At 58.1% G+C, this 115,343-nt stretch carries 88 protein-coding genes, 7 tRNA genes and 1 other RNA gene (1 of these 96 running past the window's edge); 53 read left to right on the top strand and 43 right to left on the bottom strand.

Annotated elements, in window-relative coordinates; genetic code table 11:
- From R84865_RS06870 to R84865_RS06860, 3 genes are all read left to right on the top strand, one after another.
- A protein-coding gene (locus R84865_RS06870; RefSeq protein ID WP_435639206.1) for an MOSC domain-containing protein crosses the window boundary here: on the top strand, nucleotides 1-422 show its final stretch. 481 nt of this gene lie to the left of the window's left edge; only the last 422 of its 903 coding nucleotides appear in the window; its start codon lies beyond the left edge, outside the window; it ends in the stop codon at nucleotides 420-422.
- A gap of 89 nt (nucleotides 423-511) precedes the next feature.
- Nucleotides 512-1,510 carry a quinone-dependent dihydroorotate dehydrogenase gene (locus R84865_RS06865; protein ID WP_435639205.1) on the top strand — a complete coding sequence of 333 codons (999 nt, stop codon included), beginning with the start codon at nucleotides 512-514 and terminating at the stop codon, nucleotides 1,508-1,510.
- A gap of 384 nt (nucleotides 1,511-1,894) precedes the next feature.
- Nucleotides 1,895-3,316, top strand: coding sequence for an APC family permease (locus tag R84865_RS06860; RefSeq protein ID WP_435639204.1), 1,422 nt, complete (start codon nucleotides 1,895-1,897; stop codon nucleotides 3,314-3,316).
- A gap of 3 nt (nucleotides 3,317-3,319) precedes the next feature.
- On the opposite strand, the gene R84865_RS06855 is transcribed toward R84865_RS06860, so the two are convergent.
- The 5 genes from R84865_RS06855 to hpaR all read right to left on the bottom strand — a co-directional run bounded on the left by R84865_RS06855 (nucleotide 3,320) and on the right by hpaR (nucleotide 8,156).
- Nucleotides 3,320-4,228: a helix-turn-helix domain-containing protein gene (locus R84865_RS06855; protein WP_435632759.1), complete on the bottom strand. Its 909-nt coding sequence runs from the start codon at nucleotides 4,226-4,228 to the stop codon at nucleotides 3,320-3,322.
- A 233-nt stretch (nucleotides 4,229-4,461) separates the two neighbouring features.
- Nucleotides 4,462-5,760 carry an NAD(P)/FAD-dependent oxidoreductase gene (locus R84865_RS06850; protein ID WP_435639203.1) on the bottom strand — a complete coding sequence of 433 codons (1,299 nt, stop codon included), beginning with the start codon at nucleotides 5,758-5,760 and terminating at the stop codon, nucleotides 4,462-4,464.
- Nucleotides 5,761-5,786: 26 nt separating this feature from the next.
- Entirely contained in the window at nucleotides 5,787-6,920 is a 1,134-nt protein-coding gene (locus R84865_RS06845; protein ID WP_435639202.1) for an ornithine cyclodeaminase family protein, read from the bottom strand.
- A 145-nt stretch (nucleotides 6,921-7,065) separates the two neighbouring features.
- Complete coding sequence (locus tag R84865_RS06840) at nucleotides 7,066-7,512, bottom strand: hypothetical protein (RefSeq protein ID WP_435639201.1); 447 nt, start codon at nucleotides 7,510-7,512, stop codon at nucleotides 7,066-7,068.
- Between the two features lie 173 nt (nucleotides 7,513-7,685).
- Nucleotides 7,686-8,156, bottom strand: a complete 471-nt coding sequence (gene hpaR / locus R84865_RS06835; protein WP_435637849.1) for a homoprotocatechuate degradation operon regulator HpaR — start codon at nucleotides 8,154-8,156, stop codon at nucleotides 7,686-7,688.
- 307 nt (nucleotides 8,157-8,463) lie between these two features.
- Between hpaR and hpaE the strand changes: the two genes are divergently transcribed.
- The 5 genes from hpaE (at nucleotide 8,464) to hpaD (ending at nucleotide 13,693) form a co-directional block, all read left to right on the top strand.
- Nucleotides 8,464-9,981, top strand: coding sequence for a 5-carboxymethyl-2-hydroxymuconate semialdehyde dehydrogenase (gene hpaE / locus R84865_RS06830; RefSeq protein WP_435639200.1), 1,518 nt, complete (start codon nucleotides 8,464-8,466; stop codon nucleotides 9,979-9,981).
- Between the two features lie 17 nt (nucleotides 9,982-9,998).
- Nucleotides 9,999-10,874, top strand: coding sequence for a fumarylacetoacetate hydrolase family protein (locus tag R84865_RS06825; RefSeq protein ID WP_435639199.1), 876 nt, complete (start codon nucleotides 9,999-10,001; stop codon nucleotides 10,872-10,874).
- Nucleotides 10,868-11,671, top strand: a complete 804-nt coding sequence (gene hpaH, locus R84865_RS06820; RefSeq protein WP_435637852.1) for a 2-oxo-hept-4-ene-1,7-dioate hydratase — start codon at nucleotides 10,868-10,870, stop codon at nucleotides 11,669-11,671. The genes R84865_RS06825 and hpaH overlap by 7 nt, the downstream gene beginning before the upstream one ends.
- 10 nt (nucleotides 11,672-11,681) lie before the next feature.
- Nucleotides 11,682-12,467, top strand: coding sequence for a 4-hydroxy-2-oxoheptanedioate aldolase (gene hpaI, locus R84865_RS06815; protein ID WP_435632751.1), 786 nt, complete (start codon nucleotides 11,682-11,684; stop codon nucleotides 12,465-12,467).
- 152 nt (nucleotides 12,468-12,619) lie between these two features.
- Nucleotides 12,620-13,693, top strand: a complete 1,074-nt coding sequence (hpaD, locus tag R84865_RS06810; RefSeq protein WP_435639198.1) for a 3,4-dihydroxyphenylacetate 2,3-dioxygenase — start codon at nucleotides 12,620-12,622, stop codon at nucleotides 13,691-13,693.
- A 383-nt stretch (nucleotides 13,694-14,076) separates the two neighbouring features.
- On the opposite strand, the gene R84865_RS06805 is transcribed toward hpaD, so the two are convergent.
- Nucleotides 14,077-15,564 carry an aldehyde dehydrogenase family protein gene (locus tag R84865_RS06805; RefSeq protein ID WP_435639197.1) on the bottom strand — a complete coding sequence of 496 codons (1,488 nt, stop codon included), beginning with the start codon at nucleotides 15,562-15,564 and terminating at the stop codon, nucleotides 14,077-14,079.
- Between the two features lie 653 nt (nucleotides 15,565-16,217).
- The gene (gene rmf / locus R84865_RS06800; protein WP_435639196.1) at nucleotides 16,218-16,442 is read right to left on the bottom strand and encodes a ribosome modulation factor; all 225 of its coding nucleotides are present in this window, start codon (nucleotides 16,440-16,442) and stop codon (nucleotides 16,218-16,220) included.
- Between the two features lie 465 nt (nucleotides 16,443-16,907).
- Between rmf and rlmKL the strand changes: the two genes are divergently transcribed.
- Nucleotides 16,908-19,094: a bifunctional 23S rRNA (guanine(2069)-N(7))-methyltransferase RlmK/23S rRNA (guanine(2445)-N(2))-methyltransferase RlmL gene (gene rlmKL, locus R84865_RS06795; protein ID WP_435639195.1), complete on the top strand. Its 2,187-nt coding sequence runs from the start codon at nucleotides 16,908-16,910 to the stop codon at nucleotides 19,092-19,094.
- Nucleotides 19,095-19,515: 421 nt separating this feature from the next.
- Here rlmKL and R84865_RS06790 read toward each other — a convergent pair whose 3' ends face one another.
- Nucleotides 19,516-19,818, bottom strand: a complete 303-nt coding sequence (locus R84865_RS06790) for a hypothetical protein (protein WP_435639194.1) — start codon at nucleotides 19,816-19,818, stop codon at nucleotides 19,516-19,518.
- Between the two features lie 534 nt (nucleotides 19,819-20,352).
- Between R84865_RS06790 and R84865_RS06785 the strand changes: the two genes are divergently transcribed.
- Nucleotides 20,353-22,638, top strand: coding sequence for a right-handed parallel beta-helix repeat-containing protein (locus tag R84865_RS06785; protein ID WP_435639193.1), 2,286 nt, complete (start codon nucleotides 20,353-20,355; stop codon nucleotides 22,636-22,638).
- Nucleotides 22,639-22,829: 191 nt separating this feature from the next.
- Here the strand turns inward: R84865_RS06785 and R84865_RS06780 are convergent, their stop codons facing one another.
- A complete protein-coding gene (locus R84865_RS06780) occupies nucleotides 22,830-23,654 on the bottom strand; it encodes a dioxygenase family protein (RefSeq protein WP_435639192.1) in 825 nt (274 codons plus the stop codon).
- Between the two features lie 1,259 nt (nucleotides 23,655-24,913).
- Between R84865_RS06780 and R84865_RS06775 the strand changes: the two genes are divergently transcribed.
- On the top strand, nucleotides 24,914-25,333 hold the full coding sequence (locus tag R84865_RS06775) for a hypothetical protein (RefSeq protein WP_435639191.1): 420 nt from the start codon (nucleotides 24,914-24,916) through the stop codon (nucleotides 25,331-25,333).
- Between the two features lie 402 nt (nucleotides 25,334-25,735).
- Here the strand turns inward: R84865_RS06775 and htpX are convergent, their stop codons facing one another.
- On the bottom strand, nucleotides 25,736-26,647 hold the full coding sequence (gene htpX, locus R84865_RS06770; RefSeq protein WP_435639190.1) for a protease HtpX: 912 nt from the start codon (nucleotides 26,645-26,647) through the stop codon (nucleotides 25,736-25,738).
- Between the two features lie 235 nt (nucleotides 26,648-26,882).
- Nucleotides 26,883-28,097 (bottom strand): pyridoxal phosphate-dependent aminotransferase, encoded by a 1,215-nt coding sequence (locus tag R84865_RS06765; RefSeq protein WP_435639189.1) that lies wholly within the window; start codon nucleotides 28,095-28,097, stop codon nucleotides 26,883-26,885.
- Between the two features lie 148 nt (nucleotides 28,098-28,245).
- Between R84865_RS06765 and R84865_RS06760 the strand changes: the two genes are divergently transcribed.
- Entirely contained in the window at nucleotides 28,246-29,415 is a 1,170-nt protein-coding gene (locus R84865_RS06760; protein ID WP_435639188.1) for an anhydro-N-acetylmuramic acid kinase, read from the top strand.
- 127 nt (nucleotides 29,416-29,542) lie between these two features.
- Here the strand turns inward: R84865_RS06760 and ylqF are convergent, their stop codons facing one another.
- Together ylqF and msrB are read right to left on the bottom strand one after the other, a co-directional pair.
- Nucleotides 29,543-30,493, bottom strand: coding sequence for a ribosome biogenesis GTPase YlqF (gene ylqF, locus R84865_RS06755; RefSeq protein WP_435639279.1), 951 nt, complete (start codon nucleotides 30,491-30,493; stop codon nucleotides 29,543-29,545).
- 278 nt (nucleotides 30,494-30,771) lie between these two features.
- Nucleotides 30,772-31,203, bottom strand: coding sequence for a peptide-methionine (R)-S-oxide reductase MsrB (gene msrB, locus R84865_RS06750; protein WP_435637867.1), 432 nt, complete (start codon nucleotides 31,201-31,203; stop codon nucleotides 30,772-30,774).
- A gap of 480 nt (nucleotides 31,204-31,683) precedes the next feature.
- Between msrB and R84865_RS06745 the strand changes: the two genes are divergently transcribed.
- The 5 genes from R84865_RS06745 (at nucleotide 31,684) to R84865_RS06725 (ending at nucleotide 33,953) form a co-directional block, all read left to right on the top strand.
- Nucleotides 31,684-31,759 (top strand) — tRNA-Glu (locus tag R84865_RS06745).
- Nucleotides 31,760-31,782: 23 nt separating this feature from the next.
- Nucleotides 31,783-31,858: transfer RNA gene (locus R84865_RS06740), tRNA-Gly, on the top strand.
- A gap of 438 nt (nucleotides 31,859-32,296) precedes the next feature.
- Nucleotides 32,297-33,313: an NADPH-dependent curcumin/dihydrocurcumin reductase gene (curA, locus tag R84865_RS06735; protein ID WP_435639187.1), complete on the top strand. Its 1,017-nt coding sequence runs from the start codon at nucleotides 32,297-32,299 to the stop codon at nucleotides 33,311-33,313.
- Between the two features lie 471 nt (nucleotides 33,314-33,784).
- Nucleotides 33,785-33,860: transfer RNA gene (locus R84865_RS06730), tRNA-Glu, on the top strand.
- Between the two features lie 17 nt (nucleotides 33,861-33,877).
- Nucleotides 33,878-33,953, top strand: a tRNA-Gly gene (locus R84865_RS06725).
- A gap of 278 nt (nucleotides 33,954-34,231) precedes the next feature.
- On the opposite strand, the gene eutC is transcribed toward R84865_RS06725, so the two are convergent.
- The 5 genes from eutC to rutA form a co-directional block, all read right to left on the bottom strand.
- Nucleotides 34,232-35,077, bottom strand: coding sequence for an ethanolamine ammonia-lyase subunit EutC (gene eutC, locus R84865_RS06720; protein WP_435639186.1), 846 nt, complete (start codon nucleotides 35,075-35,077; stop codon nucleotides 34,232-34,234).
- Between the two features lie 210 nt (nucleotides 35,078-35,287).
- Nucleotides 35,288-36,697: an ethanolamine ammonia-lyase subunit EutB gene (locus R84865_RS06715; RefSeq protein ID WP_435639185.1), complete on the bottom strand. Its 1,410-nt coding sequence runs from the start codon at nucleotides 36,695-36,697 to the stop codon at nucleotides 35,288-35,290.
- 84 nt (nucleotides 36,698-36,781) lie between these two features.
- On the bottom strand, nucleotides 36,782-38,134 hold the full coding sequence (eat, locus tag R84865_RS06710; protein WP_435639184.1) for an ethanolamine permease: 1,353 nt from the start codon (nucleotides 38,132-38,134) through the stop codon (nucleotides 36,782-36,784).
- An 88-nt stretch (nucleotides 38,135-38,222) separates the two neighbouring features.
- Nucleotides 38,223-38,972 (bottom strand): isochorismatase family protein, encoded by a 750-nt coding sequence (locus tag R84865_RS06705; protein WP_435639183.1) that lies wholly within the window; start codon nucleotides 38,970-38,972, stop codon nucleotides 38,223-38,225.
- Between the two features lie 131 nt (nucleotides 38,973-39,103).
- Nucleotides 39,104-40,198, bottom strand: coding sequence for a pyrimidine utilization protein A (gene rutA / locus R84865_RS06700; RefSeq protein ID WP_435632735.1), 1,095 nt, complete (start codon nucleotides 40,196-40,198; stop codon nucleotides 39,104-39,106).
- Between the two features lie 499 nt (nucleotides 40,199-40,697).
- On the opposite strand from rutA, the gene R84865_RS06695 reads away from it, so the two are divergent.
- The 4 genes from R84865_RS06695 to R84865_RS06680 all read left to right on the top strand — a co-directional run bounded on the left by R84865_RS06695 (nucleotide 40,698) and on the right by R84865_RS06680 (nucleotide 47,916).
- A complete protein-coding gene (locus tag R84865_RS06695) occupies nucleotides 40,698-42,221 on the top strand; it encodes a helicase HerA-like domain-containing protein (protein WP_435639182.1) in 1,524 nt (507 codons plus the stop codon).
- 481 nt (nucleotides 42,222-42,702) lie between these two features.
- On the top strand, nucleotides 42,703-43,338 hold the full coding sequence (gene imuA / locus R84865_RS06690) for a translesion DNA synthesis-associated protein ImuA (RefSeq protein WP_435639181.1): 636 nt from the start codon (nucleotides 42,703-42,705) through the stop codon (nucleotides 43,336-43,338).
- A gap of 19 nt (nucleotides 43,339-43,357) precedes the next feature.
- Complete coding sequence (locus tag R84865_RS06685) at nucleotides 43,358-44,764, top strand: Y-family DNA polymerase (protein ID WP_435639180.1); 1,407 nt, start codon at nucleotides 43,358-43,360, stop codon at nucleotides 44,762-44,764.
- Nucleotides 44,761-47,916, top strand: a complete 3,156-nt coding sequence (locus tag R84865_RS06680) for an error-prone DNA polymerase (protein WP_435639179.1) — start codon at nucleotides 44,761-44,763, stop codon at nucleotides 47,914-47,916. The genes R84865_RS06685 and R84865_RS06680 overlap by 4 nt, the downstream gene beginning before the upstream one ends.
- Nucleotides 47,917-48,020: 104 nt before the next feature.
- Here the strand turns inward: R84865_RS06680 and R84865_RS06675 are convergent, their stop codons facing one another.
- Together R84865_RS06675 and R84865_RS06670 are read right to left on the bottom strand one after the other, a co-directional pair.
- Nucleotides 48,021-50,678: an AAA family ATPase gene (locus tag R84865_RS06675; RefSeq protein ID WP_435639178.1), complete on the bottom strand. Its 2,658-nt coding sequence runs from the start codon at nucleotides 50,676-50,678 to the stop codon at nucleotides 48,021-48,023.
- Nucleotides 50,675-51,802, bottom strand: coding sequence for a metallophosphoesterase family protein (locus tag R84865_RS06670; RefSeq protein WP_435639177.1), 1,128 nt, complete (start codon nucleotides 51,800-51,802; stop codon nucleotides 50,675-50,677). The genes R84865_RS06675 and R84865_RS06670 overlap by 4 nt, the downstream gene beginning before the upstream one ends.
- Before the next feature lie 287 nt (nucleotides 51,803-52,089).
- Here R84865_RS06670 and R84865_RS06665 point away from each other — a divergent pair, with 287 nt between their 5' ends.
- From R84865_RS06665 to R84865_RS06645, 5 genes are all read left to right on the top strand, one after another.
- Entirely contained in the window at nucleotides 52,090-53,139 is a 1,050-nt protein-coding gene (locus R84865_RS06665; protein WP_435639176.1) for a FecCD family ABC transporter permease, read from the top strand.
- Nucleotides 53,136-53,933 carry an ABC transporter ATP-binding protein gene (locus R84865_RS06660; RefSeq protein ID WP_435639175.1) on the top strand — a complete coding sequence of 266 codons (798 nt, stop codon included), beginning with the start codon at nucleotides 53,136-53,138 and terminating at the stop codon, nucleotides 53,931-53,933. Before R84865_RS06665 ends, R84865_RS06660 begins: the two co-directional genes overlap by 4 nt.
- A gap of 17 nt (nucleotides 53,934-53,950) precedes the next feature.
- Nucleotides 53,951-55,090 (top strand): ABC transporter substrate-binding protein, encoded by a 1,140-nt coding sequence (locus tag R84865_RS06655; RefSeq protein ID WP_435639174.1) that lies wholly within the window; start codon nucleotides 53,951-53,953, stop codon nucleotides 55,088-55,090.
- On the top strand, nucleotides 55,087-57,285 hold the full coding sequence (locus R84865_RS06650) for a TonB-dependent siderophore receptor (protein ID WP_435639173.1): 2,199 nt from the start codon (nucleotides 55,087-55,089) through the stop codon (nucleotides 57,283-57,285). The genes R84865_RS06655 and R84865_RS06650 overlap by 4 nt, the downstream gene beginning before the upstream one ends.
- A 220-nt stretch (nucleotides 57,286-57,505) precedes the next feature.
- Nucleotides 57,506-57,581: transfer RNA gene (locus R84865_RS06645), tRNA-Glu, on the top strand.
- 365 nt (nucleotides 57,582-57,946) lie between these two features.
- Here the strand turns inward: R84865_RS06645 and R84865_RS06640 are convergent.
- The gene (locus R84865_RS06640; protein ID WP_435639172.1) at nucleotides 57,947-59,014 is read right to left on the bottom strand and encodes an alpha/beta fold hydrolase; all 1,068 of its coding nucleotides are present in this window, start codon (nucleotides 59,012-59,014) and stop codon (nucleotides 57,947-57,949) included.
- Nucleotides 59,015-59,408: 394 nt separating this feature from the next.
- On the opposite strand from R84865_RS06640, the gene R84865_RS06635 reads away from it, so the two are divergent.
- The 6 genes from R84865_RS06635 (at nucleotide 59,409) to R84865_RS06610 (ending at nucleotide 64,729) form a co-directional block, all read left to right on the top strand.
- The gene (locus tag R84865_RS06635) at nucleotides 59,409-60,350 is read left to right on the top strand and encodes an ABC transporter ATP-binding protein (RefSeq protein WP_435639171.1); all 942 of its coding nucleotides are present in this window, start codon (nucleotides 59,409-59,411) and stop codon (nucleotides 60,348-60,350) included.
- Nucleotides 60,351-61,124 (top strand): ABC transporter permease, encoded by a 774-nt coding sequence (locus R84865_RS06630; RefSeq protein WP_435632722.1) that lies wholly within the window; start codon nucleotides 60,351-60,353, stop codon nucleotides 61,122-61,124.
- Complete coding sequence (queF, locus tag R84865_RS06625; protein ID WP_435639170.1) at nucleotides 61,124-61,978, top strand: NADPH-dependent 7-cyano-7-deazaguanine reductase QueF; 855 nt, start codon at nucleotides 61,124-61,126, stop codon at nucleotides 61,976-61,978. The genes R84865_RS06630 and queF overlap by 1 nt, the downstream gene beginning before the upstream one ends.
- 183 nt (nucleotides 61,979-62,161) lie before the next feature.
- On the top strand, nucleotides 62,162-62,719 hold the full coding sequence (locus tag R84865_RS06620) for a nitroreductase family protein (protein ID WP_435639169.1): 558 nt from the start codon (nucleotides 62,162-62,164) through the stop codon (nucleotides 62,717-62,719).
- Nucleotides 62,720-62,925: 206 nt separating this feature from the next.
- Nucleotides 62,926-63,013 (top strand) — tRNA-Ser (locus R84865_RS06615).
- A gap of 264 nt (nucleotides 63,014-63,277) precedes the next feature.
- Nucleotides 63,278-64,729: a L,D-transpeptidase family protein gene (locus R84865_RS06610; protein ID WP_435639278.1), complete on the top strand. Its 1,452-nt coding sequence runs from the start codon at nucleotides 63,278-63,280 to the stop codon at nucleotides 64,727-64,729.
- Nucleotides 64,730-65,060: 331 nt separating this feature from the next.
- On the opposite strand, the gene R84865_RS06605 is transcribed toward R84865_RS06610, so the two are convergent.
- Nucleotides 65,061-67,421, bottom strand: a complete 2,361-nt coding sequence (locus tag R84865_RS06605) for a phosphoketolase family protein (RefSeq protein ID WP_435637887.1) — start codon at nucleotides 67,419-67,421, stop codon at nucleotides 65,061-65,063.
- Nucleotides 67,422-67,532: 111 nt separating this feature from the next.
- The gene (locus tag R84865_RS06600; protein WP_435639168.1) at nucleotides 67,533-68,747 is read right to left on the bottom strand and encodes an acetate/propionate family kinase; all 1,215 of its coding nucleotides are present in this window, start codon (nucleotides 68,745-68,747) and stop codon (nucleotides 67,533-67,535) included.
- Between the two features lie 199 nt (nucleotides 68,748-68,946).
- Between R84865_RS06600 and R84865_RS06595 the strand changes: the two genes are divergently transcribed.
- Nucleotides 68,947-70,113 carry an MFS transporter gene (locus tag R84865_RS06595; RefSeq protein ID WP_435639167.1) on the top strand — a complete coding sequence of 389 codons (1,167 nt, stop codon included), beginning with the start codon at nucleotides 68,947-68,949 and terminating at the stop codon, nucleotides 70,111-70,113.
- A 46-nt stretch (nucleotides 70,114-70,159) separates the two neighbouring features.
- Here R84865_RS06595 and R84865_RS06590 read toward each other — a convergent pair whose 3' ends face one another.
- Complete coding sequence (locus R84865_RS06590) at nucleotides 70,160-70,897, bottom strand: enterotoxin A family protein (protein ID WP_435639166.1); 738 nt, start codon at nucleotides 70,895-70,897, stop codon at nucleotides 70,160-70,162.
- Nucleotides 70,898-71,231: 334 nt separating this feature from the next.
- Nucleotides 71,232-71,966 carry an enterotoxin A family protein gene (locus tag R84865_RS06585; RefSeq protein WP_435639165.1) on the bottom strand — a complete coding sequence of 245 codons (735 nt, stop codon included), beginning with the start codon at nucleotides 71,964-71,966 and terminating at the stop codon, nucleotides 71,232-71,234.
- Between the two features lie 272 nt (nucleotides 71,967-72,238).
- On the opposite strand from R84865_RS06585, the gene gnd (R84865_RS06580) reads away from it, so the two are divergent.
- Both gnd (R84865_RS06580) and R84865_RS06575 read left to right on the top strand, forming a co-directional pair.
- On the top strand, nucleotides 72,239-73,213 hold the full coding sequence (gene gnd / locus R84865_RS06580) for a phosphogluconate dehydrogenase (NAD(+)-dependent, decarboxylating) (protein ID WP_435637891.1): 975 nt from the start codon (nucleotides 72,239-72,241) through the stop codon (nucleotides 73,211-73,213).
- 163 nt (nucleotides 73,214-73,376) lie between these two features.
- Nucleotides 73,377-74,621, top strand: a complete 1,245-nt coding sequence (locus R84865_RS06575) for a BaiN/RdsA family NAD(P)/FAD-dependent oxidoreductase (RefSeq protein WP_435639164.1) — start codon at nucleotides 73,377-73,379, stop codon at nucleotides 74,619-74,621.
- 79 nt (nucleotides 74,622-74,700) lie between these two features.
- On the opposite strand, the gene R84865_RS06570 is transcribed toward R84865_RS06575, so the two are convergent.
- The 5 genes from R84865_RS06570 to R84865_RS06550 form a co-directional block, all read right to left on the bottom strand.
- Nucleotides 74,701-74,991: a YqjK family protein gene (locus tag R84865_RS06570; RefSeq protein ID WP_435632712.1), complete on the bottom strand. Its 291-nt coding sequence runs from the start codon at nucleotides 74,989-74,991 to the stop codon at nucleotides 74,701-74,703.
- Nucleotides 74,991-75,419 (bottom strand): phage holin family protein, encoded by a 429-nt coding sequence (locus tag R84865_RS06565; RefSeq protein ID WP_435632711.1) that lies wholly within the window; start codon nucleotides 75,417-75,419, stop codon nucleotides 74,991-74,993. The genes R84865_RS06570 and R84865_RS06565 overlap by 1 nt, the downstream gene beginning before the upstream one ends.
- Nucleotides 75,419-75,790, bottom strand: a complete 372-nt coding sequence (locus R84865_RS06560; protein WP_435632710.1) for an ElaB/YgaM/YqjD family protein — start codon at nucleotides 75,788-75,790, stop codon at nucleotides 75,419-75,421. Before R84865_RS06560 ends, R84865_RS06565 begins: the two co-directional genes overlap by 1 nt.
- A 265-nt stretch (nucleotides 75,791-76,055) precedes the next feature.
- On the bottom strand, nucleotides 76,056-78,047 hold the full coding sequence (locus R84865_RS06555; protein WP_435639163.1) for a phospholipase A: 1,992 nt from the start codon (nucleotides 78,045-78,047) through the stop codon (nucleotides 76,056-76,058).
- Nucleotides 77,986-78,465 (bottom strand): Cd(II)/Pb(II)-responsive transcriptional regulator, encoded by a 480-nt coding sequence (locus tag R84865_RS06550; RefSeq protein ID WP_435632708.1) that lies wholly within the window; start codon nucleotides 78,463-78,465, stop codon nucleotides 77,986-77,988. The genes R84865_RS06555 and R84865_RS06550 overlap by 62 nt, the downstream gene beginning before the upstream one ends.
- A gap of 181 nt (nucleotides 78,466-78,646) precedes the next feature.
- Here R84865_RS06550 and R84865_RS06545 point away from each other — a divergent pair, with 181 nt between their 5' ends.
- Nucleotides 78,647-79,705 (top strand): cation diffusion facilitator family transporter, encoded by a 1,059-nt coding sequence (locus R84865_RS06545; RefSeq protein ID WP_435639162.1) that lies wholly within the window; start codon nucleotides 78,647-78,649, stop codon nucleotides 79,703-79,705.
- 251 nt (nucleotides 79,706-79,956) lie between these two features.
- Here the strand turns inward: R84865_RS06545 and R84865_RS06540 are convergent, their stop codons facing one another.
- Nucleotides 79,957-80,739, bottom strand: coding sequence for a TlyA family RNA methyltransferase (locus R84865_RS06540; protein WP_435639161.1), 783 nt, complete (start codon nucleotides 80,737-80,739; stop codon nucleotides 79,957-79,959).
- A 262-nt stretch (nucleotides 80,740-81,001) separates the two neighbouring features.
- Between R84865_RS06540 and ffs the strand changes: the two genes are divergently transcribed.
- The 7 genes from ffs to R84865_RS06505 all read left to right on the top strand — a co-directional run bounded on the left by ffs (nucleotide 81,002) and on the right by R84865_RS06505 (nucleotide 86,807).
- An RNA gene (gene ffs, locus R84865_RS06535) (signal recognition particle sRNA small type) lies at nucleotides 81,002-81,098 on the top strand.
- 287 nt (nucleotides 81,099-81,385) lie between these two features.
- Complete coding sequence (dnaX, locus tag R84865_RS06530; RefSeq protein WP_435639160.1) at nucleotides 81,386-83,767, top strand: DNA polymerase III subunit gamma/tau; 2,382 nt, start codon at nucleotides 81,386-81,388, stop codon at nucleotides 83,765-83,767.
- A 113-nt stretch (nucleotides 83,768-83,880) separates the two neighbouring features.
- Nucleotides 83,881-84,207 carry a YbaB/EbfC family nucleoid-associated protein gene (locus R84865_RS06525; RefSeq protein ID WP_435632704.1) on the top strand — a complete coding sequence of 109 codons (327 nt, stop codon included), beginning with the start codon at nucleotides 83,881-83,883 and terminating at the stop codon, nucleotides 84,205-84,207.
- Nucleotides 84,207-84,812, top strand: a complete 606-nt coding sequence (recR, locus tag R84865_RS06520) for a recombination mediator RecR (RefSeq protein WP_435639159.1) — start codon at nucleotides 84,207-84,209, stop codon at nucleotides 84,810-84,812. Before R84865_RS06525 ends, recR begins: the two co-directional genes overlap by 1 nt.
- A 118-nt stretch (nucleotides 84,813-84,930) precedes the next feature.
- Nucleotides 84,931-86,058 (top strand): ribonuclease D, encoded by a 1,128-nt coding sequence (gene rnd, locus R84865_RS06515; protein ID WP_435639158.1) that lies wholly within the window; start codon nucleotides 84,931-84,933, stop codon nucleotides 86,056-86,058.
- Nucleotides 86,051-86,344: a YcgL domain-containing protein gene (locus tag R84865_RS06510; protein ID WP_435639157.1), complete on the top strand. Its 294-nt coding sequence runs from the start codon at nucleotides 86,051-86,053 to the stop codon at nucleotides 86,342-86,344. The genes rnd and R84865_RS06510 overlap by 8 nt, the downstream gene beginning before the upstream one ends.
- Nucleotide 86,345: 1 nt before the next feature.
- Nucleotides 86,346-86,807: a YcgN family cysteine cluster protein gene (locus R84865_RS06505; protein ID WP_435632700.1), complete on the top strand. Its 462-nt coding sequence runs from the start codon at nucleotides 86,346-86,348 to the stop codon at nucleotides 86,805-86,807.
- Between the two features lie 78 nt (nucleotides 86,808-86,885).
- On the opposite strand, the gene R84865_RS06500 is transcribed toward R84865_RS06505, so the two are convergent.
- Complete coding sequence (locus R84865_RS06500; protein ID WP_435632699.1) at nucleotides 86,886-87,701, bottom strand: acyl-CoA thioesterase; 816 nt, start codon at nucleotides 87,699-87,701, stop codon at nucleotides 86,886-86,888.
- 236 nt (nucleotides 87,702-87,937) lie between these two features.
- A complete protein-coding gene (locus R84865_RS06495) occupies nucleotides 87,938-90,052 on the bottom strand; it encodes a S9 family peptidase (RefSeq protein ID WP_435639156.1) in 2,115 nt (704 codons plus the stop codon).
- Nucleotides 90,053-90,183: 131 nt separating this feature from the next.
- On the opposite strand from R84865_RS06495, the gene R84865_RS06490 reads away from it, so the two are divergent.
- The 5 genes from R84865_RS06490 to R84865_RS06470 all read left to right on the top strand — a co-directional run bounded on the left by R84865_RS06490 (nucleotide 90,184) and on the right by R84865_RS06470 (nucleotide 98,425).
- Nucleotides 90,184-90,615, top strand: a complete 432-nt coding sequence (locus R84865_RS06490; protein WP_435639155.1) for a hypothetical protein — start codon at nucleotides 90,184-90,186, stop codon at nucleotides 90,613-90,615.
- A gap of 181 nt (nucleotides 90,616-90,796) precedes the next feature.
- The gene (gene hrpA / locus R84865_RS06485; protein WP_435639154.1) at nucleotides 90,797-94,765 is read left to right on the top strand and encodes an ATP-dependent RNA helicase HrpA; all 3,969 of its coding nucleotides are present in this window, start codon (nucleotides 90,797-90,799) and stop codon (nucleotides 94,763-94,765) included.
- A gap of 341 nt (nucleotides 94,766-95,106) precedes the next feature.
- Complete coding sequence (locus R84865_RS06480; RefSeq protein WP_435632695.1) at nucleotides 95,107-95,970, top strand: MlaA family lipoprotein; 864 nt, start codon at nucleotides 95,107-95,109, stop codon at nucleotides 95,968-95,970.
- 84 nt (nucleotides 95,971-96,054) lie between these two features.
- Complete coding sequence (locus R84865_RS06475; RefSeq protein ID WP_435632761.1) at nucleotides 96,055-97,242, top strand: Bcr/CflA family multidrug efflux MFS transporter; 1,188 nt, start codon at nucleotides 96,055-96,057, stop codon at nucleotides 97,240-97,242.
- A gap of 43 nt (nucleotides 97,243-97,285) precedes the next feature.
- Nucleotides 97,286-98,425, top strand: a complete 1,140-nt coding sequence (locus R84865_RS06470; RefSeq protein WP_435639153.1) for an AI-2E family transporter — start codon at nucleotides 97,286-97,288, stop codon at nucleotides 98,423-98,425.
- 283 nt (nucleotides 98,426-98,708) lie between these two features.
- Here the strand turns inward: R84865_RS06470 and trxA are convergent, their stop codons facing one another.
- Together trxA and R84865_RS06460 are read right to left on the bottom strand one after the other, a co-directional pair.
- Entirely contained in the window at nucleotides 98,709-99,032 is a 324-nt protein-coding gene (trxA, locus tag R84865_RS06465) for a thioredoxin (RefSeq protein ID WP_435632693.1), read from the bottom strand.
- 144 nt (nucleotides 99,033-99,176) lie between these two features.
- A complete protein-coding gene (locus R84865_RS06460; RefSeq protein ID WP_435632692.1) occupies nucleotides 99,177-99,977 on the bottom strand; it encodes a sulfite exporter TauE/SafE family protein in 801 nt (266 codons plus the stop codon).
- Nucleotides 99,978-100,251: 274 nt separating this feature from the next.
- On the opposite strand from R84865_RS06460, the gene cysB reads away from it, so the two are divergent.
- From cysB to R84865_RS06445, 3 genes are all read left to right on the top strand, one after another.
- Complete coding sequence (gene cysB / locus R84865_RS06455) at nucleotides 100,252-101,226, top strand: HTH-type transcriptional regulator CysB (protein WP_435632691.1); 975 nt, start codon at nucleotides 100,252-100,254, stop codon at nucleotides 101,224-101,226.
- A gap of 155 nt (nucleotides 101,227-101,381) precedes the next feature.
- Nucleotides 101,382-103,031, top strand: coding sequence for an OpgD/OpgG family glucan biosynthesis protein (locus R84865_RS06450; protein WP_435637904.1), 1,650 nt, complete (start codon nucleotides 101,382-101,384; stop codon nucleotides 103,029-103,031).
- 3 nt (nucleotides 103,032-103,034) lie between these two features.
- A complete protein-coding gene (locus R84865_RS06445; protein WP_435632689.1) occupies nucleotides 103,035-103,934 on the top strand; it encodes a LysR family transcriptional regulator in 900 nt (299 codons plus the stop codon).
- 114 nt (nucleotides 103,935-104,048) lie between these two features.
- Here R84865_RS06445 and acuI read toward each other — a convergent pair whose 3' ends face one another.
- The 7 genes from acuI to R84865_RS06410 form a co-directional block, all read right to left on the bottom strand.
- A complete protein-coding gene (gene acuI, locus R84865_RS06440) occupies nucleotides 104,049-105,035 on the bottom strand; it encodes an acrylyl-CoA reductase (NADPH) (RefSeq protein WP_435639152.1) in 987 nt (328 codons plus the stop codon).
- A gap of 137 nt (nucleotides 105,036-105,172) precedes the next feature.
- Nucleotides 105,173-106,591 carry an NADP-dependent phosphogluconate dehydrogenase gene (gene gnd / locus R84865_RS06435; RefSeq protein ID WP_435632686.1) on the bottom strand — a complete coding sequence of 473 codons (1,419 nt, stop codon included), beginning with the start codon at nucleotides 106,589-106,591 and terminating at the stop codon, nucleotides 105,173-105,175.
- Between the two features lie 153 nt (nucleotides 106,592-106,744).
- Nucleotides 106,745-107,731, bottom strand: a complete 987-nt coding sequence (locus R84865_RS06430) for a 2-hydroxyacid dehydrogenase (RefSeq protein WP_435639151.1) — start codon at nucleotides 107,729-107,731, stop codon at nucleotides 106,745-106,747.
- 108 nt (nucleotides 107,732-107,839) lie between these two features.
- Nucleotides 107,840-109,216, bottom strand: coding sequence for an MFS transporter (locus tag R84865_RS06425; RefSeq protein WP_435639150.1), 1,377 nt, complete (start codon nucleotides 109,214-109,216; stop codon nucleotides 107,840-107,842).
- A 276-nt stretch (nucleotides 109,217-109,492) separates the two neighbouring features.
- Nucleotides 109,493-110,464 (bottom strand): sugar kinase, encoded by a 972-nt coding sequence (locus R84865_RS06420; RefSeq protein WP_435639149.1) that lies wholly within the window; start codon nucleotides 110,462-110,464, stop codon nucleotides 109,493-109,495.
- Between the two features lie 52 nt (nucleotides 110,465-110,516).
- Nucleotides 110,517-111,299 carry a sugar phosphate isomerase/epimerase family protein gene (locus R84865_RS06415; protein ID WP_435639148.1) on the bottom strand — a complete coding sequence of 261 codons (783 nt, stop codon included), beginning with the start codon at nucleotides 111,297-111,299 and terminating at the stop codon, nucleotides 110,517-110,519.
- A gap of 9 nt (nucleotides 111,300-111,308) precedes the next feature.
- Nucleotides 111,309-112,385, bottom strand: coding sequence for a LacI family DNA-binding transcriptional regulator (locus tag R84865_RS06410; RefSeq protein WP_435639147.1), 1,077 nt, complete (start codon nucleotides 112,383-112,385; stop codon nucleotides 111,309-111,311).
- A gap of 542 nt (nucleotides 112,386-112,927) precedes the next feature.
- Here R84865_RS06410 and R84865_RS06405 point away from each other — a divergent pair.
- Both R84865_RS06405 and R84865_RS06400 read left to right on the top strand, forming a co-directional pair.
- Nucleotides 112,928-113,860, top strand: coding sequence for a DNA/RNA non-specific endonuclease (locus R84865_RS06405; protein WP_435637909.1), 933 nt, complete (start codon nucleotides 112,928-112,930; stop codon nucleotides 113,858-113,860).
- 199 nt (nucleotides 113,861-114,059) lie between these two features.
- Nucleotides 114,060-114,959, top strand: coding sequence for an EamA family transporter (locus R84865_RS06400; protein ID WP_435639146.1), 900 nt, complete (start codon nucleotides 114,060-114,062; stop codon nucleotides 114,957-114,959).
- A gap of 304 nt (nucleotides 114,960-115,263) precedes the next feature.
- Here the strand turns inward: R84865_RS06400 and R84865_RS06395 are convergent.
- Nucleotides 115,264-115,342: transfer RNA gene (locus R84865_RS06395), tRNA-Leu, on the bottom strand.
- Nucleotide 115,343: the final 1 nt, after the last annotated feature.

The following is a 115,343-nucleotide window of genomic DNA, read 5'->3' as shown; positions in this document are numbered from 1 at the left end:
ACCGCCAGGCAAGTACTGGCTTCGCCGATGGTTATCCGCTGCTAATCGCCTCGCGTGCCAGTTTGACGGCGGTCAATCAGGCGCTGGTGGCCAACCGCGAGTCCTGTGTCGAGATGAGCCGCTTCCGACCGAATCTGGTGCTGGAAGGGTTGCCGGCCTTCATCGAACATGATATCGACACGCTCGGTTTTAATCACGACGCGCTCTCGCTATGGCTATGCAAACCATGCGAGCGCTGTCCGGTAACGCGTGTCGATCAAACCAGCGGTGAGGTAGTGCATGCCAGCGAGCCGCTTGGTGTTCTGAAACAGCTCGGGCGTTTTCCGGGCACCGCCATTTTTGGTGTTAATGCAATAGTGCTCGCAGGGCAGGGACAGCGCGTGTCGGTAGGGGATTCGGCGACGATTACCTGGCAAACCTGAATAGGCGCCGCCCAACATTGCATGTGCGATAGCGCTCGCCATGAGGCGTTATCTTGACCTTCGATTGACTGACTACAGTGGAATTCTTCATGTACTCGCTGATTCGCCCTTGGCTTTTTAAGCTCGATGCTGAGAAAGCACACAACCTCACACTGACATCGCTCGATAAGGCGCACCGCCTGGGCTTGCTGCCCGCGCGTCCGGTGACTTCGCCGGTAACGCTGATGGGTATCGACTTTCCCAATCGTGTTGGTCTGGCTGCTGGGCTCGACAAAAACGCTGATCACCTCGACGCGCTGGGAGCTTTGGGGTTTGGCTTCGTCGAAGTGGGGACGGTGACGCCTTTGGCGCAATCGGGTAATCCGCAGCCGCGGTTGTTCAGGCTGCCGAGCCGTGAAGCGATCATCAATCGCATGGGATTTAACAACAAAGGAGTGGATCACTTGGTGGCGCAGGTAAAACGCGCCAGTTTTGACGGTGTGATCGGCATTAATATTGGCAAGAATCTTACCACTCCGGTCGAGAAGGCGGTCGACGACTATCTTGCCTGTCTGCGCAAAGTGCATGGCGTGGCGCACTACGTGACGGTCAATCTTTCGTCGCCCAATACACCGGGGCTACGCAACCTTCAGTTCGGCGAGATGCTCGACAACCTGCTGTCGGCACTGAAGCAGGAGAGCGCGACGCTTGATCGTGAACGCGCCACGCCGCTGCCGCTGGTGGTCAAGATTGCGCCGGATCTCAGCGACGATGAAATCGGCCTGATAGCCGCTTCCCTGCAGAATAACGGCATCGATGCCGTGATTGCCACGAATACCAGCCTGGACCGTAGCGCCATCCAGGGCGTGCCGCACTGCGATGAAGCTGGCGGAGTCTCGGGCAAGCCATGTGCCGCCCCTTCCAATCGCGTGATTGCACGACTGCGTGCCGAATTGCCCACTATGCCGATTATCGGGGTAGGGGGAATCCTTGATGCTCAGGATGCGCTAGAGAAGCGCGCCCTCGGGGCCGATTTGGTACAGCTATACTCGGGCCTTGTGTATCGCGGTCCCGCGCTGGTCAAACAGTGCGCCAGAGTGCTGGCATAGCGCTACCGTAAAGGGGCTGTCCTTCCTAACGGGGAAGCGCGGCATCGGCCGCCGAGAAGATACCGCAGCAATACGCGCCCTGTCGTGTCACTAACGGCAGGGCGCGTTTGTATTCGAATGCGCTTGCCCGCCTTTTCACGGGGGCTATTCTTGCCTGCCGCCTGCCGCCTGCCGCCTGCCGCCTGCCGCCTGCCGCCTGCCGCCTGCCGCCTGCCGCCTGCCGCCTGCCGCGTCTCTAAAAGCGCTTATTTCCAGGCTAAAACTCGCCTCCTCTCCTTAGCACATTTTGGCAATGTATGTATCGCGCCCTTGTGCGTCTGTGCCTCTCCGCTAACACTTCATGGACCTCCGGTTTCAACAATAATAGCGCCTGGAATATTCCATATGGACGTGTCTGCCAATAGCAGCAACACCTCGCTCAAAGCCAACGCCATCGGCATGCTGCATATCGTTTTCTTCGTGGTGGCCGCTGCTGCACCCATGACTGCGGTGGTGGGTGCCACTCCGCCTGCTTTCGCCTTTGGCAGCGGCGCGGGAGTGCCCGGTGCCTTTGTGGTGGCGGGGGCGCTGTACCTGGTGTTTTCGCGTCCCTTCACGGCGATGTCTTTGTATGTATCCAGTGCCGGCGGGTTTTATGAATACATTCTCAAAGGACTTGGCGGTGTGGTGGGATGTGCCGGCGCAGTGGTATCGATGCTCGCTTACTTTGCCGTGCAGCTAGGCATTTATGCGCTGTTTAGCGTGTTTATGGCCGCTACCATGGCGCGTTTCGATATTACGCTGCCGTGGTGGTGCTGGTCGCTGCTGGTGCTGGCGTTGGTTACGCTGCTGGGACGCTACAAGATTGAGGTCTCGGGGCTACTGCTGGGCGTTTGCATGGTTGCCGAAATAGCGGTGCTGATGCTTCTGAACATTGCCATTATCGCTAGCGGTAGCGCGAGCGAAGGCCTTAGCGTGGCAGGGTTCCGCCCCAGTGAAGTGTTTGGTCACGGCTTTGGGGTGTCGATGGTGTTTGTACTCGGGGCTTACGTGGGCTTTGAGGCGACGGCCATTTTTGCTGAAGAAGCACGCAATCCGCGGCGTACCATTCCACGTGCCACCTATGTGGCAGTACTTTTGATTACCGTGTTCTATGCCTTCTCCAGCTGGGCCATCGTGCAGTTTTATGGGCCTTCGCAGGTGCAGCAGCGTGCCCAGGCCAATCTCGACGGCTTTTATATGTCCGCCGCAGAGCAACTGTTAGGGCCATGGGCAGTAACGCTTATGAGTGTGCTGCTACTGGTGAGCCTGTTTGCCTGCCTGCTGTCGTTTCACAACACTCTGAATCGCTACTTTTATGTCATCGGCAAAAAGCTGCCGGCCTGGCGCATGCTGAGCCATACCCACGCCCGCACTGGCTCGCCGCATGTGGCAGGGCTGCTGCAAGCAATCCTGGTGGGCTTTATGCTGGTGCTGTTTGCGCTCACTCAGGCCGCCCCCTATCGGATTGTCTTCTCGTGGATGTCGGCGCTGGCGGTATTGTCGATCATTGCCGTGCAGGCGTTGGTGATGATGGCCGCGATGCGTTTCTTCAAACGCAATGCCCACCATCATTCGCAGCTCACCACCAGGGTGCTGCCGATGGTGGCGCTGGTGGGACTGATGGCCGCCTTCGTATTGGTGAGCGCTAATTTGGGTCTGTTAACCGGCAGCGATAGCCTGGCGGTACACGCCTTGCCGCTGTTGGTGATTAGCATGGGCGTATTAGGGGCGATTAGCGCATTGGCGTATCGTCGCTACAGGCTGCGTCAAACTGCTACCGAGTAACGATCAGCGGTTAGCAACGGCGCGCTTTAGCGTGTCGCTCGGGCGTTCATCGAACAATCGCCGATAGCTGCGGCTAAAGTAGCTTTGATGAAACATGCCTTGTTCCGCGGCTGCCTGAGTTACGGTGGTGGTGGGATCGTTTAGCAGCGTCTGGCGCACGGCGTTAAGGCGCACCGCCCGAATGTAGTGCAGCGGCGAGTGTCCGGTTTCGGCTTCGAAACTGTACTGCAAAGTACGTCGGGAAATTTTCAGACGCTGGCACAGTGCCATCAGCGACAGCGGCGTGTCAGGGGTTGCCTCGAGAAGCTCCAGACAGCGTTCGACGATGTAACGGCGAGGATGGTAAAAGCGGTCTTCGCGGGTTGGCGTCAGTGAGCTTTGCTCTTCCAACAGCGCGAGGGTGCCTTCTACCTTGCAGCGCATCGCCCGTATCAGCCCTTCACCGTGATCGTTCTGATGACACGCGAAGTAATCCATGATCGCACGCCACTCCTGCTTGAGCAGAGCGAGCGCATCGCCGGCAATGTCCAGGCGGCGCACGTGACGACTGTCGTTGGTCAGTGATGCGTAGCGCTGATTAGGTAACGACAGCACCAAAATGTCGTAATTGGAGGGCGCCCCCGCACGCATGCGCTGACATTGTGGCAGCAGAGTAATGGCGTTTCGGCAGAAGGGGCCGCAGTCAGCATCGCTGAGCGGAATCATTAGATGCTGCTGATGGTCAGGGAAGCTAACCACCTGCGCCAGGGCGAGATTAGTGGTTTCCCGAAACACTCGCACATCGCCCATGCTCAGATCGACCAGTTCGCCCTGATAGTGTCCCGGGCTTAGCTGCGCATAGCGCTGCTGCCAATCCCTCAGACCTTGGGCATGTGCTGAAACATCGTCGAATCGACATACCGAGACGTCCACAGGTTTCTCTCCTCAGGTGAAGCCAAGTGCAGTACGGTCGCTAGGGTAAAAAGTGTGCCGAAGTGTGCAGCCAATTAATGGTTATGATAGTGCAGTAATGCGGCTGGTGATGTGGGTTGGTTCGGTTCATTCAGTGTTGCGATAGAAGGTCACGTAGCGCTCTGCTGCTGCGCGTTACCCTACGGACACGATCACAGCGCTTGCCGCCGTTCTTCACTTAAGCGATCGACGTATCAGTTGAAGCGGCTGAAGCGATAAGGGGTTGGGTCAACGAGCGGCGGGGTGCCCATTACTAAATCAGCCGCCAATTGCCCTGCTGCTGGGGCGGTGCCAAAACCGTGTCCAGAGAAGCCGGTGGCGACGGTCACGCCAGGCAGATCATCAAGCGTACTGATGACAGGGTTCGAGTCGGGGGTAATGTCCATCACGCCTGCCCAGGCGTCTTTGATGCGCGCTCCCTCAAAGCAGGGCCACGCCTGTGCCAAGTGTTTCAAGGCATTGTTGTTGAATGCTTGATTGGGCAGTGGTGACATCACCCGCAGCTTCTCGAAAGGGCTAAGCATGTCAGAGTGCCAGCGCCTGCCGCGTCTGGCATCGTCCCAGCCATAGCGTCCAACAGAAATCCTGAGCAAACGATGCTGTGCCTTGAGGGTGGAGAGATAGCGTCGCCCCAGCAGCAAATGGTCGAAGGTGAGCGGGGCGTTCAGCTTGCTGCGTTGCGTAACGATATAGCCGCCGCGCTGATGACGCCTGAAGGAGAAGTTGGACGCGCCGACCGCCGCTTCGGTGGGGGCGGCAACGTCAGTGGTGTGACATGCTGAACAAATCAGCGGCAGCGTTGGCAGGTTAACGCCTTCGATTCCCAACAAGCGTCGCGACCACATGCCGCCCGCGATCAGCACGCCGTCGCAGCGTATTTCGCCATGTTCGGTAATAACGCCGCTTATCTTGCCCGCGGAGCGACTCAGCCCCCGCGCCGCACAGTGCTCAAGCAGCACCGCACCGAGCGCCTGCGCCTTGTTGGCAATTGCGCTGGTGGCCAGCGTTGGCTCAGCGTAGCCATCCGAGGGCGTATAGAGGCCGGCACGCCATTGAACGCGGCTGCCCGGGGCGAGCTTTGCTACTTCGTTGGACGAAAGCAAGCGACTGGTCAGCGCGTCGCGATCTACCTGGTCTAGCCACTGCTCGTAGCCTTGCTGCTCCTGTTCAGACGTTGCCACGAACATAATGCCAGCCTGACGATAGCCTACCGATTGTCCACAGCGTTGCTCCAGCGTTTGCCATAGCGGGTCTGCGGCCAGCGCCAAAGGAACATCTTCAGGGGCGCGATTAGTCTTGCGCACCCAGCCAAGATTGCGTGACGACTGCTCGGCCCCGATGCGGCCTTTTTCCACCACGGTGACGGGTATCTTGCGCTCGGCAAGCACCAGCGCGGCAGTCATGCCAACGATACCGCCACCTATAATCACGACGCCGGTGCTGTGAGGCAGATGATCATCGCTGTGGATAGGAGTTGTTTGAGGTGCCATCATTCGATATCCCATCAGCGCTGCGGTACTCAGCCAAGCGCCGGCTGATCCCACAGATTGAGTGTGGTGCCAATGTCGTTTGCCACTGCATTGCGATAAAGCTTGGCGGCCCAGGCAATATCTTCGACGGGCATGCCGCCCACCGACATCACGATAATTTCTTCATCGTTACGGCGGCCGCTGCTGTCTCCTGCGACGATCGCGCCGAGGTCTTCGAGTGCCGCATGCTCAACGCGGCCTTCGGCGCAGCTGTCCATCAACTGCACGCCTAGTAGGGGAATGTGGCAATGTGCCGGCTTGGGCACTTCCTCATACCACGCCTCATAGAGCCGGATATTGTCCAATACCTTGCGCACCTCAGGCGCATTGAGGCCATCGTCCATGCAGCATGCCGCCGGCATCGCGGCGAATGCCCCCGGTGACAACCACTCGCGCTTCAGCGGCGGATATTCGTCGGGATTGCCGGTTGGCGTCGACGTGCAGAAGGTCACAATATCCGCGCCTCTGACGACCTCTTCGGTGCTATCAACGACGTTGATCGTGACGATGCTGGGAAAGCTTGTTTTAACCCAATCGACAAAGTTCTGCACGCCCTGGGCGCTGCGTCCCTTGATATTGAGCGTATCGATAGTGGGGCGCACTGCCACGAACGCGCTCAACGACGTGCGCGCCATCACGCCTGGCCCCTGTATGCCGACCACCCGGGCATCTGCCTTGGCAAGATGACGCGCACCGACACCAGGAATGGCGCCCGTACGATAGGCGGAAAGCAGATTGGCCGACATAAAGGCCAAGGGGGCGCCGGTATCCGCATCGTTCAGCACGAACATCAGAATAGAGCGGGGTAATCCCTTGTCGCGGTTGGCAACGTTTGATCCGTACCACTTCATGCCCGCTACGTGAAAATCACCGCCCAAATATCCCGGCATTGCCATGAAGCGGCGATCAGCGGTGGGCTTGGGCATTGTCGGGAAGGGCGAGTTTTCCGGGAAGGTCACCATAGCGCCATGGGAATCGCTGTTCGGCCCGGCCATGCGATAGTCGCCGCTGTGCAACAGCAGAAACATCTCCTCCATGGTCGCGATGCAGTCCGCCATATTGGTGACGCCTGCCTGAATCATGTCGGCTTCGGAAAGGTAGCGGAAGTCGATGGTTGTTGACATAGCAATGCTTCCCACAGTTCTGGCAGGTAATAAGTAAGTCCCGAAGGGGCGGGCACAAGGTGATGTGGCGAGTGTCGCGCGGCTTCGCGCTGGCTATCAATTCAACGCCCGACAACTTGCCGATCTGTGCTAATGCGCCGCTCGCCTATTTGCCGCTAGGCGTATCCTTGTGGGCGTCGCTCGCGCTGCGCTGCTGGAACAGCGGGTGCAGCGAGCTGGCCTTGAAATCGAAGACTTGATTCGTGCTCTCATCGATTTGCAGCGTAACGCCGATCGGGTGCTGGGCCAGCAGTGGCGTGATCGCCTCGTTCAGCAGCGCTGATAGCGTATCGCCGACCGCCTGGTGGATCTCTTTCGCGCGCCCTGTACCAATTCGCAAGTGGGCGTACATAAAGCGATAGTCGCCGCTGCCATCAGCAATTGCGCTGTGAGTAGCGGGGTACGAGAACACGCGAATGCCACCGGTAGGGAATATCAAAACGCCGTTGGCATCGCGCTGAGTTGCCAGACAGTCAGCCAGGTTGCGCAGCAGTGCGGCGATATCCAGCTCTTGCTCAAGCTCTGCAGAATGAAGAACAACCAAGTGCGGCATGGGAATTCTCCTATCAAGGTGCGCTCTCGATGGCGCGTCCCGATTAGCATAGCGCTTTTTGGTCAAAAGTTAACATGTTAAGTATTGGTGGTGGGCACATTACTACCTGACGTTGGCGGGAAGGCACGTCACGAAGCGGGCAATCGCAAGGATGAGAGGGCGAAGTTCGCGGCTTAGTAGTTGATCAGCAACTCTAGCCGCTCCAGCAGGTCGGCTAGCCACTCGCGCCCAAAATGTGCTTCCAGTTCCTGATAAATACGACGATGGTCGGGCAGCACTTCATGAATGATGGCGGCGCCGGCAGGCTCGAGTTTCAGCAAAGTGCGACGTCCATCCAGACGATCGCGGCGGCGCGAAATAACCTGCTTGCCCTCAAGCGTGCGGGTAATGCGCGTCAGGCTTGGCAGCAGCACAAAGGCGCGGGCCGCCACGTCCGAGGCATCCATCTCGCCGTTTTCATGCAGCAGGCGAATAACGCGCCACTGCTGCTCGGTAAGATCATGCTTGGCTAGCATCGGGCGAAACGCCGTCATCACGCTTTCGCGCGCGCGCAGCAGCGCGATCGGTAGCGATTCGCGCGGTGTACGTAGTGAGCTAGGTGATTCAGCGGCGAGCAGGTCGGATGGCGGCGTGTCGTGAGTCATTGATTACTCGGCAGGACAATGGGAACGATGTGGCTGCCCCAAGCCTACCGCATCAGCGTGCGTTGGGCATGTGTTGATTCGCCCACCCAGCAAAGGTCGCTGGCGCGCAACCGCGGTAATTATGTGGAGCGCGCCAGTGGCGGGCAGTTCGATAGGGCATACGGGCGTTGGCATTCGCCGTGTTGGGCCTGATAGCCGGATACACGCGATGAATATCTTGACATCCGACATGGTTTGTTGCCATTTTATTTAACAGGTTAAGTTAATTCTCGCTCCTTTGAGCGGTTGATCTTCGACGGGAACTCCCATGGCATCTCTTGAGCAGCAGCTGGAAAAAGCACAGCAGTATCTCGACAGGTTCAACACCAATGGCGTGCCGAACTATATCGGTGGGATTGCCCGTGCGGCGGTTGATAACACCACCTTCGAGACGATTTCCCCCATCGATCTAACGCCCTTGGCGCACGTGGCGCATGGTAAGGCGGAAGATATCGATCTAGCCGCCAAGGCAGCGGAAGGTGCGTTCAAGGAGTGGGCAGCGCAGTCGGGCAAAGCGCGCAAGGCGGCGCTGCACCGCATGGCCGATGCGATCGAGCGGCGAGCTGAAGAGATTGCGTTGCTCGAGTGTATCGATACTGGGCAGGCCTACCGTTTTATGCGCCAGGCGGCCCTGCGTGGTGCGGAAAATTTCCGCTTCTTCGCCGACAGAGCACCTGAAGCGCGCGACGGTAAATCGCTGCGTGGTGATGGCCAAATCAATATCACCTCGCGCTATCCGATCGGCCCGGTGGGCGTTATTACGCCATGGAACACCCCCTTCATGCTGTCTACGTGGAAGATAGCGCCAGCGCTCGCAGCCGGCTGCAGTGTGGTGCATAAGCCTGCCGAGTTCTCGCCGCTGACCGCCAGCCTGCTGGCAGAGATTGCCAATGAGGCGGGGCTGCCGAGTGGGGTGTGGAACGTGGTGAACGGTTTCGGAGAAGAAGCGGGCAAAGCGCTCACCGAACACCCATCGATCAAAGCGCTGGCGTTTGTGGGCGAGAGCCGCACGGGTTCGCTGATCATGAAGCAGGGCGCCGATACCCTGAAGCGCGTGCACTTCGAGCTGGGGGGCAAGAATCCGGTCATTGTGTTCGAAGATGCGGATATCGAACGAGCGGTCGACGCTGCCGTGTTCATGATCTATTCGCTGAACGGCGAACGCTGCACCTCGTCGTCGCGGCTGCTGGTACAGAGCAGCATTTACGAGGAGTTCAATGCGCGAGTGGCCGAGAAGGCGGCCAGAATCAAGGTAGGGCATCCGCTCGATCCCGCGACCGTTATTGGTCCGCTGATTCATCCGCAGCACCAGCAGAAGGTGCTCAAGTATTTCGATCTGGCCCGCCAAAGCGGTATCACCATCGCCACTGGCGGCCGAGAGTATGACGGCCCCGGTGGAGGCTGCTATGTCGAGCCGACGCTGTTCACTGGCGTTAGTAATCAATCGCCTATCGCGCAGGAAGAAATTTTCGGTCCGGTGCTGACTTCGATTCCGTTCAGCGACGAGGCCGACGCCATCGCCATCGCCAACGACACGCCTTATGGCCTGGCGGCCTATTTGTGGACATCGGACGTCACCCGCTCTATTCGCGTTAGCGATGCGCTGGAAGCGGGCATGATCTGGGTGAATTCGCAAAATGTTCGCCACCTTCCGGCGCCTTTTGGCGGGGTGAAGGCTTCTGGCATTGGCCGCGATGGCGGTGACTGGTCGTTCGATTTTTACATGGAAACCAAGAACATCGCTTTCGCTGACTCGGCGCAGGTGATTCCACAGTTGGTCAACTGAAGGTGGGGGGAGTGGGCATGCCAACAAGCAGATTTGCGCGCTACCGCCATGCCGGTGACGTCGGCTACGGAGCGATTACCGAGGCGGGCGTGGTGCCGTTGCACACGCTGCTGCCGCAGTTCCCTACGCTGGATGACGTGGCGCACGCCAATGCCTTTGATCAGTTGGCAAGCGCTGCTCAGGGGCAGACTCCGCAACTGGCAGTGGACGACATTGAATTCCTGATTCCCTTGCAGCGGCCCGGCAAGATTATTTGCGTGGGGGTGAACTACCCCGACCGCAACGCGGAATACAAGGATGGTCAGGCAGCGCCCGCGTATCCGTCGCTGTTTATTCGTTTTGCTTCATCGTTTACCGGACACCTGCAGCCGCTAATACGGCCGCCCGAAAGCGAGCAGCTCGATTACGAAGGTGAAATTGCGCTGGTGATCGGTCGCGCTGGTCGGCGTATTGCCGAGCAGGATGCGCTCGACCACGTTGCCGCGCTAACGCTGTGCAATGAAGGCACGCTACGAGACTGGGTGCGGCACGCCAAATTCAACGTGACCCAGGGCAAAAACTTTGTGCACTCCGGTGCTCTTGGCCCTTGGCTGGTGCCTTTCCACGATGCTTCGCAATTGGCAGATATTCGTTTGCAGACGCGTGTTAACGGCGAAATTCGTCAGGACGACCGTACCTCCCGAATGATTTTTTCTTTCGCCTATCTGATCAGCTATATCTCTACCTTCACGCATCTGGAGGCGGGCGATGTGATCGTGTGCGGTACGCCCACTGGCGCTGGTGCCCGACTGGAGCCGCCGCAGTGGCTAGTGCCCGGTGATGTGATTGAGGTAGAAGCCGAAGGCATCGGCACGCTGCGCAATTCGGTGCAAGACGAGGGCGCGGCATGCTAAGCAGTGAGCACATTCAGCAATCAGTAGATTGGTTGGAAGCGGCCGAGCAGCAGCAGCGTCAAATCGGCTTGCTGTCGCTGCGCTTTCCCGACATGACGCTCGACGACGCCTATGCCGTCCAGAAAGCATGGATCGAACGCAAAAGGAAAGCGGGACGACGGCTGGTGGGCTGGAAAATCGGGCTGACATCGCGCGCCATGCAGTCGCTTTTGGAGATCGATACGCTCGATTCGGGCGCGCTGCTGGACGACATGGAGTTTGGCGATGGGGCGACTATTCCGGCCGGGCGATTCATTCAGCCGCGTATCGAAGCCGAGCTGTGTTTTGTGCTGCATTCGCCGCTTAAAGGGCCGGGCGTAACGCTACTCGATGTGCTGAATGCGACGGATTACGTGGTGCCTGCGCTGGAGATTCTCGATACCCGAGTGATACGCGCGGACCCAGCCACGGGGAAAAAACGCACGGTGATCGATACCGTCGCTGACAATGCTGCCAACGGTGGCTTTGTGACTGGAGGACGGCCAATGCGGGTAGACGCCGTCGATTTGCGCTGGGCGGGTGCCATTGTGACCCGTAACGGCGTGGTCGAAGAGACCGGCCTCGGCGCGGCGGTGCTCAATCATCCCGCCACGGGTATTGCATGGTTGGCCAATCGTTTGGCGGAGTACGGAGAAGCCATCGATGCGGGGCAGTGGGTGCTGTCGGGGTCGTTTATCCGCACCGTCGAGGCGCGCAGCGGCGATACCATCGTCGGCGATTTTGGCCCTCTCGGCACGGTTGCCGTCTACTTTCAGTGAAGGAGCAGTGATGCCCGCGCCGATTAATCCGTTCAAACAAGCGCTACGATCTTCGTCGCCTCAAATTGGTTTGTGGCTGGCGCTCGCTAACGCCTACAGCGCCGAAATTTCGGCGGCGGCGGGTTATGACTGGCTGCTGCTGGACGCTGAACATGCGCCCAACGACCTGCCGTTGCTGCTGGGCCAATTGCAGGCAGTTCAGGCCAGCGCGAGCCACGCGGTAGTACGCCCACCGGTCGGTGAGGCGTGGATGATCAAGCAGTTGCTCGACATTGGCGCGCAAACCTTACTGATTCCGATGGTCGAAAGTGCCGCACAGGCCGAGCAGTTGGTGCGCGCGGTGCGCTATCCGCCGCACGGTATTCGCGGCGTCGGCGCAGCGCTGGCGCGGGCGTCGCGCTTCAACGCCATTGATGATTATCTGAGCACCGCCAATGAGCAAGTCTGCTTGTTGGTGCAGATCGAAAGCCGCGCTGGACTAGACGCGCTGGACGACATCGCGGCAGTTGAGGGCGTGGATGGCGTTTTTATTGGTCCCGCCGATTTGGCGGCAGACTTGGGCTTTATCGGTCGCCCCTCCGCCCCTGAGGTTCAGCAAGTGGTGGTAGATGCGCTTACGCGGCTGGGTGAAGTAGGCAAGCCCGCCGGCATTCTGACCAGCGATCTAACGCTTGCTCAGCACTATCTGACCCTCGGCGCGGCCTTTGTGGCGGTAGGTAGTGATATCGGGCTTTTCACCGCGGCGCTGTCGAAGCGATTAAGTGAATTTAGGCAGCGTCATGCTATCGATCGCTAGGCGCGGCTGGCGTGGCGTGGATGAGCAATACGGTCACACGCAATACGGGTACAGGGCACTACTGAAATACGGCGATACCGCAGCATGCAATAACCAACGCTATAAGCAACGCACAACCAGACTTCCTTGCAGCTCTTCGTGAGAGAAACACCATGACAAATGCCGACTCCACAGCGCAGGCACAAATACCCGACATACTGCGCTGTGCCTATATGGAAATTCACGTTACCGACCTTGCCGCCGCGCGCGATTTTTATGTGGGAGCGCTTGGCCTGGTGGTTACCAAAGAGTCCTCTGAGGCGCTTTATTTGCGCACCTTCGAGGAGTTCATTCATCACAATCTGGTGCTCAAGCAGGCACAGCATGCTGCTGTGGCGGCACTGGCCTATCGTGTTCGCAGCGCCGCTGATGTTGCGCTGGCTGAGGCGTATTTCAAGGCGCAGGGGTGTCGCACTGAGCGTCGCAGCGATGGCTTTGTGGACGGCGTGGGCGATGCCGTGAGGGTGGAAGATCCGTTGGGCTTTACCCTGGAGTTCTTCCACGAAGTGGAACATGTCGAGCGCTTGACGTGGCGGTACGATTTGCATATTCCCGGGGCGCTGGTGCGGCTGGATCATTTCAACCAGATTACCCCCGACGTTGCGCGCGGTATCTCGTTTGCTGAAGCACTCGGCTTCAGAGTGACCGAGGATATTTGCGATGATCAGGGTGTCCAGTACGCCGCCTGGATGTGCCGTAAATCCACGGTGCACGATACCGCAATGACCGGCGGCGACGGTCCGCGCGTCCACCACATTGCCTTTGCTACGCATGAGAAACACAACATTCTGGCTATTTGCGACAAGCTGGGTGCCCTGCGCCAGTCCGATGCCATTGAGCGCGGGCCGGGGCGGCACGGTGTTTCCAACGCTTTTTATCTCTACCTGCGCGATCCTGATGGACATCGTATTGAAATCTACACGCAGGATTACTACACCGGCGATCCCGATACCCCCAGAGTGTCGTGGGATGTTCATGATAATCAGCGCCGCGATTGGTGGGGTAATGCGGTGGTGCCGAGCTGGTACACCGAGGGATCACGGGTGGTCGATCTGGACGGCAATCTGGTGCCGTTAACGCAGCGCGAGCAGCCCAAGGAGATCGACGTGACGGTTGGCGCCGATGGCTTTTCTTACACGCGCAAGGGTGATCGAGAGAAGGGCTATAAGCTGGGAAGCTCACTGTAACGGAAGCGTTGTTGCCGTCACCGGGGTGTTTGGGTGGCGGCTTTTTTTTGCAGAAATTCAAGTCAGCAATAGGGTTTACGCATCCTGTACGGGCAACATTGCCTGCACCGCCGAACCGCCGAACCGCCGAACCGCCGAACCGCCGAACCGCCGAACCGCCGAACCGCCGAACCGCCGATACGCCGATACGCCGAACCGCCATAGGCTTTGGGTGGCGCGGTAATGGCCTGTGTTCACGTGTGGTGACGCCAGCCGGAACAGTAACGAGGCGTTGCCTCGGGAGCAGTGCGTTTAGGCAAACAGCGCGGGTGGGCACCAATAGGGCTGGCTGCGCCGCTATTGGTGCGCGTCACTACATAGCTGAGTAAGGTTGCGGTGGCGAGTTAGTAGCGCACCAGTACCGACTTGAGCTCGGTGTAGTCGTTAATGAACTCATCACCGAATTCGCGCCCCATACCCGAACTTTTGATACCGCCGAACGGCACCGCAGGGTCGAGCAGGGTGTGCATATTCACCCATAAAGTACCGGCGTTGATTTGCGGAATAAGCTGTAGCGCTTTGCTAAGATCGTTGGTCCAAAGGCTCGCCGAAAGACCGTAGGGGCCCGCGTTCATCGCCTCGATCAGCTGTTGCTCGGTGTCATATCCAATGAAGGTGCCCACCGGGCCGAAGGTTTCTTCGTGCAGCAATGAGGCATTAGGGCTATGCGCACGAATAATAGTAGGGGCGACATAGCATCCCGGGCGATCAAGCACGTGACCACCGGTAATTACCTGATCGCCTTCCTGCCGCGCTTTGGCAAAGGCGGCGTTGAGCTTCTCAAGATGAGCCCGATTGGCTACAGGGCCATAGTCCGCTTGCTCATCGATAGGGTCGCCCGGCTGCAGTTGCTCAAGGCGCTGCTTGATACCCGTTAGAACGTCGTCGAGCAATGGCTGGGGAACGTAAAAGCGCTCGGCAGCAGCGCAAATCTGGCCTTGATTAATGAAGCCGCTTTCGAAGATACCGTCGATGATTTTCTCGATCGGGCAATCGGGCAAGAATCCGGCCGCGTTCTTGCCGCCCAATTCGAGCGTAAACCGCGTTAGCCGTGACTGCAGCGCTTGAGTGCCCACGGCAATACCGGTCGGCACCGAGCCCGTAAAGCTAACCTTGGCGACATCCTGATGGCTAATCAGGGCACTGCCTGCTTCACCCTTGCCGTTGATCACGTTCAGCACGCCCGCAGGAACGCCAGCGTCGAGCGCAATTTCAGCGATACGCAGCATGGTTAGCGGGGTGAATTCCGAGGACTTGATAATCGCCGTACAGCCGGTGGCCAGCGCAGAAGCGAACTTCCATACCGCAATCATGATCGAGAAATTCCACGGCACGATGCCCACCACTACGCCTAGTGGCTCGCGGCGGGTGAACGCTGTATAACGCTCGTCACCGAAGGAGGGAATCGACGGCGTGATGGTCTCGCCCGTAATACGAGTAGCGGCGCCTGCGTAGTGGCGTAAAAACGCTGCAGCGGTGGTGATCTCGAAATTGCGCGCCAGGCTAATCAGCTTGCCCGATTGCAGCGTCTCGAGCTGCGCCAGGGCTTCGCGGTGCTGTTCGAGCAGGTCGGCTAATCGATACAGTACTTCGGCACGCTGAGCCGGCAGGGTATGGCGCCACGAGCTATTGAAAGCACTCAGGGAAGACGCCACCGCCGCCTCTATGTCGCTCGACGTCGCCGTTGCCACCGTGGCAATCGGTTGGTCGTCGCTGGGGTTGATCACCTCGATGCGCTCGGCACCGGTACCTTCGCGCGGCTGACCGTCGATAAAGTGGCCGTGCTGACGTTTGAGAAACGCAGTAACTTCAGGAAGTAGTGCTACTCGCATATCGATTTCCTCCTCGGTATATCACGGCACCAAGTGCCAGTTGGCTGGTTACGTCGGTCCTCGACGCGTTTTTCACTGCTTTCCGCATCCAGCGACTCCATCTCCCTTCATGTGGGAGAGGAGCGTGCCGACGCTAACGGCCATACCGGTTGCTTGTACGAACCGCTGTTGGCAGAGGCGACTGATGGAACGGCAAGCGTTATCGCTATTAAGTTAACAAGTTAACTAGTTTTCCGGCGATTCGCCAGCCATGAATGGTTGATAACGTGTTTTGTGCTGCTTGCGCGTCTTGCCGCATCGCCGTGGACGGCGGGTGCATTGGCGCTTACATGCTGCGACGGTGAAGTTTTCACGCGCTCGCGCCGCATCGGCGAGGCAACGATAGCGGGAGTTAAAAGGGCCAAGTGCGCTAGGAGTTCGGAGGGCCTAGGCCCATTACAGGTCTGGCGACCATCGTGGAGAAGTGCTGGCGATACCAAGAGGGGCGAAGGGCGAAGGGCGAAGGGCGAAGGGCGAAGGGCGAAGGGCGAAGGGCGAAGGGCGAAGGGCGAAGGTGGCCCAATGCAGCACGTTGTGTGGTGCGAGGCGAGTCGCAACATTTCCCACCAAAAAGGCCCGCTGCATGGAGCGGGCCTCGGTAATCAATGACGTGCCTACACGTTGGCAGTGGCGGCGTGCACGGTGGGGTTTTTATGAATGCCCGAAACGCCGGTCATTCCTTCCCACTGATCATTGCGGCCTTCGTGCCAGCCGTTAAGCCAAGCAGCGCGCTGGTTAATCACCTGAGTAGAGCAAAGATCGCGGGAGCGGCCGCTAATGCCGGCCTTGTAGCCGCGAGAAAAGGCTTGCTGGGATGGATCGCGCTTATGTTTTTTCATGGAACACCTCACATTGCTTGTGCGTAGAGGGGAAGCGGCGGAGCGCCTGTTCTTCCTCGGAGTAGCGATGTTTGGGGGATGACTCCCCATGGTTCTGCGAAAATACCTTGCTGCGATTGGCGTCGCGGGTAGACGTCAGTGATTGTGGTAAGGGGTTGAAGTGGCGCGGCGACACGATCAGTAGAGGCACGCCGTCAACAGTATGCGATAATGCTTTCCCTTACTGGCGCGAATGCGCCGTGCTGAAGCTTGTGGCTTCATGTGCTGGTGCATTTGTGCGCTCCCGTTGGGGGCTTTCTGCAACAGCTGGACTACCTGTTGTATGACATTTTGATTGCCCTGTCGATGCCTTTCCGATGCTTCTTTGGGCGAATTTTCTTTTATTGTGAACGGTGGCAGAACCCGCACGGCTTAAGGTGTTATTAACGCCATTTAGCCAAACGACTTCTGACCCTTGCAGGTGTTATGACTTCATCCAATTCCCTCGCGTTTTTTGCGACCTGCCCACGCGGCATCGAGCAACTGCTGGCATCCGAACTGACTGCGCTGGATGCCGCCATCGACGGCACCACGGTAGCGGGGGTAAGCGGGCACGCCACGCTTGAGGTGCTCTACGCATGCTGTCTGCATTCACGGCTGGCGAACCGCATCATCATGACGCTGGGCGAAGCCGAACAGGTGAGTGACGCCGACGCTCTCTACAAAGCAGCGATTGGCGTCGATTGGCCGCAGCACATCAGCGGTGGAGCAACCCTGCGGGTTGATTTTCACGGCCAGTCAGAGGCTATTCGGCACACCCGCTTTGGTGCTCAGGTAATCAAGGATGCCGTCGTTGACAGTCTGCAGCGCGCCGGTGAGGAGCGCCCACGCGTTGAGCTGCAAGCGCCGGATGTGCGTATTTACGCGCACCTGCACCGTGAGCGACTGATGATCGGCCTCGATCTGTCGGGGGATAGCCTGCATATGCGCGGCTATCGTCTGGAAGGCGGCAAGGCACCGCTCAAGGAGAATCTTGCCGCGGCGCTGCTGATTCGCGCCGGTTGGCCGGAGCGTGCGGCGCAGGGCGAGGTGCTGGTCGATCCGATGTGCGGTTCAGGCACGCTACTGATCGAAGCGGCGCTGATGGCCGCAGATATCGCGCCAAACCTGTGGCGGCGACGGTTCGGCTTTCATGGCTGGAAGCAGCATCAGGAGCAGCGCTGGCAGCAGGTGCTGGGGCAAGCGCGGGAGCGGGCGACGCGTGGCAAGAGTGCGCTAACGGCCGCATTTGTAGGTCAGGACGCCGATGCGCTGGCACTGGAAGCGGCAGGAGCGAATGCACGCCGTGCCGGCGTTGACCAATGGCTGACGCTGTCGCGTGGTGAAGTCGCGCGACTCAAGGCGCCTGCCCACCAGTCGCGCGGTTTGATCATTACCAATCCGCCTTACGGTGAGCGTATTGGTGATGTGCCTGCACTGATTCCGCTCTATCAGGCGCTGGGTGAGCGCATGCGTAGCGAATTCGGCGGTTGGCGGCTGGCGCTGTTCACCGGCAACCCCGAGCTTGGGCATCGCACCGGGCTGAAAGCGCACAAGCAGTACGCGCTGCGCAATGGTGCGATCGACTGCAAGCTGCTGCTGATCGACGTGTATGGCCGCGACGAGCGCGATGCACGGGGCATGAATAACGAAGGCGCTGCACAAGCAGCGAGCGCTGGCGTTAGTCACAGTGAAGGTGCGCAGATGTTTGCCAATCGCCTGCGCAAGAATAAAAAGCGCCTTGGCAAATGGCTAAAACGCAGTGGTACTCAATGCTATCGCCTCTACGACGCCGATATGCCGGAATACGCATTGGCAGTGGATATTTACGGCAGTTGGGTACACGTTCAGGAATACGCACCGCCGCGCTCGATCGATGCACGCAGCGCTGAACGGCGGCTGCATGAAGCACTGGGCGCGCTGCCCGAGGTGCTGGAAGTGGCTTCCGATCGCATCTTCCTTAAGACTCGTCAGCGCCAAACCGGCAAGTCGCAATACCAGCGCCATTCTTCTTCCCAGCAGCGTTTTCAGGTAGAAGAAGAGGGCGCGAAGCTGTGGGTGAACCTGCGCGATTACCTTGATACAGGGCTGTTTCTCGATCATCGGCCGGTGCGTCGCAAGCTAAAAGAAATGGCGCAGGGCAAGCGCTTTCTCAATTTGTTCTGCTACACCGGTACCGCCACCGTGCAGGCCGCGCTCGGCGGCGCGCGGGAGAGCATCAGCGTTGATATGTCGAATACGTACCTGGAGTGGGCGGCCGACAATTTCGCGCTGAACCGGCTGCATATGGGCAGGCACACGGTGGTGCGGGAAGACTGCTTCGAGTGGCTGAAGCGCGAGCGCAGCTACTTCGACCTGATTTTCCTCGATCCGCCCACCTTCTCGAACTCCAGCAAGATGTCCTCGACGCTCGACATTCAGCGCGATCACGTGCGGTTGGTCGAGCTCTGCATGGCACGCCTGGCACCTGCGGGCACCTTGGTGTTCTCTAATAACCAGCGCAAGTTCAAGCTTGATCCCGAGCTCGCCGAGCGCTTCGATGTGGAAGACATTAGCCGCCATACTATCGACCCCGATTTCGAGCGCCGTCCCGGAATTCATCACGTATTCGAAATCCGCAAGAAAAACGCCTAGCGAGCGTTGTCTCTCACCAAGCTCGGTGTTGCAGCGCCACCACCGTGGAGCGCTGCGTTCGCATACCAAGTAGCGAGCGCTCCCACGCCTTCGGTGATAGCTCTGGAGCGGCCTGCTACCGAATGGCAGGCCCCTCAGCCTATTCGCTCACCGACCGTGCCACTCTGCCGCTACGCACCTTTCCCTTTTGTTCCAGCACGAAAAAGCCCGCCGAAGCGGGCTTTTGGCAGTGGTGAAGCGAGATGTTGCTCTTTTCTATGCTGAGCCAGAGCAGTAGCGGGCTGGTGGGGGGGCAGCAGCACGATTGCCCGATTGCCCGTGCACGAAAAGCCCGTTGAAGCGAGCTTTTGGCAGGTGGCGAAGCAAGTTATCGCTGCCGCTCTCGGTGATTTATGGCGACAGCAGAGCGCCATTCACGGCATTAGGCGTCCTGCAGATCTTCCAGTAGCTTAAGTGCCTGCTGCCCCGCGCTGCTCTCTTCGGAGGTTTCCAGCACCTTATGGAAGCCGCGCGAGCGGTGAATATGATCGAGGTCATTAATCCAGGTCAGCGCCTGCTCACGAGTTTCCGCCACATCGTGGCGCAGTCCGCCGAAACGCGTGCTCTTCTGGCCCCAGGCACGACTCAGCACCCAGTCCCCCAGCATGTCCTGATGCAGATGAACCAGCAAATAGTCGTGCCCGTGCTCCCAGCGAATAATCACCTTGCTACCCCCGCGAACCATATCGATCCGCCATTATAACGGTGATCGATAGCAGCAGCGAATGCTGTGCAGAGAAATGGTCAGGGGAGGAGAGGAGCGGGGGCGCTCAGAGGTCGGCGCAAAAAAAGCCCGCTGCAGCAGGCTTTGCAGGATGGAGAACGTCGAATCACTCTCTCACAAAGCGCGGCAAGCATGATTCATCCCTGCGTATGAGAGGATAAATTGAAGATAGCGACCTAACAGCATTTAAAGGCGTGTAGTCCTTTAAAGTCATAAACGCAGGTCCCTGTCTTGTAGAACGAATAATGTAGGCATTCAGCTATTCGAAATTAACATATGGTAAATAAGGAGCTGAATATGAGCAGCAGGGCCACCTTTATTTAAAAAATTGTTAATAAAGATGCTGAAGTAACCGCCGATGATAAAGTTGGCGATAAGCTCATCGGGGAGTGGATATCCACTGGACAGCAAAACGGTTACGTATTGGTTAATCGTCGTTATTAAACTAATGGATAGGAGAGAAGTCCCTCTCTCTTTAAAAAAGAGGAATCTATCATGTCAGAGAATGATGCAATCAACTTCTTCCAGCTAGGTCTTCAGGATGGGGATGACATCGGTCCTTACTTTGATGAGGCATTTAAAAACCCGAATAAAACTTACCTGGTTCCAGAGGGACAATATCGGCTGTCCAAGGGGGAGTATAAGGATTACTTCACTGATGAAAAAAGAGGCGGCGTTGATATCCATTTCCTCGGGACGAATACATCGATCGATGTCGATGCCACCATGCCGAGCGGCTCTAACGGAAAACTCTTTGAAGTTCGTGTAGAGAAACTCAATGAGAATCCCATCTCGTTGATTAAGGATACTCACTACGGTAACAGCGTCTTCTATCCGAAGTACATCCCTTACAACGTAGAGGTGGGTGATACGGTATTGACATATGTCACTCGCGGTGGACTTGGGGAAAGTCGTGACAAGTGGACGGAAGGGCAAGTCAACATCGTTAACAACATTAACCAAGAGGACCGCAGTAACCAACATTTCAGGACTGAACAAACCTCTGTTTATAACTATCTCCATGACTTAACGCTAGAAGGGGAGGTGTACGACCGCTTCTCAGGGAATACTTTCCAGGCTTGTAAAGTGAAGTTCAAGAACCTGTCGGATAAAGAACTAGCCTATCACTATGACCAGCGTAACGTTTGGGGCGCTGTCACTTTCCCTAATGGTGATACCCAGAGCGCAGGTATCGGTGGATTTATTGAGGAAGATGCGCTCATCTATTGGTCTGATACGTACAATGAAAAAATCCTCAATGGAGATATTAAAATAAGCGTCACTTCTTCCTGCTCATTTTTCCCTAAAGTGACGTTTAAGCTTACAGGCCATTGTGAGTGGCGTGGGCATAGCACCGACTACAGCACTATCTTCACGCTCGATCATCTTCAAGATATCGTGATGGAAGATCAAGTATTTAAAGGATTTGGTCTACAGTCAGACCAGCAGCCGGTCATTTATACCCATGCCAACTGGCGCCCAAGGATCCGTCGGTGTGAGTTTAATGTTGATGGTTCCACTCCCGGGAAGAACAAAGGGCCTGGCTCAACCGGTATCAATGCCTTCTCTGACTTCAATGCGGTGATTGAGGATTGCCGCTTTAAAGGTTTCTGGCAAGCCATCAACCTTCAGGGCACTAGTAATCCTGACTCTAATGTAGGCTTTGTTCACTGCGTGGTAAGAAACTGCTACAACGATGGAGGTGGTACCGCAAGTGACGGACTGCAGGTATACCCGCTAAATGAACATGACGTGCCGTCAGGTGATAATAAGGGTAAGTCGTCCATGCTGGTTCACTTGCATGGTAATGGCGTTGGTACGGTGATTGAAGGCAACTACTGCGTCAATAGTGGTATTGTGCTTAACCGCGCAGGGGACACTATCACCCGTAACAACCATATGTACGGTGTTTATGATGGTCCTCCTATCCTGTACCACAACTTCTCGGGCGGTACCATTGAGAATAACCGGTACTACTCAAGCAACAATGATGATGCTGGGGTAAGTTGGGATAAGCTAGACGGAATCCCCAAGTCGTTTATCGGGTTTACGTCCGACTACGCCTCTTATGACGTAAGAACCCTGAAGATCATGAATAACCATGCGGAAACCTCCCGGGGTAACCTCATCACGGTTGATAGGCATAAACGCGGATTGAGGGTGGTTCGTAACGTTATCATCGGTGGCAATACATTAGGGGCAGTAATACCCGGTGGAACAGAACCGATAACACAGGGGGGACTTCTGACTCCTTATTACAGCGGTGACACCTTTAAAGCCAAGGTCGATTCCACCTTCACTGTGTTGCCGGGCAATGCGCTCGTCAATCGTGCTAATGTTGATGGGCTAAAGAAAGGCTTCGTTGACTTTGATTGGAGTAACCTGCTGACACCGGTAGATGATAGTGCAGTGACGACAGAAGACGGACAATACCTGGTTCGTATTACTTCGGGTGGATACGTTGAGATTCCTCTAAAGCACTCTGTCACTGCCATTCAACTGACGGTTATTCCTTTGATCACGAATGCGCTGTCTGATCTTGGTACACTCATTAGCGGTCTTGCGGTGCGTTCTCGCAGCGGGTGGGAGAACAGTGACCCCAACCGCGGTAAGTACGCTTTCTTGAATGCAGAAAATAAAGACCCACAAGACTTCATTACGAAGGCTAAAGCGGACGACAGTGGTAATTTGATTATTCTTGGGATGGATGGAGTTTATCGGCTGCGTATTTATAGTAAATACGCAAGCGACGTCACCCTCAGAGTGAAGTTGGATTACTAGAGTAAAGTGTCATTACCAAGGGGCCCTTAAGGGCCCCTTCTTCATACCGTGCTGTTGATGGCATTGGCAGTGGGGCGTGAATCATCTTTCCCTTTACAATGATGGACCGGCGGGAATTTCCACGCTGACCTTCATCCCATAGTGCTCCCCGCACACGCGGGGAGCACTCCCGTAAACATACCCCCACATCATTACGCAGTGGTACCCAGAGTCGCGGACGCGATCAGCGTTCCTGGTTCGTTGTAAACAACGCGCATGATATCAGTATTGCCCGATATACCACTTTGGATCCTAACGGTGTCGTTTTCGTTGGTGAATATGGAGACGCCTCTATCTTTATAGTCACTGTGCGTTGAGTGGATAATATTCGTTAGAGACTGCGGCAAATATAGCTGAGTGGATACATACACTCTATTTTCAATAAATACTTTGATATGAAAATGGACCGCTCTGGGGTTATACCAACCTGGTACAATGGTTTTGAATTTGACTCGGCCGAGGCTGTCGGAGACTTGAACACCTCGCAAGAATCTTTCCTCGTCTCTCGACTTTACGTGTCCGCTAGCATCGGCTCCACTCAGGTCTGCCTTAACATCGGGATTACTGAAAAGGTAGCCACTATATTCTCCTTTAGCATTGCAATGCCAAATCGAGACCAGTGCATTGGCGACAGGAGTGCAGTTATTATTGGAGTTAACTATTTTAATGTTAAGCTTAATCGGATAACCCGACTGACCTTCCGTGATATCTGACCGGAAGATTCTATTGTCGATATAATACGGTCCTTCTACCGCTGCCGTTGCCACGGGACAAATATCTAATCCTTCAAATGGGTCGGCTTCAAACCTGGCGGATTCTTTTACCCAATTGGTAGCTTCTGCTGCTGGGGATATCAACGAGGCGATAGGAACGAACGAGGCGGCCAGGCACGTGCCCATAAATCCTCTTCTGTTCACAAGCAAGTCGTTGGGAAGCTCATCATGAGACTGTTCAACATCATTATTCACGCTATTCATTCTTCTTTCCTCATTTTTTAGTGCGTATCGTAAGCGAGTGGTCGGCGCATTCTGCGCGCGGGATATTCTTCGCTACCTGAAGACCACTCATATCTAACGAGCTAGTTTCGCGCTATGCATTACACTGTTTCTGCTGCGCTGTTATTTAGTATCAACGGGTAGCGCTTTAGGAAACATTCAACCTAAAGCAACAACTTCTCTACCGTCGATAATCATTGCCTAAATTTTGGAAAATGAAAATAAAATAATATCGACTATATGCGAAAAGAGTATCAAGAGCGCTTCCCACGCTCTTTATCGGCAGATCAGGGGCGATAAATGGCGGCTTATCTCACTAGGGTATTAAAAAAATCAAAAATGAATAAGTAGCGGCATTATTAACTAAATAAATATTCAAAATTTTATTTAATAGTATTAGCCAGCGTAATCTCACCGTCCGAGTCCAACGACTATCTGGAAATAATCACGCGTCAATCTAGAGGAATCAGTCCATTGCCATACTGGGAAGGGGCGCATACTTGGAAGGGAAGTTACGAGCTCTCGATGATGTACGCCCGTTAATGTGTAAGGCACAGGTTTCCGCACAGGTTGACGTGCAACTCTACGTTTTCCTACGCATGGAAGGCCTGCTGAGCGGGAGCTGGCGCCCGCGGCCAACCAAGGCGACATTCGGTGTCGAGGGGGAGCGCCGCGTTCCTTTACCGCGTAGCGAGCATTCTTATGCCTTTTCCGACAGTGTTTGTAGTGAGACTGCTAGCGGTTGGTCGGCTCTCGGTCTGTTCTCTCGCTCGCTATTCGACTCTGGTATTAACACACCACACCTCTACGGCCTTATGTATAGTGCAGCTGTTGTGGCATTTGGTGTATCCCCGTGTGTGCGAGGGATACAGTTAAATTTACTCGGGTAATGGGTAGGTCGCCAATGAGAATCCGATAAGCGCACTAATTGTCCTTTAAAACATTGCTCTATGCTAAGTGGTATAGGCGCTGTGATGCGTGCAAAGCACCAAATCGGTTATTAGACTAATGTTCAATGCATTTTTAACTAATTGTTTTTGCGTCAGTTTTTGAAAAAAATTGTTACTAATTTTTGTATAATATATATGTTTCTGAAAATGCAAATAAAAATAAACTTTACACTATTTTGGGAGCGTGTATTCTTGGTCCCGTTACCATATTGAATTAATGATAAATGTGTCGGAATTAGTAGTTAGTGCTGCTGACTGCGATAATTCGCCTTTTTGGAGCGAGGAGTTTTAATGAAAACCAAATTAACGGATAATTTTAGTTATAAAAAATTTTCAGAGGAGTTGCCTGACTTCTTAAATAACCTATTGTCAACATCAGTTCTGATGGCAATATCGCTGGTTGCTATGATGAAATCTTTTAATATACTAGCCATCCCTGTGGGTATTTTCGTGATAATAGTTTTATTAGGAATGTATATCAATGTTAAAAACTTTATTAGCTGTGTTATAGATAATCCTGTGCCAAAGTCCTTGCGCCCTTTTTACAATGCAAGAGGCCCAAAACCTTTAGGCTGGTTTGTAGAGTTTTTTAAAATTCTCTTCAAAGAGAAAAAATATATACGGACTGGAGCGATAATATTCACTATAGTGGAAACGATGGTGATTGTGAATTTCTGCTCGGTACTAGTAAATATTAAATCTTTCATGTAGCATTTAACTTGGGTTGATAATGTTAATTCGTCAATATCTTCGGCTGCCCTAAAGTTAACTGTCGGTTGGTCACGCAAAATGCCAATCGTATGCCTGAAGACCGGCACTTTATTCCACTATGTAGCCGTTGATAGTGATAGCAGTTTAGCAACTCGCTTAGAGCTTCGGCGCACTTTGCGGAGCTGTTAAACCTTCCAGATATAATCCCACTCTAGAGTGAGAGTGATATTTATACGAAACGTTAGCCCCTTTCCGTTGATCAACTCGTTACATGGTTTAGTGAAGCTACGAGGGAGGGCGCTGGGGTGCCAAGAATTAGCTTCATGCTGCTACCAAAGACCGGCCTTTTGCCCACAAAAAAGCCCGCCGAAGCGGGCTTTGTAGCAAAACAATCAGCATCGCTTACTGCCGATAGGCGGCTTCTTTCAAAGCGCGAATGCGTTCTTCCAGCGGTGGGTGGCTGGCAAGCAGCTGCTGCATGATTTGCTGGGTGCGTCCTTGGGTGATCGCCATGGCGGTCATTGACTCAGGCATTTGGTCGGGCAGTTCACTTTCGCGCTGTAGTGCTGTCAACGCGTTGATCATCGCGCCGCTGCCGGCCAGTCGTGCACCAGCGGCATCGGCACGGTATTCACGCCAGCGCGAAAACCACGCCACGATGGCGCTGGCAGCAATGCCAAACACCAGTTCCAGCACCGTTACCACGATGAAGTAGCCCATAAAGCCGAGGCCGCCGCTCTGGTTATCGCTGCCGCGTGCCATAAAACTGCTGATCAGCTGTGCCACGATGCGGGCAAAGAACATCACGAAGGTGTTTACTACGCCCTGAATCAGCGCCAGCGTGACCATGTCGCCATTGGCGATATGGCCGATCTCATGTGCTAGCACCGCGCGTACTTCTTCAGGGCGCATTGAGTGCATCAGCCCGGCGGATACGGCGACCAGCGAGTCGTTTTTGTTCCAGCCGGTGGCGAAGGCGTTGGCCTGGGAAGCGGGGAAGATACCCACTTCGGGCATCTTGATACCGGCGTCGCGCGCTAGTTCGCCGACGGTGTCGAGCAGCCACTGCTGCTGCGAATCCTGCGGCTGCTCGATGATTTGCACACCAGCGCCCATTTTAGCCATGGTCTTCGACATTAGTAGCGAGATCAGCGATCCCACCATGCCGAACACGAAGCACATCACCAACAGGCTTTGCAGATTCATGCCGGTGGCGTGATACAGATAAGGTTCGATGCCAAAAAGCCTTAGCGTAATGCTGGCGACCAGCACCACGGCAAGGTTGGTAGCGAGGAACAGTGCAATCCTCATCATGTGCGGTTTCTCCAAATAAAACGTTATAGCGTTGTTATACGTCGATTCGCCCAGAGCACTTGTACGTGGTGCCTCAGTGATCAACTGTTATGGAAAGCGGCAGGCAGCATCGCGAGTTGGCGTGCTGTCCAAGTGCTTGTGTCAGGGTGGTTAGATGGGGGAGAAACGTAAATGTTCAAGTTCCGGCGCTCGCCCGTGAGTGAATTTAACGGGAATGAGCGCCGGCAAGGGAAGGTTAGCGACGTCGTGCGAGGAAGCGGCCGAGGCGGTCGATGGCTTCGCTTAGCACGTCTGCCTGCGGCAAGGTAACAATCCGCAGGTGGTCGGGACGTGGCCAGTTGAAGGCGGTGCCCTGCACCAGCAGGATTTTCTCTTCCAGCAGCAGATCAACCATCAGTTGCTCATCGTTCTTGACGTCGTAGACCTCAGGATCGAGCCGCGGGAACATGTAAAGCGCGCCCTTTGGCTTCACACAGCTAACGCCAGGAATTTCGTTGAGCTTCTGCCACGCAACATCGCGCTGGGCACACAGGCGGCCGGTCGGCAGCACTAGATCGTTGATCGACTGATAGCCGCCGAGCGCGGTCTGGATGGCGTGCTGAGAGGGCACGTTGGCACACATGCGCATGGACGCCAGCATATTCAAGCCCTGCACGAAGTCGCTGGCGTTGCTTTGGTCGCCGGAGATAATTAGCCACGATGCCCTGAAGCCTGCACAGCGATAGTTCTTCGACAGCCCGTTCATGGTCAGCGTGAGCACATCGGTAGAAAGTGCCGCGGTGCTGGTGTGGGTGACACCGTCGTAAAGAATCTTGTCGTAGATTTCGTCGGAGAACACCACCAGATCGTGCTCGCGGGCAATCGCCAGCAGTTCCTTGACCTTCTCTGGTGAATAGACGGCACCCGTTGGGTTGTTCGGGTTGATAATCACCAGCGCCCGGGTTTTCGGCGTAATCTTGGCGCGAATATCCTCGGCATCGGGCTGCCAGTCGTTCTCTTCGTCGCACAGATAATGCACCGCAGTACCGCCCGCCAAGTTGGTGGCAGCGGTCCACAGCGGGTAATCGGGCGCAGGAATCAGCACTTCGTCGCCGTTGTTCAGAAGCGCCAGCAGCGACATCTGAATCAGCTCGGAGACCCCGTTACCGATGATGATGTCTTCGATATCGACGCCTTCGATGCCCAAGCGCTGCGCTTCGTGCTGCACCGCCTTGCGTGCCGAGTAGATCCCTTTCGAATCGCTGTAGCCCTGCGCGGTAGGCAGGTTACGCATCATGTCCTGAAGAATTTCCTCGGGCGCTTCAAAACCGAACGGGGCAGGGTTGCCGATGTTCAGTTTCAGAATACGTTGGCCTTCGCTTTCGAGGCGCTTGGCGTGTTCGAGCACGGCACCGCGGAGGTCGTAGGAAACGTGCTCGAGCTTTTTGGACTTACGAATGGGAGCGTTCATTATCTAGCTACTTTGCGAGTTCGCTGGCGAATGTGTGTGAGCAAGCCAGCATACTCTACTGCGCCAGCGCTAGCCATGGCTTTGGCTTGCCGTTAGGCTTTGGTCCCAACACTTACCTTGCCAGCAGCAACGCACGGAGTTTCAGCGCATGAAAATCATTGGCATGATGTCAGGCACGTCTTTCGACGCGATAGACGCGGCCGCGGTAGAGATTACCCTCGATCACGACGTCATCACTCTGCAACTGTTGGGGATGGTCAGCAGCCACTACAGCGAGCAGACCATTACCTCGCTGAACAGAGCTTTGCCACCGGGCACACTGGATATGGCGACCCAATGTCGCTTGGATACCGAGATCGGTCAGGCCTTTGCCAAGCTGGCAGTACGTGCTGATCGCGAGCTGTGCGATGGTCAGGCGGCGCTGGTCGCCGCGCATGGTCAGACGGTGTTTCACTGGGTCGAACAGGGGCAGGTACGGGGTACCTTGCAAATAGGCCAGCCCGCCTGGATTGCAGAACAGACCGGCAAGCCCGTAGTGGCCGACTTCCGCGTGCGTGATGTGGCGGCTGGCGGGCAGGGCGCGCCCTTGGTGAGCGCGCTGGACGTGATGTGGCTACGTGGTCGTGCCAATCGCTCGGCGGCGCTTAATTTAGGAGGCATTGCCAACGTTACGGTAGTGACCGAGGGCCAGCCGCCGGTGGCGTTCGATACCGGGCCTGCCAATGCGCTGATCGATGCGGCGATGCTTCACTTCAGTGAGGGCGTTGCCAGTTTCGACCGCAACGGTGAGTGGGCGGCGCAAGGCGAGGTTGATCAGCAGTGGTTGGCGCAGCTGCTGCAAGAGCCTTATTTTGCCGAAGCGCCCCCCAAGACCACCGGCAAGGAATTATTCAACGCGCTCTATCTGCATCGAGCACTGGCACAGCGGCCCAATATCGATCCGCGCGATGCGATAGCAACCCTGACTGCGCTAACGGCACACAGCATTGCTGAGGCGCTCAAACCCTTCGCGATAGAGGAACTGGTGACGGCGGGAGGCGGCACGCACAATCAGGTATTGATGAAGATGCTGGCGGACGCTTTGCCGGGCGTTACCATCACGCCGTCGGACGCGCTGGGACTGCCTGCACAGGCCAAGGAAGCGTGCGCGTTCGCGCTGCTCGGATTTCTCAGTTGGCATGGGCTGCCGGGCACGGTGCCCAGCTGTACCGGGGCCAGCGCGGCACGGGTACTGGGGGCCTTTACGCCCGGTGCGGAGCCGCTCAGGCTGCCAGCGCCATACCAGCCGCAGGGGCGCTTGGCGCTGAAGGTGATATAAGGAAGGCGGGGCGCTCGGCGAGCAATTACGGCTCGCGACGCGGTGTTTCCTGAGCGGCTGCTTCTGCTGAAGGGTCTGCTGACGGGGCTTCTGGTGAAGAGGGCGCTGCTGAAGGCGAGTCGGCGCTCTATTCCTCCGGCGGCAAGGTAGCGCTGGGCTGTTCGTCGTGAGCGGGAATATCGTCCGGTGTTTCAAGGCTTATGCGACCCAGCGTGCCGTCACGCAGCTCGTGCAGCAGCACTTCAGCGCCGCGGTGCACGTCTACCACTCCACCGCTGCGCAAGCCGCCGCGCTTGCGCGCAATCGCCTCGACAATCGCATCGCCATCGAAACCTGCCCGCGCTAACAGATCGACGTAGATCGGGCCGTCAGCGTCCACTTCAGCGGGGGACTCTGGGCCGGTGTACTCCGGCAGCTCCTTGAGCTTGTAGCGGGCCTTGAGTGCCTCTGGGTAGCGTTTGGCAAGCTCGGCGGCGGCGATGGCCCCCACGTCGCTGTATTCCAGCGCAGTATCGCGAATAGCACCGCTGGCCGCCAAGCGATAGGCGCTCGCCTGATCCTCGATTTTCGGCCACAGCACGCCTGGAGTGTCGGTCAGGGCAATGCCGCTGTCGAGACGCACAATCTGCTGACGCTTGGTGACGGCCGGTTCGTTACCTACCTTGGCGATGCGACGCCCTGCCAAATGGTTGATCAGGGTCGATTTACCCACATTGGGAATGCCCATCACCATTACTCTGACGTCGCGGTCGGCACGAATATGGCCGGCCAACTCACGACACAGCGCCGGAATCTGCTTCAGCGCTTTTTTATCGCTGGTGACCATCGGTAGCGCACGGGTGTTCGGCTGGGCATCGAAATGATCGCGCCATTGCTGGGTGACCTGCGGATCGGCCAAGTCTTCTCGCGACAGAATCTTCAGCACTGGCTTGTGGCGAGTCAGCCCCGCCAGCATAGGGTTCGCGCTCGAGTAGGGCAGGCGCGCATCCAGTACTTCGATCACTACGTCGATGGACGGCAGCGCTTTTTGGATTTCGCGCCGCGCTTTGTTCATGTGTCCTGGAAACCAACCGAGCATCGCGGTACCTGCCTTGGGAAGAGCGTCGAATAAAAGCGGAAGCGGCGATTGTAGCGGCTTCTGCATCACAGCACCAAGGTGAAGCGGCGGATTTGCTCACACAGCAAAGAGCGGCTCTTAAGCCCAGAGTGATGATGCTCCGGCCGGGCGTGCTGCGGGACGGCAACCCCTTAGCCTGTTCGCTTATTGATTGCGCTACCTTGGCGCGACACGCCTTGCTGCCAATTTACCCGAACCGCGCCTCGCGGCAGATAGCAGCGCGTTGGCCGTCATTCGGCCTAACCTTGGGTGCTGGTCTCTTCGTCGGGCACGAAACGTAGTGCCACTGAGTTGATGCAGTAGCGTAAACCAGTGGTTTCTGCTGGGCCGTCGGGGAACACATGGCCCAAGTGAGAATCGCAGCGGCGGCAGGTGACCTCGACCCTGCGCATGCCATGGCTGGTATCGAAGTGTTCTTCTACCGCCGCATCGGCGAGCGGGCGATCGAAGCTGGGCCAGCCGCAGTGCGAGGAAAACTTGTCGTCGTTGCGAAACAGCGGCGCATCGCAGGCAATACAGTGGAAGGTGCCGCGAATTGGTGCGACTTCGTAATCACCGCTAAAGGGGGGCTCGGTGCCGGCTTCGCGGGTTACGCGATATTGCTCGGGGGTGAGTCGCTCGCGCCACTCGGCATCGCTTAAACGTACTTTATCGTTGCTGTCGTCGGTCATGAGAGTTCTTCCTGTAAAGCAACGCTCTACGGCGTTTTGGGAATGATAGAGGCGCGCTGCAGTAGAGGGTACCAAATCGTGGTGAACATGTAGTCGGCACCATGGTCGGAAATGCCGAAGCACCTCCTGCATCGTGTAGTGCCAAGGAGGGCGTCGCCAGCTTCAGCCACTGTATCCGTTGGCTTCTTCGTAAGCGAGGCGTAAGAGAAGCTTTGTTGCTTAGGATAGACGAGCGAAGTGGCGGGGTGGAAGCCAACCGCACAGCGCGTGAACCACGCTACCGGATGCGCGCAAGGTTGCAAGGGAATGTCGGTACGCGGTGGGCCGAGCTGTGTACGTAAATAGAGAAGGAGGGAGGCGGGATTCAGGTCGGGTGCCGCTGCGCTGAAAACCGACGTATATCAATACACTGTTGACACTAAAGGGGGCGCTCGGTAATATGCGCGCCACCTGATCGAGACAGTTGATCACGCAGCACATGTCCCGTTCGTCTAGTGGCCTAGGACACCGCCCTTTCACGGCGGTAACAAGGGTTCGAACCCCTTACGGGACGCCACGCGTTTCAGGTATGAAATACAAGCGGGAATAGCTCAGTTGGTAGAGCGCCACCTTGCCAAGGTGGAGGTCGCGAGTTCGAGCCTCGTTTCCCGCTCCAATTCATGAGGTGTAGATGTCCATCGATGTCTGCACTTCGCTAAAAAGGAGCCTATCGGCTCCTTTTTTTGTTCCTAAGATGTGCTCCATACAAGCGTCACAGCCTCCAGGAAGCCCTGCCACCTGCCATCCCGTTATCTCCGCAGTTTTTCTCCACTTTTTCATAACATTCAGATACCGACAGCGGACTCGACACCTTTCCTTCATTCCATCGATACCTTCCTATAGCCAACGGGGCGCGAGGCCCCGCTCATGGTATCGCCACCTAGCAGGCCAAACTGGCCTCGGGTGCTTATATGACTGCGTTGATAGTTGAGGCGTTAGCCCCCGCTCTAGCCCTTATGTAGACGTGTACGGCCGCACTGGCATAGGGTGGTGGTTATAAACGTTGGGTATCACATTGCTCAACGATACTTGCACGCAAGCATCAGGAGGCTCCATGGCCGAGTACCGTAATCAGCGCTACGTGTTGGCATCGCGTCCCGAGGGCACGCCGGTGCCGGACAATTTCAGGCTGGAAAGCGAGGATGTTCCTGCGTTGAAGGATGGGCAGGTGCTGCTGGAGATCAAGTACCTTTCGCTCGATCCCTATATGCGCGGGCGAATGAGCAGCGCTCGTTCATACGCGCCGCCGGTCGATATCGATGCCACTATGGTGGGCGGGACAGTGGCACAGGTGGTGGAGAGCCGCCATCCCGATTACAGCGAAGGGGAGTGGGTGCTTTCCTATTCGGGCTGGCAGCGTTACGCCATTTCTGACGGTAGCGATGTGCGCAAGCTTGATCAGCAGGTGCCGGTGACGACTGCGCTGGGCGTGTTAGGCATGCCGGGGTTTACCGCGTACTCGGGACTCTTGACCATCGGCCAGCCGCGCGCGGGTGAAACGGTTGTCGTGGCGGCGGCGACTGGCCCAGTGGGGTCAGCAGTGGGGCAGATTGCCAAACTCAAGGGAGCGCGCGCCGTTGGGATTGCCGGAGGCGAAGAGAAATGCCGCCTGTTAACCGAGCATTTTGGCTTCGACGCAGCGGTCGATCACCGCGCTGACGACTTCGCCGAGCAATTGGCCAAGGCATGCCCCGACGGCGTTGATGTCTATTTCGAGAACGTATTCGGTAAGGTGTGGGAGGCGGTTTTCCCGCTGTTTAATACCTACGCCCGCATTCCGGTTTGCGGACTGGCTTCGCTCTACAATGCGACCGGCCCCTTCGCCGAGCCTGATCACTTGCCAGTGGTGATGCGTGAAGTGCTTTCGCGCAGCCTTACCCTGCGAGGCTTTATTCAGACCGAATTTGCCAAGGAACAGTCCGCTTCCTTCCTGCGCGATATGGGCGAGTGGGTGAGTGCCGGCAAGTTGAAATATCTCGAAGATGTTGTCGATGGCTTCGAGAAGGCGCCAGAGGCGTTTATCGGACTGCTGGAAGGTGCCAATTTAGGTAAGCTGATTATCAAGCTGTGAAGCGGCTGCGTTAAGCGTCGATCAGTCGAGCCGGGCCGGCGGAAGTCGGCCCAATGATATTTGGCTGGCTTGGGCAGGTCGCCGAGTCGCATGGGCGAACCCTCTAACGGTTCGCTGATGTTCTCGCGCTTCACCGGGAGGGAAGCGCAACGACGTCTAATCGTGCGGTGCTGCCTTGTGAACCCGGGGACGGCGAGATTGCTGGCAATAGCGCTTTGTTGATGATCGGATTCGCATGAGGGCGGGAAGGGGCCAGTTCGCTCACTCGGTGCCGCGTCTTCGCACTGCAAACGCTGGCGAATATCACTGGGGCACACATGTAATCATGTCACTGCACAGGCTAATTCGATTTTGCCTCTTGCCATTACCCATCAGTTAGTCCATAATTCTGTCCGTCTTGAAGAGGGGCGACAAGAAAAACGCTGTGTAACCAATTGGTTAGCGGTAATGTTCAGGTCTCCCGGCAATTACGTCCCATTCGTCTAGTGGTCCAGGACACCGCCCTTTCACGGCGGTAACAGGGGTTCGAACCCCCTATGGGACGCCACTTCACTTCCTGACGACGCGGGAATAGCTCAGTTGGTAGAGCGCCACCTTGCCAAGGTGGAGGTCGCGAGTTCGAGCCTCGTTTCCCGCTCCAGACATTAGCGTGCAGATATTATCGAGTATTTGCACGTAGCTAGAAAAGGAGCCTCGCGGCTCCTTTTTTTTGTGTCAGCATTTCTGCTCACCCAGCATTTCCTCTTCGTGCGACAGTTCTTGCCTTGCTATTTCTCCAGCTCGCCCCTTGACTGCAAGGCAACGCTGCTATGATCAGTCCGCCAGTCCGCCAGTCCGCCAGTCCGCCAGTCCGCCAGTCCGCCAGTCCGCCAGTCCGCCAGTCCGCCAGTCCGCCTCGCACTTCTTTTTTCGCGGACGTTAGCGGCGTTTATCTTTCTCCTGGCCTAAAGTGCGCTCACCGTCGCCAAGCAGCGGTGCGGCATTAGCCTCGCTGTTGTCCTTGAGGGCGATGCCCGATGCTTTTATTTCAAGCGCGCCGTTGATCAGATAAGCCAGCCGCTGAGCGGCGCTGGCGAAGCTTTGGCCGCGTGGGCGCACGTTGGAGATGCAGTTGCGGGCGCTGTCGAGACAGCCGCTGTGGGGTTGCCAGGTGAAGTAAATGCCTAGGCTGTCGGGGGAGCTGAGCCCGGGGCGTTCTCCAATTAATACAATGCTCATCCGCGCCTTTAGCGATTCGCCAATCGGGTCGCCAATCGCGACGCGTCCTTGTTCCACCAGAGCCACTGGGCCAAGGCTGAGTCTTGCACGATGAATATGCGGCAGCAGTGCGTCGACAAAGGGCAGGGCCTGCTCGTGAATCGCGCGGGCGGATAGTCCATCCACGATGCTGAGCGAGATATCGCAGTGCTGATTATTCAGCGCCGCCAGTTGCTGCGTGGAAGGAGCGTCGAGCAAGCGTCCGTAGTCGGGGCGACGCAGGTATTCACTGCGGTTTTGCGCTTGGCTGTGCAGACGCAGCGCCAGCGGAACACGTTGCGCAAGGCCTGCCATCATTATTTCGGTATCCAACGCCAGATGCACGGCATCGCGTGCCTGAGCGTGATCGAGCTGGAAGGCGAGCATCGCCTGAGTGGGCAAACTATTACCGCTGCGTCCTAGTCCGATGCGCGCATCAGTGTAGTCACGCAGGTTTCGCCAGCTGTTGAGTACCACCGAGTGCGCCTTTTCGCCGCTGGATTCGTCGGCAGGGGCAGGTGTTGTCATTGGCTGCGCTCCCTATATCAGTTGTGATTAGTAACAGCGCCTATGGCGCTGCGTGAAGGACACTCGAGCGGGAAAAAGGGCGTCTGCAAAGGCCCGTAGCTCTGCCAATGCTGGGGGCTGTGCCTTCCCCTCGTGTTCTGTTTGGCGCCGTTAGCCCGCACACCGCCATGTGTCTCGGTGGCCCGCGTGAACCGCGGCCATTCGCCCGCATCAACCCGGCAGCGCGAATTTGCGCGCTTCCTCAATCACATGGCGGAAACGCGGCGGTAGCTGCTCGGCTACCTTGATACCTTCGCCATGTACATAGATACCGCTGTCTGACAGCCACTGCTCGAACTCCGGGGCGGGGCGCAGGTCCAGTACTTCCCGTAGATAGAGCGCATCGTGGAAGGACGTGGTCTGGTAATTCAGCATAATGTCATCGGCGCCGGGAATGCCCATGATGTAGGTACAGCCCGCTGCGCCCAGCAGCGTCAGCAGCATATCCATATCGTTCTGGTCGGCTTCGGCGTGGTTGGTGTAGCAAACATCGCAACCCATCGGCACGCCCAGTAGCTTGCCGCAAAAATGGTCTTCCAGCCCCGCACGAATAATCTGTTTGCCGTCGTAAAGGTATTCGGGGCCAATAAAGCCGACCACCGTATTCACCAGTAGCGGGCTGAATTCTCGAGCGACGCCATGGGCGCGAGCTTCGAGGGTTTGCTGATCGATACCGTGGTGCGCATTGGCCGATAGCGCGCTGCCCTGACCGGTTTCGAAGTACATCACATTGTTGCCCACCGTGCCGCGCTCAAGCGATAGCGCAGCCTGCTGGCCCTGGCGCAGCAGCTCAAGGGTGATACCAAACCCACGATTGGCGGCCTCGGTACCGGCAATCGACTGAAACACCAAATCGGTAGGCGCGCCGCGCTCAATCGCGTCGATAGCGGTGGTCACGTGGGTGAGCACGCAGCTCTGGGTCGGAATCTGGTAGCGCTCGATCACCTCATCGAGCATCTTCAGCAGGGTGATGACCGCCGTGGTGTTGTCGGTGGCAGGGTTAATGCCAATCACGGCATCGCCGCTGCCGTATAGCAGCCCGTCAAGCATACTGGCAGCGATACCGCTCGGGTCATCGGTGGGATGGTTGGGCTGCAGACGAGTCGCCAGCCGGCCCTTCAGCCCGAGGGTATTACGGAAGCGGGTGACAACCCGACACTTGCGCGCCACCAGCACTAGATCCTGAATACGCATCAGCTTGGCCACTGCCGCTACCATTTCCGGCGTTAATCCGGGGGCCAGCGCCGCCAGACTCAGCTCATTGGCGTGAGGCGAAAGTAACCAATCGCGAAACTCACCGACCGTCAGTGCCGCCACCGGCGCGAAGGCTGCGCGGTCGTGGCGATCAATAATCAGCCGCGTCACTTCGTCAGCCTCATAAGGAATCAGCAGCTCCTCCAGAAAGGTCGCTAACGGCACCTCGGCCAGCGCCAGCTGTGCCGCCACGCGCTGTGCAGCGCTATCAGCGGCAATGCCCGCCAATTCGTCGCCCGAGCGCGCAGGCGACGCCTTCGCCATTAGCTCAGCCAGCGATGCAAAGCGATAGCGCACCGAGCCGGTGTCGTAGTAATAGCTGGCCATGCAATCTCCTGTGTTCTGGTAATGCGCGTGAATGGCAGTGCCGTTGTTCGCGTTGGTGGTGGTAGTGACTAGCGTGCTGCAGGGTTAGGTATCAAGAGTGTTGCCGCGCCGGCCCGACAGTCGGAAATAGCCGTAGCCAATCGCCATCAGCACGATAAACACGACAGTAATGGCTGGGTTGAACCACACCATCGCAATCAGGCTGATCAGCGAGCAGACAACTGCAATCGCGGGCACCACGGGATAGCCGGGCGCTTTATAGCGGCGCTCTAGATGCGGTGCGTGACGGCGCAGCTTGAAAAGGCTCAGCATGCTGCACAGATACATCACGATGGCACCGAATACGGCGAGCGTAATCATGGTGGCGGTGAGGTTGAGCCCTTCGATAACGCCATCGCACAGAATCGCCGCCATGCCAATCACGCCGCCCAGCAGGGTGGCGCGATGCGGTGTGTTGAAGCGCGACAGTTTGGCCAGGCTGGCGGGCAGATAGCCGGCGCGCGCCAGGGCGAAGAATTGGCGTGAATAGCCGAGAATAATGCCGTGAAAACTGGCGATCAGGCCGAACAGCCCAATCCAGACCAGCATATGCATCCAGATCGAATGGCTGCCAATGACCATCCGCATGGCCGCCGGTAGCGGGTCGTTGATGTCTGACAGCGTGCGCCAATCACCGACGCTGCCAGCGAATACCATCACGCCCAGCCCCAATGCCATTAACGTCAGAATGCCCGAAATGTAAGCACGCGGAATGGTGGTGCGGGGATGTTTGACCTCTTCGGCGGCCATCGCGGCACCTTCGATCGCCAGAAAGAACCAGATCGCGAAGGGAATGGCCGCAAACATGCCCGACAGCGCCGCTGGCGAAAAGGTGTGCTGTCCGGCCCAGCCGTGGGCGACAAAATTGCTCAGGCTGATGCCCGGCGACACCACGCCCATAAAGATCAGCAGCTCGGCCACGGCCAAAATGGTCACGATCAGTTCGAAGGTAGCGGCAATGCGTACGCCAATGATGTTCAGCGTCATGAAAATAACGTAGGCCCCGATGGCCGCGTACTTGGGATTCAGCTCAGGAAACTGCACGTTGAGATAGGACCCAATGGCCATCGCGATAGCGGGTGGCGCAAACACGAACTCGATCAAGGTCGCGATCCCAGCGATTAGCCCGCCCATTTCACCGAAAGCGCGACGGGTATAGGCAAAGGGGCCGCCAGCGTGGGGAATCGCGGTGGTCAGCTCGGTGTAGCTGAAAATAAAGCAGCCGTACATCACAGAGATAAACAGCGACGTAATCAGAAAGCCGAGCGTGCCCGCGACGCCCCAGCCGTAGCTCCAGCCAAAATATTCTCCCGAAATCACCAGCCCAACGGCGATGCCCCACAGCTGCAGGGTACCAAGGGTAGGTGTTAATCGAGGCGTTGCGTTGGCGCTTGTCATGCAGGGTGATCTCTTCGCTATTGTTATCGTGAGTGGCAGCGTGTTTAGCACTTGGCTGCTGGTGATGCGGCCGAAGGCGTTCAGGCACCTAGCCAGCGCGATTTAGGCTGGCGCAAAAGTCGTTCACGCTGCCGACCCAGCCAAAAAAGCTTTCCACGTTGTAGATAGCCGCTGCCTGTATCTCCGCGCCGCCGAGCTCGTGGGTAGCGTCGGTGAGCATCAGCGAGAAGTATTCGAGATGGAAGGCGTCGCGCAGCGTTGATTCAACGCACACATTGGTTGCGATGCCGGTAAATACCAGCGATCTGATGCCGTGTGAGCGCAGCGTGCTGTCGAGGGTGCTGTTGAAGAAGCCGCTATAGCGCGTTTTGGGCACCACCACATCACCGGGCTGGGGCTTGATGGCATCGACCAGCGCATAGTCCCAGCCGCCTTTGGCGAGAAACTTGCCGGCATAGTCGGGGTTTTGGCGAATATTCTTCAGCGCGTTGGATTTGTGCCAGTTGGGCGACCCAGGGCCGCCGGCTTCCACGTAGTCAGGATCCCAGCCATTTTGCAGGAAGATCACCAGCATGCCGGCCTGACGCGCGGCTTCAATGGTGGCGACGATATTTTCAATCACACTTTGCGCACCCGAAATATCGAAGCCCACTGTATCCACGTAGCCGCCCACCGAGGCGTAGGCGTTCTGCATATCCACTACGATCAGTGCGGTTTGATTGGGCTGGAAGGCGAACGGCTCGGGGCGCGCAGCCGCAACACAAGGATCAGGCTGTCCCGGCTGCTGCGGTGGGCCGGCGGGAGCGGTCGATGAAAGTGTGACGTGATGAATGGCCATGAAATCTCCCGTTACGGATGAAAAAGGGCGCGAACAGCTGCGGTAACCGCGCTCTGGTAGTGATTGTTGGGCGAGTCGTCGCTGTCGCTGTACAGCGGCTAGCGCTCGACCTGGTGCTCATGCGTGCAAGGCTAGGCATGCTGTGATGCCACCGGTGTTTCGACCTCCAAGCGGCTGCGCATCAGGGGCTGAATGCGCTCACCAAACAGCGTGACGCCTTCCACAAAACGGTCGAAGGTCAGCAGCACGCCCTCGGTGCCTTCGATCTCTGCAACTTCATCAAGCATTCGCGCAACGCTTTCGTACGATCCCACCAGAGTGCCCATATTGAGATTGACCGCCGAGGTAGGGTCCGCCAACTGGCGCACGTTGGTATCGCTGCCCGACGATTTGTCGGCAGCGCCTTGCACGCCTAGCCATTCGAGCGCTTGCTGATCGGCGCCCGCCTTGTAGTGCTCCCATTTGGTGCGCGCTAGCTGGTCGGTTTCGTCGGCAATCACCATCATCAGCACGAAGGTGGTGACGCGGCGTCCGGTTTTTTTTGTGGCCGCCTGTAGCTTGTGGGCCGACGGCGCGAAGGCCTGGGGAGTGTTAACGCCTTTGCCCAGACAGAAGTTGTAGTCGGCATAGCGAGCGGAAAACGCCATGCCCGCATCGCTTGAGCCAGCGCAAATGATCTTCATGTCCGCCTGCGGGCGAGGGCTAACTCGGCAGTCTTCCATGCTGAAAAAGTCGCCTTTTAAATCCGACTTACCGGTATCCCACAGGTCGCGCAGCACTTGGGCGTATTCCGACAGGTAGTGATAGCGGGTGGCGAAAAACTCGTCGCCGGGCCACAGTCCCATCTGTGCGTACTCTGGGCGCTGCCAGCCGGTCACCAGATTAAGGCCGAAGCGGCCGTTGGAGATGCTGTCGATGGTGGACGCCATACGCGCCACGATGGCAGGAGGCATTACTAGCGAGGCTGATGTGGCGAATAGCTCGATCTTCGAGGTAACCGCCGCCAGCCCCGCCATCAAGGTGAACGACTCGAGGTTGTGCTCCCAGAATTCGGTCTTGCCGCCAAATCCACGCAGCTTGATCATCGATAGCGCGAAGTCGAGCCCATAGCGCTCAGCGGTCAAGGTGATCTCTTTGTTGAGCTCGAAGGAAGGCTGGTACTGAGGCGCGTTCTCCGAAATTAACCAGCCGTTGTTACCAATAGGGAGGAAGACACCCACTTTCATATGCATCACCGCTTGATGGCTTTGGGTGTATTGCTTCAGGCAGGGAATGTGCCAACTGGGGAAAGTTGATAAAAATCAGCAATATAGAGGTGTTTTTGCAAGGGCGGTGGCATTTTACGGCGCTGCTAAAGCGCCTGAGTGCATCACCGCAGCGCATCGAAGCACCGCGACGGTGCCGAGTGCCACGAATGGAGGGTGCGTGCGCCTTCGCGCAAAAGTTCGATTGCCAGCGGCCACAGCCGTCGTTGTGCATCTTGCATCGGCGGCATGTTGACGATGGCTTATCGCAGCGCTGTCATTATGTGAGTGCTGAGTGCTGAGTGCTGAGTGCTGAGTGCTGAGTGCTGAGTGCTGAGTGCTGAGTGCTGAGTGCTGAGTGCTGAGTGCTGAGTGCTGAGCTGCCGTGAACGGGTGGGTTTTGCGCTTTTTTAGGATAAACTTGCGCTCAGTGACTGTTTCCACCAAGCAACTCTTTCTTCTTTCCGACGCAGGATATGTGATGCAACCGATTACCCTCGGCAAAAGTGTCGACAGCGATGTCACCGCGCTGCTGCAACCCAAGTATGCCAACCGCCACGGTCTGGTGGCGGGCGCTACCGGTACCGGCAAAACCGTTACGCTAATGACGCTGGCGGAAGGCTTTTCGCGGATCGGCGTACCGGTTTTCATGGCCGACGTGAAAGGCGATGTGGCGGGCCTGTCGATGCCTGGCAAGGGTGACGACAAGCTGGTGGAGCGCGCCAAGGCGATGGGCATCGAAGATTATGCCGCCGAAGCGAGCCCCACGGTGTTATGGGACATCTACGGCAAGAAAGGGCATCCGGTACGTACGACCATCAGTGAAATGGGACCGACGCTGCTCAGTCGCGTACTGGAGCTGAACGATACCCAGTCCAGCGTGCTCGAAATTGCCTTCAAGGTTGCCGACGATCAAGGGTTGTTGCTGCTCGACTTCGACGATCTGCGCGCCATCCTCAAGCTGGTGTCCGAGGAGCGTAAGGCGCTCTCTGAAGAGTACGGCCTGATCAGTGCGCAAACCGTGGCGGCCATCCAGCGTTCGCTGCTGGGGCTCGAAAAAGAGGGCGCGACGCAGTTCTTTGGTGAGCCTGCGCTGGAGCTTGACGACCTGATGCGCACCGACAGCGATGGGCGTGGCGTTATCAATATTCTTGCCTCCGATCAGCTAGTGCTGAAGCCGCGCCTTTATTCCACCTTCCTGCTGTGGGTGCTGTCCGAGCTCTTCGAGCAACTGCCTGAAGTGGGCGATGCCGACAAACCCAAGCTGGCGTTTATTTTCGACGAAGCTCATTTGCTGTTCGACGATGCGCCCGATGCGTTGATGGACCGTATCGAGCAGGTGGTGCGTCTGATTCGCTCCAAGGGGGTTGGCGTCTACTTCTGTTCGCAGTTTCCCGACGATATGCCGGGGCCGGTGCTGGGGCAGTTGGGTAACCGCATCCAGCATGCGCTGCGTGCCTATACGCCTCGCGATCAGAAAGCGGTCAAAACGGCAGCAGAAACCTTCCCCGAAAATCCCAAGCTCGATGTGAAGAAGACGATCTCGGCACTAGGCACCGGGGAAGCACTGGTATCGCTGCTGGACGACAACGGCGTACCCACGCCAGTAGAGCATGACCGTATCGCTCCGCCGCGCTGCCGCATGGGCGCGATCAGTGACGAAGAGCGTCAACAGGTGCTGGCCGACAGCCCGTTCGGTGATAAATACGACACCGCCGTTAATCGCGAATCAGCGGCTGAATTGCTGGCCAAGCGAGCGGAGCAGAAGAGCGGTGACGACGAGTCGCAGGAGAGCGGCGCGGCAGCTAGCGAGAGCGCGAAGAAGTCGAGCGATGGCAAGTCGAGCGCTAGCAAGCAGAGCGGCGATTCCTCGAGCTGGACCGACGAACTGAAAGGCGTGCTGTTTGGCTCCCATGGTCGTCAGGGTGTGGTAGAAAGCGTGCTGAAGCAGGGCGGTCGTCAGTTGGTGCGCGGGCTGTTTGGTAATCTAACGCGACGCAAGTAACGACGCGTGGCATGCGGTTTGGCGAGCCGTTGCTCGCCTTCTGTAACTGAGGCGGAGCCGTGCCTATAGAGCCATAGGCTCGCTACAGAGGCTTCTAAAAGGGGCCCGCCCCCGCGTTGCACGGCGCGTCCTTTACCGCCATCCCTTTCCAAGCGCAGGGCTGATCGACAGCACTGCGCTTGTTGTTTGTAGCCTTCCTTCCTTTTTCAGCAGCGTTAGCGAGAAGCCAGCGCTGCCGCCCTAGTGTGCAGCCACGTTACCCGCAGCCCGCATGTAGTAGCGCAAGGTACGTCTCTGCTGCGCTATTCGCATGACTCTCACTCCGACGCGCGCTATCTCACTGACATGAAAGACGAAGTGCGAGCCATATCGCAGCGATGGCAGGCTATATGTCGTTTCTGAATACTGTATATATAGACAGCTATTAACAAACAGCGTACAAACTACACCTATTAGTGCAGGCTCTTTTAGGTAACACGTCATGTCGATACACAGCACCTCGCGCCGCGCCACACATACCGACGCGCTACAGCAACTGATGAACAGTCAGCAGCTGTGGACGGGGCGGCGTCATGCGGCGTCGGAAGCGGCTAGCGAAACGCTGGCCACCGGACATCGCGAGCTTGATCGTCAGCTGGCGGGCGGCTGGCCCCGTCAGGGGCTGATCGAGCTGCTGGCCGATGGCGCTGGCCTCGGTGAACTTGCGCTGCTGTGGCCGCTGTTGGCACGGCTGACGCAGCAGCGCAGTCCGGTGGTGCTGATTGCGCCTCCGTGGCTGCCCTGTGCGCACGCCTGGGCCAGGGCAGGGGTGTCACTGGAGTGGGTAACGCTGCTCGACTGCAACGACGACGACGTGCTGTGGGCCGCCGAACAGTGCCTGCGCTCTGGCTGCTGCGGGGCGGTGCTATGCTGGCCGCAGCGTGCCAGCGCAACGGCGCTGCGGCGCCTGCACAGTGCCGCTGACAGCGGCAGCGCCCATGCCTTCGTGTGGCGTCGGCAAGCTGCTCAGCAGCAGGCTTCTCCGGCGGTGGTGCGGCTGTTACTGCAGGGCCGCACGCTATCGGTGCTGAAATGCCGCGGTGCGCGTCCTGCTGCGACAGCCGTGGCGCTGAGCTAACGGAGCACAGGGTAAAAGCATGCTGCGCTGGGTCGCTCTTTATTTCCCACGGCTGGCACTCGATGCGGTGCTGCGCCATCAGCCACAGCCACACGCGCCGCTGATTCTGATCGACGGCCCCGCACAGCGCCGCCGTGTCCACAGTGCCAATACGCCTGCTCGTGCCAGCGGCATTGAGCCGGGCATGGCGGTTGCTGCTGCGCGGGCGCGCTGTCATCAGCTGGTGATTCAACCCCATGACGCCGAACGTACTCAGGCGTTGCTACAGCTGCTGGCTAACTGGGCCGGGCACTTTAGTTCGCAAGTGGCGCTGTATCAGGGCGATGCGCTGCTGATCGAAGTGGCCAGCAGTCTGCCGCTGTTGGGGCCTTGGCCCGAACTTGAGCAGCGCATGCGGCGTGCGCTGGATACGCTGGGCCTTGAGTACCGGCTGAACGCGGCGCCTTATCCGTTAGCGGCCCGTATTCTGTGCAATGCCGTCGATGGCTATGCCGTTGCCAGCCACGAGCAATGGCTTGAATGGCTGGCCCCGCTACCGTTGGCGCACAGTGGACTCAACAGCGACGACGTAGCGGCGCTGGCCCGCATGGGCATTACCCGTCTTGATGAGCTGCTGCGGCTGCCGCCCAGTACGCTGGCACGGCGTTTCTCTGCGCAGTTGCTACAGCATCTTGAGCAATTGCGCGGCAGCTTGCCGACCCCGCTTGAGTTTTATCAACCGGCGGAGCACTTCGAACAGCGTCTGGCGCTCGAGTTCGAGGCGACATCACTGCAAGCATTGCTGTTTCCCCTGCGCAGACTCATCAACGACCTAGTGCTGCTGCTCCAGGGGCGTGATTACGGTGTGCAGCGCTTTAGCGTGTGGCTTGAAGATGACGAAGGCACCTCTACAGCGGTCAATGTGGGGCTGCTAAGCATTGAGCGCAGCGCCGACGCGCTGTTTGAGTACGCCCGTGGGCGGCTTGAGCGCATCGAGGTTGAGCGTCCTATCGTGGCGCTGCACCTCAAGGCGCGTGAGCTGTTGCCCTTCGTGCCAGAAAAGCAAGGGCTGTTCGAGCGCCGTGCAACGGCGGGCGAAAGCTGGCGCCAGTTGCAGGAGCGATTGCGCGCGCGGCTGGGCGAACAAGCGCTCAAACCGCTTGGGCTGCGTGAGGAGCATCGCCCCGAGCACGCGTCGCCGTCCCAGTACGACCACCACGCGCGTGCCGATCAGCGCACCCGGCCCGGTTGGCTATTACGCCAGCCGCAGCCGTTTCAGCATCACGCCTGCGAGATTCTGGCCGGCCCTGAACGCATCGAATCAGGCTGGTGGGACGATGGTGATATCCGCCGCGATTACTACCTGGTTGAAACGGCTGAAGGGCGGCGCGGCTGGGCCTTTCGTGACCAACACCAGCAGTGGTGGCTGCAAGGGTGGTTTGGATGATCTCAACGCCAGCGGCCGACTATGCCGAGCTGCACTGTTTGTCCAACTTCAGCTTTCAGCGCGGAGCCTCCAGCGCCGACGAGCTCTTCGAGCGCGCTGCACGGCTAGGCTATCGAGCCTTGGCAATTACCGATGAAGCTACGCTGGCCGGTATTGTGCGCGCTAAACAAGCGGCCGCCGCTCACGGCATCAAGCTGATTGTCGGTGCCGAGTTCAGCGTGGTCTGGCCGCATCCGAATGAAGACAAGCAATCGCCAGTACCGCTCAAGCTGGTACTGCTGGTAGAGCATCTGGCGGGCTATCAGCGCCTCTGCCAACTGATTACGCAGGCCCGCAGGCGCGCCGACAAGGGCAGCTACCAGCTTCACTACAGCGATCTCTGTAGCATGCCTGAGCACAACGCGGGGCTCTGTGCGCTGTGGGTGCCCGAGTGGCCGTCTTCAAGCGATATCGAGCAGCGTCTGATGATCGGGCGGCAGTTGCAGCACTGCTTTCCCGAACGTTTATGGCTGGCGCTTGAGCTGCACTATGGGCAGGACGATTTAATCACTACGGCTGACAGCTATCGATTGGCCGATGCGCTGGGCGTCAACGTTGTGGCGGCGGGAGACGTCCATATGCACAGCCGCGGTCGGCGCGCCTTGCAGGACGTGATGACCGCCGTGCGCCATCATTGCAGTGTGGCTGATGCGGGATGGCGGCTGTTTGCCAACGGCGAGCGGCATTTGCGCCGCCGTGAGGCGCTGGCCGAAATTTATCCCGCCGAAGCGCTGGCTGAAACGCTGGTTGTCGCCGAGCGCTGCCAGTTCGAGTTGGACGAGCTGCGCTATCAGTACCCGCACGAAGGAGTGCCGGCGGGGCATAGCTCCATCAGTTGGCTCACCCAATTGGTAGAAGAAGGCGCGCAGCAGCGCTGGCCCGAAGGAGTCACCGACGACGTGCGCCAGCGGCTGGCGTATGAGCTAGCGTTGATCGAAGAGCTTAAGTACGAAAACTACTTCCTGACCGTTTACGATATTGTGGCCTACGCGCGCAGTCGCGCCATTTTATGCCAGGGGCGCGGTGCCGCGGCCAACTCCGTCGTCTGTTATGCGCTGGGCATTACCGAGCTCGATCCCACTCATGCGCATCTGCTGTTCGAGCGCTTTATCTCCCGCGAACGCGGCGAGCCCCCCGATATCGACGTTGATTTCGAACACGAACGCCGCGAAGAGGTCATCCAGTACATTTTTCAGCGCTACGGCCGTGAGCGGGCGGCGCTCACCGCAGTGGTCAGCAGCTATCACGCTGCGGGCGCCATTCGCGATGTGGCGCGGGCGCTGGGGCTGCCTGCCGATCAGATTGACGAACTGGCCGACTGCTGCGGAGGCTGGGAGTCGCAGCTGCCAAGCGCTGAGCGACTGGCCGAGAAGGGCTTCGACGCACACACCCCGGTGATGCAGAAGGTGCTGGTGCTGGCCGCTCAGTTGATCGGTTTCCCGCGTCATCTCTCTCAGCATCCCGGCGGTTTTGTGATCTCCGACGTGCCGCTGGAGGGGCTGGTGCCGATCGAAAATGCCTCAATGGAAGCGCGTACCGTGATCCAGTGGGACAAGGACGATCTCGATCTGATGGGAATGTTAAAGATCGACGTGCTGGCGCTGGGCATGCTGAGCGCGCTGCGCCGCTGCTTCGATTGTGTCGAGCAGTATTACGGCGAACGCTGGACGCTGGCGACGCTGCCGCAAGAGGATGCCGCCACCTACCGGATGATTCAGAAGGCCGATACGGTGGGGGTTTTCCAGATCGAGTCGCGCGCCCAAATGGCGATGCTGCCGCGGCTTAAGCCCGCAACTTTCTACGATCTGGTGATTCAGGTCTCGATAGTGCGCCCCGGGCCCATCCAGGGCGGCATGGTGCACCCTTACCTTAAGCGCCGCCGCGGGGAAGAAGCCGTTGAGCAACTGTCACCCAAGCTGGAGCAGGTGTTCAAGCGTACGCTGGGGGTGCCGCTGTTTCAGGAGCAGGTGATGGAACTGGCGATTCATGCGGCTGGCTATACCCCTGGCGAAGCCGATCAGCTGCGCCGCTCGATGGCGGCCTGGAAGCGCCACGGCGGGCTCGAAACGCATCGCGAGCGACTGCGTGAGGGCATGCTGGCGCGCGGCTACAGCGATGCCTTTGCGCTGCGCATTTTCGAGCAGATCAAAGGCTTTGGTAGCTATGGATTTCCGGAATCCCACGCCGCCAGCTTTGCGCTGCTGACCTACGCCAGCTGTTGGCTGAAGTGCCACTATCCGGCCGCCTTCGCCTGTGCGGTGATCAATAGCTATCCGATGGGCTTCTACGCCCCCGGTCAACTGCTCAAGGATGCTCGGCATCATGGTATTGAAGTGGCCGGCGTTGATGTGCAGCACAGCGAGTGGGAGTGCAGCCTGGAGCCGAGCCAGCGTGATCCCGCGCAAGCCGCCATTCGGATGGGCTTCAATCAGATTCGAGGTTTTCGGCGTCAGGACGCCGAGCAGATTATCGCAGCACGGCAGCAGGCAAGCTTCACCGAAGTAGCGCAGTTGGCCTATCGCGCGGGGCTTGAGCAACGTGCGCTGAATCTGCTGGCCGACGCCAATGCGCTGAAGAGCCTGGCGGGGCATCGCCATCAGGCGCGCTGGAAGGTTGCGGGCATTGAAGCGCAGCGCCCGCTGTTCGACGATCTACCTGATACCGAACAGGACGAGGTTACCCTGACCGCGCCCAGTCAAGGGCAGGAACTCGTGACCGACTACGCTGTACTGGGCACCACCATTGGCGAGCATCCGATGGCACTGCTGCGCCATAGGCCTGAGCTGCGCGGCTGTCACGATTCGCAGCGTCTGGCGCAGCTCGCCAACAATACCCAGGTTCACGTGAGCGGTCTGGTGATTGGACGCCAGCGTCCCGGTACCGCCTCTGGGGTGATTTTCGTCACCCTCGAAGACGAGCACGGCATGGTCAATGTGGTGGTATGGCGCGCGCTGGCCGAACGGCTGCGCACCGTATTGCTCAACGCACGGCTGATGCGGGTAAGCGGTCGGCTTGAGTGCGAAGAAGGCGTACGCCACCTGATCGCCCAGCACTTCTACGATCTAAGCGAACTGCTCGACGGCATTCCCGTTGGCAGCCGTGATTTTCATTGAGCTTCGGCCCGCACGGGGCGAATGGCATTCCATTCGAAGCCTCTGCACTAGCGTGAGGCGCTACAGGTGTCACCAAGGCATGGACGCCAGAAGAACCCTGAGGCTCACTCTCCCTGCGCCAACGCCTCAATACGCTGCTCATCAACGCCGAGGTCACGCCAGGCGTCGGGATGACAGGTAAAGATCAGCAACTGGTGGCGGGTGGCGGCATCGAACAGAACGCGCTTCATGCGTCCGAGCCGTTCGGCGTCGCTGTGCACAAGCGCGTCGTCAAGCATGATCAGGGTAGGGTGGCCGCTCTCTTTTAATAGGTCGGCGTAGGCCAAGCGGCAGACAACGCCCAGCTGTTCGCGGGCGCCAAAGCTGAGCGCTTCAAGTTCGTGCTGTTCACTGTGGTTGCCGGTGGTACTGCGGCGCGCCAGCAGGGTCGGCACCAACTGCTCATCAAGGGTCAGCGAGGCATCCTTGAACAGAATACCGAGATAGTGGTTGAGCTTTTCCTGTAGCGGTGCCTGCAGCTGTTGTACCAACTGCTGGCGTTTGCTTTCGAGCCGCTCGAGCAGCAGTGTGAGCGCCTTGGCGCGGCGCGAAAATTCGCTCACGCGCTGCTGCTGCCGAGCGTATTCGGAGGCAAGCTCGGCGCGCTGCTCTTCCAGCCCTTGCGCGCCCTGACTGGAAAGCTCGCCCTCTAGACGGGTAATGGTGTCACGCCGCTGGGCGTCGCGTTGGCGACTTTTTTCAAGGCTGCGCGTTAGCCGTTCGACATCCTGTTCCAGCAGCGCTAGCGGTGCTGCCGCCAGGCTCTCTTGCAGGGCGTCGTGGCGCTGCTGATGCTGTTGGCGCGTGCGCTCAAGTTCGCTGTGCTCGTTGCGCAGCGAGGTCAGACGCTGTTGGCGCTCCGCTGATTCGAGCGATGCCACCAAGCGCTCGAGCTGCTCGCGGTTGCGCTGATGCTCCACCTCGGCACGGCCTGCGTCGAGTTGAAGCTGGTGCCACTGCTGCTCGGCCTGTTCGCTAAGTTGTTCGAGCTCACGCTGCTGCTGTACCAAGGCGTCGAGATCAGGCAATGGCTCATCGCTCGCGTCGATTGCAGTGTGCTCGAGCGCTGTGCGCTGCTGGGCAATGTCTGCCTCCAGCGCGTCGAGCTGGCGCTGCAGCGCGTCGAGGCCTTGCGGAGCGCTGTCGGCATAGCGTGCCTCGGCCAGTTGGAGCTCGCCATCAAGCTCGGCGAGCGTGGCAAGGCGCTGGTCAGCTTCTTCAAGTGACGTAACGCCCAATTGGGCGAGCTTTTGCTGAAGATGCTGGGCGATAGTCTCGGCACGCTCACTCAACTGCGCCAGCCCAGCGCCGCCCGGGGTAATGGTCAGCGTGCCCACGTCGGGGATTACCAATTGGGTGGTATCCACCAGTTGAGCATCGCCTGTGCCGCTCAGCACGCGATCACCGAGCTTGAGCTGTTGTCCTGAATCGAGCTGGTAGCGCAGTTGGGTTGCCGCGACGCGCTGCTCGACGTTGATTTCATTTAGCGCTGCCTGCTGCTCGTGAAGCGCCTTGACCGCCGCGCTATCGATGCTCAGCGAGCGCTTGCGCTGCGTGAGGTCCTGAATGGTACTGACGAGCTGTTTGGCACGCGTCAGCTGTTGGTGGCTCGCGCGGTGCTGCTGTTCAAGCTGCACTAATTGCTGCTGACGCTGGTCGCTATCAGCGCGCTGGCGTGCCTGCTCTAAAAGCCGCTGGTGCTGGCGCCGCTGCTCGCTGGCGGTGGTGCTGCGTGTCTTGGCATCAGTCAACCGCAACGTCAGTTCGTCGAGCGCTGTACGGCTGGCGGCCAGCGCCGCGCGATAGCTTTCCTGCTGTTGCTGCTGCGCAGCGAAGTCGTCGAGACTTTGCTTAAGCAGCGCCAGCTGGCGATCGAGCGCCGCCATAGCGTTTTGCTCGCTACTAAGCTGCTGCTGTTTGGCTTGCCATTCGCTGAGCGCTGCGCGCGAGGCTTCCAACTGCTCCGCTAGGCGCGTCAAAGTTTGCTGTTGCTGCTCGTCGCGCTGCTCTTGCTTCAATCGTGCTAATTCATCGACTCGCGACTGATAGTGAGCAATCGCCTGATCGAGTTCGGCCAATTGGTGCTTAAGCTGCTCGCAGCGATTAATCGCCTTGTCGTAATCGCCGCGCGGCTTGTCGGTGCGCTCGGTGAGCAGCTGATGACGCTGCTGGCGCAACGACGTCATCAACGCATCGCTGCCTGCACCGGTGGCAAGCTCACTCATCATGCCTTCAAGCACTTCCTGCAAGCGTCCGGCCGCATGGCTGACCGGTTCGGCAATCTGCTGGGCGCTGCCTTGCTCAATCCACAGAAGCCCCGGAATGCCCCAATCGCGCTGATCGCTGGCACCGCGGGAAGGGTGCTGAAAGCCCATCAGCTGTTTGAGCTGCTGCTCAGCGTCGTCGCCTTCGAAACGCTGGTGGTCGATACTTAGCTCGCAGCGCGCACGCTTGAGGAAGCGTTTATCCAGACGGTAATGCTGCCCCTGATGCTCGAACTCAAGGTGAATTTCAGGCGCGGCACTGCTATCGCTCCACGGGCGCAACTGCGGCAGGTGAGCGCGATGGCGCTCGAAGAAGGCGCTACGAATGGCCTCGGCCAGCGTGCTTTTACCGGCTTCGTTGGGGCCGGTGAAGAGGTTGATGGCAGCATCGAAGTGTTCGATGCGCACTGGCTCGATAAATTTCTTGAATTCGGCGATCTGCAACGACAGCAATTTCATCGCTGGGCCTCCTTGTCGCCGCGCTGTTGGCCGAGCATATCCGCCAGCAGAATCAGCGCATCGCGGGCCGCTTCACCTTGCTCGCCGTGCTGCTCGTTCTTCAACTCGTCGATCACCTCACCGACATAGCCTTCTGCCGCCAGTTGAGCGAGATCCTCCTCGCTGGGCGCGACCCGGAGCTGGTGCATCTCGGCGTGTAGCGAGCGCACCCGTCCCTGGGTTTGGTTCAGCACCCGCTCAAGGCGATGGTGCAGGGCCAGGTCGAGGGTGCCCTCCAGGCTCAAGGCCACTACATCGTGATCGTTCAACGACGCCAGCCACTGCTCCAGTGCCGCAAGATCGGAGTCAACGCGCAGCTCGTAGTGCTGCTGATGCCAGCGATAGCTGCCAGTGTCGAGCACCGTGACCTCTGGGATGGCTTGCGGTGCCGCAATGCTGATCAGCAGCGCATGCCCTGCATCGTTGCTGCGGAAGCGGTCGGGCTCGGGCGTCCCTGAGTACCAGCAGCGCGGATTGATTTCCTTCACGCCGTGCCAATCGCCCAGCGCCAAATAATCGAGCCGTGCGCTAGCAGCACGCTCAGGCGCGAGAGGGTTAGCCGAATCGATGCTGTCATCCAGCACGCCTTGCACGCTGCCATGAGCAAGGCCAACGCGATAGTGCTCGGCGGGGGATTCGGCGTGATCAAACCACGCCGTCAGATCCTGATAGGTATGACGTTGGGTGAGCGGGGCAGGCAGCAGGGTCAGCTTGAGCGCATCGAGGCTCAGCGCTTCCGGCGTCAGGCACAGCGTTACGTTATCCGAAACGGCCCCAAGCCGCTCGGCACGGCTCCATACCGATTCCGCCAGCGCCGCATCGTGGTTGCCGGGAATTAGCACCCAATGGCCGGCGAAGGCCTGCATGGCGTTGAACACCCGATGAATGGTTTTGTCGGCGACGGTTTGCGCATCGAACACATCACCCGCCACTAGCACCACATCCACCTGGTGCTCATTGGCAACGGCCGCCAGTTTCCCAATCGCGTCGATACGCGCCTGCGCTAACAGTGCCGCCTCGTCGGGATCGAATTGACCGAATGACTTGCCGATTTGCCAATCTGCGGTATGTAAAAGCCTAAGCAAGGGACGCACGCTCCGACACGGTTCTGAAAACACGATGGTAACAGTGTCGCGGGGCATTGTGGTGGGGGATTGCGGTGGGAATCGCGGAGTAACCCGCAGTCAGCCTTGGGTAATCACCACATCTGACTCGCTATTGGGGAGCGGAGCAGCGATAGCGAAGCAGGGCGGGGATAGCGACGCCGGGAATAGCAAAACCAACGGTGGTAGCGGCGCCGGGGGATAGCGGATAAGGAATGGTTCAGATATCATTCAGCCTCAAATAACATTAATTATCATTGACCTTTGTAATGTCTTCTCCCGCTTCTACCATCGCTGGCAGCTATCGGCGCTTCACCCGGCATCGTCGGCTCACGCTACTACTACTCTCAGGCTTATTGGGCGCTGCGCTGCTGCTGGATATTGCCGTAGGCCCTGCCATGCTGGCACCTTCAGAAGTGTTGGAGGCGCTAGTGGGCCACGGCGCTGCTGATTCGCTAACAAGCCTGATTGTGTGGGATTTACGCCTGCCGATGGCGCTAATGGCGGTGCTTGCCGGTAGCGCATTGGGCCTTGCCGGTGCCGAAATGCAAACGGTATTGGATAACCCGTTGGCGAGCCCGTTTACGCTTGGGGTGGGGGCGGCCGCTGCGTTGGGTGCGTCGCTGGCGATAGTATTCAATATGTCGCTGTGGTGGCTGTCGGGCGGCTATATGACAGCACTTGCCGGCTTTGTGTGCGCACTGGCCGCGATGTGGCTGATTGACCTGATTACGCTATGGCAGGGCGTCCAGCGAGACAGAATTGTGCTGTTCGGCATTTCGCTCAACTTTGTCTTCAATGCCTTGCACGCATTGGTGCAACTGGTGGCAAGCCCGGATGCCCTGCAGCAGCTGCTGTTCTGGAGCATGGGCAGCCTGCATCAAAGCTCATGGCAGCGTGACGCGATAGTGCTGGCGGTGCTGGTGATCTGTCTGCCGCTATCGCTGCGTCATGCCTGGATGCTAACGGTGCTACGCAGCGGTGAAGATCACGCGCGCAGCCTGGGTCTTCCGGTGGCACGGGTGCGCCGATTAGCGCTACTGCGGGTTAGCCTGCTGTCCGCCGTGGCGGTTTCCTTTATCGGCGTAATCGGCTTTATCGGATTGATTGCCCCGCACATGGCCAGGCTGCTAGTGGGAGAAGATCATCGCTTCTATCTTCCTGCCAGCGCGCTAACCGGCGGTGTATTGCTAGCGTTGGCAGACGTGCTAAGCAAAACCCTGGTTCATGGCATGGTGCTACCGCTGGGCATTGTGACCTCGCTGGTGGGGATACCGGTGTTCCTCGTGCTGCTGTTCAGTACCGGTAGGCCGCAATGAATAGCGCGCTCGAAGTACAGGGAATCAGCGTCTGCTATCGCCACAAGGCCATCTTCCAAGGTCTTGATCTACCGGACCTCAATGCCGGCAATACCATCGCGCTACTGGGCCCGAATGGTGTGGGCAAGTCCACTTTGCTGCGGGCCATCGCTGGACTGCAAAAATCCAGCGCGGAACGCATCGCGCTGTTTGGCCGCGACCTCTCGCGATTGGCAGGCAAAGAGCGCCTAAGCGACATTGGCTACTTGCCGCAGAGCCTTCCCCAACCGAGTTCACTGTTGGCGTACGAAGCGGTCTGCAGCGCCTGTCGCGCGCATGCGCCCGGGATCAGCCGCTGTCAGCTGGATACGCAGGTCGAAGAGGTCTTTGAGCGTCTTGCGATCACCCATCTGGCGCTGGTACCGATGCGGGCGCTTTCCGGCGGACAACGGCAGATGGTGGCGCTGGCACAGGCGCTAGTGCGGAAACCGCGATTACTGCTGCTGGACGAACCGACCAGTGCGCTCGATATGCGCTGGCAGTTGGTGTTGTTACACGCGGTGAGGGATTACGTTACCGAGCATCAGGCGATCTGCCTGGCGGCGATGCATGATATCAATCTCGCCATTCAGCACGTTAACAGCGTGCTGCTGTTTGGCCGGAATGGGTTGTTAGGCAGTGGCGCTGCCCAGCAAACGTTGTCAGACGAGCGCTTGCGCCTTGCCTATGGCGTGACGGCGCGGATTGAGTACGCCAGCGATGGGGCTCCGATGGTGCTGTGCGACGGCATTAGCGACGACGGGCAGGCGCTATGAGGCGGTGGCTGCGGGGTATGGTGGTTGCTTTTGCAGTGGTGCTGTTCGCAGCGCCACTGCAGCTGTCGGCGCCCCCTGCACACACCTTCACTCCGCGCACGCTGGTTGATCTGGCGGGGCGCAGCGTCACCATCAAACAGCCTCCACAGCGTATTTTTCTTGCGCAACCGCGCCACTTTTATGCGCTGATGGCGTTGCTGGAAGATCCCACGCAGCGGCTAGCAGGCTGGAATTATCCTCTGGCAGCCACCGATCCCGACATTGCGCCGCTATTGGAGCAGCAGTGGCCTGCGCTCAAACGTCTGCCCGCGCTGCAACGCTTACCGTCGCAGGAGATCAATACAGAAGCGCTGCTAAGCGAGAAGCCCGATCTGGTGGTGCTACCGCTGTCCCAACGTCGCCAGATAGAAGGCAGCCCACTCGCGCGGCTGCTCGATAAAACCGCCACTCCGCGCATTTATATCGACTTCAATCAGCGCCCGTTGGTGAATGCGTCGCGCAGCCTGAAGGTGTTGGGCAAGGCGCTTGGTGCCGATCAGCGTGCGTCTCAGCTGACCGCACTGATCGAGCAGCGACAGCGGCTGATTCGCCGCCGGTTGGCCGATCTGCAAAGCTTCCCCACCGTGCTGGTAGCCATTACTCCCGGCATCAAAGTGGATTGCTGCCGCACCAATATCAAGCATGGCTTTGACGACATCGTTACCGCTGCAGGTGGGCGCAACATCGCGCAGCACCTGCCGACCGCGAACAGCTTGCTGAGCGGTGAATGGATTCTACGTCATCCGGCTCGTTTCATTATCAGCACTGCCCGCCAGTCGGCTGGGCCGGGCGGCGTTCGTATGGGGGCGGGAGTAACGCCCGCCGACGTTCGTCACGATCTCAACGCCTTAGTGCAGCAGTTGCCCGGCTGGCAAACGCTGCCTGCCGTTCGCCATCGGCGCTTGATGGCGATTTGGCACGGTTTTCATCAAGGCCCCTTCGCCCTGATTGATCTCGAACAGGTGGCCAAATGGCTGCATCCGCAGCGCTTTGCCGACCTCGATCCTCACGCAGATTTCAACGTCATGCTGGGCGCTGCCGCCCCAGCGTTTCGTCATGCCACGTTAAGCGGAAGCATGCAGCGCACCCCCTATCCTCCAACCGGTATTTCTCAATGAGCATCCACTCGCCTGAGCCTTGTTCAGCGGCTAACGACCTGCCTCTCGCCTGCGACGATCACAGCATCGATAACGCCACCAATGTGGGAAACAGACCTCATTACGCACTGCTGCTGGGGGCCGCCTTGCTGGTGGGAGCGGGCAGCAAGGCACAGGCCGATGATCAAGAGACGTCAACACTCAACCCGCTGGTCGTGACGGCCACTTCGCAGCAGCAGGGTAGCGAAGATCGTTACGCACTCGATACCACCAGTACCGCTGGCAAGCGCCCAGTGGCCTTCCTCGATGATCCGCATACGGTCAATGTCGTTACTCAGCAGATCTTGCAGGATCAGGGCGGCCGTAGTCTCGACGATGCGATGAAAAACGTGGCGGGCGTCAGTATGGGCAACAATATGGGCGGCACTGAGTTGGGCTATGTCAAACGCGGCTTTGGCAGTAATCAGGATGGCTCGGTGCTGATCGATGGTATCCGTCAGCCGCGCGGCCCTTACCCAATGGCAACGATTGACCATGTCGAGGCACTGATGGGGCCGTCCTCGATGTTTAGAGGACAGCAGGACCCGGGCGGGGTGATCAATCTGGTGTCCAAACGACCGCTCTTCACTCCCCAGGTGGTGCTTTCGGGGCAGGCGGTGGGTGATCGCAAGGGAGCGGGTACTCTCGATATTACCGGACCGCTGGGGAATTCAGGCTTTGCCTACCGGTTTATTGTTGATCATCAAGATAAGGAGTCATGGCGAGAGTTTGGCAATAACCGCCATACCTTAGTGGCCCCGACGTTGCGCTATGAAGGAGAACACAATCGCGGCGAACTCGCCTGGCGCTACAGCGACTACGACCTCGATCTGGATCGTGGCACCATTTTCGTGAAAGGAAAGCCCGCCAGCGTGAGCCGCAAGCAGCGTTTCGACGAACTATGGGCGGGTATCAAGGGACACGACAATTCGCTCAGCGCCTGGTGGGAGCACGATCTCGACGCTGATTGGAAAACCAGAACCACCTATGCGTATATTCGTCGCCAGTACGACGACGGCCAACCGCGCGTTACCAAGGTAAATGCCGCTAACGGCAATATCACCCGCAGGGCTGATGCCAACCACGGCTTTGATCGGCGAATACAGTATGTTGCGCAGGATCTTATCGCGGATACCGAGCTCTTTGGCATGCGCCACGAGCTGACGTTCGGTGCTGACCACGAATTCCAGCGCGACTATCTGCGTGACAAGTACAATGGCAAGACGGTCACGGATACCAACCTTTATAGCAACCGCCACTCCGATCTACCGCTCGACCCCGGCTCGGTGAATTCAGCCAACAGCAATCGTCTCGATCAGTCGAAAAGCTATGGCGTTTACCTTACTGATTCGGTGCATCTCAACGACCGTTGGGTGCTGGGCGTTGGCGGGCGTTACAACTGGTTCAAACAGTACGGAGGCCGCGGACGCCCCTTCAACGAGTCGCTCAATAGCGTGACGCGCACTTTTTTACCTTCTGCCAATCTGCTGTATCGCGCCAGCGACAGCACCTCGCTATACCTTAGCTATAGCGAGTCCTTTGTGCCGAACGGCAGTGACAGTGATACGGGCCAATCGCTCGATCCCGAGCATGGCAAAGGCTATGAATTGGGGCTCAAGCACCAGTGGAGCAGCGCCTTATTGGGCAGCATCACGCTGTACCGGTTACGTAAGAACAACGTGGCGGTGTCCGACAATGGCGTGACTCGCACTATCGGTAAGGCAGGTTCGGAAGGGGCCGAATTCAACCTGAGTGGGGCCATTACGCCCACGCTGTCCGTCGATGCCTCTTATGCGTTTACGCACACCAAGGTCATTTCCGACAGCAGCGGCAATGTGGGCAATCGCTTACCCAACGCACCGCGCCACTCCGCCAGCCTGTTTTTGGCTCAGCAGCTGAACACCGCGCCGGAATGGGGCAAGTGGCGTTTAGGCGGCGGCGTTCGTTATGTCGGCAGTCGCGAGGGTGACGATAAAAACTCTTTCCATATGAAGCACTACACCGTCTCCGACCTGTTTGTGGCCTGGAATCCTGCCTGGATGGGGGAGCGTGCGCGCATACAGCTTAATCTCAACAATCTGTTTGATGAGCGCTATTACACCTCCAGCGGAGGTTCTACCCGCGTTTCCGTGGGGGCGCCGCGAGAATTGGTGGCAACCGCTAGTATGCGCTGGTAACGGTAGGTTGCCGAGATGCTCAGCAATCAACGGCGCTGGGGCAGGGGGCGAACGGCCTTTCAATGTCAGCGTCAGCGATGTCAGCAGCGTTTGAGTAGCAAGAGCGGGGCGTAAAAAAACAATTGGCCCTTGCCATCGGCGGGCAAGTTGTTGATAATGCGCCGCGTTGCCAGCCAAGCGTGCGGCAACCGGCCGATTCTTTTTGAATACGCCGCCCTGCGTCCCATTCGTCTAGTGGTCCAGGACACCGCCCTTTCACGGCGGTAACAGGGGTTCGAACCCCCTATGGGACGCCACTTCTGCACGTTCTATTATCCCTTCGCTGTTAATCATTCGATCGCGTCTATCGCGCGCTTTGCTGTGCTTATTGCGTGCCTTGCTGCGTCTGTTCGCGTGCCGCCTTCTCGCGTGTATCCACTATCCTCGATGCGCTTCCGTAGCCGCGTGTCCAATGCTCGTGTTGCTCCAGCGCGCTGGCGCGGCGGCTTCGATCGCACATCTCGATAGTGCGCTAATACGGTGTGGGACGTATTTTCGTCGCTAAGGGCGATGGTTGTACGCAGCCTTGGGGCATGTTTCATGCAAGCAGCAGCTGCTGGAACCTGAAAAAGCGCCCGAGTGAGGCACTTTGTGGCTTGAGTCGCGATCGTCCGCGGCGGAGTTATTTGGCCGCGGCGGCGTTTAGATGATCGAGCAACTGCTGATGGAACTGCTTCGGACTTTGGATTTGCGGCGCATGACCATCATTGGGGAAGGTGACCAGTTCAGCGTTGGGAATTGCCTTTGCGGCAGCGCGGCCGAGTTCAGGGTAGTGCCCCAGCTGCTTTTGCACCTCAGGGGTGGCTTTCGCTTTGCCCGGCGCGGTAGTGTCCTTCTCGCCAATCATCAGCACCGTAGGCACGCGAATATTGGGGAATTCGTGAATGACCGGCTGGGTGTAAATCATGTCAGACAGCAGCGCTGAGTTCCACGCGACCTGATCACTGCCTTCTCCCCGATACATGCCCGCCAGCATGTTGACCCATTTGTCATACTCAGGCTGCCAATGGTTGGCATAGTAGAAGGTCTGCTCGTAATGGCGAATATCGGCGGCGGTCTTGCCGTGTTCGCTCTGATAAAGCTCATCAACGCTCTGCGACGGTACGCCTTTGGCGCGCCAGTCTTCCAGCCCAATCGGATTGACCATCACTAACTGTTCCACATTGCCAGGGAACATCAGTGAATAGCGCGCGCCCAGCATGCCACCGGTAGAGTGGCCAATCAGGGTGTAGTGATCGATACCTAGATGCGCAAGCAGCGCATGGGTGTTATGCGCCAATTGCTCGAAGCTGAACTGATAGCCTTGCGGTTGGCTCGATTTGCAGAAGCCGATCTGATCGGGCGCAATCACGCGATAACCATGTTCGGTTAATGTCTTGATGGTGGTATCCCAGGTGCCCGCGCAGAAGTTTTTACCGTGCAGCAGTACCGCGACCTTGCCGTTGGGATGCTCAGGTTTGGCGTCGATGTAGGCCATCTGCAGCGACTGGCGCTGCGAGTTAAACGAGAAGTGGCTGACCGGCCAGCCGTAGTTGAAGCCCTTCAGCTCGGCGCCGTAGTGGGGAAGGCTCTCCGAAGCACCTTGCTTGGCGGTGTCGGCGTTCGCGCTGGTGGCGCTAAACGCAGCCAATGGCAGCAACGTAAAGGTAGTGGCAACGGCATAACAGAGTTGGCGGGTGGTCGTTCGCATGAGCAGTTCCGATGAGTGAGATAGCCTGCGTCAGTCGCGCTGGCCGTCGGTGAACAGGAAGCTTGCCGCGGTGAAAGGCAGCGGGTAACTCACCACCTTAGAGATTTTGGCAGCTGAATTCATCCGCTACCTTAGCGCTGCTGGCGCCATTTTTGCTGCCTGGCAACGTCCAACGCGTGTTACGAGAGTAGGAAGAAGAGGGCATTTCGGGATAAACTATGGCCCATTTTTCAACGCGGCGCCGCTCTCCCTACGTCTTTTTCTTTCTGTATGTGGTGAAAGGACGCTGCCACCGAGCCCCCTGCTACGGGGGCTCGCCAACGCTTTGTGAGGATGCGCAGCGCGGTGCTGTGCAGCCTCTTCCGTTTTATACAAGTCATGACAGGAGCAGCGAATGTCGGTTCCAGCCCTATCCATCCGTGGCTTGACCAAGGTTTATAGCAATCAGCACCAGGCCCTCAAGGGCATCGACCTTACGGTTAACGATGGCGACTTTTTTGCGCTGCTGGGTCCTAACGGGGCCGGTAAGTCGACCACGCTGGGGATTGTCTCTTCGATGGTCAACAAATCGGCGGGCAAGGTCGAGATCTTCGGTATCGATATCGACAAAAATTTCTCTCTCGCCAAATACCAGCTAGGTGTGGTCCCACAGGAATTCAATTTCAATCCCTTCGAGAAGGTCGAGGATATCGTGCTGGCGCAAGCCGGGTTCTACGGTATTCCGCGCAAGAAAGCGCTAGCGCGTACACGCCAGTTGCTCGACGACCTGGGTCTCGGCGATAAGCGCGATCAGCAGGCGCGCACGCTGTCGGGCGGCATGAAGCGTCGCCTGATGATTGCTCGTGCGCTGGTGCATCGGCCGCGCTTGCTGATTCTCGACGAGCCCACTGCGGGCGTCGATATCGAGCTGCGCCGCAGCATGTGGGAGTACATGCAGCGTATCAACGAGCTCGAAGGCACCACCATCATCCTGACCACGCACTATCTCGAGGAAGCAGAAGCGCTGTGCGGCAACATCGCCATTATCGATCAGGGCACTATCGTTAAAGACAGCAGCATGCGCGATCTGCTCGCCGAGCTGGATGTCGAAACCTTCCTGCTGGATACCCAGGTGCCGATCACTCAAGCGCCTGCACTAGAAGGCTTCCAGGTTGAGCTGCTCGACAGCGGCCAGCTAGCGCTGTCGGTGAAGCGGGGGCAGCACATCAACGACGCCTTCGAACAGTTGTCGCAGCAGGGTATTAGCGTGACGTCGCTGCGCAATCGCAGTAACCGTTTGGAAGAGCTGTTTGTCGCACTGGTGGATCACGGTCAGGAAGCAGGGGGAATTCGCTGAATGAAGTATCAACAAATTTGGGTCGCCTTCTGGACCGTGCTGGTGCGCGAAGTGCGCCGTTTTATGCGTATATGGCCGCAAACGCTGCTGCCGCCATCGATCACCATGGCAATGTATTTTCTGATCTTCGGTAATCTGGTCGGTTCACGCATCGGTCAAATGGATGGCTTTCCCTATATCGATTACATCGTGCCGGGGCTAATCATGATGTCGGTGATTACCAACAGCTACTCGAATGTGGCGTCATCGTTTTTCGGCACCAAGTTTCAGCGCTCGGTAGAAGAACTGATCGTCTCGCCGATGCCCAACTGGGCCATTCTGGCGGGCTATATCGCCGGTGGCGCAGCGCGGGGGCTGCTAGTCGGCGTTATCGTGACGGTGGTGTCGATGTTCTTCACCCGTCTTGATATCGTGCATCCGCTGCTGACGCTGATCGTGGTGGTGCTGACGTCGCTGCTGTTTTCAATCGGCGGGTTTATTAACGCACTGCTGGGCAACAAGTTCGATGATATTTCGATTGTGCCGGTGTTCGTGCTGACGCCGCTAACCTATCTGGGCGGAGTCTTCTACTCGATCCACACGCTGCCGACCTTCTGGCAGCACGTCTCGCAGCTCAACCCGATTCTGTACATGGTCAACACCTTCCGCTATGGCATCCTGGGCGTGTCCGATATCTCGGCGGGCTGGGCGTTGGGCGCGATTATTGCCTTTAATGTCGTGCTCTTTGCGGTGGCGCTGAGCATGCTCAACCGCGGTAAGGGAATTCGTCACTAATGACCGATGCACCTTCAGACCAAGGCCTTGCGCATGCGCCGCTGGGCCAGAGTTCGGCCTATCCCGATCATTATGATGCCGGGCTGTTGTTTCCCATCGCGCGCGCTACCAATCGTGGCGCGCTAGGGCTCGATGCTCATAGCGAGCTACCCTTCGTTGGGCTCGATTTGTGGCAGGCGTTCGAGCTGTCGTGGCTCGACCGTAATGGCAAGCCAGTGGTGCGGTTAGCGCGTTTTGGCATTCCGGCAAATTCGAGCCATTTGATCGAGTCGAAGTCGTTCAAGCTTTACCTGAACGGTTTCAACAGCACGCACTTTGCCAATGAAGGTGAGGTGATTGAACGCCTCGAGTGGGATCTGTCAGAAGCCGTGCACGCCGATGTGATGGTCAGCCTGCACAGGCTCGACAGCACCGACTTCGCGATTGCGGCGCTTGAAGGCGACTGCATCGATGATCTGGACGTGGCCATCAGTCACTACACGCCAGCACCCGATTTGCTGAGTGCTGACAGCGAGCAGAGGGTGGAAGAAGTGCTGCATTCTCATCTGCTGAAGTCGAACTGTCCGGTCACGGGGCAGCCTGACTGGGGCAGCGTGATAGTTCGCTACAAAGGCCCGCAAATCGACCGCGAAGGGTTACTGGCGTATTTGGTGTCGTACCGTAACCATCAGGATTTCCACGAGCACTGCGTTGAGCGCATCTACCTGGATTTGCGCGAGCGCACCCAGCCAACCGAGCTTGCGGTGATGGCGCGCTATACGCGTCGAGGAGGGCTGGATATCAACCCCTGTCGTGCGAGCAGCTTCGATGCGCTTGATCCCACGTGGCTTGAAAAGCGTACCGCCCGCCAGTAGCGTTGGCTGGCTCGCGGCTGGCTGGGTGTGCCGTCATCCGTCGCCATCCGCTCAGCTGGCGCTGCACTGACACGGAGCAATTCCCAGCAGCCCAAGAGCCGTTGGGCGTACTGCATCGACCTGAAAAAGAGCGGCATAGCGCTGTTATCTTCACCATTTTTGATCGTTGAAAAGAGGCCATCCATGGATGCCAAAACGCTGCTACTCAAGCGTAATTCTCACGGCAAGCTAGAGGGCCCTGCGCCCACAGCAGAGCAGCTCGATACCCTCTACCGTGCCGCGCTGCGCGCGCCGGATCACAAAGGGCTAGCACCATGGCGCTTTGTTGAAATTAGCGGCGATGGCCGTAAACGGCTCGGCGAATTGAGTGCGCGCGCCGAAAAGCTGCGCAAGCCCGAGATCAAGGAAGATAAGCTGGAATCCATCAAGCTGAAGGCAGAGCGTGCTCCGATGATCATCGCGGTGATTGCGCGCATCAAGGACAACAAAAAAGTCCCGAGGGTAGAGCAGGTTGCCTCCGCTGCCTGTGCAGCGCACGCAATGCTGTATGCGGCCGAGGTTGAGGGGCTGGGAGCCATGTGGCGCACCGGCGACTTCGCCCATAGTCCTGTGGTGCGCGAAGGCTTCGGGCTAACGCCCGTCGATGAGCTGGTCGGCTTTATCTATCTTGGGCACAAGGTTGGGCATGATAAAAAACTGCCCAATTTGCAGCCCAAGGATTTCGTTGAGCGCTGGACGTAGCGATAGCATCGTTTCGCGGTAATGCTCTGGTGCATGTGAGGCTCAGGAAAGCAGCGAACCACAGACTATTGGCCGTTGTGATCAGCAACGGCCAACGTATAAGCGGTGATAGGGCGGTCAGGGTAATTTACTGAATCGCTTGCAAAATGCGCCGAATGCGGATAGAGTGTGCGCCGTTCTCGTTGCCCAATGTGGCAGCCAGTGCAGGAGAGGTGTCCGAGTGGTCGAAGGAGCACGCCTGGAAAGTGTGTAAGTCGCAAGGCTTCGAGGGTTCGAATCCCTCCCTCTCCGCCATTTGAATTCCAAAAAGCCGTCCCGATTGGGGGCGGCTTTTTTCGTGGTAGGCGGTGCTTTTTTCATCTGCTGCTGCGAAGCTGTTAAACTAAGATGACTTCAATCGAATTCAGCGGTTTCATCGATGACGTCGATCGATGCGACGCTGACTGAAAGCACAGCTTTCTTGTAATGGGTTCGTAAATTGCGCCATTTCGGGCTAGGGTGAACCCCGTCAGTAAAAAAATGAGATACGTTTGAGTATCGGGAGACGTCAGGGTGAGCATGTTTTTTAATCGCTTCGCGGTAACAGGGGGCGCTATCCCACGCTACGCGGCGGCTGCGCTGTTAATTGCCTGCTGCTCAGGGGTAAGCGCACAGAGCCTTCCTTCTTCAGCCACTGGTGCGGGAGCGGCGTCTGACGATAGTACTGCCACTGAGCAGCAGTTCGACTCCCCGTCGGATGCAGGCGCCGATAAGAGCGACAGCGGCGCAACCGGGTCCGAAGACGAAGCGGCTCAGGCTGACAAGCCCGCGGAACAGCCAGCCCCCAAACCCAAGCCGAAACCTAAGCCCAAACCAGGCAACTGGAAGGTGCCCAATGTGGCCTCCCAGCCGAGCCCGCTTAACAACCCGGCTCAGCCGTTGGCGCAGCAAAGCTTCTCCGATACCGTGCGCGATGCCGCTGGCAAGCTGCTTCAGGCTCAGTCGACCGGTGACAGCTCGCTAGCGCCGCTCAAGGCAACTTCGCCGCTGCGTGAGGGCGACAGCGGTGAGCAGGTCGCATCGCTTATCGAGCATTTGCAGGCGTGGGGCTATCTCGACAAGGAAGAGCAGGAGGATGGCTCCTTCAACTTCTACGATAGCGCGACCACCGCCGATAAAGGCACCACCTTCGATGACGAAGTGCAGGCTGCGGTAAAACACTTCCAAAGCGATCACGGTTTGGTGGCCGATGGTGTAGTGGGCCCGCAGGTGGCAACGGCGCTGAATACCACGCCTGCCCATCAGGCTGAGGCGCTCAAGATTTGGGCGACCGCGATTGATCAGCAGGTACGCGGTGCTCGGGCGCACGGCGCGCGCTATGTGGCATTGATCAACGTGCCTTCCTACACGCTTCATCTGATTCGTACCTCCGACGGTAAGCAAGTGTTGGAAAGCCGTGTTGTAGTGGGTACCAAGGACCATCCGACGCCGCTGTTCTGGACCCGTATTACTGGCCTCAAGTATTCGCCCGATTGGGTTGCGCCAGCGTCCATTGCCAAAAACGGCTATCAGCGCACGCCGCCGGGACCCAGCAATCCGCTCGGTCTGCTGCGCTTTACCACCAATAACAATCAGGCGATCTTCCTGCACGATACTAACAACAAGTCGTTGTTTGGCTCAGCCTGGCGTGCTCGCTCGCATGGCTGCATTCGCGTTCAGCAGTGGGCAGGGCTCGCAGAAACCATCGGGCCGCTTTCTCCTGCGCAGCTGCAGAGCAAGCTCGACAAGCGCTTGACCATGTTCTCAAGTGTTAATGAATCAACGCTGGTGCGTACCGTGGCCTCAGTAGTTGATGTCGTCGAGGGCAAGCCGACGGTATGGCCTGATCCTTACCAGCTGGGCAACCACGCGATTGGCGCGAAAAGCCTGCAAGGTATCGCAGAGAGTGATCCTAGCGGTCTGTTCGCCACCGCTCCGGGTAAACCGCTGCAGGCAGGTGATAGCAAACAAGCGGTGCAAGGCGCGCCCTAAGGCGGTCGATCACCGCGGTTAGCAACAAGGGGCTGAGTCATGGCGACTCAGCCCCTTTTTATTGCCCCGATGAGGTACACGCTTACCCATAGCAGTAGTGGAGCGCTGAAGAGTGCTTCAACCCTTACAGGCCTGAAATAATCCGGGCGAGGGCGGCCAGATACGTACCACGTCGTAGCCTGCCCAACGCCCAACGCCCAACGCCCAACGCCCAACGCCGCGCTACCATAAACAACGCCGCAAGAGGTTTCCCTCTGCGGCGTTGTTCCTTTCTTTGTGGACGCTAGCCCTTTCTTGCAGGTATTAGCGCGTTTCCACAGGCGTTAGCCCGTTACGAACTCCACTGCCAGTCAAGAATCTCCGGCATATCGACGCCGTGCTCGGCGACGTAGAGGCGGTGCTCTACCAGCTTGTCGCGTACAAACTGCGTGAGATAGGCGGATTGATCGTTCATGCCCGGAATGCGCTGGAGCGTATTGAGCACGATATGGAAGCGATCAAGATGATTCATTACGGTCATATCGAAAGGCGTGGTGGTGGTGCCTTCCTCCCTGAAACCATGCACGTGGAAGTTACGCGCATTCTGGCGTTTGTAAATGAGTCGGTGAACCAACTGCGGGTTGCCGTGATAGGCAAAAATGACCGGCTTGTTAAGCGTAAATATCGCATTGAATTCCGCTTCGCCGAGCCCGTGCGGATGCTGGGTTTCCGACATTAAGGTCAGCAGGTCAACAACGTTGACTACCCGCACCTTGAGATTGGGAGCGTGTTCGCGCAGCAGCGATACCGCCGCCAGCGTTTCCTGGGTGGGAATATCGCCAGCACAGGCCAATACGACATCAGGCTCTCCGCCCTGATCGTTGCTTGCCCAACGCCAGATGCCTATGCCCTGATGGGTATGTTTGATGGCATCTTCCATGCTTAGCCACTGAGCCTGCGGCTGTTTGCCGGCCACAATCACGTTGACGCGGTTCCAACTGCGCAAACAGTGATCGGCGACGCACAGCAGCGTGTTGGCATCGGGTGGGAAGTAGGCGCGCACGATGTCGGGCGACTTGCCCACCACATAATCAACGAAGCCCGGGTCCTGATGGCTGAAGCCGTTGTGATCCTGACGCCACACGTGGGAGGTCAGCAGATAGTTGAGCGATGCAATAGGGCGTCGCCAATCCACTTCATTGGCTGTCTTGAGCCATTTGGCATGCTGGCTGAACATCGAATCGACAATATGAATAAAGGCTTCGTAGCACGAGAAGAAGCCATGACGCCCGGTTAGCAGGTATCCCTCTAACCAGCCCTGCACGGTATGCTCGCTCAAAATCTCCATCACATGGCCGCCGGGGGCAAGATGATCGTCGTAATCGAAGATTTCTTCCTGCCATGCGCGGCTCGTGGCGTCCAATACGGCATCGAGGCGATTGGAGTTGTTTTCATCAGGCGAGAAAACACGGAAGTTGGCGCTTTTCAGGTTATTTGCCATCACATCGCGAAGCCAGGTGCCCAGCACGCGCGTGCTTTCGCCACTGCCTTGGCCGGGACTCACTACGTCTACTGCATAATCGCGAATTGAAGGCAGCTTGAGCGGGCGTTTCAGAATGCCGCCGTTGGTATGCGGATTCGCGCTCATGCGCAGTTCGCCTTCCGGTGCCAGCGCGCGGATATCAGCGTTCAGGCGACCGTCTTCATCGAAAAGGGTTTCGGGATGATAGCTTTTCAGCCACTGCTCCAGCGCCTTGAGGTGTTCAGGTTTGCCAAGATTGGCGAAGGGCACCTGGTGTGATCGCCAGAAGCCCTCAACCCGCTGTCCATCAATCTCTTTCGGGCAAGTCCAGCCTTTCGGACTGCGCAGAATGATCATCGGCCAGGCGGGGCGGTCGGTGGCACCTTCCTCGCGTGCACGGCGCTGAATTTCCTTGATCCGCGCAAAGGCGTAATCAAGCGCCACGGCCATCCTCTGGTGCATCGGAGTAGGCAGTTCACCTTCCACCAGCAGCGGCTCATAGCCGTAGCCACGGAACAGTTGCAGCAGCTCTTCCTCGGGCATGCGGCCCAGCAGCGTGGGGTTGGCAATCTTGTAGCCGTTCAGGTGCAGAATGGGCAGCACTGCGCCATCGCTGGCTGGATTGAGGAATTTGTTGCTGTGCCACGAGGCTGCCAGCGGCCCGGTTTCTGCCTCACCGTCGCCGACCACGCAAGCGACCGTAAGGTCGGGATTATCGAAAGCAGCGCCGAAGGCATGGGAGAGCGAATAGCCTAATTCTCCGCCTTCGTGAATGGAGCCCGGCGTAGTGGCGGCCGTGTGGCTGGGAATGCCGCCGGGGAAGGAGAACTGCTTGATGAAGCGTTTAAGACCGCACAGGTCCTCGGTAATTTCCGGGAAGCATTCGCTATAGGTGCCTTCCATATAGGTACTGGCGACAACACCCGGTGCACCGTGACCTGGGCCGGTAATGAACATAACGCTATGGTGCTGTTCGCGAATGATGCGGTTGAGGTGCAGATAGATGAAGTTCAAACCTGGGGTGGTTCCCCAGTGCCCCAATAGGCGCGGTTTGGTGTGCTCAAGCTTCAAAGGTTCGCGCAGCAGCGGGTTATCAAGCAAGTAGATTTGCGCGATGGAGAGATAGTTGGCTGCCCACCACCATTGATTGAAAAGGTGGATGTCATGTTCGGAAAGTGGATGTTCGCTCATGCTATAGAGTCTCCATGGCGGATGAGTGAGTAATTGGACGCCGTCGACGCGCGCGAGCAGGCGCCTGGCGCTGATCGTGCTGCATGCGGCGGCATCCGGCGGAGCAAGGGGTTAGTGACGCTGTTTCCAGAATTCCCACACATGGCGTGCCAACATGCCTTCTTCATCGGTCGGCATGACCAGCACCTGACAGCGACTGTCAGCGCTACTAATGCGCTGTGGCGCGTCTGCGTGGTTGGACGTTTCATCGAGGAGAGTGCTGAACAGCGGGGCAAGGCGCTCGCAAATGGCGGTGCGTATGGCAGCAGAGTGCTCGCCTATACCACCGGTAAATACCAGCGCATCGACGCCACCAAGAGAAACCGCCATGCGACCGAATTCTTCGGCGACTCGGAAGGTGAAGAACTCCACCGCGCGCTGGGCGCGAGGGGAGTCGTCTTCCAGCAGTTCGCGCATATCGCTCGAAATGCCTGACAAGCCTTTGAGGCCTGAGTCGTAGTAAAGCATTTTGCGCAGTTCATCGATGCTGGTGCCCTGTTTCAGCAGATACAGCATCAATCCAGGATCGAGTGAGCCGCAGCGGGTACCCATCGGTAGCCCGTCAAGCGGCGTAAGGCTCATAGTGGTATTGATACTGCGGCCATCTCGTAGCGCACACAGGCTAGCGCCCGCGCCGAGATGAGCGACAACGATGCGCTGACGGGCAAGCGCCGGCTGCTGGCAAGCCAACTGGTGCGCAATGTACTCATACGAGAGACCATGGAAGCCGAAACGGCGCAGGCCCTGCTCGTAAAGATGGTAAGGTAGGCCGGTTAACTGGGTTAGCGGATCGCGGTGGAAGTGAAATGACGTATCGAACCCTGCTACCTGCAGCAGCTGTGGTGCTTGCTCTTCAACGGCGTTGATACCCGCAAGCGCCGGCGGTTGGTGTAGTGGAGCAAGTTCAGTGAGCTGTTCGATGGTGGCCTTGACGTTGGCATCGATTACCACGGGCGCTTCATAAAATACGCCACCGTGCACCACTCGGTGCCCAACCGCCACCGCTGAAAACGCTTCGCTTTCTCGATCCAGCGCATCGCGCATGTGCTGGTAGGCATCGCTATGGTTGCTTGCCTGATGAGCCTCGAAATGAGCGGAGCTGAGCGTATTGCCGCTGCTGTCAGAAATGGTAAGAGCAGGGTGCTGATTACCAATGCCGCTCAGTTCGCCGTGTAGCATTAACGAAGGGGGAGTATCCCTGGTAACAGCGAAGATCGATAGCTTGAGGCTGGATGAGCCTGCGTTGACCACAATGATGACGGGATTATGGGTACTACGTGAACTCATGCGACTCTCCCTGAACGCACCGCCAATCGCGTTTGGCGGTGAACGCAGCATTAACCATATAAAATATAAGGTCAATATTGCCAAGGGGTGGCGATGTGTCGCATGCACGCTGCGAGCAGGCTGGCGGCCGCACTTCCTTCTGTTAGTTAAGCCGATTTACAGCAATGAATAGAAACGGTGTACCAGTGAGAGAGTCTTTATGAGCACGAGCGCCTCCGATCCTCAGCATCTATCCATGTCGCGGCTACTACCGCTGACCTTGATCGGATTTCTGGCGATCATGACCGAAACCATGCCGGTCGGGATGTTGCCTCAGCTTGCCGTCGGTTTGGAGATATCGCGTGCGCTGGCGGGGCAGTTGGTGGCGGTCTATGCGCTCGGGTCGCTGCTGGCCATTATTCCGATCATCTCCGCCACGCGGCGCCTCAATCGTAAGCACGTGCTGCTGGCAGCGCTGGTGGGTTTTGTGCTGACTAATTTAGCGGCGTCGGTTACTCACGATGTACTGCTATTGTTCGTGGAGCGTTTCCTGGCGGGGGTTTCCGCCGGCGTGAGCTGGGGGCTACTGGCGGGGTTTGCGGTGAGAATCTCGCCGGCAGCGCAAGCGGGGCGCGCGCTGGCGATCATGGGCATTGGTCAACCGTTGGCATTGGCGATAGGTACGCCTCTGGTATCGTCAGCGGTCGATGTGGTGGGCTGGCAGGGGATGTTCTTCAGCACCGCGCTGTTGGCACTGCTGACGCTTGGTTGGTGCAGTTGGAAACTGCCGTCTGTGCCGGGAGCGTCCAAGCATGAACAGTCGCCGATGCGTCAGGTGCTCTCCGACAAGCGCATTCTATGGCTGCTTGCCACGCTGCTGCTGTGGGTGATGGCGCACAATGTGCTCTACACCTATCTCGCGCCGTTCCTCGAAAGTGCAGGCCGCCCGGGCTATCTCGGGGCGTTGCTGATGCTGTTTGGGATTGCTTCCTTCATCGGCATTGGGCTAACAACGGTCTACGTTGATCGTTGGCTTAATGCGCTAACCTGTACGGCGCTTGCCGTCTTTACGCTAGCGGGGCTAGTGCTGTTTTTCATGGCCTCGCATCTGGTGGTTGTGTTTGGCTGCATTGCGCTGTGGGGAGTGGCGTTTGGCGGTGCCCCCACGCTGCTGATCAAGTACCTGTCGGATATGGCAGGGCGCCAGATAGACTTCGCGCAGGCGGCCTTTGCCACGGTGTTCAATAGCGCGATTTTTGCCGGCTCGTTGGTGGGCGGGGCGGCCTTGAATATAGCGGGTGCCGAGATAGAGCCGCTGCTTCAGGCGCTGCTAGCGATAGCCACCGCGCTGGTGTGGCTGAAGATGATCAGCGTCATGCGCCAGTGAAAAGCCACAGCGCAACACCCGTCGCGCTGTGGTCAGGGCAGTCGGGTTACTCTGTCGCCATAAGACGATGAAGAACATCATGGCGGGCAAAGTATTGCTCACCGACTATGTTGGGTTTTACCTTTGCTACGCACTGCAATTCGTCGTCATTACGTTTGGAACGCGAAGGCCCCGTGCAATCGGCAAAGGCGCTCCACGGTTCCATGCGCCAAGCCTGATGGTTATCGGGGAATCCTGCTAATGATGGCACCGCGCCAGCGCCAACCATGTTGTCGTAAAGCCGTGCGTTATAGTCGGGGTTTGCTTCGTAAATCCCCAGCACACCGTCGGAAACCTGCTGCCATCCTCTAACTTGCTCCCAGTAAATGCGTCCCAGCGCGGCATGTTCCTGTTGCGTCGGCATCAGCGAGAATGGCCCCAGGGATGCATTTACATCAACGAAGTTAGCGGTCGGCTGGATGTGGTAAATATAGCCATTGCCGTCATCCACTTGCAGCCAAATATGCGCGAAGCGCAGCGAGGTGGTGGTGGCGACATAGCCCGAGTTATCGCGATCCATTCCTTCTGCCACCCCCCCGATTTGGTGTCGATACAGCGATAGATCCGGCGGTGGCTGCCGGGTAGGGTAATTGTTCAGGGCGCGCGGGCGAAAGCCACCGTTCGCCTTGGCTTGGGCCGGCGTTACATCATCAGCGCGGTAGACCAAGTTCGGCTGTACTGCCTGCGCTGCCAGCGGCATTGCGACAACTGCCAGCAGTAGGCTAACGAACATCATAAAACGCATGGTGAGTCCTCCTCTTGTTCTCGATGGTGGGAGGTTTATTTCGGTCACCGCTAACCTCTCTTTAGCCAGCCCTGCCATTCTCCTGGCGGTGTTACTGGCAAGCCGGCAAGCCATTCAGATGCTGCCGCGCTCGTCGTGATAGCTATGTTGTTAAATTTACCACGCCTATCCTAGCCGGAATGTGCTGCTATAAGGCTGCGATGAACGCGTTCAGAATCATGTTAAAGCGCTGGGTAGACGGGTGAGGCTCATTCGGTGACTGATATGGTATAAGCGGAAATTCCGCCGTTGATGATTGCCGGGAGGGGGAGACGAGGGGTGCCGGGCAGTCGTTTTACTCATCGGTCGCCATCATTAGGTGTCGAAAATCATGCGTATCAAAATAGCGCTCAGCGCTCTCCTCGATAGGTACTTTAGGAGTGCAGCGGATATCATCGGTTTCGCGCGTAGGTCGAGTAAAGGTGACGCAACTGGCCAATTCGCTCCAAGGCGGTACGCGCCAGGCAGCGTGACTAGGCGGAAAGCCCGCCAGCTCTGGTACGCTGCCACCTGCTACGGCGGGGTCATAGAAACGAGCGTTGTAGCTGGGATTCGCGACAAACGTACCGAGAACGCCGTTGATGACCTGCTGCCAGCCGCGTACCTGGCCCCAATAGATCCAGCCCAGCGCGGCAAATTCCTGCTGATGCGGAAGCATTGAAAATTCGCCTAGCGAGGCGTTCAGATCAACAAAATTGCCGGTAGGCCGGATGTGGTAAATATAGCCATTGCCGTCGTCGCGCATTAGCCAGCTATGGGCAAATCGCATCGAGCGAGTGGTTGAGACGTAAGCAGTGGTATCGCGTGCCAGAATTCCTCCCATTTGATGGCGATAGAGTGAAAATGAAGGACTACGAGCAATTGGGCTAAGGGGTTCATTGAACGCACGCGGTCGGAAGCCGCCTTGGGCTTCAATGACATCCGGTGGCGCATTATCGGCCCGATAGACGACCTCTGGGGGGGACGCAATGGTAGACAGTGAAGTGAGTGCAGTAATGCATAGCATCACCGCGATAGTAAACAATCGCATGATTGCTCCTTGGATTATCGAAGTAGTGACGCATTGATTTCGGCGCAGTGTGCACCGTTCTTTAGTCGAAATGCGCATGCCTAACCTTCACCCAAGCGACGTACAATGACGGTGGTTGCAGCTCTATCAGGTTGTGCAATTTCAATGACTTTGCGATAGCCTATGTTGCTAAGTTTACGAACACGCGGTAACAATATGCGTGGCTAAATAAATTTTGCGCACACACGCCGAGGTTGCGGGCGCTGCGCCCTCGCTAATCAGGAGAGAGAGTCGTGAGAATCGGAGTCGTTGGTCTGGGAAGAATGGGCGGCAACATCGCTCGCCGCCTGCTGAAGCACGGTCACGAATGTACAGTGTTCGATGCTAACCCGGACACAGTGAAACAGCTCACTGAAGATGGCGCCCAGGGCGCTGCCACGCTGGAAGAACTGGTGCAGTCACTTCCCAAACCACGTTCCATTTGGCTGATGCTTCCTGCGGGCGATATCACTAACTCCACCATCAAGGTGCTCGAAGAGTTGCTTGATGAGGGTGACACAGTGATCGAGGGTGGTAATGCGTTCTACAAGGACGATGTAGCCCGCGCAGAATCCTTCGCCAAGAAAGGCATTTCCTACCTCGACGTGGGCGTGTCTGGCGGCGTATGGGGTCTGGATCGCGGCTACTGCATGATGATCGGTGGCAACAAGGACGTCTTCGAACGTCACGATCCAATCTTCGCTACGCTGGCACCGGGCGAGGGCGATATCCCCAAAACGCCTGGCCGTGAAAACCGCGATCCGCGCGTGCTTAATGGCTACCTGTACTGCGGTGAGGTTGGCTCTGGGCACTTCGTCAAGATGGTTCACAACGGTATCGAGTACGGCATGATGCAAGCGTACGCCGAAGGCTTCGATATCATGCGTAACAAAAACCTCGACAGCCTGCCTGCCAACCTGCGCTACGATCTCGACATGGCCGATATCGCAGAGGTATGGCGTCGTGGCAGCGTCGTATCTTCTTGGCTGCTCGACCTGATTTCCATCTCACTGGCAGACGACGTCAATCTTGATGAATTCACCGGTCAGGTGAGCGATTCCGGTGAAGGTCGTTGGACCATTGAGGCGGCTATCGAAGAAGCCGTACCGGCCAACGTGCTCACCGCGTCGCTCTACACTCGTTTCCGCTCGCGCAGCGGCAACTCCTACGGTGAGAAGCTGCTGTCGGCCATGCGTAACCAGTTCGGTGGTCACGTAGAGCCCAAGTAAACTCGGCGCTATCGCTTAAGCTAAAGCGCAGTAGAAGGCCCGCCCCGGCTATTCGGGAGCGGGCCTTCTTCGTTATGGCGATGATGAATGCTGGGATTGGGTTCGCCTTTGTCGCGCTAATTTTCTATCATCGCGGCTACATTTTATCGCCAGTAGAGCCGTCATGACCGAGCATCACCTAGCCTCCAACCTGAATTCCCCCTCTGATCAGCGTGAGTGGGACGTTATCGTGATTGGTGCGGGGGCCGCTGGGATGATGTGTGCGGCGACGGCTGGCTATCGTGGGCGGCGCGTACTGGTCATTGAGCACGCTAAGCGAGCGGGCAAGAAAATACTGATGTCGGGCGGCGGGCGTTGCAACTTCACTAATATGGATGCGGCTCCGGAACACTATTTTTCCGCCAATCCGCATTTCTGTATCTCCGCGTTAAAACGCTACACGCCGCGCGACTTCCTCGAATTGGTTGAGCGTCACGCCGTTGACTATGTAGAGAAAGCGCCTGGCCAACTGTTTTGCGCCGATTCCGCCAAGCCGATGGTAGCGCTGCTTGAAACCGAGTGCGAATGGGCGGGTGTCACCACTTGGCTATCGACGTCGGTCAACGCGGTCGCTGCGCGTGAGCAAGGGGGCTTCACGCTCTCTACCAGTCGCGGCACGCTTGGCTGCGAGGCGCTGGTGGTAGCAACCGGTGGACTGTCGATACCAACACTGGGCGCAACCGGTTTCGGCTACGAGCTGGCCCGCCAATTCGGCCTCGAGGTTCTGCCGACACGTCCGGCACTGGTGCCGTTTACGCTGACGGCGGGCTGGAAGGAGTTCTTCACTCCACTGGCAGGCATTTCGGTGCCTGTCTCGGTGCGTTGCAATGACGCCTACTATCGTGAGCCGCTGCTGATTACGCATCGTGGGCTATCCGGTCCCGTAATGCTGAAGAGTTCCACCCATTGGACGCCCGGCGATAGCCTTCACATTGATTGGCTTGATGGCCTCGATGCGCAGCAGGCGTTAGCGCAATTGCGTACCAGCGAGCCGCGTAAGCTGCTGCGTCAGTGGCTAGGAGAAAGATTGCCCAAACGGCTTGCTCAGGCCCTGGCGCAATGGTGCAGCAGTACCTTGAGCCTCGATAGCGAGCATCCTGCCGCCCAGTGGAGCAACGACACAGTGGCAGCGCTGGCGCAGTGCTTGAATCATTTCTCCCTGAAACCCGCGGGCACCGAAGGATGGCGTACCGCCGAGGTGACCCTGGGAGGGATTGATACGCGTGCGGTATCGTCGAAAGACATGAGTGTGGGCGCGGTTCCGGGGCTCTATTTTATCGGTGAGGTGCTCGACGTTACCGGCCAACTGGGCGGCTATAATTTCCAGTGGGCATGGTCATCAGGGGTGGCGTGCGGCAACGTCGCCTAGTGCGTCAGTGGGGCGTTTTCGTCGGCCATAAAAAAACCTCGGCAGCTGAACTGCCGAGGTTTTTTGCTGGGAGCGAGGGTTAGCGCGCTTGTTTGATCATTTTGCGCACGCCTCGGGTCAGGGTGTAGAGCCCCAATCCTTTACGTGCAACCTTGATCAGTTTGCCAGGCTTTTTAATCAGCCTTAGCGCAAACACGCCGCCAACCAGAGCAGCGGGCACTTTTAGTGCCGATAGCTTGCCGATACCGCGATCAAATGAGGCGGTGGCCGCAAGCCATTCGTCACCGGCTCGCTGAATGGCCTGCCGCTCGCGCTTGATGCGTTCTTCCAACTCGCGGCGTCTGCTCTTGAGAGAAGGGGGCTTTGCCATCAGTCAGCCTCCTTCTCCAGCCGACGACCAATCGCGTGTTCTTCGACACGGTCTTCGAGCTGCTCGCGGTCCTCTCCCAGATGCTCCAATGTTGAGCGCAGAAGGGTGGGACGGCTCGCGACGTACTTGACGCGCAGGCCAAGAATAATCGCCAGCACCAGCAGAATGCCGGCCGCTGAACCGATTGCCAGCAAGCGGTGGGTATCCCAGAAATACACGACCACCCACAGCACCAGCATACCAATACCAAAGGCAGCCATTAGCAGCGCTACCATGGCGGTAATGAGCAGTGAGAAGAAGCGATTACGCTCTTCCTGAAGCTCGACAATGACCAATTTCAGGCGCGTTTCACCAGCGCTCAGCAGCGATGTGAATAGCTTGCGTACGCTGCCCAGCACTGATGCGGCAGGGCCAGAGCGCTGCGGCATTAGCGGCGGCCTGCCAGCAGGCCGAATACTGCGCCTACCGCTGCAGCGATACCAATGCTGCGCCACGGGTTCTCGCGAACATAGCTGTCAGCGCTGTCGAAGGCATCGCGACCGTGTTCGTGCAAGTACTCCTTGCCGTCCTGAACACGTGACTTGAATTCGTCGCCATAGCTGGCCAAGCGCGCCTTGACGTTTTCCAGACGAGAGCCGGCTTCTTCACGAATCTCATCGAGCTGTTCGCTTGAGTCTTCGGCGCTGGACTTCAGAAACTTTTCAACTGTATCAGACAGCTCGCGCAGATCCTGCTCGAGTTGGCGGCGAGAGCGTTCGCCTTGCTGTTTGACGTCTTCAAAATCCTTTTTAGAAGCCATGTTTCCTGTCCTCCAAAGACAAGTAGTAGGGCTTTAAAGATTAGGAAAAAAAAGCTGAATGATCAACACAATAAAGCGTTTATGCAGCATGGCACGGGTTATCGCCCAGGACTGCGAGACACTTCGACCGTGGGCGATAGCCTGCTGGGGAGGTTGTGGTGCCGTCGCTGGCGGCATAGGTAACCCGGCCGGGTGATCAGAACGCGCATCAACGCGAGGGCCGAGCGGTGTCGCTGAAGCGCGCGAGGCTGATTGGCCCTGATGGCTAGTCGCCCAGACCGATATTGTTAAAGCTGACGCCGACACCAATGCGGTTAACGCGCCGATCATAGTCGATCATGCTCTCGCCATAGCCGTTGTAGTACTGGAGGAAGCCGTTGATGCGATGCCATAGCGGGAAGCTGTATTCGAGCTGATGGCCAAAGTGGCCCTTACCGGGATTGCCGGTAACCGCGTAAGAAACTTCCTGCTTTCCGTGAGTATAGGTAAGCGACAGTTGACCATAACCGAGGTAGCTGTCGATGTCTGGATTGTCGTCGCTGTGGCTCGATTCAGGGATACGCCACCACGGCTTGATACTGGCCTGAAACGGGCCGTTGACCAGAATCATCTCGGCATAAAGGCGATTCCAACTGCGTGAAATGGGGTCCGCACGCCCGTTGGATTGATGCACGAAGCCGAAGCGGTTGGTGATATTGGTCCAGCCTAGCCAGGTATCGCCGTTGGTGAAATCTGCGAACAGCTCGGGTTCGTAGTTGGTTTCGCGGAAGGGCGAAGAGGCTTTGGAGTTATAGGCCTGCCACCACGATTTTTGCGTGTAAGCGATGTAGATATCGCCGTTGTCACGCCAGATATTGTGGAACAAGCGCCCTTTGATACTGAGCTGGAATTTAACCTCGTTGTGGTTTGGGTGGCTGTTGGGCGACACCACGGCGAAGTCATGGTTATCCACCGAATCGGTGTTTGAGGCGATCGGCAGGATGTAGTTGCGATGATATGTCGATAGCGACAGCGGATTTTCGTTGGCACGCGCCTCGAAGTAGCTGCGGGCGGCACGTACGCGGTCGATCTGACTCAAGTGTTGACCACGCACCGCATCGACGGCGGTAGCACCATCGTTTAGCGCGGGGTCGTCGTATCCTGAACCGATGCGCCCGACACGCGATGACTCAGCCGTTCCGGGCAGATAGGGATTAAAGCTCACCCCAAGCCCGAAGCGATTCACCTTGCGATCGTAATCGATCATGCTTTCGCCATAGCCATGGTAGTACTGCACCATGCCGCGCAGGCGCTCAGTAAGCGGGAAGGTGTAGTCGAGCTCCGCCCCGTAATTGCCGTGGAAAGGGTTGCCCTTGGCTTCCAACGAAATTTCATGGTTATTGGCGGTGGTATAGATAGCCGCCACCTTACCGTAACCCATGTATTTTTCGATATCGCGGTTGTGGTCATGCTTTTTGGAGTCGGGAATGCGCCACCACGGCATCAGCGAGAGCGTCCAGTTGCCGCGCTGAAAAACCGCTTCCGCGTAGATACGGTTCCAGCTTCTAGAGGCTGAGTTGGTGTCGTCGTTTTCCTCACCGCCGCGACCGTTGGACTGGTGAATAAGGCCAATCTGGTTGAGGGTGTTGGTCCAGCCCCAGAAGTTTTGGTGGTTGGTAAACCGCAAAAACAGTTCAGGCTCGTAGTTGGTTTCGCGGAAGGGGGCCGAGTCGCGCGTGTTGTAGGCTTGCCACAGTGAAAATTGGGTATAGCCTAGAAACAGGTCACCGTTGTTGTGGAACAGGTTGTCGGCAAGATTAACCTTCAGACTGATCTGATACTTTATTTCGGTGTGCTCGGGATGCTTGTTTCCCGCGGCACGGTATTCGCTCATGCGCGGCTTTTTGGTGTCATGGGCGATGGGTAGCGCATAGTTAAGGCGATAGGTCGAGATCGCTAGCGGGTTAGCGTTCGACTCGGCTTCAAGCTGCATGGCATGGTCAAGCGCCTGCTCAGAGAGCTGTTGCGAAGATACATCGGCGCTTTCATCGGCGATGGCGTGCTTTACCGGCCCCGTGCTGGCACAGATTAATAGCGCCAGCAGCGGATAGGATCCCCGCTTGAGCGAGCTTTCGGCGGCACGTGTAGCACGGGCGGCTTCTGGCGCTGACACAATATGTTGATAGCGATGGCATCGGTATTCGTTCATGGAGAGCCTAATGCGCGCCGTCAATATGAGCCGTTTGGGAAGAATCGGCGGTGCCACGCTGGTCGACATCGTGGTGCTCCAACCGAGTAAGTATTGCGCATGATTCACCGTCTTGTTCTGTTCCGCAACAGGCGCGTATGTCGGCTAGTTGATCGCGCAATAGCTCAAGCTCTTCAATGCGCGCTTGAACGTGGCCAAGATGGTTGCTGACCACGTGTTCCACTTCCTGACAATGACCGCCGCCGCTTCTGCGCAAGTCGAGCAAAATGGCAATTTCATCGAGCGACATGTCCAGCGAACGACAGCGTCGAATGAAGCATAGTTGCTCGGCGTGCGAAGACGAGTACAGGCGGTAGTTGGACGCACTGCGCTGGGCTTCGGGAAGCAGGCCTATTCGCTCATAGTAGCGGATGGTTTCGACGGCACAGCCTGCGTGCTCGGCGAGTTCACCTATTCGCATCGATGAGTGGATTAAGCAGCCTGCCATGATGTGTTCCTCGAAACCTGAATTGGGCGCTAAATGTTGACCCTAAAGTGGTTACAGCCTGTTGAATGTCTCTATCGTACACGTCAAATACGCAAGGCGCAGGTTTCGCGTTATCAATTGCCAACTATTATTGAGCACAGCCCGCTATTGGACGAGGGCTGTCAGGAAAAGGAGTGGGGTGGTGAGCAATTCATTCGATCAAACGCCCGGCGAGCCTAACCGTCATCGACAGGATAGCCATCCGCACCATCACGATGACCACGCAGGGCATGAACACCATGCGCACGGGCACAGTGGCCATGCGCATCACGCGCATGGCGGTCATGGTCATCATCACGGTCATGTTCACGATGTCACCAAGGACAGCGAACATCGCGTAATGATTGCGCTGGCGATTACCGGCATTTTCATGGCGGTCGAGATCATCGTCGGTCTTACGGCTAATTCGCTGGCGCTGGTGTCGGACGGTATCCATATGCTCAGCGATGCGTTCTCGCTAGGGCTGGCGCTGGCGGCCTTCCGGCTGGGCAGGCGTCCGGCCGACAGTAAACGCAGCTATGGGTATCAGCGTATGCAGGTACTGGCCGCCTTCAGTAACGGGCTAGTGCTGGTGCTGTTGTCGCTGGCAATTGGCTATGAAGCCATCAAGCGCGTGATCTTTCCGGAAGACGTAGCCGCCAACTCGATGCTGGTCGTGGCGATCATCGGTTTATGCGTGAACGCGCTGTCGTTCTGGATTCTGGAAGGCGGTGATAAGCACAACCTCAACATGCGTGGCGCAGCATTGCACGTCATGGGCGATTTGCTGGGGTCGGTGGCCGCCATCGCAGCGGCGATTATCATTATGCTGACAGGATTTACCGCCGCCGATCCGTTGCTGTCACTGTTGGCGTGTGTGCTGATTCTGCGCGGTGCAGTGCGGGTGCTGAAGAGCGCCAGCCATTTGTTGCTGGAAGGCACGCCGGAGAATATCGATTCGGCAGAAGTGCGAGAAGCGCTTGAGCAACTGGAGGGAGTCACAGGTGTCCACGATCTGCATTTGTGGGGGCTTACCGAGCGAGAAGTGATGCTTAGCGCACATTTGGCGGTTAGCAGCGATACGCTGCGGGATGAAGTGCTACAACGGGCATCGCGAGAGCTGCAGCAGCGCTTCGGGATTGGCCATGCCACCCTGCAAGTGGAGGGGGAAGAGCACGCCAGCGACTGTGATTGTCACGCGAGCGGCGTACTTCACCCGTGAAGCCCTGGCCTAGAGCGCGCTATTGCTGAATTTGGCGGGGTGCTCGAAATGGAGTTGGCAGGGCGCTCAGTGCTTCACTCGGCGGGGTGCCCAGTCCTTCACTCGGCAGGGTGTCCCTTCCGTATGCTGCCGAGTGCTTTCCCTCGAAGCCAGCGAGGTTTAGGCCGCTGTTGCAGCCCTATACTCCGCTGGGGACCTTTTCTTCGAGGCCGGTAACGAACAGGGCGCGCGGCGCAGTCAATAGCGCTGACTCAGCGCTTCACCGCCATTAGCATCCACTCCTGATTGCCATCGCTACCGGTGATCACGCTGGGCTGCCAGGTGATACGGTCGAACCCGTTATCTTCCAGCGCCTGGCTGATTTTCTTCTCGACCTTGTTGTGTGCGGCCTGATCGCGCACCAGGCCGCGCTGATCTATTTCATCACGACTGAGCTCGAACTGTGGTTTTACCAGGCTAAACAGCGTGGCACCCGAGGGCAGGAGTCGGGCCAGTTCGGGCAAGATCAGCGTTTGAGAAATAAACGATACGTCCATTAATGCGCCGTCGAATCCGTTGGGCGCCCACTGCATCAGCCGCTCATCGGGCAGTGCGCGGGCGTTGATTCCCTCCAGACAAACCACTCGATCATCTTGCATCAACCGCTCATCAAGCTGAGCGTGGCCCACCTCAACGCCTACTATGCGCGCAGCGCCGAAAGCGAGGGCGCAGTCGCTGAATCCGCCGGTGGATTGGCCAATATCGAGCAGGGTTTGATGATCGAGGCGCAGCTGTTGGCTAAGCAGTAATCCCTCCAGTTTGAGGCCCGCGCGCGATACATAGCGTTCTTCAGGGTCTTCTTCGATTACGAAGCGGCTGTTATTGGGCAGCTTCTCACTGGGCTTGTCGATTTTTCGATCAGTGCCTTCTTCCACTAGCTTCACACGACCGTGTTTGATCAAGCGCTGAGCGCGAGTGCGCGAGCGTGCGTGGCCTTGTTCGACCAGTAGCTGATCGACACGTACCAAAGGAGAGCTAATCGAAAGATCGGGCATGTCAGGTTCCGCAGTAGGTAAAAGCCGCAGTGAAATAAGAGGAGCGTCGAGCGGCCGTTTGCTTGCCGATTATACGCGTGCCACTCGCTTGGTGTGAGGGAAAGAAGAAGCGAGTGCCGGGCTGTTAGGGTGGTGTCGTAACACTTAGCGCGATCGCTGCTTGCTGTGTGGCCATTCAGTTGCTAACATGTTGCACCTACTGAGTCGGCAGTGTCATCCAACACGATGATTTAAAAGGCTTATCTCAGGTTATGGTGGCCCTTGTCGGTCCTCCCGCAACGCGAAATCGCAAACCCCGCCAGGCCCGGAAGGGAGCAACGGTAGCGATGGAGCCGTGTGCCGGGATGTGGCTGGCAGGGGCCGCCTCCATTTCAGGGCAACGCTGCGCTTTTCAGTGCCCCTCCTTTGCACTCCCTCCCGTTTTACTTGTCGCCGTTGCTAGCGTCAGCGTGTGGCGTGCTGCGCTGTTTTCGCTTCATTTCTCCGTGAAGGTAGTGGTTCGTGCGTGCTTTGGCACCTTATGGCAGTGGCTGTGGCGTGAGCATCGATATCAGGTTCGCGCAGGCAGTGCCTAACGCGCTACTATATGAGCACTTCGCCATCGCGCGAGCTTCGATTTCAGCGGTCAAGGATTCGTAACCCTTTCATGAGCTATCAGGTATTGGCCCGCAAGTGGCGGCCCCGCACGTTTCACGAACTGGTGGGTCAGGATCACGTTGCCAGAGCCCTAGTCAACGCGCTTGACCAAGAGCGATTGCACCATGCGTATTTGTTCACCGGCACACGCGGGGTGGGCAAGACCACTATCGCGCGTATTTTTGCCAAGTGCCTGAACTGCGAACAGGGCGTTAGTTCGACCCCCTGCGGTGAATGCGCCACCTGCAAGGCGATTGATGAAAACCGTTTCGTCGATCTGATCGAAGTCGATGCTGCCTCGCGCACCAAGGTAGAAGACACCCGTGAGCTTCTCGATAACGTTCAATACGCACCCACGCAGGGACGCTTCAAGGTCTATCTGATTGACGAAGTGCACATGCTGTCATCGCACAGCTTCAATGCGCTGTTGAAAACGCTGGAAGAGCCCCCCCCCCACGTTAAGTTTCTGCTCGCCACCACCGATCCGCAGCGCCTTCCCGTTACGGTGCTGTCGCGCTGTTTGCAGTTTGCGCTGAAAGCGATGCCGCCCGAGCAAGTGGTGGGCCACCTGACCCATATCCTCGGCGTTGAAGGGGTGTCGTTCGACGAGCAAGCCCTGTGGCTGCTGGGGCGTGCTGCCGACGGCTCGATGCGCGATGCGCTGTCGCTGACCGATCAGGCGATCTCGTTCGGACAAGGCAATATCAGCGAAACCGACGTCAGGGCCATGCTGGGCACGCTGGACCACCGCTATATTGTTGGGCTGGCCGAGGCAATCGCGCAGCTCGATGCCGCAACGGTGCTTAAGGAAATAGCGCGTCTGGCCGAACAGGCGCCCGATTTTGCAGCGGTGCTCGATGAGCTGTCGGGGCTATTCCATCGCTTGGCGGTGGCGCAAATGGTGCCTAACGCACTCGATAATGGCTTTGGTGATCGCGATAGCGTTGTGGCCTTGGCTCAGCAATTTACCGCCGAAGATGTGCAGCTTTATTACCAGATCGCGCTGGGCGGACGTAACGAGATGGCTAACGCGCCAGAGCCGCGTGCAGCGCTCGAAATGACGCTGCTAAGAATGCTGGCATTCCGTCCGCAGGGCATCCCGCGGCCTCCTGAAGTGGCCCTGCCTCTGCGGGGTGGTAGTGAGCGGCAAACTCCAACCGGTCACGCCAGCGGTGGCGTCAGCCAGGATAGCGATGATCCTGCGCCGGCCGGCAGTTCGGCAGCTTCAGCGCCCGCCAGCTCAGCACCTTCCCAGACGCCTGCTGATGCTTCGCCCGCACAGACCGCCAAGCCTACGCCGCCCGCTGCCGCACAGTTCTCGGCAGCGAGTGGCCATCAGCCGCCTAGCGATGGCGCAGCCGCTGCCGAGCCAGCGCCCAATCACGCGGGATCTTCAGCAGCGCCTCACCGCTCAACGGTAGCGCCGCCACCCTGGGATCAGTCTGCCAGCGAGTCGTCCGTGCCATCGGACAGCGCTGCCGCCTCGCAGGCCAGGCCGGACACTGAAGCCGCCGCTCCGGCTAATACGGATGAGCCGTCAAGACATCCATCCGGCGAACCCGAAGCGCCAACTGAGCAGCCTTCTCAGGCGCACCAGCCCACAGAGCAAGCGCTGGCGGACGCCCGCCCCAACGAGCAGCCTTCGCAAGCGCACCAGCCCGCTGAGCAAGCGCTGGCGGACGCCCGCCCAACCGAGCCGCCTTCGCAAGAAAGCCAGTCGTCCGAGCTGTCGCCAGCCTCGAACGCTGTAGCAGGAGCAGGGGCGAATGGACAGGGCCTCTCTTACGGCAGCGACGATAGCGACGCCGATGATGAAGACGATAGCTATGCGGAATACGCCGCGCTGGAGCCTTCCAACGATGTCAGCGAAGCCTTTTCTCAAGCGCTGGACGATGATGCCATTGATCGCAACGCGTTGGCAGCGGATAGCGCTAGCCCATCAGAGGCCGAGACTGCCTCGAGCTATCGCTTTGCTGATGGCGTGGTGATCGATCAAGCGGTGTGGTTAGACGCGTTCCCGCATATCCGTCTGGGCGGTATTACCGGCAACCTGATCGCCAACTGCGCAGTAGAGCGAGATGAACATCAGCATCTCGAATTGCGGTTGGCGCCGTCGCAGGCCGCAATGAACGCTGAAATTCACGCGCGCCGGCTAGAGAGCGAGCTGGCACGCTTGGGCGCTCAGCGCAAAGTCACCATCGTGGCGGGCGACATTGCTGCTGATATCGAAACGCCGCATTCGAAACGCCAACGCTTGCTGCAAGAACGCCGCGCACGAGCAGTTGAAGCGCTACACAATGACCCTCATATTCAGATGCTCAGGGATCAGTTCGGCGCTCAATTGCTCAATGAGAGCGTGACGTCGCTCGAAGCTGACTCGTCCGCTGGATAAGCCTTCTTCAGCTCGAAGGCGCGGGCTTTAATGCTGAACACACACTAGTAACTTCGTCGGTCACCAACTTCCGACGAAGAAAATCGACCACTTGTTTTACCCAAGGAGTTTCCATGTTCAAAGGCGGCATGGGTGGCCTGATGAAGCAGGCCCAGCAAATGCAGGAAAAAATGCAGCAGGTGCAGGAAGAGATTGCCCAGCAGGAAGTAGAAGGGCAGTCGGGCGCAGGCATGGTCAAGGTGCGCATGAACGGCCGCCACGATGTCGTGGGCATTTCGCTCGATCCATCGGTGATGTCGGAAGAGAAGGAATTTCTCGAAGACCTGCTGGCAGCGGCCGTCAACGATGCGGTGCACAAGGTCGAAGTGAATTCCAAAGAGAAAATGTCGGAAGCCACTGAGGGCATGAACCTGCCGGCCGGCTTCAAAATGCCGTTCTAATGGCGCTTTCTCCGCTTTTTGAAAAGCTGACCGAGGCGCTGCGCACCTTGCCTGGTGTTGGGCCAAAGGGGGCGCAGCGAATGGCGCTGCATCTGCTTGAGCGCGATCGCGTGGGCGGCGAGCGCATCGTCAGCGCACTGGCCGAGGCGTTGGAGCACATAGGCTATTGCCAGCGCTGCCGCAACCTCACTGAGCATGAGTGCTGCGAACAGTGCAGCGATCCGCGTCGCAACGATCAGCTGTTGTGTATCGTTGAATCGCCTGCTGATTTGCTGGCGATCGAGGAAGCGGGCGGCTATCGCGGGCGCTACTTCGTGCTGCACGGGCATCTGTCGCCGTTGGATGGTATTGGGCCGGATCAGATAGGCCTCGATCAGCTTGAACAGCAAGTCGCGCAGGGCAGTTTTACCGAGATTGTGCTGGCCACCAACCCCACCGTCGAGGGTGAAGCAACGGCCCACTATATTTCGGAGCTGTTAACGCAGTATGGCGTTAACTGTTCGCGACTTGCCTATGGCATGCCGTTGGGCGGAGAGCTTGAATACGTCGATGGCGGCACGCTGGCGCGTGCCTTCACCGGCCGCCTGCCGTATTCGTCGCAGTAGCGTTCGGGTAGCAGGGGGCATCAATGGCGCAGCCTTTGTTATGACTGCGCCTTTTTATTTATCTGGCAGGCTGTCGCGCCAAGCGTGCGGCCGCCCCGTAACAGCGTGGAAGGGCAACATGCAGGCGCTACCAATCACCTGGGTAGATAATGAGGCGGCGCTTGATAAGTGCTGCGAGGCGCTCGCGCAGTGCGAGGTGCTGGCCGTTGATACCGAGTTCCGCCGCGAAACTACCTTTCACGCTATTCCGGCGCTGGTACAGCTGAGCGACGGCGAGCACGTGTGGTTGATCGATCCGCTGGCGCTCGAAACATCCGAGCCGCTGCAGCGGCTGTTTGGTCGTGAAGGCCCGCTAAAACTGATTCACGCGTGCAGTGAAGACCTCGAAGTATTGCAGCAGTGGGTGGGCGTTTTGCCCGAGCCGCTGATTGACACCCAGCATGCGCAGGCGCTGTGTTCCGATAATGCCGCGATGGGCTACCAGCGGTTGGTGGCCGAGCGCCTCGACATCGAACTGGAGAAAGACGCCACGCGTTCGGACTGGCTGGCTCGTCCGCTTAGCGAGCGGCAGTGTCGCTATGCGGCGCTCGATGTGCTGTATTTGCCGCGTATCTGGGCGCAGCAGCGCCAGCAGCTGGAAACGCTGGGACGGCTTGAATGGCTGGAAAGCGATTGCCAGCGATTGATCGACACTGCCCGTGAACACGACGATTACGCCGATTATTTCCGCCGCAATCGCAATGCCTGGAAACTATCCCCGGTCGCATTGGCCGCTTACCAGCGGCTGTGTCAGTGGCGCGAACAGCAGGCACGGGCGCGTGATATCCCGCGCAATTGGCTGGCCGCTGATCGCGTATTGCTAGCGATTGCCGAGAAGATGCCACGTCACAAGGCCGAACTGGCCGCGGTAGATGAGCTGCGGCCCGCAGTGATAAAGCGCGATGGCGCCACGTTATTGGCATTGGTAGCGGACGCACGCGATGACACAACGCCGCTGCCAGGCGTGCTGTCGCCGGTAACGCCGCACTACCGAAGCCTCCTGAAGCGTCTGAAAGGGGCCGTACAGCGGCGCGCCGAGGCGCTAGGCATTAGTCCTGAGGTGCTGGCAAGCCGACGTGATATCGAACGGTTTATTCAGGCTGATAATGACGGTAGTGTTGCCCAGACCAGCTTGGGCAGTTGGCGTGGTGAGTTGCTCGACGCTGAGCTGCGCCAGGTAATACAACAGGACAACGCTCATGACTGACCGCATTCTGTGTCAGGTGTATGCAAGCCCAAAGCGGGCAGAAACCTACCTGTACGTCGACCGTCGCGAAGATCTTGCACGGGTGCCCGAAGCGCTGTTGGCGCAATTTGGTACGCCGTCAGCGGTGATGGTGGTGGTGCTTAGCGCTGAGCGCAAGCTGGCGCGGGCCGACGCTGCCTCAGTGATGGCGGGCATTCGCGAGAAAGGGTTTTATCTGCAGATGCCGCCGCAGCGCGAGGCCTATATGCTTGACCTTTATCGTACGCCCACTGAGGGCCGTTACTAGGATGGTGGAAGCAGGCGCACTGCGTGAACGCTTTTGGGAGCGTTTTACGCTGCATGAGCTTTCTTCCGCGGAGTGGGAAGCACTCTGCGATGGCTGCGGGCGCTGCTGTCTGGTCAAGATTGAAGACGCCGACAGCGGTGAAGTAGCGCTGCTTGACGTTGCCTGCCAACTGCTCGACACCGAGAGCTGCCGGTGCAGTGATTATCCCAATCGCTTCGACAAGGTACCGGGTTGCACTCAGCTCACCCTCGATAACCTTCCCCAATTCGATTGGTTGCCCGGCAGTTGCGCTTATCGGCGCTTGGCAGAAGGGCGTCGCTTGGCAGGCTGGCACCCGTTGATCGCGGGCAGCGCGCAGCGCATGCATAAAAAAGGCATCAGCGTTCGCGGCATGGCGGTTTCTGAGCGTGAGGTCGACGAAGAAGATTACGACGACCACATTATTGCCATTCTGCGTGAGTAGGTGCATTGCCTCATACCACAAGGCCCGCTTATCTAGCAGATAAGCGGGCCTTGTGCGTGGCGCTGTTGGGCGCTTTGTTTACTTGCGAACCGGGCGAATCAGGCCTTCCTGCATGGTGGTGGCCACCAGTTGGCCCTGCTGGTTGAACACTTCGCCGCGACTTAGGCCACGCGCGCTGCCTGCCCACGGGCTATACATGCGATAGCAATGCCATTCGGTCAGATCGAGATCCTGATGGAACCAGACCGAGTGGTCGATGGTGGCGACGCGTGCATCGCGCTGCGGAATAGCATGGTGCTCCAGCAGCGAGGTAGCCAGCAAATCAAGGTCTGACGCGTAGGCAAGAATCTGACGGTGCAATACCGGATCCTTGGGCGCATCGCCGCGCACCCTGAACCAGATCGATTGATGTGATTCTTCGGGCGTTTGTTCCCAGCGCAGGATGTCCAGGGGGATCAAGGGGACCCGCTCAACACGGGTGTCGCGGCCCTGATCGAGCAGTTCCTGAGGGCTAGGAATGCTCTCGGGCAGCTGCGGAATCTGGTGCTCGAAGCCTTCTTCAGGCACATGATAAGACGCGCTGCAGAAGAAGATTGGCTTGCCGTGCTGAATGGCGGTAACGCGGCGTGTAGAAACGCTGCCACCATCGCGGGTTTGATCAACCTGGTAAACAACCGGATGGCTGGCATCGCCGGGACGCAAAAAATAGCCATGCAGCGAATGAACAACACGCTCGCGAGAAACGTTGTAATTGGCAGCTGTGAGCGCCTGCGCTAGCACGTGACCGCCAAACAGCTGGGGGAGGCCAAGATCGAGGCTGCGGCCTCGAAACAAATTTACTTCCAGCGGCTCAAGGGTAAGCAGTTCAACCAGTCCGGGGCCTTCATGTGACATCGGGGGAATAACTCCTGCGGCGTCGGGTAACGCCTCTCTCTCTATTATTGGATGACGTTCGGCGTTCCCTATTCAGAAAACGATGCTGATGCCGTTCTGGATTGACGTCGAAGCGTGGGGTGAAGGATACGTTAATGGTGCCGCATCGAATACCCTTAAGTTGTGTAAATGCGCTGCACATCGTGTTGGGGTGGCTCGCTCGAGTGCAGCCGCCGGCCGCAATAGTCTTCGGCGCACTAGCGCTGCTGATAGAGCAGTGCCCATACCACGAAGGCATCTTGTCGCGCTCCGTCTCGCCACGCGGCATAGCGTCCAGCCACGCCGCCATGACCGGCTTCCAAATCGGTGCGCAGTGTGACGGGGCCTGTTGCGCAGCCCAATTGGTTGATGCGTGCGAACAGCTTGGCGGGCTCCCAGTAGGGCACTCTGGCATCATGCCAACTGCCTTGGATATAGAGCGCGGGGTAGCGCTGGGCGCTCAGGTTATCAAGCGGCGAGTAACTCGAAATGGTCGCCAGCGCAGCGGGCTGCGCGGGGTTACCCCACTCCTGGTATTCCGCGGTAGTAAGCGGCAGCTCGGGGTTTTGCATGGTGCGCAGCACATCGACGAAAGGGACATCGAGCAGCGCTCCGCAAAACGCCTCGGGAGCGCGATTAAGACAAGCCGCCACCAACAAACCTCCGGCGCTGGCTCCAGCGGCAACAACGCGATCGCCAGCGCTGATACCGGCGTCGATCAGCGCCTCGCGGGCGCTAAGGAAATCGCTGAAGCTACGCTCTTTATGTTCAAGCTTACCTGCGTGGTACCAAGGCTCGCCGCGCTCACCGCCGCCGCGCACATGGGCCACAGCGAACGCAATGCCGCGCTTCAGGAGCGCTAAACGGCTGACCGAGAACCACGGGTCGAGCGGATCGCCGTAGGCGCCATAGCCATACAGCAGTGTTGGCAAGGGGCGCTGCTGAGCCTGCGCATCGCGATGCATCACCACTGATACCGGAATACGTTCGCCGTCGCTGGCGGTGGCCCACAGACGCTGCGTCACCAGTTGCTCAGGCAGCACGTCACCGTGCAGCGGCTGCTGCTTCAGCAGCGTGCGCTCGCCGCTATCAATATCGTAGGCCACGCAACGCGGTGGGGTAACGAAGGATTCCTCATCGAGCCATAGCGTGCGGGCGGTGAAACGAACGCTGTCGTCCAATGCCACGCTGGAAGGCGCTTCGGATAAGGGCAGCCGCTGATCGCGTAAGCAGTTGGTGTGGTAGTCGTACAGCGCTTGCGGCGCAGCCGTCGTGGCCGGGTCGAGTGGCTGTGCCCACTCGAGCATACGCAGCTGCGGCTGGGCGATGTGGTGATCGCGCTCGCTGATCACCAGCCCCCAGCTAAAGGCATCGATGCCTTCCAGGGTGGTATCGTCACGCGCCTCTAACCACGTTTGCCAATTAGAGGGTGCATCTTCTGGCGCAATATCCAGTTGGAAGTGCGGATGCGTGGCATTGTGCAGCAAATAGAACACCCCCGGACGGTGGTCGAGGCTGTATTCGACGCCCGGGCGACGTGCTTTTACGCACTGCATCGGCGAGTGGGGCGCGCGGGCATCGAGCAGGTGGCTTTCCGACGACTCCTTCGCCACACTTTCGATGACCAGCCATTGGCGGGAACGAGTTTTACCTACGCCCACCGAAAACTCATCGTCGGACTCGCGGAACAGTAGCGTCTCTTTGCTTGTCTGAATGTCGAACAGCCACACCGAGTCGCTGCGCTGTTTGGCATCAAGGCGGGTGAACAGCAGTGTGCGGTTGTCTTCGGCCCACACCACCTCGCCGCCCATCGCCTTCACCACACAGCGTGGCGTGCCATCGGGTAGCGCTTGAATGTACAGGTCATAGTGCTCATCGCCGCGCGGGTCGAGGGTCCAGGCCAGCAGCGATTCGTCGGGAGATATCGCCATTTCACCGACGTCGAGATAGTCGTACTGAAGCGATAGTGCCTGCATGTCGAGCAGCACCTCGACCTTGTCGGGCGCGTCGATAGGGTGACGCTTCCAGACCGGATAGTCGTCGTCTGCGCCAATCGAGGTCCAGTAGACAAACGCATCCAGCGGCGTCTTGAGGCTCTCGCTGGCAAGCTCCTGACGCGTCAACAGCTCGTTGTAAAGCTCATCAGCAAGCGGTTCCAGCGGTGCCAGACATTCATCGCTGGCACTATTGGCGGCCTTTAGAAAGTCGCGTACCGCCGCATCATCGCGCTGTTCAAGCCACAACCAGTGGGGATCGCTGGCCCGTTGGTGGGCCGCAACAAGCGAGCGGATCGGATGATCGTGGAGTGATGCAGGTGGCAACGATGGTTTCATAGAGACGAATCTTTAATACAATGGTGGCGGTAGAGCGGCGATGCCTGTCTTACCGATGGCATGTCAAACACGTTAAATCACACTAGGGGCTTCGCTGTGTGCAGGCCCAGGGTACTGGAGCAGATCCGCTAATGTTTTCAAACTCATTGCCGCAGCTGTGGCTTTATTACGCCGTTCTTTCTCTGGTAGTGCTGGGCGCGGGTTATTTTGCCATTGGTTTCCTGCCACGAATACTGCGTTGGACAATTGTTGGTCTGGTGGCGGGGGCGATTTGGATGCCGTGGTACTTCAGCAGCCCCGCGTCGGTGGATATCGAAAGCTATTCAGGCATTGCGCCGGCAATTATTGTAACGGCGCTAGGGTTATTGGCCGGGCACGTGAAAAGTGCCCTGATCGGCGTTGTGATCGGTGCCGTTGCCGGAGGCTGGATCGCGTATTACCTGGTGCGCCGCTTTGGCACCTCGGCGGCACGTCCTAAGGCTGGGAAAAAGGGCAAGGGCAGCGCTTCCGCTAAACGTGGTTCCACCTCGAACGCCAACCCCCGCCAGGATCCCTCCATCTAGCGCTTGGGGTAATGCCGCTGGCATTGCCTTGCTTGCTGAATCAGGCCGCCGGCATCAGCTGCTTACGCACTGATGGTGGCGGCTTTGCGTATTGCCGCACGCTGCTGCAGGGCCTTTGTGTCGGCCCTCGGGCGGGTGGCGCAGAGGTTTTTATTCTTTATCGAGAGTCGTTGAGGTTGCTGTGAGCGCGTCCGATTTATCCCATACGTCTAGCCATGAGCACGATCAGTTGCGGGCGCTCAGCAAAGCGCTCGATGAGGTGGCATTGTCTGATGCGCGGGTGCTGTCGCGGCGAATAGCCAAGCTGTCTCAGCGCGCCAAGCGCGGCCAGCCCATTGATCGCGCCGTGAACGATATCCGGCAGCGCATCGCCAAAAGCAAAGCACAGGTGGAAGCCCGCAGTGCGCGCTCCTTCACCATCGATTACCCCGAAGCGCTGCCAGTGAGCGGCAAGCGCGAAGAGATTATCAAAGCGCTTAATGAGCATCAGATCATTGTGGTTGCCGGTGAAACCGGCTCGGGCAAAACCACTCAGTTACCCAAACTGTGCCTTGAGTGTGGGTTAGGGCAGCGCGGTGTTATTGGTCATACTCAGCCGCGCCGACTGGCTGCGCGCTCAGTGGCGGCGAGATTGGCCGAAGAGCTTGAGACGCCGCTCGGCGAAGGGGTGGGTTACCAGATGCGCTTTGCTGACCACACCAGCGCCGATACCTGTATCAAGCTGATGACCGACGGTATCTTGCTGGCAGAAACCCAGCACGATCCCGATCTGCTGCGCTACGACGCAATCATTATCGATGAAGCGCACGAGCGCAGCCTGAACATCGACTTCCTGCTGGGCTATCTCAAGCAGCTGCTGGCGCGCCGCCGCGATCTCAAGCTGATTATTACCTCGGCAACGATTGATCTTGAGCGTTTTGCCGAGCACTTCGCCGTCGAGCGCAACGGCGAGCGGTTCGCCGCGCCCATCATTGAAGTATCGGGGCGTACCTTTCCGGTGGAAACACGTTATCGCCCGCTGGTGCGAGGTGCTGACGACGAAGACGACATCAGCGTGCAGGAGGGCATCCTGCGCGCGGTCGAAGAAATCGAACAAGCCGAGCATGAACTCGGCTTTGGCAGTGGTCCGCGCGATGTGCTGGTGTTTTTGCCCGGCGAGCGCGAGATTCGCGAGACCGCCGATGTGCTGCGGCGTGCCCAATTGCGTCATACCGAGATTCTGCCGCTCTACGCGCGGCTGTCGGCAGCAGAGCAAAACCGCGTGTTCGCAGGCCATGCCGGGCGACGTATCGTGCTCTCAACCAACGTGGCGGAAACCTCACTGACGGTGCCGGGCATCCGCTATGTGATTGATCCGGGGCTGGTACGCATCAGTCGCTACAGCTACCGCGCCAAGATTCAGCGCTTGCCCATCGAACCAATCAGTCAGGCCAGCGCCGAGCAGCGCAAGGGCCGCTGTGGGCGCGTGGCAGCAGGCTTATGCATTCGGCTTTATAGTGAAGAAGATTTTCTGGCGCGGCCCGCCTTCACCGATCCTGAAATCAAACGTACCAATCTGGCTGCGGTTATTTTGTCGATGCTGGCGCTTAAGCTGGGCGATATCAGCGCCTTTCCGTTTATCGAAGCGCCGGATGAGCGCTTCGTGCGGGATGGTTTCCGCTTGCTGGAAGAGCTAGGCGCGGTGGAGCGGCAGCAGATTACTCGGGTAGGGCGCCAGTTGGCGCGGCTGCCGGTCGATCCGCGCTTGGCGCGTATGGTGCTTGCCGGTGGGGCTCAGGGGGCGCTGCGTGAAACGCTGATCGTGGTGAGCGCGCTGGCCGTACAGGATCCGCGCGAGCGCCCCGCCGACAAACGTCAGGCGGCCGATCAGGCGCACCGTGAATGGGCTGACCCCGCGTCGGATTTCGCCGCCTGGATCAATCTATGGCGGGCCTTCGTTAACGCCCGCGATGAGCTCTCATCGTCGCAGCTACGGCGCTGGTGCCGGGCGCGCTATCTCAACTATATGCGTCTGCGCGAATGGCACGATACCTATCGGCAGCTGCGTCAGTTGGCGCAGGAACTCAAGCTTCCCGATAACGAACTGAAAGAAGAGCTTGATTACCAGCGCTTGCATGCCGCCTTGCTGACTGGCTTGCTGTCGAATCTTGGACTCAAGCAGGAAGCGCGGGAATATCTCGGGGCGCGCAATCGCCAGTTTGTGCTGCATCCCGCTTCTTTCGTGGCGAAGAAAGCGCCCAAGTGGGTGATGGCCTTCGAACTGGTCGAAACCACTCGTCTCTATGCGCGCGAGGTGGCGGCGATCAAGCCGGAGTGGATCGAAGCAGCGGCAGGCGAGCTCATCAAACGCAGCCATGCTGAGCCGCACTGGGAGAGCAAGCGGGGGCAGGTGGTAGCGCTCGAGCAAGGCACGCTGTTCGGCTTGCCCATATACGCCAAGCGGCGAGTGGCCTACGGTCACATCAATCCCGTCGAGGCGCGTGAGATATTTATTCGCTCAGCGCTGGTAGAAGGGCAGTTAGCGACCAGCGCGGCCTTTATGGCGCACAACCAGGCGCTTATCAACGAAGTTGAGCAGCTCGAGGACAAGGTGCGGCGGCGCGATATTCTGGTCGATGAAGAGCAGCTGTACGACTTCTATGACCAACGCCTGCCGGCCGACGTGTTCGACAGTCGTTCCTTTGAACGCTGGCGTAAGCAGCATGAACAGCAGCAGCCGAATTTCCTGTTCGTTGATAAAGAAGCGCTGATGGCGCGTGACGCTGAAGAAGTCACGCTAACGCAATACCCCGAAAAGCTCTCCGTTGGGCCCGTTGAGCTACCGCTCGACTACCATTTTGCGCCTGGTACCCAGGACGACGGCGTAACCGTGACCGTGCCTGCGCTAATGCTTAATACGCTGCCGCGCGAGCGTTTCGATTGGTTGGTGCCGGGGCTTCGGCGTGAAAAAGCCATTGCGCTGTTGAAAGGACTGCCCAAACAGTATCGCCGCCAGATCGTGCCGATCCCCGATTGGGTGGATGCAGCGCTGGAGGCGATCGATCCGGGCACCGAGGCGATGGGCGTTGCCTTGGGTGAGTTCTTGCGACGCAAGACCGGCCTCAAGGTGGACCCGCAGGTATGGGATGACATCGAGCTCCCTGATCATCTGCGTGCCAACTTCAAGGTGGTCGACGGCGCAGGTAAAACGCTTGGGCAGGGGCGTGATCTCGATCAATTGATCAAACGTCACCGCGATGCTGCACAGCAGACAACGACGATAACCTCCTCAGCACAAGAGGGTGAGCAAAAAGGGCTGAAAACGCTGCCCGAAACGCCCCTTGCCGAGCAGGTCGAGCGCCAGCAGGCCGGTATTCGCATCACGCTGTATCCAGCGTTTGTCGATGAAGGCGATAGCATTGCCATCAAATTCTATGATCACCCTGATGCCGCTCTCGCCAGCATGCGTCAGGGCATAGCGCGGGCCGCCATGCTCGCGCTTCCCGAACAGCTTGGCTACTTTAGTCGTGATAAGCGATTAGAGGCACTGGCGGTGCTTTATACTCAGGTCGGCAGTAAACGCGAGCTGATCAACGATCTGGTGAATACGCTGTTTATCAACGCCTTCGCTTATGATCCATTGCCACGTTCAGCTGGTGAGCTGCGCACACGTTTGGAGCAATCGCGTGGTCAGTTGGGTGAATTGGCCGACAGCTTGATCGCACGTACCGAAGCCGCGCTGAAAGGCGTGATAGCGCTCAAGAAACAGTTGAAGAAGGCGCGCATTGGGTTAGACGTAGCGCGTAGCTACGCCGATGTGAAAGCCCAGCTTGAGCGCTTGGTCTATGCCGGCTTTATTACAGCAGCCGGCCAATGGCTCGACGAATATCCTCGCTATATAGAAGCCGCCCGCTTGCGGCTCGATAAGGTCGCTCGCGACACTCGCCGTGATCAACTCGCCATGGACGAGGTGGCCGGACTCGAAACACGTTTCGATGCACGCCTTGAACGGGCGCGCCAGAGTGGCGTTACGCCTGCTTGGCTAGACGAGTTCTTTTGGCAATTGCAGGAGCTCCGGGTATCACTGTTCGCTCAGCAGTTGGGCACCAAAGAGGCGGTTTCAGTGAAGCGTCTTGAGCGGCGCTGGAAAGAGCTAAGTAGCACCGCCTAACGCATGCCGGCAGTGACGCGAGCGCCACACGCCGTTAAGGTGATGGGAAACAGGTGGTCATCGCGCGTGATACAGGGGTGTTCCACGCGCACTGATACGCTATCCGTTAGTACAGGTGCGTGGTTCGCCCTTGGTGGTGTGTAAAGAAAAGGCAGTAAAACTGCGCTGTGCTTGATATCATTGCGCTATTGTTCGATTAAAAAGCTTGCGGTTGTTCTTCCTTCGATTGATCTCTCCGCGTGGCAACGTACGACCCCGAACCGGGTTAGCACGCGCGCGCAGCGGCAGTCCGCTCAAGACATTGCAACGCAAGCCAGGTATTAAACAGGGGAAGTTTTCTCATGAAGGGAATACGCAATATCTCGGCGGCCGCGGCAGCCGCCGTCGCCCTTAGCGGGTGTGCAGGCATGTACACCAAGGACGGTCAGCCCAACGACCCGTGGGAAGGCTTCAACCGTGGCGTATTTGCCTTTAACGATACGATCGATCACTACGCCTTGCGTCCGGTGGCACAGGGCTATGACACAGTCACGCCCGAGCCCGTGCAGGACGGCGTTAGAAACTTCTTCGGCAACCTCGGCGACGTGCGCGCCACCGTCAACGGCGTGTTGCAGGGCAACCCGCTGATCGTCGGTACTTCGTTGTCTCGCGTACTGCTCAACACCACGCTGGGCCTGGGCGGTATTCTCGACCCCGCATCGCGTCTGGGCATCGATAAGCGTCAGGAAGACTTCGGCAAAACCTTTGCTGCGTGGGGCTTCAAGTCAGGTCCCTTCCTGATGCTGCCGCTGATTGGCCCGAGTACGGTGCGTGACACCATCGGCCTGCCCGGCGACTGGTACTCTGACGCCGTTACCTACATCGACAACAGCTATGCGCGCTGGGGGCTGCGTGCGGTTGACCTGATGCAGGTGCGCTCTGACTTGCTCGATCAGGAAAAACTGATTCAGAATGGCGACCGCTACACCTTCATTCGTGATGCGTGGATGCAGCGCCGTCAGTTTGAAATCGACGGCAACAAGGTCACCAGCGATCCCTTTGCTGCGGGCGCTGATAGCGACGATTTTTCGGAACCTGAAGCAACAGGCAACGACGCTGCTGCCGGTAGCGGCGGCGCGTCTTCAGGCCCGGCGGCGGGGCATGCGGCTGAAGATGGCAACTCGGCATCCCAAGCGACCCCGCCCAAGGACAGCGTCACGCAGTAACGCTGTCAGGAAGCTACAAGTCGAATCAACCCGGATGCCTTGGCGTCCGGGTTTTTACTATTCATGGGAGGTGTTGTGAGCACTATGAGTGCGCGGCGTTTAGCGCTGCTAGTGGCGGCCATTACCGCGTTGGCACCTTTTGCGATCGATGCGTATCTGCCGGCCATGCCGGAAATCGCTGCGCATATTGGCGAAAGCGTTCACCATACGTCGGTATCTGTCAGCGTTTTTCTAGCCGGATTCGCGATTGGTCAGTTGGTATTCGGCCCGATGTCTGACCGCCTTGGGCGGCGCCCAGTGCTGATTGGCGGGCTGATTCTGTTTATCGTGTCGTGTTTGGCGCTGATGCTCACCCAAAGTTTGTCCGGGCTGTTTTTCTGGCGGTTCGTGCAGGCGCTGGGCGGCGGGGCCTGTGTAGTCAACTCTCCCGCCATCGTGCGCGATCGGTTTGCTGGGCCTGAAGCCGCGAAAGTGTTGTCGACGATGGTGATGATCCTGCTGTTGGCGCCTTTGGTGGCTCCGATGCTGGGCACTGCGCTGCTGTACGTGTGGGGCTGGCAGCTGATTTTCGGTTTCCTGATGTGCTATGCCCTGATCGTGCTGGCCATCGTGGTGTTTGTGCTGCCTGAAACGCGCACCAAGCCTGAGCAAAAGCCGTCGGTGCTTGCCATTGCCGGACACTACAAACAGGTGGTTACTCACCGCGCGGCGCTGGGGTACATGATGACCTGTGCGCTGTCGGTAGCGGCCATGTTTGCTTTTATTACCAGTTCTCCTTATCTATATATGGAGTACTACCAGGTGTCGCCGGCGGTCTATCCGTTTTTGTTCGGAGCCAACATTATTGTTATGGCTGGCTCCAATCGCCTGAATATCAAGCTGCTCAAGCATCATAAGCCACGGCGCCTGCTGAAGGTCGGGCTGTCGGTACAGCTTACCGCCGCACTGCTGATGGTGGCAGTCGTGGCGCTGGGGCTCGATTCGGTACCGGTGATCATGGTGCTGGTGATGGTGTTTGTTGGCACCGCTGGCCTGATTAACCCGAATGCGGTCTCTGCAATGCTCGATTACTTCCCCCATATGAGCGCCACTGCCAACGCAGTGATGGGTTGCTTGCAGTTCTCTCTGGGGGCGGTGGCCGGGGCGATTATCAGCTCTCTGTCGGTTGAGGGAGCGGCGCCTATGGTGGTAACGATGTTGATCTGCTCGGTCCTGGCCAATCTGTTGGTGCGATGGCTATCCGAGCGGCGCATGAAGTCTGCTTCCGTCTGACAGGGTGTCGGACGCGGCATAATCCGATAAGGAGAAAATCGGAATGGAACAGTCGAACCAGCCTTCGCCTTCGCGCGAGACCTCGACACAGCAGCAACGCACGCAGCAAACGTCAGAAAGCACCGAAGCAAGCGCCATGCCGTTTAATATGGTGCTGGTGCTGGCTTCCATCTTCATCGTGTTTGGCGGACTGAAGGTTGGCAGTGATCTGGTGATCCCGATCCTGCTGAGCTTGTTCTTCGCCGTGCTTTGCGCTCAGCCGGTGCGCTGGCTGAAGGAGCATGGCTGGAACGTTACGCTCGCGGTGACGGTAGTGCTGGTAGTGGCGCTTATCGTGCTGGGGTTGATATCGCTGTTGATTGGCAGCCAATTCGCCCAGTTTAGCGAGCAATGGCCGCGCTTCGCCGATCGTTTAAGCGAACTCTATAACCAGGGGATTGGTATCCTCGAAGGGTGGGGGCTGCCGATTGATCAGCAAGCCATCGTCGAGAAGTTCGATCCTTCGCAGCTGATGCACTATGTGCCAGCGCTGTTGGGCGGTGTGGGTGATACGCTATCGCAGACGGTGATCATTTTGGTGATGGCGATCTTCATGGTGTTCGAGATTATCGATCTGCCTAGCAAACTGCGCGCGGCGTTCAATAATGCCGATACCAGTATCGAGCGCTTCAGCCAGTTTTCGGAAAGCCTGACGCGCTATCTGATCGTGAAGAGTGAGATTGGCCTGATCTGTGGTGTTGCCACCACCGTGGTGTGCTGGATTTTGGGTGTTCAGTTCGCGCTGATCTGGGGTGTGTTGGCATTTCTGCTCAACTTCATTCCCAACATTGGCGCCTTCCTGTCGGCGATCCCTCCGGTCATTATGGCGCTGGTCATGCCCGAAGTGGGCGTTATGTCGGCAGTTATTCTCGCGGTTATTCTGGGGCTTGTGCACTTCATCAGCGGTAACGTGTTCGAACCCCGCATGATGGGGCAGGCGCTGGGAATTTCCTCGCTAATGGCGTTTCTCTCGTTGGTCGTGTGGGGCTGGGTGCTCGGTCCGGTGGGCTTGCTGCTGTCGGTACCGCTTACCATGTCGCTGAAGATCCTGTTTGATTGCCATCCCGGCACGCGCTGGCTGTCAGTGCTCATTGGCCCGGCGGAGCAGGAGAAGAGCAGCAAAAAGGCCAAAAAATCCGCCTAAAACGCGCTAGCCAATGCTTTGTACAGGCACCTATTGCCCTATAGCGTGATCCAGGCCCCGAAGGCACCCCAGCCTCTCGGGGCTTTTTTATGCGCGGGTATGAGTGGCAGCGCAAGCGGGTGGGAAGGGGCGCCCAACGATAGCCCTGCCAGCTAGTGCCACGCCCAACGCCCATGCCAACGCCCAACGCTCGTGGCAGCGGGGCCCAATTCAGGCACAAAAAAACCGAGCCCGGAATTCCCGGACTCGGTGATGAGCAGATGGTGTGCCGCTGCGGCGTGGATCAGGCGTTCTGATCGATGAACTGAGTCAGCTGAGCCTTGGACTGTGCGCCTACCAGCGAGGCGACCTTTTCACCGCCCTTGAAGATGATAACGGTCGGTACACCGCGCACACCCTGCTGAGCAGCGATGTCAGCAGCGTCGTCGACGTTGACGCTAACAACCTTAAGGCTATCGGCGCGCTCTTCAGCTACTTCTTCGACGACTGGTGCCATCATTTTGCAGGGACCGCACCAGGGCGCCCAGAATTTCAGCAGTACAGGCTTGTCAGAGCCGACGACTTCCTGCTCGAAGTTGCTTTCAGTGACGTCCACGTTATTGGCCATCATGGTCTCCATTTTGTTGGTTGCGCTTCAGAGGAGAAGCGACGCTAATGTCCCGATATTACTCATTGCGCCGCGAGGGGGCAAATTCAAGCCGTCGCATGCCGTTAAGCGAGAGCAACGGCGGTGGCCAAATTTTTCGTGTCTCTAACCAGCTGAGCCGAATAAAAAGTCTATGCTGTAATTAAGGCCCAGGCCCAGTAGCAGCAGGGTGAGTATCCAGCGCAGCAGATTGGTGGGCATCTTCTGTGCGACCGCTGCGCCCCAGTGGATCGCCGGCAGGGAGCCTATCAATAGTCCTGCCAAAAGCACCCAATCAATATTTCCCATCAGCATATGACCGCCGCCGGCAATGAAGGTCAGCGGAACAGCGTGAGCGAGATCAGTACCAACCACCTTACTGGGTTTGAGGCGGGAATAAAGCAGCAACAGCACCGCAGTGCCAAACACCCCCGCGCCAACCGATGAGAGGGTCACGCAAATGCCTAGTACGGCGCCCGCAACCACTGTTAGCAGCGGCGCTCGCTGGGTAACCCAGCGGTCGTGCTGGCGGGCCAGACGAGTAATGGGGCCGCGCAGGATCAGCAGAATGGCGGTCAATACCAGCATGATGCCCAGCACGCCAGTAAGCAGTTCGGCATAGCCTTTTGGCCCTTCGCTGAACTGATTAAGGGCAAATAGCGTGATGATAGTGGCCGGTATGCTGCCAAGGCTCATGCGCTTGGTAATGGTCCAGTCGATATTGCCCTGACGCTGGTGGCTGAATAGACCGCTTATCTTGGTAACCGCTGCATACAGCAAGTCGGTGCCGATGGCGGTTTGGGGCGGAATGCCGACTGCCAGCAAAATGGGTGTCATCAGTGAGCCACCGCCAACGCCAGTGCAGCCCATGGCGAACCCGACCCCGGCACCAGCGATGATGTAAAACAGAAATGAGGTGAGGTCCATAGTGCTCTCGCGCAAAGGGAAGGGCGCTTGATAAGCCGTTGAAGCTAGAGGCGCGCTGTTAAAATAGCCTACTGCGAGTGCTATTCACGTCATAAGGGAGGGCAACTTAATGCTATTTTGATATAGCTAAAAGGACCGATTGTTTATGATTTTATGACTTGATAGCATTAAAAAAACCTTTCCACCGGCCATCCGGGGCGGGTCTTCTCAGTTAGCGCTCCCACTGTCCTCCGTGAGAGTGCCTATCGTTGGTCGTATATGGGAGAGTCCAGCGTTGAAACTTCAACAGCTTCGCTACGTATGGGAAGTGTCACGAAACAATTTGAATGTGTCCGCCACTGCGCAGAGCCTTTTTACCTCGCAGCCGGGTATTTCCAAGCAGATTCGCCTTCTGGAAGGGGAATTGGGCATTGAGATATTCGCACGCAGTGGCAAGCATCTCACCCGCGTAACCCCGGCGGGACAAGCCGTTATCGATTTGGCGGGGCAGGTTTTGCACACCGTCGAAAACATCAAGCAGGTAGCGCAAGAACACAGTAACGAAGCACGCGGTGAGCTCACCATCGCCACCACCCATACGCAGGCGCGCTATGCGCTACCTCCCGTCATTCAGGCCTTCGGTGAGCGCTACCCGGGTATTGCGCTACATATGCACCAAAGCGATCCGCGCCAAATTGCGCAGTTGGTAGTGGATGGCAAGGCCGACTTCGCGATTTGCACCGAAGCCTTAACACTGTTCAATGACCTGGTAGTGCTGCCGCTATATCAGTGGAATCGCAGCATTCTGGTCCCCGAGCAACACCCGTTAGCGGCACTGAAGCCGGGCGAGCTGACGCTCGAAGCGCTGGCAGAGCTGCCACTAATCACCTATACCCGCGGCTTTACCGGACGGTCCCAGTTGGATAGCGCGTTCCGCAAGGTGGGCCTGTCGCCGAATGTGGTGCTAACCGCCGCCGATGCCGACGTGATAAAAACCTATGTCCGTCTGGGCATGGGCATTGGCATCGTGGCGCACATGGCGGCAGCCATTCCGGGCGAAGGGCTGGTGGCGGTGGATGCCTCACATCTCTTTGATAGCTCGCTGACCAGCGTAGGCATTCGTCGTGGCACCTTCTTGCGTCGCTACATGCTTGATTTCCTTGAGCGTCTCGCTCCCCATCTAACTCGTGAGCGCGTCGAGGCGGCGATGGCAGCCGGCATTGGTCATGAAGAAACGATATTCGCCGACGTTACCTTACCGGTACGCTAGCAGCGCTTAAGTTCGCGTGTTTGAGCGGGCACTATTTTGCGTGCATGCTGTCCGAGTGAGGAACATCTATTCACGGTGGCGCGGCTTCAGATACCCCGCTCGCTATCCGTGCGTTGTTAGCGCATCACATTCATCGCCCTACAGGAAAAATTCGTATGGATCGCAGGTCAGTACTCAAGGCGTCAGCAGCGCTGGCAGCATTTTGCAGTGTTCCCTCGGTGGCACGCGCCGCTGCCGCCACTGCGCCGGCGGCTATTGCCGACGGAAAGCCGACGCCGTTCAGCTTCGACGAATTGAAGAAGCGCGCCAAAAGCGAGGCTGCCAAGCCTTTTGGCGGCGCGCCTGGCCCGATTCCGGAAACGCTGGCGAAACTGTCGCCGCTGCAATATCAGAAGATCGGCTACGACAAGAATCACGCGCTATGGCACGCCAACGCTAACCGCGCCGTTGACGTCGAATTTTTCCATGTGGGCATGAATTTCAAGCGCCGCGTGCACATTTACTCGCTGAATCAGGCCGGTAATCAGGCGCGCGAAGTGCACTTCCGTCCTTCGCTGTTCAACTACCACGATGCTGGCGTTGATACCAACGCGCTGAAAGGGCAGGACGACCTGGGATTCGCTGGTTTCAAGGTGTTCCGCGCCCCCGATTTCGGCAAGAGCGACGTGTTCTCTTTCCTCGGGGCCAGCTATTTCCGCGCCGAAGGGGGCGATGGTCAGTACGGGCTGTCAGCACGCGGGCTGGCGATCGATACCTACATCGACGACTTGCGTGAAGAATTCCCCGATTTCGTGGCGTTCTGGATTCAGCAGCCGTCGCCCGCCAACAGTCAATCCTTTAGCGTTTACGCGCTGCTCGATAGCCCAAGCGCAGTAGGGGCCTACCACTTCGTGCTCGACTGTGAAAACGTCGAAGGCAAGGTGACCCAAGAGGTCGACAGCTTCATCTACCCGCGTAAAGACATCGCTCAGTTGGGCATTGCTCCGATGAGCAGCATGTTCAGCTGCGGTAGCAATGATCGCCGCGCCTGCGTGACCTATCATCCCGAAATTCACGACTCCGACCGCCTTGCACTGTGGCGCGGTAACGGCGAGTGGATCGCGCGACCGCTGAACAATCCTGAACATATTCAGTTCAACGCCTTTGCCGACGAGAATCCGCGCGGCTTCGGGCTGTTGCAGCTGCAGCGTGATTTCGCCACTTATCAGGACACCGTCGATCTTTACCACAAGCGTCCCAGCTTGTGGGTAGAGCCGCTCAACCAGTGGGGCAAGGGGGCGGTCAATCTCCTCGAACTGCCCTCAACCGGCGAAACGCTCGATAATATTGTCTGCATGTGGCAGCCAGAACAGAAAATTACCAAGGGCGGTGAATACCATTTCCGCTATCGGTTGCACTGGGCGCCGCTGCCGCCGGTGAAAAGCTCGCTTGCCAATGTGCTCGAGACTCGTCAGGGCGCCGGTGGCTTTACTGAAGGGTGGGCGCCAGGTGAGCAGTACCCTGATGTGTGGTGCCGTCGCTTTGCCGTCGATTTCGCCGAGTTGAAGGAAGGTCTGAGCCTACAGCCGCAAATTTCCGTTAGCGGCGGTAAGGTGCAGGACGTGCAGGTTATCTACGTCAAAGAGTTCAAGGGCTATCGAATTCTGTTCGACTGGTATCCCACCTCAGAAAGCACCGATCCGATCGATCTGCGACTGTTCCTCAAATCGGGTAACGATACGCTTAGCGAAACCTGGCTGTATCAGTACTTCCCGCCAGCGGCCAGCGAACGCCGTTACCCTACCTGGCCTGCAGATAAAAAGTAGCCAATGAGCCGATTTGAAGAGATGGAGGCATTCGTGGCGGTAGTTGATACCTTGAGTATCACTGCCGCCGCGCAGCGTTTGGGGCTCTCCAAACAGTTGGTCAGCAAACGCTTGCAGACGCTGGAGGGGCGCTTGGGGGTGCGGTTGCTGAATCGCTCGACCCGACGCATGCAGCCCACGGCGCTGGGGCTTGATTACGCAAGCCAGGTCCGCAACATTCTCAATCAAATCGATCTTGCCGAGCAGGATGTCGGGCTGCAGAGCAAGGAAGTGCGTGGGCGTTTGAGGGTAAGCGCGCCGCTGAGCTTTTCGATGCAGCGCTTGCGCAGCGTGCTGCCGTCGTTCATCAGGCGATATCCAGCCGTAGACTTGCATTACGAGCTAAGCGATCGCCGTGTCGATTTGCTGGCGGAAGGCTACGATATGGTCATTCGCATCGGTGAATTGAGCGATTCAACGCTGATTGCTCGGCGCTTGTGCGAGGAGCAACTGGTTACCTGTGCCAGCGCTGATTATCTAGCCCAGCACGGCACTCCTCAGCGCCCCGAGCAGCTCCATGAGCATGCGTGTCTGCTATATGGACACCAGTCGCAGGTGGTATGGCACTACCGACGCGGCTCTAAAGCTATCGAGGTCGCCGTCGAAGCGCAGCGACGTTTTCACGCCAATAATGGGGAACTGGTCATGGATGCGGCGCTGGCGGGAATGGGCATCGTGCAGCTTCCGCATTTTATCGTGGAAGAGGCGCTGGCCGACGGCCGTCTTACGGCGATTCTCGATAAATATCGCCCCGCGCCCGAACCGGTCAACGCGCTCTATCCGCATCACCGTGAGAAATCGCGCCCGGTGCGTGCGCTGGTGGATATGCTGGTAGAGGCGCTGAACGATGCGCCAGCCCCATAGCGCGGGCCTGATAACGCGTTAATCACTTGGCCCCTGCGAACAGTGGTAATGGTAGTGGTGGAGGCCACTACCGTTACCGGGCTGAGCGCGGCGGTGCGTACGCCAAAAGCGCGATTAGCGGTTAACGTCCACCACGATCCGGCCGCGTACCTTGCCTGCCAACAGCTTGTCAGCCGCGCCGATCGTCTCATTCAGGGCGATGGTGTGGGTCAAGCCTGCCAGTTGTTCCTGATCGATGTCGCGCGCCAAACGCTGCCAGGCGTCCTGTCGCTCGCTGGCGGGGCGGGTGACGCTGTTAATGCCGCACAGTGTGACACCGCGCAAAATAAACGGCGCTACCGATGCCGGAAAGTCCATCCCTTGCGCCAGTCCGCAGCTAGCCACAGCGCCATCTTCCTGTGTGTGAGCACACACATTGGCGAGGGTGTGGCTGCCTACGCTATCAATCGCTCCCGCCCAGCGCGCTTTACCCAGGGGCGGTGCCGGCTGATTCAGCTCATTTCTGTCGATCACCTCGCTCGCACCCAGCGCTAACAGCGCATCGCGCTGGTCCGCGCGACCGGTAGCGGCAATCACCTGATAACCCGCCTGCTTCAGCAGCACGATAGCGATACTGCCAACGCCACCATTAGCTCCTGTGACCAGTATTGGGCCGCGCTCGGGCGCTATTCCCTGACGTTCCAATGCTTGCACGCACAGCATCGCGGTATAGCCTGCTGTGCCCAGCGCCATTGCACTGAAAGGCCTTAGCTCAGGCGGCAGCGGTGTTAGCCAGCGACCATCCACGCGCGCCTGCTGCGCCAGCCCGCCCCAGTATTTCTCGCCCACGCTCCAGCCATTCAGCAGCACCCGATCTCCCGCCGAATACTCAGACGAAGCGCTTTCGCGTACTACTCCCACCAAATCAATGCCCGGCACCATCGGAAACCGCCGCACAATCTTGCCGCGACCGGTAATCGCCAGCGCATCCTTGTAATTCAGCGTGCTCCACTCAACGTCGACCCACACCTCGCGCTCAGGTAACTGCGTCTCGTCCAACTGCTCAAGCGTCGCGTGGGTGGCGCGGTGATCATCCTGCGTCAGATAAATGGCCTGAAACATGGGGAATTCCTGTACCTATTGCTGATGCTGTCACTATGCGGTGAGAACCAAGGGATGTCGATTGTATAAACATAATACAAAAACGCCCGCGATCCTGTTAGGAGCGCGGGCGTTGTCTTACTTTTGGCGATTACGACTTAGTCGTCTTTCAGCCACTCGGTGTGGAAGGTGCCTTCCTTGTCGAGACGCTGATAGGTGTGAGCGCCGAAGAAGTCGCGCTGTGCCTGAATCAGGTTAGCGGGCAGCTTCTCGGAGCGATAGCTGTCGAAGTAGGCGATCGCGGAAGAGAAGGTCGGCGTCGGGATGCCTTGCTGAACCGCGTAGGCGACAACATCACGCAGCGCCTGCTGGTACTCGTCGGCGATGCCTTTGAAGTAAGGTGCCAGCAGCAGGTTGTCGAGCTGCGGGTCTTCTTCGTAGGCGTCGGTGATCTTCTGCAGGAAGCCGGCGCGAATGATGCAGCCAGCGCGGAAGATCTTGGCGATTTCGCCGTAGTTGAGATCCCAGCCGTAGGACTCGGAGGCCGACTTGTACTGCGAGAAGCCCTGCGCGTAGGAGACGATCTTGCTCAGGTAGAGCGCACGACGGATCTTCTCGATAAATTCAGCGCGGTCGCCATCAAAGGGCTTGGGCGTGGGGCCGGTCAGCACCTTGGCGGCTTTCACGCGCTGATCCTTAAGGGCCGAGATGAAGCGTGCGAACACCGATTCAGTGATCAGCGGCAGCGGTACGCCGAAATCGAGGGCGCTTTTGCTGGTCCATTTGCCGGTGCCTTTTTGGCCTGCCGAATCAAGGATGATGTCCACTACGTCGTGGTCGGAATCCTTGTCCTTTTTAGTGAAGACCTTGGCGGTAATGTCGATCAGGTAGCTATCGAGCTCACCCTGATTCCACTCGGAGAAGACATCTGCCAGCTCGCGGTTAGAGAGCCCCAGGGTGCCTTTCAGCAGCGAGTACGACTCAGCGATCAGCTGCATGTCGCCGTATTCGATACCGTTGTGGACCATCTTGACGTAATGGCCAGCACCGTCCGGTCCGACGTAGGTAACGCACGGGTCGCCGTCGGGCGCTTTGGCGGCAATCTTCTCAAGGATAGGCGCAACCAGCTTATACGCTTCCTTCTGACCGCCTGGCATGATGGACGGGCCTTTCAGGGCGCCTTCCTCACCGCCGGAAACACCGGTACCGATGAAGTTGAAGCCTTCATCGGAGAGCTCTTTGTTACGACGAATGGTGTCGGTATAGAGGGTGTTGCCGCCGTCGATCAGAATGTCGCCTTTGTCGAGGTGCGGTTTCAGCGATTCGATGGTTTTGTCGGTGGCTTCACCGGCTTGCACCATCAGCAGAATGCGGCGCGGTTTTTCCAGCGAATCAACAAATTCTTCGATGGTGTAGCTGGGCACCAGCTTCTTGTCGGAATGTTCTGCAATTACTTCGTCGGTCTTGCCGCGCGAGCGGTTGAAGATCGACACGGTATAGCCACGACTCTCGATGTTCAGGGCAAGGTTTTTGCCCATAACGGCCATTCCGATAACGCCAATTTCTTGCTTGGACATGCTAGATGCTCCGTTGTTTATCAGCTGATCCACCACTGAGGTGGGGAGGTGTTTGCTGAGCAAGTAGATATAGACCAAAGTCTCATATCTCACCACCGCATATGGTTTGGATCTTTTATATCATTCCGTGCTTATAGAATCGAGGCGTGGTCGCTACTCGTTGCCAATTTGTTTCCAATTATAGGGGCACTGAGGCCGCTTGCCCTGCAATGCGGCAATCAGATTATCGACTGCCAGCTCTGCCATGGCGAAGCGGGTGGCTGCGGTGGCCGAGCCGATGTGCGGCAGCGCGACAACGTTATCAAGGTGCGCCAGCGGATTATCGGCGGGCAGCGGCTCCTTGGAAAAGACATCCAGACCTGCGGCTCTGATGGTGCCGTTCTTGAGCGCCTCGATCAGCGCAGGTTCATCGACAACCCCACCGCGACCAATATTGATAAAGATCGCGTCTTCGCCCATCGCTTTGAATGCTTCGGCACCGAACATGCCTGCCGTTTGTTCAGAATAGGGCAGCGTAGTGCAGATGAAATCGGATTCCTTGAGCAAATCCTCAAAAGAGCGATATTCGACGCCAATTTCCTGCTCGTAGCCCTGATGCTGCGAGCGGTTGTGGTACAGCACCTTCATTTTGAAGCCAAAGTGAGCGCGGCGCGCAATCGCCGCACCGATGCGACCCATGCCGACAATACCCAGCGTCGCGTGATGCACATCCTTGCCGAAACGCTCGGGCGTCAGGCTTTTCTGCCACTGCCCGTCGCGCACCCAGTTAGCCAGTTCTACCACTCGGCGAGCGGTGGAAAGAATCAGCGAGAAGCCGGCGTCAGCGACGGTTTCGGTCAGCGCATCCGGGGTGTTGCAAAGCAGAATTCCGCGCTGATTGAGCGCAGCCACATCGAAGTTGTCGACCCCAGCGGAGACGCTCGACACTATCTTGAGCTTAGGCGCTTTCTCGATCAGGTCGGCGCCGAACTTCAGGCTCGAGCCAATCGCCGCATCAGCGGTGGCTAATGCTTCAATAAACGCCGGATCGTCTGCGGGCGTTTTGGTATAGGTGAAATCAAGAAGCTCTGCGTGCTGCTCGAGACGTTGCTTTAGCTCGGGCTCAAGCGGGCGATTGAACGAAATAACCTTTGGCTTCATCGGAGTAACCTAAGACGTTGAGAAATTGTCGGAGCGCGCTAACCGCGCTCCCATCGAAAAATGGTTCAGGCGCACCTTCATTTACTGTAGAGCGCTGAAGGGCGTTGCTCAATGAGCATCAGCTTCACTGTGTAAATCGCGGTTAAGCGATTCAGGCATGCGCCAGGCGGTAACGGCGGTAATCAGCGTTAGCAGCGATAGGTAAGCAGCAATCGGAATCCAGGCGTACACGCGCGTGGCTGGATCGCCGCCGAGCACCCATTCGGTAGCGCCCATCAGCAGCGCACCGACCAGCGGTGCGATGCCGCCCGCAATAACGGCGGAAATTTCACGCGCTATCGAGACGCCCAGGTAGCGATAGCGCGAACCAAACAGCTCAGGCAGCAGCGCGCCCTGGGCTCCGAACATACCCCAGGTGCCAATGCCCAGCGCGATGGTAATGGCGATTAGGGTACTGATGAGCTCGCCCTGACTGAGCACCCACCACACCGGAAAGGCAATCACCAACTGAAAGATCGCGAAGAAGCGGTACACCGCGCGCCTGCCGTAAACGTCGCTAGCCTTGCCCGCCACCAGCACGGTAATGGCGCCCACGGTGCCCGCGACCACCAGCGTTAGTGCGCCGACTGGACCTTTTAGGCCGACCACGCCAGCAATATAGCTGATGGCCAGCGCTTGGTAGATCGACGAGCCGCCGTTCTCTGCCATGCGCAGCCCAATGCCGGTAAGAATGGACTTCTTCGAGCACGCCAGCGACTCTTTCAGCGTGCTTTGAGGCTTTTTGTTTTCTGCTGAGAGTTTTTCGAAGGTGGGGGATTCCTTCATATGCAGCCGCATGTAAAGAGCCACGCCCACAATAGCGGCACTGAAGATAAAGGGAATGCGCCACAGCCAGGTCGCGGTAATATCATCGACGCCATACAGCATCGCGAAATACACCAGCGCGGCCACGATGGTGCCGCCCTGTACGCCCACGAAGGGCAGTGCCGCAAAAAAGCCGCGGCGGTTGGTGGGCGCGCTTTCGGTCATCATGACCGCCGCACCGGCCTGTTCGGCACCTGCGCCCAAACCTTGGCCAATACGCAGTAGCACCAGCATGATCGGCGCCAGATAGCCCACGCTTTGGAAGGTGGGCAAGAAGCCAATCAGCGTGCTTGAAACGCCCATCAGTAGCACGGTGATCGTCAGCACCGCCTTCCTGCCAATGCGGTCGCCTAGCGCGCCGAATACCACGCCGCCAATGGGGCGCACCGCAAAGCCTAAAAAGTAGGTACCAAAGCTAAGAATCAGCTGCATGGCAACGCTGGACGAAGGGAAGAACAGCGGTCCGAAGATCAACGCCGAAGCGAGGCTATACAGCGCGAAATCGTAGTATTCCAGCGCACTGCCCAGCGACAGCGCCCACGCCGAGCGGGTCAGGTGATGGGTATCTACGTCGTCAGTCGTTGCGTTTTGGGAAGCAACGTTGCTTGGTGCTATGGCCATGAGAGATTTCTCCTGCCACTCCAGGAGCTGCTGTGCCGGTAGGCGACGCCAGTTCGTGGTGCGGTATAGGTCGTGCATCGTTGGAGAGCTGACGGTTATCTGCTCTTTGGGTAGCGTGCCTTGTGATCGTGCTGTGGCTGAGGTGGTTTATTAGGCACTGCGCTAATGGATGCCCGCATGGGCGGGACAGGCCGGCAGCGGTAGGGGCGGGGTACACCGTTCATAAATGGTTGTTGGTGAACGGTGTACCCCGTAGCGGCTGCCGGGCGCTCTTGTTTACTGATCTATTTCCGCTAGATCCTTACGGTAAGGGAGTCCGGCGTTATCGCCAGCTACCTGTACCTGTCTGGCACCAATCCAGGCGCCGCGAAGCATCGCCTGTTCGGCGCTTAGCCCCTCCAGACGCGCGCTGATAAAGCCAACTGCGAAGCCGTCGCCGGCACCGACGGTATCGACCACGCGGGTTACCGGTAAGGTAGGCTGCTCGAAACGCTCGCCTTTGCTGTTTTTGTAAAACGAACCTTTACCGCCCAGCTTGATGGCTACCTCACTCACGCCCTGCTCGAGATAGAAGTCGGCGATGCCATCGGCGTCGGAGCGCCCGGTGAGTATTTCGCCTTCTTCAAGGCCCGGTAGCACCCAATCAGCCTGAAACGCCAGTGCGTTAATCTCTTTCACCATGGTGGCCTGGTTGGGCCACAGCGAGGGGCGCAGGTTGGTGTCGAATGAGATGCTGCGTCCCGCTTCACGCATGCGCTGCACTGCGGCATGACTCATCTCGCGAGCAGTCTCGCTCAGCGCCGGCGGAATGCCGGTGCAGTGCAGATGGCGGCTGGTGGTCAGGGTGGGGGTTAAGTCGGCGGTGCACATCCGGCTGGCAGCACTGCCGCTGCGGAAGTACTCCACCTCAGGGTCACCGCCATCGTTGCGACGCGCCTTGATTTGCCAGCCCGTTAGCGCTTCTTTATCCACCTTTACCTGGCTGCAATCGATACCTTCCGACGTCAGTGAGTTGAGGATGAAGCGGCCAAGGCTGTCGTTGCCTACACGCGAATACCACAGCACGCCGAAACCAAGTCGCGATAAGCCTGCCGCGACATTGCTATCGGCACCGGCGATGCTGCGCTCGAAACGCTGCACGCTTTCCAGCGGGCCTTCTTCCAGGGCAGCGAACATCGCCATGCTTTCGCCGAAGCCCACTACGTCAAAGTCGAAATGGGCGCTGTTGTTAGCGTCAGAAGTGCTCATGAAATCGATTCCTTTCCCAGTCTTCTGGGATGTTGCTTATTCGGTAGTGTGCTCAGAGATGGCTTAGACGGGTCACCCACGCGGCAGAATTGCTAACCAACTGACTGCTGTCGTGATCAGGGCTATCGTGCCCGGCCAGCGGGAATTCGATGCTGCGCTTTACGTGCCTCGGGAAGGACGACCACATGGTTGACCAATCGACCAGCTCGGTCGGGGCAGGCGCGGCGGCATGCAGTTCAGAGCCTTCGCGGCGTATGCCTTTACAGTGCACATAGATAACGTCACGGCCTAGCTCATGAGCGGCATCGATGGCGTTAACGCCAACGTACTGCCAGTTACCGATATCGAAGGTGAGGCCGGCCTTGATGCCTGCCTGCTTGAAAGCGCCCAGCGCAGCACCCAGTGCATCGGGGGTGCCGCCGCCGCTGGTTTGGTCATTTTCCAGTGCGACCGTCAGTTCGCTCCCTTCCAGCCATTTGGCAAGCTGGGTGAGGGTGTCCCGGCGTGTCTCTTCCGAAGGCAAAGCGCCAATCGCGATCTTCAGCAAGCTGGCCTTCAGTTTCTTGGCATCTTCAATGGCGGCGTGCAGACGGTCGTTCAGGTGCTCGCCCAGCCACAGCAGCTCGGTGCTGGAGTAATGGCATTCAAGCCCTAGCTCGGCAATCTTGTCGCCAAGCGTTTCAAGAGGCTGGTCGTGATCACTCAACAGCTCCTGACGAATTTCAATGCCGGTCGCGCCTGCTTCGGCAGCAATATGGGCGCTCTGGGCCTGACCATGGGCATTAATGTACTGGGCGCCATAGGCATTGGCACAGATAAAGACAGGTGATGACATCAAGGTTCCTTAGCTATCCTGCGAGACAGCGTCGCGCTGGCGGGTAGCGGTTTGCGCGTCGGCACCGTTTAGGGTGGAGCGACGTATGTGTAGTGTTGCGGGAAGCGCGTGCGACTGCCCCGAATGAGGCTCTTCGTGGAGCTGTCGATAGAGCGTCGCAGCAGCGCGTTCGCCAATGTGTTCGGCGGGCTGCGCGATGGTGGTAATACCGCCGGCAACCAGGGCTGACCACGCCTCCTCATCAAAGGTGATAAAGCCCGTTTTATCAATGGCGTTCAACCGGTCGAGCACTCGCAAGGTACGCAGGGCAACCTTGGCGTTGCTGCACATGATGCACGGCGCAGTATGCTCTGTTAGCAGCTGCGTTAGCGCTTCTTCGAGTGCTGCTTCAGCGTCATTATCGTTCAGTTCGAGTCGCTCGCCGCTAAGCGTTGACTGACGCTTGAGCTGTTTATCAAACGCCTGCGCACGCGCCTCGCGCGAGCTGAATCCCCCCAATGGCTGGGTAATATAGAGCAGATGACGGAAGCCTTGCTCGCGTACGTGGTCAATACCCAGCGCCATGGCCTGGGTGTTATCCAGCGATATGCAGGGGAGTTCGGCGCCCTCGATAGTGCGGTCAATCAGCACCACCGGCGTTTGACCGTGGTCTAGCGTACCCAGCGTGTCGCCAAGCCCGCTAGAGGTATGAAGAATAATGCCTTCGACGTTGTAGCTTTGCAGCACTTGGAGGTGATTGGTTTCCAGTTCTGGATCGCTGTCGGTATTACACACCATCAGCGTGTAGCCGCGCTGATACAGCGCATTCTCGATGCTGCGCATCACCTGAACGGTGTAGGGGTTGGTGATATCGGTGACCACCATCCCAATCAAACGGGTGCGCCGTCCGCGCAGGCTGCTAGCGATTCGATCGGGCTTGAAGTTCAAGCGTTCGATGGAGTGTGCGATGCGCTGCTGCATAGGCTCAGAAAGCAGCCGCCGCCCTTCGCCCAGGTAACGAGACACGCTGGTTTTAGAGACTCCCGCGTCCTTGGCCACTTGCAGGATGGTGGCGCGCTTGGGTGGATAGGCTGAGCTGTAAGCCATGAACGACAATGACCCTTTCGTGTGAGGTAGAGACAGCCCGGATGTAGATGAAAACGATTTCATTTACCCAACCGTGAGCTGTGAATGTAACGAGCAATCACTTTAGTGCACATGCTTGGACTACCGAAATTCGACCATGTGATGAACCTTGTACACCCTAGTGGGGAAGCGTGAAGGCGTCTTTCAGCAATTGCGGCAAATAGTGTGAAAGTAGCCAGTTACGCCCGCTGTAGCTGTTTTGGTGCAAGCCGAGGGCGATCGGCAGTGCTGCGCGCTGTGAGGCGCATTACTCGGCTGCCACGCGCGAAGCTGAATGACGGGGCATCTATTATCTAGTGCCGCTTTCTTCGCGATGTGTATTTATGTACAGTAGTTGGGTTTGGGTATTGAGCGCGCGGCGAGGGCGCGTTTGATACGAAGAAGGTTGCGAGCATCAGGAAGATGGCGGTGGTCAACAGGCAAGTAACAAACAATCAGCATCTTCCCGCTGAAGCGGTGGCGCTGCGCATATTAACGGCGGCGGGTGCCGACGGTGGCGATCAATGATCAACCGGGGCTTGCAGCGCTTGGCGAGGGTACTGCCGCCGCCCTTGTCGTGGTTGGCGAAAAGCGCAATGAAGCGGCCATGGGCGCTACTGGTGCTGTGTGCAGTCGGGGTGGTCTGGTACGCGGGCGAAGTAAAAAGCCGCGCCGCCATGAGTTGGCAAGGCGTGCCTGTCGCCAGTTCGTGGCAGGATTGGCGCAGTGTTCATCGGGTGTTGCGCAACGATCACTTTCTGGTGGGGTGGTCAGATATTCGCATGACGCCGCTATGGGTGGAGTATCGACTGAAGGCGACCAACCCACGCTATCATCTCAAGCGACCGGAAGGCTTCCATCGCGACTGGCGCTCAGGATTACCGCTTACCAGTAGCCTGTACGATGCCAGCGGCTATGATCGCGGCCATATGGCTCCGAACTACGCCATGGCTAGCCTGTATGGCAAGCGCGCGCAGCAGCAAACCTTCCTGATGACCAACGTCGCGCCACAGCGCCCCGCACTTAACCGCAAGCTGTGGCAGCGCCTCGAGGCGGCGGTCGTCGATCAAATGTTGCCAAGATTCGGCTCGCTATGGGTGATCACCGGGCCTGTCTATACTGCCAACGGTCAGTGGCTACCGTCGTGCCTGAATGCCCAGCATCAACTGATTACGCTGCCAGTGTGCGTATCAATCCCTCAAGCCTTTTATAAGATCGTGGTCGTGCCGGGACGGCAGGGCGAGCCAGCCAAAGCGTTGGCATTCCTGATGCCGCAGCAGGTGCAAGGCAATGAGCCTCTCGATCGCTATCTGGTGCCCATTGCGACGATTGAGCGACTCACCGGTCTGCGCTTTTTTAGCGATCTGCCTGCCGCGCAGCAGCACCGTTTGAAGCATGATGTCGACACGCGCGGGTGGCAGCTTGAGCGCTACTCACGGCTTCCCGCGCGCTATTAGGGGCGTCTTTGCGGTTGGGCTGGCACTGTCCGCGTGATAGGCTTCGTTGCTGTCGCCCTGGCGACATGGATAAAAACTTCATCTGCCATCAGCCCCCGTGGGAAGCGATGGCGATCGACCACAAAACGCCGCGCATTACCGGTATCGCTGTATGGCGATGCTGGAGTGCGCTGCGTTTATTTTGCTATGGGGAAATGTGGTGGCTGCGTTTCGTTCGATTCTTGCTCCGGTATTGTTGCTGTTAGTCGCCATGACATCCGTGCAGTCGGGAGCATCGCTTGCCAAGACGCTGTTTCCAGATTTGGGGGCGCTTGGGGTATCGGTACTGCGTCTATGTTTTGCCGCCATCATGCTGGTGATCGTGATGCGCCCATGGCGTGGTGGTTGGCCGGAAGGCAGCAAAGGGCGTGCGTTAATCATGTATGGCGTGGCGCTTGGCGGCATGAACATGCTGTTTTACCAAGCGCTCGAGACCATCCCGTTAGGGGTAGCGGTAGCACTTGAGTTTACCGGTCCGCTGACGGTGGCGCTGCTGGGATCGCGGCGCGTGCTCGATCTGGTATGGATTGCGCTAGCGGTGTTTGGTCTTTATCTGCTGCTGCCGGTCGGTGATATCGGCGGCGACATGGACCCCTTGGGAATTGCCTACGCGTTGGGCGCTGGGGCGTGCTGGGGCTTTTATATCATTTGGGGGCGCAAGGCAGGCGCTCGCCATGGTCGCCACACGGTCGCGTTAGGCACCGTCGTGGCAGGGCTGGTGGCGCTGCCGATCGGGGTGGTTAATATGGGCGCCGACCTTATCGTGCCGCACCTATGGCCTCTTGCCGCTGTGGTGGCGCTGCTGTCAACGGCGCTTCCGTATAGCCTCGAAATGATTGCGCTACGCCGAATGCCCGCCCGTTTGTTCAGTATGCTGATGAGTCTCGAGCCCGCGGTAGGGGCGCTGTCGGGGCTGGTGTTCCTGCATGAACAGCTCAGCCTGACACAATATTTGGCGATCGCCGCCATTATTGTCGCGGCGGGCGGAGCCGCCAAAACGGCCGGTACGGCGGCGCGCAACCGCGCGTCGAAACAGCGGGATCACTCCGCCAGCAGCTAACGTTTCATTTGGCCAATAAAAAGACGACCGCTGCTTCGCCATCAACGAAGCAGCGGTCGTTGTGTTTTGGGGGGAGCGAGGTACGCTTTCCTTCCTTAATAAGATTGAAGGCACGCAACGAGCCTGGAAACGCCACGAAACGATGCCAGAAAAGCCAGACGCGTGTTCGCAGCGTGCCAACCTGCCGTCAGAAAACGTGCGCAGTATCGGTGATACGCAGTAGGCGTATCTACTGAGAGAAGATCGAACTGAGGAGAAGGGTGCTAGAAAACTACAGAAAGAAAGGACATCGAGAGAATATCGATGGTGCCCAGGAGAGGACTTGAACCTCCACGACCTTGCGGTCACTAGCACCTGAAGCTAGCGCGTCTACCAATTCCGCCA

The sequence above is a fragment of the Carnimonas bestiolae genome (assembly GCF_051251145.1).
GTDB classification, from domain to species: Bacteria; Pseudomonadota; Gammaproteobacteria; order Pseudomonadales; family Halomonadaceae; genus Carnimonas; species Carnimonas bestiolae.
The sequence above is the reverse complement of the archived record's forward strand: the minus strand, read 5'-3'. Positions and strand labels throughout refer to the sequence as shown.

Bases quoted from the DNA above. Each gene is read 5' to 3' on its own strand.
- R84865_RS06865 (WP_435639205.1), top strand. From the start codon at position 512: ATGTACTCGCTGATTCGCCCTTGGCTTTTTAAGCTCGATGCTGAGAAA.
- R84865_RS06860 (WP_435639204.1), top strand. From the start codon at position 1,895: ATGGACGTGTCTGCCAATAGCAGCAACACCTCGCTCAAAGCCAACGCC.
- R84865_RS06850 (WP_435639203.1), bottom strand. From the start codon at position 5,760: ATGATGGCACCTCAAACAACTCCTATCCACAGCGATGATCATCTGCCT.
- R84865_RS06845 (WP_435639202.1), bottom strand. From the start codon at position 6,920: ATGTCAACAACCATCGACTTCCGCTACCTTTCCGAAGCCGACATGATT.
- R84865_RS06840 (WP_435639201.1), bottom strand. From the start codon at position 7,512: ATGCCGCACTTGGTTGTTCTTCATTCTGCAGAGCTTGAGCAAGAGCTG.
- hpaR (WP_435637849.1), bottom strand. From the start codon at position 8,156: ATGACTCACGACACGCCGCCATCCGACCTGCTCGCCGCTGAATCACCT.
- hpaE (WP_435639200.1), top strand. From the start codon at position 8,464: ATGGCATCTCTTGAGCAGCAGCTGGAAAAAGCACAGCAGTATCTCGAC.
- R84865_RS06825 (WP_435639199.1), top strand. From the start codon at position 9,999: ATGCCAACAAGCAGATTTGCGCGCTACCGCCATGCCGGTGACGTCGGC.
- hpaH (WP_435637852.1), top strand. From the start codon at position 10,868: ATGCTAAGCAGTGAGCACATTCAGCAATCAGTAGATTGGTTGGAAGCG.
- hpaI (WP_435632751.1), top strand. From the start codon at position 11,682: ATGCCCGCGCCGATTAATCCGTTCAAACAAGCGCTACGATCTTCGTCG.
- hpaD (WP_435639198.1), top strand. From the start codon at position 12,620: ATGACAAATGCCGACTCCACAGCGCAGGCACAAATACCCGACATACTG.
- R84865_RS06805 (WP_435639197.1), bottom strand. From the start codon at position 15,564: ATGCGAGTAGCACTACTTCCTGAAGTTACTGCGTTTCTCAAACGTCAG.
- rmf (WP_435639196.1), bottom strand. From the start codon at position 16,442: ATGAAAAAACATAAGCGCGATCCATCCCAGCAAGCCTTTTCTCGCGGC.
- rlmKL (WP_435639195.1), top strand. From the start codon at position 16,908: ATGACTTCATCCAATTCCCTCGCGTTTTTTGCGACCTGCCCACGCGGC.
- R84865_RS06790 (WP_435639194.1), bottom strand. From the start codon at position 19,818: ATGGTTCGCGGGGGTAGCAAGGTGATTATTCGCTGGGAGCACGGGCAC.
- R84865_RS06785 (WP_435639193.1), top strand. From the start codon at position 20,353: ATGTCAGAGAATGATGCAATCAACTTCTTCCAGCTAGGTCTTCAGGAT.
- R84865_RS06780 (WP_435639192.1), bottom strand. From the start codon at position 23,654: ATGAATAGCGTGAATAATGATGTTGAACAGTCTCATGATGAGCTTCCC.
- R84865_RS06775 (WP_435639191.1), top strand. From the start codon at position 24,914: ATGAAAACCAAATTAACGGATAATTTTAGTTATAAAAAATTTTCAGAG.
- htpX (WP_435639190.1), bottom strand. From the start codon at position 26,647: ATGATGAGGATTGCACTGTTCCTCGCTACCAACCTTGCCGTGGTGCTG.
- R84865_RS06765 (WP_435639189.1), bottom strand. From the start codon at position 28,097: ATGAACGCTCCCATTCGTAAGTCCAAAAAGCTCGAGCACGTTTCCTAC.
- R84865_RS06760 (WP_435639188.1), top strand. From the start codon at position 28,246: ATGAAAATCATTGGCATGATGTCAGGCACGTCTTTCGACGCGATAGAC.
- ylqF (WP_435639279.1), bottom strand. From the start codon at position 30,493: ATGCTCGGTTGGTTTCCAGGACACATGAACAAAGCGCGGCGCGAAATC.
- msrB (WP_435637867.1), bottom strand. From the start codon at position 31,203: ATGACCGACGACAGCAACGATAAAGTACGTTTAAGCGATGCCGAGTGG.
- curA (WP_435639187.1), top strand. From the start codon at position 32,297: ATGGCCGAGTACCGTAATCAGCGCTACGTGTTGGCATCGCGTCCCGAG.
- eutC (WP_435639186.1), bottom strand. From the start codon at position 35,077: ATGACAACACCTGCCCCTGCCGACGAATCCAGCGGCGAAAAGGCGCAC.
- R84865_RS06715 (WP_435639185.1), bottom strand. From the start codon at position 36,697: ATGGCCAGCTATTACTACGACACCGGCTCGGTGCGCTATCGCTTTGCA.
- eat (WP_435639184.1), bottom strand. From the start codon at position 38,134: ATGACAAGCGCCAACGCAACGCCTCGATTAACACCTACCCTTGGTACC.
- R84865_RS06705 (WP_435639183.1), bottom strand. From the start codon at position 38,972: ATGGCCATTCATCACGTCACACTTTCATCGACCGCTCCCGCCGGCCCA.
- rutA (WP_435632735.1), bottom strand. From the start codon at position 40,198: ATGAAAGTGGGTGTCTTCCTCCCTATTGGTAACAACGGCTGGTTAATT.
- R84865_RS06695 (WP_435639182.1), top strand. From the start codon at position 40,698: ATGCAACCGATTACCCTCGGCAAAAGTGTCGACAGCGATGTCACCGCG.
- imuA (WP_435639181.1), top strand. From the start codon at position 42,703: ATGTCGATACACAGCACCTCGCGCCGCGCCACACATACCGACGCGCTA.
- R84865_RS06685 (WP_435639180.1), top strand. From the start codon at position 43,358: ATGCTGCGCTGGGTCGCTCTTTATTTCCCACGGCTGGCACTCGATGCG.
- R84865_RS06680 (WP_435639179.1), top strand. From the start codon at position 44,761: ATGATCTCAACGCCAGCGGCCGACTATGCCGAGCTGCACTGTTTGTCC.
- R84865_RS06675 (WP_435639178.1), bottom strand. From the start codon at position 50,678: ATGAAATTGCTGTCGTTGCAGATCGCCGAATTCAAGAAATTTATCGAG.
- R84865_RS06665 (WP_435639176.1), top strand. From the start codon at position 52,090: ATGTCTTCTCCCGCTTCTACCATCGCTGGCAGCTATCGGCGCTTCACC.
- R84865_RS06660 (WP_435639175.1), top strand. From the start codon at position 53,136: ATGAATAGCGCGCTCGAAGTACAGGGAATCAGCGTCTGCTATCGCCAC.
- R84865_RS06655 (WP_435639174.1), top strand. From the start codon at position 53,951: ATGGTGGTTGCTTTTGCAGTGGTGCTGTTCGCAGCGCCACTGCAGCTG.
- R84865_RS06650 (WP_435639173.1), top strand. From the start codon at position 55,087: ATGAGCATCCACTCGCCTGAGCCTTGTTCAGCGGCTAACGACCTGCCT.
- R84865_RS06640 (WP_435639172.1), bottom strand. From the start codon at position 59,014: ATGCGAACGACCACCCGCCAACTCTGTTATGCCGTTGCCACTACCTTT.
- R84865_RS06635 (WP_435639171.1), top strand. From the start codon at position 59,409: ATGTCGGTTCCAGCCCTATCCATCCGTGGCTTGACCAAGGTTTATAGC.
- R84865_RS06630 (WP_435632722.1), top strand. From the start codon at position 60,351: ATGAAGTATCAACAAATTTGGGTCGCCTTCTGGACCGTGCTGGTGCGC.
- queF (WP_435639170.1), top strand. From the start codon at position 61,124: ATGACCGATGCACCTTCAGACCAAGGCCTTGCGCATGCGCCGCTGGGC.
- R84865_RS06620 (WP_435639169.1), top strand. From the start codon at position 62,162: ATGGATGCCAAAACGCTGCTACTCAAGCGTAATTCTCACGGCAAGCTA.
- R84865_RS06610 (WP_435639278.1), top strand. From the start codon at position 63,278: ATGTTTTTTAATCGCTTCGCGGTAACAGGGGGCGCTATCCCACGCTAC.
- R84865_RS06605 (WP_435637887.1), bottom strand. From the start codon at position 67,421: ATGAGCGAACATCCACTTTCCGAACATGACATCCACCTTTTCAATCAA.
- R84865_RS06600 (WP_435639168.1), bottom strand. From the start codon at position 68,747: ATGAGTTCACGTAGTACCCATAATCCCGTCATCATTGTGGTCAACGCA.
- R84865_RS06595 (WP_435639167.1), top strand. From the start codon at position 68,947: ATGAGCACGAGCGCCTCCGATCCTCAGCATCTATCCATGTCGCGGCTA.
- R84865_RS06590 (WP_435639166.1), bottom strand. From the start codon at position 70,897: ATGCGTTTTATGATGTTCGTTAGCCTACTGCTGGCAGTTGTCGCAATG.
- R84865_RS06585 (WP_435639165.1), bottom strand. From the start codon at position 71,966: ATGCGATTGTTTACTATCGCGGTGATGCTATGCATTACTGCACTCACT.
- R84865_RS06575 (WP_435639164.1), top strand. From the start codon at position 73,377: ATGACCGAGCATCACCTAGCCTCCAACCTGAATTCCCCCTCTGATCAG.
- R84865_RS06570 (WP_435632712.1), bottom strand. From the start codon at position 74,991: ATGGCAAAGCCCCCTTCTCTCAAGAGCAGACGCCGCGAGTTGGAAGAA.
- R84865_RS06565 (WP_435632711.1), bottom strand. From the start codon at position 75,419: ATGCCGCAGCGCTCTGGCCCTGCCGCATCAGTGCTGGGCAGCGTACGC.
- R84865_RS06560 (WP_435632710.1), bottom strand. From the start codon at position 75,790: ATGGCTTCTAAAAAGGATTTTGAAGACGTCAAACAGCAAGGCGAACGC.
- R84865_RS06555 (WP_435639163.1), bottom strand. From the start codon at position 78,047: ATGTCGACCAGCGTGGCACCGCCGATTCTTCCCAAACGGCTCATATTG.
- R84865_RS06550 (WP_435632708.1), bottom strand. From the start codon at position 78,465: ATGGCAGGCTGCTTAATCCACTCATCGATGCGAATAGGTGAACTCGCC.
- R84865_RS06540 (WP_435639161.1), bottom strand. From the start codon at position 80,739: ATGCCCGATCTTTCGATTAGCTCTCCTTTGGTACGTGTCGATCAGCTA.
- dnaX (WP_435639160.1), top strand. From the start codon at position 81,386: ATGAGCTATCAGGTATTGGCCCGCAAGTGGCGGCCCCGCACGTTTCAC.
- R84865_RS06525 (WP_435632704.1), top strand. From the start codon at position 83,881: ATGTTCAAAGGCGGCATGGGTGGCCTGATGAAGCAGGCCCAGCAAATG.
- recR (WP_435639159.1), top strand. From the start codon at position 84,207: ATGGCGCTTTCTCCGCTTTTTGAAAAGCTGACCGAGGCGCTGCGCACC.
- rnd (WP_435639158.1), top strand. From the start codon at position 84,931: ATGCAGGCGCTACCAATCACCTGGGTAGATAATGAGGCGGCGCTTGAT.
- R84865_RS06510 (WP_435639157.1), top strand. From the start codon at position 86,051: ATGACTGACCGCATTCTGTGTCAGGTGTATGCAAGCCCAAAGCGGGCA.
- R84865_RS06505 (WP_435632700.1), top strand. From the start codon at position 86,346: ATGGTGGAAGCAGGCGCACTGCGTGAACGCTTTTGGGAGCGTTTTACG.
- R84865_RS06500 (WP_435632699.1), bottom strand. From the start codon at position 87,701: ATGTCACATGAAGGCCCCGGACTGGTTGAACTGCTTACCCTTGAGCCG.
- R84865_RS06495 (WP_435639156.1), bottom strand. From the start codon at position 90,052: ATGAAACCATCGTTGCCACCTGCATCACTCCACGATCATCCGATCCGC.
- R84865_RS06490 (WP_435639155.1), top strand. From the start codon at position 90,184: ATGTTTTCAAACTCATTGCCGCAGCTGTGGCTTTATTACGCCGTTCTT.
- R84865_RS06480 (WP_435632695.1), top strand. From the start codon at position 95,107: ATGAAGGGAATACGCAATATCTCGGCGGCCGCGGCAGCCGCCGTCGCC.
- R84865_RS06475 (WP_435632761.1), top strand. From the start codon at position 96,055: ATGAGTGCGCGGCGTTTAGCGCTGCTAGTGGCGGCCATTACCGCGTTG.
- R84865_RS06470 (WP_435639153.1), top strand. From the start codon at position 97,286: ATGGAACAGTCGAACCAGCCTTCGCCTTCGCGCGAGACCTCGACACAG.
- trxA (WP_435632693.1), bottom strand. From the start codon at position 99,032: ATGGCCAATAACGTGGACGTCACTGAAAGCAACTTCGAGCAGGAAGTC.
- R84865_RS06460 (WP_435632692.1), bottom strand. From the start codon at position 99,977: ATGGACCTCACCTCATTTCTGTTTTACATCATCGCTGGTGCCGGGGTC.
- R84865_RS06450 (WP_435637904.1), top strand. From the start codon at position 101,382: ATGGATCGCAGGTCAGTACTCAAGGCGTCAGCAGCGCTGGCAGCATTT.
- R84865_RS06445 (WP_435632689.1), top strand. From the start codon at position 103,035: ATGAGCCGATTTGAAGAGATGGAGGCATTCGTGGCGGTAGTTGATACC.
- acuI (WP_435639152.1), bottom strand. From the start codon at position 105,035: ATGTTTCAGGCCATTTATCTGACGCAGGATGATCACCGCGCCACCCAC.
- gnd (WP_435632686.1), bottom strand. From the start codon at position 106,591: ATGTCCAAGCAAGAAATTGGCGTTATCGGAATGGCCGTTATGGGCAAA.
- R84865_RS06430 (WP_435639151.1), bottom strand. From the start codon at position 107,731: ATGAAGCCAAAGGTTATTTCGTTCAATCGCCCGCTTGAGCCCGAGCTA.
- R84865_RS06425 (WP_435639150.1), bottom strand. From the start codon at position 109,216: ATGGCCATAGCACCAAGCAACGTTGCTTCCCAAAACGCAACGACTGAC.
- R84865_RS06420 (WP_435639149.1), bottom strand. From the start codon at position 110,464: ATGAGCACTTCTGACGCTAACAACAGCGCCCATTTCGACTTTGACGTA.
- R84865_RS06415 (WP_435639148.1), bottom strand. From the start codon at position 111,299: ATGTCATCACCTGTCTTTATCTGTGCCAATGCCTATGGCGCCCAGTAC.
- R84865_RS06410 (WP_435639147.1), bottom strand. From the start codon at position 112,385: ATGGCTTACAGCTCAGCCTATCCACCCAAGCGCGCCACCATCCTGCAA.
- R84865_RS06405 (WP_435637909.1), top strand. From the start codon at position 112,928: ATGATCAACCGGGGCTTGCAGCGCTTGGCGAGGGTACTGCCGCCGCCC.